The sequence below is a fragment of the Pseudomonas sp. AA-38 genome (assembly GCF_029457475.1).
Lineage (GTDB): Bacteria > Pseudomonadota > Gammaproteobacteria > Pseudomonadales > Pseudomonadaceae > Aquipseudomonas.
This window is the reverse complement of sequence record NZ_CP120359.1, coordinates 2860322-2971888: the sequence shown is the minus strand read 5'-3', so window position 1 is coordinate 2971888 and position 111567 is coordinate 2860322. Positions and strand designations below refer to the sequence as shown.

The 111567-nt window shown below is 64.1% G+C and carries 104 protein-coding genes, 5 tRNA genes and 1 riboswitch (2 of these 110 only partly in view); of the genes, 60 read left to right on the top strand and 49 right to left on the bottom strand.

Annotated elements, in window-relative coordinates; translation table 11 throughout:
- Both rimO and PVE35_RS13565 read right to left on the bottom strand, forming a co-directional pair.
- Window positions 1–929 carry the 5' portion of a 30S ribosomal protein S12 methylthiotransferase RimO gene (gene rimO, locus PVE35_RS13570; RefSeq protein WP_268183375.1) on the bottom strand. The gene continues 394 nt to the left of window position 1, outside the view, so only the first 929 of its 1323 coding nucleotides appear in the window; it begins with the start codon at window positions 927–929; the stop codon falls past the left edge of the window.
- Between the two features lie 147 nt (window positions 930–1076).
- Window positions 1077–1868: an alpha/beta hydrolase gene (locus tag PVE35_RS13565; protein ID WP_277372101.1), complete on the bottom strand. Its 792-nt coding sequence runs from the start codon at window positions 1866–1868 to the stop codon at window positions 1077–1079.
- Between the two features lie 304 nt (window positions 1869–2172).
- Between PVE35_RS13565 and PVE35_RS13560 the strand changes: the two genes are divergently transcribed.
- Entirely contained in the window at window positions 2173–3153 is a 981-nt protein-coding gene (locus tag PVE35_RS13560; RefSeq protein ID WP_277372100.1) for an IS5 family transposase, read from the top strand.
- A gap of 305 nt (window positions 3154–3458) precedes the next feature.
- On the opposite strand, the gene PVE35_RS13555 is transcribed toward PVE35_RS13560, so the two are convergent.
- From PVE35_RS13555 to acnA, 4 genes are all read right to left on the bottom strand, one after another.
- Entirely contained in the window at window positions 3459–4031 is a 573-nt protein-coding gene (locus tag PVE35_RS13555; protein WP_277372099.1) for a hypothetical protein, read from the bottom strand.
- Between the two features lie 42 nt (window positions 4032–4073).
- A complete protein-coding gene (locus tag PVE35_RS13550; protein WP_277372098.1) occupies window positions 4074–4610 on the bottom strand; it encodes a hypothetical protein in 537 nt (178 codons plus the stop codon).
- A gap of 288 nt (window positions 4611–4898) precedes the next feature.
- Entirely contained in the window at window positions 4899–6464 is a 1566-nt protein-coding gene (locus PVE35_RS13545; protein WP_268183382.1) for a PAS domain-containing methyl-accepting chemotaxis protein, read from the bottom strand.
- 185 nt (window positions 6465–6649) lie between these two features.
- A complete protein-coding gene (gene acnA, locus PVE35_RS13540) occupies window positions 6650–9391 on the bottom strand; it encodes an aconitate hydratase AcnA (RefSeq protein ID WP_277372097.1) in 2742 nt (913 codons plus the stop codon).
- Window positions 9392–9581: 190 nt separating this feature from the next.
- On the opposite strand from acnA, the gene rlmM reads away from it, so the two are divergent.
- Together rlmM and tusA are read left to right on the top strand one after the other, a co-directional pair.
- Complete coding sequence (rlmM, locus tag PVE35_RS13535) at window positions 9582–10637, top strand: 23S rRNA (cytidine(2498)-2'-O)-methyltransferase RlmM (protein ID WP_277372096.1); 1056 nt, start codon at window positions 9582–9584, stop codon at window positions 10635–10637.
- A gap of 314 nt (window positions 10638–10951) precedes the next feature.
- Window positions 10952–11191: a sulfurtransferase TusA gene (gene tusA / locus PVE35_RS13530; protein WP_268184265.1), complete on the top strand. Its 240-nt coding sequence runs from the start codon at window positions 10952–10954 to the stop codon at window positions 11189–11191.
- A gap of 101 nt (window positions 11192–11292) precedes the next feature.
- Here the strand turns inward: tusA and PVE35_RS13525 are convergent, their stop codons facing one another.
- Entirely contained in the window at window positions 11293–12387 is a 1095-nt protein-coding gene (locus tag PVE35_RS13525; protein WP_277372095.1) for a DUF3080 domain-containing protein, read from the bottom strand.
- Window positions 12388–12395: 8 nt separating this feature from the next.
- Window positions 12396–13769, bottom strand: a complete 1374-nt coding sequence (locus PVE35_RS13520; protein WP_268183390.1) for an MATE family efflux transporter — start codon at window positions 13767–13769, stop codon at window positions 12396–12398.
- 125 nt (window positions 13770–13894) lie between these two features.
- Here PVE35_RS13520 and pdxB point away from each other — a divergent pair, with 125 nt between their 5' ends.
- From pdxB to PVE35_RS13505, 3 genes are all read left to right on the top strand, one after another.
- Window positions 13895–15025 carry a 4-phosphoerythronate dehydrogenase PdxB gene (pdxB, locus tag PVE35_RS13515; protein ID WP_277372094.1) on the top strand — a complete coding sequence of 377 codons (1131 nt, stop codon included), beginning with the start codon at window positions 13895–13897 and terminating at the stop codon, window positions 15023–15025.
- Between the two features lie 252 nt (window positions 15026–15277).
- Entirely contained in the window at window positions 15278–15763 is a 486-nt protein-coding gene (locus PVE35_RS13510) for a glutathione peroxidase (RefSeq protein WP_277372093.1), read from the top strand.
- A complete protein-coding gene (locus PVE35_RS13505) occupies window positions 15760–16287 on the top strand; it encodes a MarR family transcriptional regulator (protein ID WP_277372092.1) in 528 nt (175 codons plus the stop codon). The genes PVE35_RS13510 and PVE35_RS13505 overlap by 4 nt, the downstream gene beginning before the upstream one ends.
- On the opposite strand, the gene PVE35_RS13500 is transcribed toward PVE35_RS13505, so the two are convergent.
- Complete coding sequence (locus PVE35_RS13500) at window positions 16221–18530, bottom strand: response regulator (protein WP_277372091.1); 2310 nt, start codon at window positions 18528–18530, stop codon at window positions 16221–16223. The genes PVE35_RS13505 and PVE35_RS13500 overlap by 67 nt on opposite strands.
- A 100-nt stretch (window positions 18531–18630) precedes the next feature.
- On the opposite strand from PVE35_RS13500, the gene PVE35_RS13495 reads away from it, so the two are divergent.
- Window positions 18631–19521, top strand: coding sequence for an ATP-binding protein (locus PVE35_RS13495; protein WP_277374888.1), 891 nt, complete (start codon window positions 18631–18633; stop codon window positions 19519–19521).
- On the top strand, window positions 19518–20000 hold the full coding sequence (locus PVE35_RS13490; protein WP_268183401.1) for a GAF domain-containing protein: 483 nt from the start codon (window positions 19518–19520) through the stop codon (window positions 19998–20000). Before PVE35_RS13495 ends, PVE35_RS13490 begins: the two co-directional genes overlap by 4 nt.
- Window positions 20001–20035: 35 nt before the next feature.
- On the opposite strand, the gene PVE35_RS13485 is transcribed toward PVE35_RS13490, so the two are convergent.
- Window positions 20036–20701, bottom strand: a complete 666-nt coding sequence (locus PVE35_RS13485; protein ID WP_268183403.1) for a glutathione S-transferase family protein — start codon at window positions 20699–20701, stop codon at window positions 20036–20038.
- Window positions 20702–20769: 68 nt separating this feature from the next.
- Window positions 20770–21534: a hypothetical protein gene (locus PVE35_RS13480; protein ID WP_277372090.1), complete on the bottom strand. Its 765-nt coding sequence runs from the start codon at window positions 21532–21534 to the stop codon at window positions 20770–20772.
- 221 nt (window positions 21535–21755) lie between these two features.
- On the opposite strand from PVE35_RS13480, the gene PVE35_RS13475 reads away from it, so the two are divergent.
- The 4 genes from PVE35_RS13475 (at window position 21756) to PVE35_RS13460 (ending at window position 22135) form a co-directional block, all read left to right on the top strand.
- Window positions 21756–21831, top strand: a tRNA-Glu gene (locus PVE35_RS13475).
- 15 nt (window positions 21832–21846) lie between these two features.
- Window positions 21847–21922 (top strand) — tRNA-Gly (locus tag PVE35_RS13470).
- Between the two features lie 46 nt (window positions 21923–21968).
- Window positions 21969–22044: transfer RNA gene (locus PVE35_RS13465), tRNA-Glu, on the top strand.
- 15 nt (window positions 22045–22059) lie between these two features.
- A tRNA-Gly gene (locus tag PVE35_RS13460) sits at window positions 22060–22135 on the top strand.
- A gap of 55 nt (window positions 22136–22190) precedes the next feature.
- Here the strand turns inward: PVE35_RS13460 and PVE35_RS13455 are convergent.
- The 19 genes from PVE35_RS13455 to PVE35_RS13365 all read right to left on the bottom strand — a co-directional run bounded on the left by PVE35_RS13455 (window position 22191) and on the right by PVE35_RS13365 (window position 41246).
- Complete coding sequence (locus tag PVE35_RS13455; protein ID WP_277372089.1) at window positions 22191–22481, bottom strand: cyd operon YbgE family protein; 291 nt, start codon at window positions 22479–22481, stop codon at window positions 22191–22193.
- Window positions 22474–22587, bottom strand: a complete 114-nt coding sequence (cydX, locus tag PVE35_RS13450) for a cytochrome bd-I oxidase subunit CydX (RefSeq protein ID WP_277372088.1) — start codon at window positions 22585–22587, stop codon at window positions 22474–22476. The genes PVE35_RS13455 and cydX overlap by 8 nt, the downstream gene beginning before the upstream one ends.
- Before the next feature lie 11 nt (window positions 22588–22598).
- Window positions 22599–23738, bottom strand: coding sequence for a cytochrome d ubiquinol oxidase subunit II (gene cydB, locus PVE35_RS13445; protein ID WP_277372087.1), 1140 nt, complete (start codon window positions 23736–23738; stop codon window positions 22599–22601).
- Window positions 23739–23748: 10 nt separating this feature from the next.
- Window positions 23749–25314, bottom strand: a complete 1566-nt coding sequence (locus PVE35_RS13440; RefSeq protein ID WP_268183412.1) for a cytochrome ubiquinol oxidase subunit I — start codon at window positions 25312–25314, stop codon at window positions 23749–23751.
- On the bottom strand, window positions 25311–25526 hold the full coding sequence (gene cydP / locus PVE35_RS13435) for a cytochrome oxidase putative small subunit CydP (RefSeq protein WP_268183413.1): 216 nt from the start codon (window positions 25524–25526) through the stop codon (window positions 25311–25313). The genes PVE35_RS13440 and cydP overlap by 4 nt, the downstream gene beginning before the upstream one ends.
- A 161-nt stretch (window positions 25527–25687) precedes the next feature.
- Window positions 25688–26068 carry a rhodanese-like domain-containing protein gene (locus tag PVE35_RS13430; RefSeq protein WP_277372086.1) on the bottom strand — a complete coding sequence of 127 codons (381 nt, stop codon included), beginning with the start codon at window positions 26066–26068 and terminating at the stop codon, window positions 25688–25690.
- Window positions 26052–27812 carry a sulfate permease gene (gene sulP, locus PVE35_RS13425; RefSeq protein WP_277372085.1) on the bottom strand — a complete coding sequence of 587 codons (1761 nt, stop codon included), beginning with the start codon at window positions 27810–27812 and terminating at the stop codon, window positions 26052–26054. Before sulP ends, PVE35_RS13430 begins: the two co-directional genes overlap by 17 nt.
- The gene (locus tag PVE35_RS13420; protein WP_277372084.1) at window positions 27809–29548 is read right to left on the bottom strand and encodes a bifunctional protein tyrosine phosphatase family protein/NAD(P)/FAD-dependent oxidoreductase; all 1740 of its coding nucleotides are present in this window, start codon (window positions 29546–29548) and stop codon (window positions 27809–27811) included. Before PVE35_RS13420 ends, sulP begins: the two co-directional genes overlap by 4 nt.
- A 10-nt stretch (window positions 29549–29558) precedes the next feature.
- Complete coding sequence (locus tag PVE35_RS13415) at window positions 29559–30422, bottom strand: MBL fold metallo-hydrolase (protein ID WP_277372083.1); 864 nt, start codon at window positions 30420–30422, stop codon at window positions 29559–29561.
- A 203-nt stretch (window positions 30423–30625) separates the two neighbouring features.
- Entirely contained in the window at window positions 30626–31222 is a 597-nt protein-coding gene (locus PVE35_RS13410) for a cytochrome b/b6 domain-containing protein (RefSeq protein ID WP_268183422.1), read from the bottom strand.
- A 1-nt stretch (window position 31223) separates the two neighbouring features.
- A complete protein-coding gene (locus PVE35_RS13405) occupies window positions 31224–34073 on the bottom strand; it encodes a tetrathionate reductase family octaheme c-type cytochrome (protein ID WP_277372082.1) in 2850 nt (949 codons plus the stop codon).
- Window positions 34074–34096: 23 nt separating this feature from the next.
- A complete protein-coding gene (locus PVE35_RS13400; RefSeq protein WP_277372081.1) occupies window positions 34097–35077 on the bottom strand; it encodes an SLAC1 anion channel family protein in 981 nt (326 codons plus the stop codon).
- A gap of 79 nt (window positions 35078–35156) precedes the next feature.
- On the bottom strand, window positions 35157–35801 hold the full coding sequence (locus PVE35_RS13395; protein WP_277372080.1) for a peroxiredoxin: 645 nt from the start codon (window positions 35799–35801) through the stop codon (window positions 35157–35159).
- A gap of 387 nt (window positions 35802–36188) precedes the next feature.
- Window positions 36189–36473, bottom strand: a complete 285-nt coding sequence (locus tag PVE35_RS13390) for a metal-sensing transcriptional repressor (protein ID WP_277372079.1) — start codon at window positions 36471–36473, stop codon at window positions 36189–36191.
- Complete coding sequence (locus PVE35_RS13385) at window positions 36470–37018, bottom strand: DUF3365 domain-containing protein (RefSeq protein ID WP_268183434.1); 549 nt, start codon at window positions 37016–37018, stop codon at window positions 36470–36472. The genes PVE35_RS13390 and PVE35_RS13385 overlap by 4 nt, the downstream gene beginning before the upstream one ends.
- 96 nt (window positions 37019–37114) lie before the next feature.
- On the bottom strand, window positions 37115–37522 hold the full coding sequence (locus PVE35_RS13380; RefSeq protein ID WP_268183436.1) for a PA2817 family protein: 408 nt from the start codon (window positions 37520–37522) through the stop codon (window positions 37115–37117).
- 68 nt (window positions 37523–37590) lie between these two features.
- Window positions 37591–37989 (bottom strand): META domain-containing protein, encoded by a 399-nt coding sequence (locus PVE35_RS13375; protein ID WP_268183438.1) that lies wholly within the window; start codon window positions 37987–37989, stop codon window positions 37591–37593.
- A gap of 5 nt (window positions 37990–37994) precedes the next feature.
- A complete protein-coding gene (locus PVE35_RS13370; protein WP_277372078.1) occupies window positions 37995–38426 on the bottom strand; it encodes a hypothetical protein in 432 nt (143 codons plus the stop codon).
- Window positions 38427–38453: 27 nt separating this feature from the next.
- Complete coding sequence (locus PVE35_RS13365) at window positions 38454–41246, bottom strand: response regulator (protein ID WP_268183441.1); 2793 nt, start codon at window positions 41244–41246, stop codon at window positions 38454–38456.
- 121 nt (window positions 41247–41367) lie between these two features.
- Between PVE35_RS13365 and PVE35_RS13360 the strand changes: the two genes are divergently transcribed.
- The 10 genes from PVE35_RS13360 to PVE35_RS13315 all read left to right on the top strand — a co-directional run bounded on the left by PVE35_RS13360 (window position 41368) and on the right by PVE35_RS13315 (window position 53753).
- Complete coding sequence (locus PVE35_RS13360) at window positions 41368–42078, top strand: response regulator transcription factor (protein WP_277372077.1); 711 nt, start codon at window positions 41368–41370, stop codon at window positions 42076–42078.
- The gene (locus PVE35_RS13355) at window positions 42075–43412 is read left to right on the top strand and encodes a sensor histidine kinase (RefSeq protein ID WP_277372076.1); all 1338 of its coding nucleotides are present in this window, start codon (window positions 42075–42077) and stop codon (window positions 43410–43412) included. The genes PVE35_RS13360 and PVE35_RS13355 overlap by 4 nt, the downstream gene beginning before the upstream one ends.
- Before the next feature lie 320 nt (window positions 43413–43732).
- A complete protein-coding gene (locus PVE35_RS13350; protein ID WP_277372075.1) occupies window positions 43733–45817 on the top strand; it encodes a TonB-dependent receptor in 2085 nt (694 codons plus the stop codon).
- 155 nt (window positions 45818–45972) lie between these two features.
- Window positions 45973–46878 carry a cysteine synthase CysM gene (gene cysM, locus PVE35_RS13345; RefSeq protein WP_277372074.1) on the top strand — a complete coding sequence of 302 codons (906 nt, stop codon included), beginning with the start codon at window positions 45973–45975 and terminating at the stop codon, window positions 46876–46878.
- Complete coding sequence (gene rlmD, locus PVE35_RS13340; protein WP_277372073.1) at window positions 46878–48230, top strand: 23S rRNA (uracil(1939)-C(5))-methyltransferase RlmD; 1353 nt, start codon at window positions 46878–46880, stop codon at window positions 48228–48230. The genes cysM and rlmD overlap by 1 nt, the downstream gene beginning before the upstream one ends.
- A 124-nt stretch (window positions 48231–48354) precedes the next feature.
- Entirely contained in the window at window positions 48355–50598 is a 2244-nt protein-coding gene (gene relA, locus PVE35_RS13335; protein ID WP_268183449.1) for a GTP diphosphokinase, read from the top strand.
- 89 nt (window positions 50599–50687) lie between these two features.
- Window positions 50688–51518, top strand: a complete 831-nt coding sequence (gene mazG, locus PVE35_RS13330) for a nucleoside triphosphate pyrophosphohydrolase (protein WP_277372072.1) — start codon at window positions 50688–50690, stop codon at window positions 51516–51518.
- Window positions 51519–51694: 176 nt separating this feature from the next.
- A complete protein-coding gene (locus PVE35_RS13325; RefSeq protein WP_268183451.1) occupies window positions 51695–52234 on the top strand; it encodes a DUF2058 domain-containing protein in 540 nt (179 codons plus the stop codon).
- Window positions 52235–52328: 94 nt separating this feature from the next.
- Window positions 52329–53468 carry a DUF5610 domain-containing protein gene (locus PVE35_RS13320; protein WP_277372071.1) on the top strand — a complete coding sequence of 380 codons (1140 nt, stop codon included), beginning with the start codon at window positions 52329–52331 and terminating at the stop codon, window positions 53466–53468.
- Window positions 53469–53516: 48 nt separating this feature from the next.
- Window positions 53517–53753 carry a glutaredoxin family protein gene (locus PVE35_RS13315; protein ID WP_277372070.1) on the top strand — a complete coding sequence of 79 codons (237 nt, stop codon included), beginning with the start codon at window positions 53517–53519 and terminating at the stop codon, window positions 53751–53753.
- 934 nt (window positions 53754–54687) lie between these two features.
- On the opposite strand, the gene PVE35_RS13310 is transcribed toward PVE35_RS13315, so the two are convergent.
- The 3 genes from PVE35_RS13310 to mobA all read right to left on the bottom strand — a co-directional run bounded on the left by PVE35_RS13310 (window position 54688) and on the right by mobA (window position 55773).
- Window positions 54688–54764 (bottom strand) — tRNA-Pro (locus PVE35_RS13310).
- 122 nt (window positions 54765–54886) lie between these two features.
- On the bottom strand, window positions 54887–55108 hold the full coding sequence (locus PVE35_RS13305) for a YgdI/YgdR family lipoprotein (RefSeq protein ID WP_268183456.1): 222 nt from the start codon (window positions 55106–55108) through the stop codon (window positions 54887–54889).
- A gap of 83 nt (window positions 55109–55191) precedes the next feature.
- Window positions 55192–55773, bottom strand: a complete 582-nt coding sequence (gene mobA, locus PVE35_RS13300) for a molybdenum cofactor guanylyltransferase MobA (RefSeq protein WP_277372069.1) — start codon at window positions 55771–55773, stop codon at window positions 55192–55194.
- A 65-nt stretch (window positions 55774–55838) separates the two neighbouring features.
- On the opposite strand from mobA, the gene moaB reads away from it, so the two are divergent.
- From moaB to PVE35_RS13275, 5 genes are all read left to right on the top strand, one after another.
- On the top strand, window positions 55839–56378 hold the full coding sequence (moaB, locus tag PVE35_RS13295) for a molybdenum cofactor biosynthesis protein B (RefSeq protein WP_268183461.1): 540 nt from the start codon (window positions 55839–55841) through the stop codon (window positions 56376–56378).
- Entirely contained in the window at window positions 56375–57589 is a 1215-nt protein-coding gene (gene glp, locus PVE35_RS13290; RefSeq protein ID WP_277372068.1) for a gephyrin-like molybdotransferase Glp, read from the top strand. The genes moaB and glp overlap by 4 nt, the downstream gene beginning before the upstream one ends.
- Entirely contained in the window at window positions 57589–58368 is a 780-nt protein-coding gene (locus tag PVE35_RS13285) for an NAD-dependent deacylase (RefSeq protein WP_268183464.1), read from the top strand. The genes glp and PVE35_RS13285 overlap by 1 nt, the downstream gene beginning before the upstream one ends.
- 57 nt (window positions 58369–58425) lie before the next feature.
- Complete coding sequence (locus tag PVE35_RS13280) at window positions 58426–59052, top strand: NlpC/P60 family protein (protein ID WP_277372067.1); 627 nt, start codon at window positions 58426–58428, stop codon at window positions 59050–59052.
- Window positions 59053–59136: 84 nt separating this feature from the next.
- A complete protein-coding gene (locus PVE35_RS13275) occupies window positions 59137–59661 on the top strand; it encodes a C40 family peptidase (protein WP_268183468.1) in 525 nt (174 codons plus the stop codon).
- 13 nt (window positions 59662–59674) lie between these two features.
- On the opposite strand, the gene PVE35_RS13270 is transcribed toward PVE35_RS13275, so the two are convergent.
- Window positions 59675–61387 (bottom strand): sensor domain-containing diguanylate cyclase, encoded by a 1713-nt coding sequence (locus PVE35_RS13270; RefSeq protein ID WP_277372066.1) that lies wholly within the window; start codon window positions 61385–61387, stop codon window positions 59675–59677.
- Between the two features lie 382 nt (window positions 61388–61769).
- On the opposite strand from PVE35_RS13270, the gene PVE35_RS13265 reads away from it, so the two are divergent.
- The 16 genes from PVE35_RS13265 (at window position 61770) to PVE35_RS13190 (ending at window position 74808) form a co-directional block, all read left to right on the top strand.
- Window positions 61770–62438 carry a CsgG/HfaB family protein gene (locus PVE35_RS13265; RefSeq protein ID WP_277372065.1) on the top strand — a complete coding sequence of 223 codons (669 nt, stop codon included), beginning with the start codon at window positions 61770–61772 and terminating at the stop codon, window positions 62436–62438.
- A 16-nt stretch (window positions 62439–62454) separates the two neighbouring features.
- Window positions 62455–62811, top strand: a complete 357-nt coding sequence (locus PVE35_RS13260) for a DUF4810 domain-containing protein (RefSeq protein ID WP_268183474.1) — start codon at window positions 62455–62457, stop codon at window positions 62809–62811.
- Window positions 62808–63479: a DUF799 domain-containing protein gene (locus PVE35_RS13255; protein WP_268183476.1), complete on the top strand. Its 672-nt coding sequence runs from the start codon at window positions 62808–62810 to the stop codon at window positions 63477–63479. The genes PVE35_RS13260 and PVE35_RS13255 overlap by 4 nt, the downstream gene beginning before the upstream one ends.
- A 35-nt stretch (window positions 63480–63514) precedes the next feature.
- A riboswitch (cobalamin riboswitch) is annotated at window positions 63515–63725 on the top strand.
- Between the two features lie 197 nt (window positions 63726–63922).
- Window positions 63923–64534: a cob(I)yrinic acid a,c-diamide adenosyltransferase gene (gene cobO / locus PVE35_RS13250; protein WP_277372064.1), complete on the top strand. Its 612-nt coding sequence runs from the start codon at window positions 63923–63925 to the stop codon at window positions 64532–64534.
- On the top strand, window positions 64534–65826 hold the full coding sequence (locus tag PVE35_RS13245; RefSeq protein WP_268183480.1) for a cobyrinate a,c-diamide synthase: 1293 nt from the start codon (window positions 64534–64536) through the stop codon (window positions 65824–65826). Before cobO ends, PVE35_RS13245 begins: the two co-directional genes overlap by 1 nt.
- Window positions 65823–66476 (top strand): 5,6-dimethylbenzimidazole synthase, encoded by a 654-nt coding sequence (gene bluB, locus PVE35_RS13240; RefSeq protein WP_268183482.1) that lies wholly within the window; start codon window positions 65823–65825, stop codon window positions 66474–66476. The genes PVE35_RS13245 and bluB overlap by 4 nt, the downstream gene beginning before the upstream one ends.
- 3 nt (window positions 66477–66479) lie before the next feature.
- Window positions 66480–67388 carry an adenosylcobinamide-phosphate synthase CbiB gene (gene cbiB, locus PVE35_RS13235; RefSeq protein WP_277372063.1) on the top strand — a complete coding sequence of 303 codons (909 nt, stop codon included), beginning with the start codon at window positions 66480–66482 and terminating at the stop codon, window positions 67386–67388.
- Window positions 67381–68391 (top strand): threonine-phosphate decarboxylase CobD, encoded by a 1011-nt coding sequence (gene cobD / locus PVE35_RS13230; RefSeq protein ID WP_277372062.1) that lies wholly within the window; start codon window positions 67381–67383, stop codon window positions 68389–68391. Before cbiB ends, cobD begins: the two co-directional genes overlap by 8 nt.
- Complete coding sequence (locus PVE35_RS13225; protein WP_277372061.1) at window positions 68391–69842, top strand: cobyric acid synthase; 1452 nt, start codon at window positions 68391–68393, stop codon at window positions 69840–69842. The genes cobD and PVE35_RS13225 overlap by 1 nt, the downstream gene beginning before the upstream one ends.
- A 51-nt stretch (window positions 69843–69893) precedes the next feature.
- Complete coding sequence (cobU, locus tag PVE35_RS13220; RefSeq protein ID WP_268183489.1) at window positions 69894–70415, top strand: bifunctional adenosylcobinamide kinase/adenosylcobinamide-phosphate guanylyltransferase; 522 nt, start codon at window positions 69894–69896, stop codon at window positions 70413–70415.
- Window positions 70412–71467, top strand: coding sequence for a nicotinate-nucleotide--dimethylbenzimidazole phosphoribosyltransferase (cobT, locus tag PVE35_RS13215; RefSeq protein WP_268183490.1), 1056 nt, complete (start codon window positions 70412–70414; stop codon window positions 71465–71467). The genes cobU and cobT overlap by 4 nt, the downstream gene beginning before the upstream one ends.
- Window positions 71464–72039 (top strand): alpha-ribazole phosphatase family protein, encoded by a 576-nt coding sequence (cobC, locus tag PVE35_RS13210; RefSeq protein WP_268184269.1) that lies wholly within the window; start codon window positions 71464–71466, stop codon window positions 72037–72039. Before cobT ends, cobC begins: the two co-directional genes overlap by 4 nt.
- Window positions 72036–72773 carry an adenosylcobinamide-GDP ribazoletransferase gene (locus tag PVE35_RS13205; protein ID WP_268183492.1) on the top strand — a complete coding sequence of 246 codons (738 nt, stop codon included), beginning with the start codon at window positions 72036–72038 and terminating at the stop codon, window positions 72771–72773. The genes cobC and PVE35_RS13205 overlap by 4 nt, the downstream gene beginning before the upstream one ends.
- A 93-nt stretch (window positions 72774–72866) precedes the next feature.
- Window positions 72867–74072 carry an MFS transporter gene (locus PVE35_RS13200; protein WP_277372060.1) on the top strand — a complete coding sequence of 402 codons (1206 nt, stop codon included), beginning with the start codon at window positions 72867–72869 and terminating at the stop codon, window positions 74070–74072.
- Window positions 74069–74194, top strand: coding sequence for a hypothetical protein (locus PVE35_RS13195; RefSeq protein ID WP_268183495.1), 126 nt, complete (start codon window positions 74069–74071; stop codon window positions 74192–74194). The genes PVE35_RS13200 and PVE35_RS13195 overlap by 4 nt, the downstream gene beginning before the upstream one ends.
- A 62-nt stretch (window positions 74195–74256) precedes the next feature.
- Window positions 74257–74808 (top strand): redoxin domain-containing protein, encoded by a 552-nt coding sequence (locus PVE35_RS13190; RefSeq protein ID WP_277372059.1) that lies wholly within the window; start codon window positions 74257–74259, stop codon window positions 74806–74808.
- A gap of 923 nt (window positions 74809–75731) precedes the next feature.
- Here the strand turns inward: PVE35_RS13190 and PVE35_RS13185 are convergent.
- Window positions 75732–76994 (bottom strand): outer membrane protein transport protein, encoded by a 1263-nt coding sequence (locus PVE35_RS13185; protein WP_268183499.1) that lies wholly within the window; start codon window positions 76992–76994, stop codon window positions 75732–75734.
- A gap of 276 nt (window positions 76995–77270) precedes the next feature.
- Complete coding sequence (locus PVE35_RS13180) at window positions 77271–78125, bottom strand: sulfurtransferase (RefSeq protein ID WP_277372058.1); 855 nt, start codon at window positions 78123–78125, stop codon at window positions 77271–77273.
- Window positions 78126–78423: 298 nt separating this feature from the next.
- On the opposite strand from PVE35_RS13180, the gene gdhA reads away from it, so the two are divergent.
- The gene (gene gdhA, locus PVE35_RS13175; RefSeq protein ID WP_277372057.1) at window positions 78424–79761 is read left to right on the top strand and encodes an NADP-specific glutamate dehydrogenase; all 1338 of its coding nucleotides are present in this window, start codon (window positions 78424–78426) and stop codon (window positions 79759–79761) included.
- 63 nt (window positions 79762–79824) lie between these two features.
- Here gdhA and PVE35_RS13170 read toward each other — a convergent pair whose 3' ends face one another.
- Window positions 79825–80886 (bottom strand): SMP-30/gluconolactonase/LRE family protein, encoded by a 1062-nt coding sequence (locus tag PVE35_RS13170; protein ID WP_277374887.1) that lies wholly within the window; start codon window positions 80884–80886, stop codon window positions 79825–79827.
- Window positions 80887–81016: 130 nt separating this feature from the next.
- On the opposite strand from PVE35_RS13170, the gene rnd reads away from it, so the two are divergent.
- The 5 genes from rnd to PVE35_RS13145 all read left to right on the top strand — a co-directional run bounded on the left by rnd (window position 81017) and on the right by PVE35_RS13145 (window position 85236).
- The gene (gene rnd, locus PVE35_RS13165) at window positions 81017–82150 is read left to right on the top strand and encodes a ribonuclease D (RefSeq protein ID WP_277372056.1); all 1134 of its coding nucleotides are present in this window, start codon (window positions 81017–81019) and stop codon (window positions 82148–82150) included.
- Window positions 82147–82440, top strand: coding sequence for a YcgL domain-containing protein (locus tag PVE35_RS13160; protein WP_072424636.1), 294 nt, complete (start codon window positions 82147–82149; stop codon window positions 82438–82440). Before rnd ends, PVE35_RS13160 begins: the two co-directional genes overlap by 4 nt.
- Before the next feature lie 3 nt (window positions 82441–82443).
- Complete coding sequence (locus PVE35_RS13155) at window positions 82444–83376, top strand: D-2-hydroxyacid dehydrogenase (RefSeq protein ID WP_277372055.1); 933 nt, start codon at window positions 82444–82446, stop codon at window positions 83374–83376.
- A 74-nt stretch (window positions 83377–83450) separates the two neighbouring features.
- Window positions 83451–83900, top strand: coding sequence for a YcgN family cysteine cluster protein (locus PVE35_RS13150; RefSeq protein WP_277372054.1), 450 nt, complete (start codon window positions 83451–83453; stop codon window positions 83898–83900).
- Between the two features lie 103 nt (window positions 83901–84003).
- On the top strand, window positions 84004–85236 hold the full coding sequence (locus tag PVE35_RS13145; RefSeq protein WP_277372053.1) for a hypothetical protein: 1233 nt from the start codon (window positions 84004–84006) through the stop codon (window positions 85234–85236).
- Window positions 85237–85380: 144 nt separating this feature from the next.
- On the opposite strand, the gene PVE35_RS13140 is transcribed toward PVE35_RS13145, so the two are convergent.
- The 3 genes from PVE35_RS13140 to PVE35_RS13130 form a co-directional block, all read right to left on the bottom strand.
- On the bottom strand, window positions 85381–85746 hold the full coding sequence (locus tag PVE35_RS13140; protein ID WP_268183510.1) for a YajD family HNH nuclease: 366 nt from the start codon (window positions 85744–85746) through the stop codon (window positions 85381–85383).
- A gap of 414 nt (window positions 85747–86160) precedes the next feature.
- On the bottom strand, window positions 86161–87783 hold the full coding sequence (locus PVE35_RS13135; RefSeq protein ID WP_277372052.1) for a methyl-accepting chemotaxis protein: 1623 nt from the start codon (window positions 87781–87783) through the stop codon (window positions 86161–86163).
- Window positions 87784–87893: 110 nt separating this feature from the next.
- Window positions 87894–89936 carry a S9 family peptidase gene (locus tag PVE35_RS13130; RefSeq protein ID WP_277372051.1) on the bottom strand — a complete coding sequence of 681 codons (2043 nt, stop codon included), beginning with the start codon at window positions 89934–89936 and terminating at the stop codon, window positions 87894–87896.
- 90 nt (window positions 89937–90026) lie between these two features.
- On the opposite strand from PVE35_RS13130, the gene PVE35_RS13125 reads away from it, so the two are divergent.
- The 5 genes from PVE35_RS13125 (at window position 90027) to PVE35_RS13105 (ending at window position 93661) form a co-directional block, all read left to right on the top strand.
- Window positions 90027–90494: an MFS transporter gene (locus PVE35_RS13125; protein ID WP_268183518.1), complete on the top strand. Its 468-nt coding sequence runs from the start codon at window positions 90027–90029 to the stop codon at window positions 90492–90494.
- 68 nt (window positions 90495–90562) lie between these two features.
- On the top strand, window positions 90563–91009 hold the full coding sequence (locus PVE35_RS13120) for an HIT family protein (RefSeq protein ID WP_277372050.1): 447 nt from the start codon (window positions 90563–90565) through the stop codon (window positions 91007–91009).
- 3 nt (window positions 91010–91012) lie between these two features.
- Window positions 91013–91786: a class II glutamine amidotransferase gene (locus PVE35_RS13115; RefSeq protein WP_268183524.1), complete on the top strand. Its 774-nt coding sequence runs from the start codon at window positions 91013–91015 to the stop codon at window positions 91784–91786.
- Window positions 91787–91981: 195 nt separating this feature from the next.
- Window positions 91982–92506, top strand: a complete 525-nt coding sequence (locus PVE35_RS13110; RefSeq protein WP_268183526.1) for a DUF2937 family protein — start codon at window positions 91982–91984, stop codon at window positions 92504–92506.
- 96 nt (window positions 92507–92602) lie between these two features.
- Window positions 92603–93661, top strand: coding sequence for a DUF2167 domain-containing protein (locus PVE35_RS13105; protein ID WP_277372049.1), 1059 nt, complete (start codon window positions 92603–92605; stop codon window positions 93659–93661).
- 289 nt (window positions 93662–93950) lie between these two features.
- Here the strand turns inward: PVE35_RS13105 and PVE35_RS13100 are convergent, their stop codons facing one another.
- From PVE35_RS13100 to PVE35_RS13090, 3 genes are all read right to left on the bottom strand, one after another.
- On the bottom strand, window positions 93951–95129 hold the full coding sequence (locus PVE35_RS13100) for a VWA domain-containing protein (RefSeq protein ID WP_268183531.1): 1179 nt from the start codon (window positions 95127–95129) through the stop codon (window positions 93951–93953).
- A gap of 172 nt (window positions 95130–95301) precedes the next feature.
- Window positions 95302–96147, bottom strand: coding sequence for a MoxR family ATPase (locus PVE35_RS13095; RefSeq protein WP_277372048.1), 846 nt, complete (start codon window positions 96145–96147; stop codon window positions 95302–95304).
- A gap of 126 nt (window positions 96148–96273) precedes the next feature.
- Entirely contained in the window at window positions 96274–97356 is a 1083-nt protein-coding gene (locus PVE35_RS13090; protein WP_277372047.1) for a DUF748 domain-containing protein, read from the bottom strand.
- 126 nt (window positions 97357–97482) lie between these two features.
- On the opposite strand from PVE35_RS13090, the gene cysK reads away from it, so the two are divergent.
- Entirely contained in the window at window positions 97483–98454 is a 972-nt protein-coding gene (gene cysK, locus PVE35_RS13085) for a cysteine synthase A (protein WP_268183535.1), read from the top strand.
- Window positions 98455–98652: 198 nt separating this feature from the next.
- On the opposite strand, the gene PVE35_RS13080 is transcribed toward cysK, so the two are convergent.
- On the bottom strand, window positions 98653–99543 hold the full coding sequence (locus tag PVE35_RS13080) for a DMT family transporter (RefSeq protein ID WP_268183536.1): 891 nt from the start codon (window positions 99541–99543) through the stop codon (window positions 98653–98655).
- 176 nt (window positions 99544–99719) lie between these two features.
- Here PVE35_RS13080 and aceK point away from each other — a divergent pair, with 176 nt between their 5' ends.
- Together aceK and PVE35_RS13070 are read left to right on the top strand one after the other, a co-directional pair.
- Entirely contained in the window at window positions 99720–101438 is a 1719-nt protein-coding gene (gene aceK, locus PVE35_RS13075) for a bifunctional isocitrate dehydrogenase kinase/phosphatase (RefSeq protein ID WP_268183538.1), read from the top strand.
- A gap of 88 nt (window positions 101439–101526) precedes the next feature.
- Window positions 101527–101658, top strand: a complete 132-nt coding sequence (locus tag PVE35_RS13070) for a PA1414 family protein (protein WP_277372046.1) — start codon at window positions 101527–101529, stop codon at window positions 101656–101658.
- 6 nt (window positions 101659–101664) lie between these two features.
- On the opposite strand, the gene PVE35_RS13065 is transcribed toward PVE35_RS13070, so the two are convergent.
- From PVE35_RS13065 to speB, 5 genes are all read right to left on the bottom strand, one after another.
- Window positions 101665–102396: an MBL fold metallo-hydrolase gene (locus PVE35_RS13065; RefSeq protein WP_277372045.1), complete on the bottom strand. Its 732-nt coding sequence runs from the start codon at window positions 102394–102396 to the stop codon at window positions 101665–101667.
- Window positions 102397–102485: 89 nt separating this feature from the next.
- The gene (locus tag PVE35_RS13060) at window positions 102486–103826 is read right to left on the bottom strand and encodes a cytosine permease (protein WP_268183544.1); all 1341 of its coding nucleotides are present in this window, start codon (window positions 103824–103826) and stop codon (window positions 102486–102488) included.
- A gap of 178 nt (window positions 103827–104004) precedes the next feature.
- The gene (locus PVE35_RS13055) at window positions 104005–105606 is read right to left on the bottom strand and encodes a 5-guanidino-2-oxopentanoate decarboxylase (protein ID WP_277372044.1); all 1602 of its coding nucleotides are present in this window, start codon (window positions 105604–105606) and stop codon (window positions 104005–104007) included.
- Window positions 105607–105710: 104 nt separating this feature from the next.
- Window positions 105711–107093: a sodium:solute symporter gene (locus PVE35_RS13050; RefSeq protein ID WP_277372043.1), complete on the bottom strand. Its 1383-nt coding sequence runs from the start codon at window positions 107091–107093 to the stop codon at window positions 105711–105713.
- Between the two features lie 93 nt (window positions 107094–107186).
- Window positions 107187–108146, bottom strand: a complete 960-nt coding sequence (speB, locus tag PVE35_RS13045; protein WP_277372042.1) for an agmatinase — start codon at window positions 108144–108146, stop codon at window positions 107187–107189.
- Between the two features lie 239 nt (window positions 108147–108385).
- Between speB and PVE35_RS13040 the strand changes: the two genes are divergently transcribed.
- The 3 genes from PVE35_RS13040 to PVE35_RS13030 all read left to right on the top strand — a co-directional run.
- Complete coding sequence (locus PVE35_RS13040; protein ID WP_277372041.1) at window positions 108386–109285, top strand: LysR family transcriptional regulator; 900 nt, start codon at window positions 108386–108388, stop codon at window positions 109283–109285.
- A 132-nt stretch (window positions 109286–109417) separates the two neighbouring features.
- Entirely contained in the window at window positions 109418–110983 is a 1566-nt protein-coding gene (locus tag PVE35_RS13035; RefSeq protein ID WP_268183554.1) for a PAS domain-containing methyl-accepting chemotaxis protein, read from the top strand.
- 290 nt (window positions 110984–111273) lie between these two features.
- Window positions 111274–111567 carry the 5' portion of a DTW domain-containing protein gene (locus PVE35_RS13030; protein WP_277372040.1) on the top strand. Its footprint extends 303 nt past the window's final position, so only the first 294 of its 597 coding nucleotides appear in the window; it begins with the start codon at window positions 111274–111276; the stop codon falls past the right edge of the window.

Sequence of the window (111567 nt, the reverse complement as noted above, 5' to 3'; positions counted from 1 at the left end):
TCGCCCGGGAAGCCGACGATGAAGGTGGAGCGAATGGTCAGCTCGGGGCAGATCTCGCGCCACTTCTTGATGCGCGCCAGGGTCTTGTCCTCGAAAGCCGGACGCTTCATCGACTTGAGCACTTTCGGGCTGGCGTGCTGGAAGGGGATGTCCAGGTAGGGCAGCAGCTTGCCGGCGGCCATCAGCGGGATCACGTCATCGACGTTGGGGTAGGGGTAGACATAGTGCAGGCGTACCCATACACCCATGGACGACAGCGCCTCGCACAGCTCGAGCATGCGCGTCTTCACCGGCTGGCCGTTCCAGAAGTCCAGCTTGTACTTCATGTCCACGCCATAGGCGCTGGTGTCCTGGCTGATCACCAGCAGCTCTTTGACGCCGGCCTTGACCAGGCGCTCGGCCTCGCTGAGCACGTCGCCCACCGGGCGGCTGACCAGCTTGCCGCGCATGGACGGAATGATGCAGAAGCTGCAGCTATGGTTGCAGCCTTCGGAAATCTTCAGGTAAGCATAGTGGCGCGGGGTGAGCTTGATACCCTGCGGCGGCACCAGATCGATCAGCGGGTTGTGTTCGGCCTTCGGCGGGATGACTTCGTGCACTGCACTGACCACCTGCTCGTACTGCTGCGGGCCGGTGACGGCCAGCACGCTGGGGTGCACATCGCGGATGCTGTCTTCGGCCACGCCCATACAGCCGGTGACGATCACCTTGCCGTTCTCGGCCAGGGCTTCACCGATGGCGTCCAGCGACTCGGCCTTGGCGCTGTCGATGAAACCACAGGTATTGACCACCACCACGTCGGCATCCTGGTAGGTCGGCACGATCTCGTAACCTTCCATGCGCAGTTGGGTCAGGATGCGTTCGGAGTCGACCGTTGCCTTCGGGCAACCGAGGGAGACGAAACCGACTTTCGGGGTGGCGCTGGACATGCGGGCTAACCTCTAGCGGGCGCCTGGCTGGCGCCTCTGATCAAAAAGTGCGCAATTCTAGCGGCGCCTTCGTGGCTTTTCCAGAGGTTGTTGGTGCTTTTACCGAGAGCCTGCTCGGTCAGAGCAGGGCCCATCCCAGGTGAGTGCTCACCCCAGCGGAACGACGCGCCGCAGAAACTCGAGCTGATCCTCGATTATGTGCTCGAACGCACTGCCGAGGTAGATATCGAAATGGCCGTAGTCATAGCGCCGGATTTCCTTGCGCGGCGTGTGCTGGGCATGCTTCAGGGTGGCCCTGGCCGGGGCGACGCTGTCCTGGTTGCATACCTGAAACAGCACAGGAGCCTGGATTCTTTTCGTGGCTCGGCCCGGGTAATAACGAATGATATCCAGGGCGAAGCGTGCGGCCGCGAAGTTGTTGACCGTACCGCCTTCGGGCACGAGGCCATGGTAGCCGTCGAAGGCATCGGGCGCGGTCATCAGTGCCGTTTCCCCTGGGCGCCCGGCGATCTTGACCATCCTTGGCTTGGCCCCGAACAGTGCGCCAAGCCGATCTTGCAGGGCCAAGGCGGTAAGTTTCACGGAGGTTATCGGGCTGATCGCAAGGCTCGACGAGAGGCCGTCACTGAACGGGCCCTGAGAAATGACGGCGGCTATCCCGGCATCATTGGCCGCGACGCGCAGCACATGGCCGCCGCTGAACGAGGTTCCCCAGAGGATGACCCTGTCGGCGTCCGTGTCGTCCAGGCTGCGAGCGTAGGCAATGGCTGCTTTCCAGTCCTCCAGTTGCTGGCCAATGTCGATTAGTTGCCGAGGCGTGCCCGCGCTGTCACCAAAGTGGCGGTAATCGAACACCAGGCAGGCATAGCCGGCAGCCGCGAAGCGTTCGGCATAGGCGGGCAGGCGCATGTCGCGGGTGCCGCCCAGGCCGTGTGCCATGACGATGATCGGAAACGGCCCGTCCCCTTGTGGGCGATGAAAGCTGGCCGTGCAGGTTTCATCGCCAGAGGTGAAGTGAAGGATTCGTGGGGCTGTGTCTTCGGTCATCGTCAGGGTTTCCGGCTGGAGCCACGGATAAGCCTGGGTTCATGACCTGCAGGCAGGCGTTGTTCTATAGCACTTTCGCCAGACTGGAAAACTGACTTTAAGGATGGTGGGGCGGGGGCGATTAACGCTAGGGAAAGTCTGAAGAAGACCTCCCGTTTCTGGTGAAATAGGCCAATCCCGTTGCCCGAGTTTCTCAATGAAGCAAATGACTTTCGCCGACGCCGAATACGCCGGTAAACGTAAGCAGACCCGCAAGGAGCTGTTCCTGATCGAGATGGATCAGGTTGTGCCCTGGAAGGGGTTGGTGGCACTGATCGAGCCGCATTATCCCAAAGGTGAAGGCGGTCGGCCGGCCTACCCGTTGATGGCTATGCTGCGGGTACACCTGATGCAGAACTGGTTCGGCTACAGCGATCCTGCAATGGAAGAGGCCCTGTATGAAACGACCATTCTGCGCCAATTCGCAGGCTTGAGCCTGGAGCGTATCCCGGACGAAACGACCATCCTCAATTTCCGTCGACTGCTGGAGAAGCATGACCTGGCTGTCGGCATTCTCGGTGTCATCAATGGCTACCTGGGCGACCGTGGCCTGTCCTTGCGTCAAGGCACCATCGTCGATGCCACGCTGATTCATGCACCCAGTTCGACCAAGAACAAGGAAGGCAAACGCGATCCCGACATGCACCAGACCAAGAAAGGCAACCAGTACTACTTCGGTGCCAAGGCACATATCGGGGTCGATGTGGAGTCGGGGTTGGTGCACCACGTCCATGTCACAGCCGCCAATGTTGCGGACGTCACCCAGGTGGACAAGCTGCTGCATGGCGAAGAGAACATGGTGGCGGCTGACGCCGGTTATACGGGCGTCGAGAAGCGCGAGGAGCATGAGGGGCGCCAGGTCATCTGGCAGATCGCGGCTCGGCGCAGCACGTACGAAAAGCACGGCAAGAAAAGTGCACTGTACAAGGCATACCGCAGCCTCGAGAAAGCCAAAGCGCAGACCCGCTCGAAGGTTGAGCACCCGTTCCGGGTGATCAAACGCCAGTTTGGTTACACCAAGGTGCGGTTTCGTGGCTTGGCGAAGAACACCGTCCAGATGGTGACGTTATTCGCTCTGTCGAACCTGTGGATGGCACGCCGATATTTGTTGGTGGGTGCAGGAGAGGTGCGTCTGTAATGTGGAAAATGGCCTCCGCAGGTTGATTGCGGAGGTCAGAAACGGAGAAACAAGCGGGTTATCTGAGCATTTTCGATCAGATGGACTCTTTCAAAATCGGCAGTGGCCGAAGTCGGCCAGAAATAGCGGCCTATTTCAGACCTTCCCTAGGGAACTGGCGAAACTCAGCACCGTAGGATGGGTAGAGCAACGCGAACCCCATTGAATCATCCCCGGGTTTCGCTGTGCTCTACCCAGGCTACTTGCTGACGACAGGGTTGAAAAGCGATTGCTCACTACTTGTGGGGAGAGTCCATATACACTAGTTAGGTTGTTGTAGGGAGTGCAATGTATAAGCTTGCAATACTGATTAGCACTCCAATTATGCCGACAACAAACCCCCAGAAGCTAAATTTTTTCTGTTTTGAAAGCTCTGCCTTGTTTGATGAGTAAAGTTCGTTAAGTGAAGCTGCTAATTGTGTTACAGGTTCACTGATTTCTGGGTTGTCTTTTCTAATGCTGTTTAGCTGCAGGCTAATATTTTCTGGTAATTCTGAGAATGGTTCTCTCTCGCTGTGACTGGAAATAAGGTTTCTTATCTCGTTGACTTTGTCTTTTAATTTTTCATCTTCGGCGGAAATGGCTTCGGCTAGCATAATGCGCAAGCTAAATAAAACTGATTGCCTGTCTTGTGACCACCTTTCATGGAGGTGCTGCATATCCTCAGGTTTCAAATTTCCATTCAATATGCCATTTCGCACTTGTTCTCTGAAGCGTTTCTTCCAATTACTCTCGGCAGAGTCTTTAAGTATTGGGATCATTGCGACAAAGACGCCCATTAGTGCACCGATTAGTGCGCTTGGGCTTGATGTGATAAGAGATATTAGGCTGTCGAGCATCTACGATCTTCCTTGTAACCTAACGTCCGCTGGAGTGAAGTATTAGAGCGCATTGACCCTTACCTCGGAGAATGCGTCAACGAAAAGTTTCTGGTGCTCTTTGGGAGGGACTATCAGCCAAGTGCACGCGACAGTGGTGAACGCTTCAACGGCCTCGATAGGCTCACCAAAATTCGCGCCTGCACGTGCGATAGCAAGGACATCACTTATTTGCCCCAGGTCTCCGAAGGTGATATCGGAGCCAAGATTGTGGCCTACGCGATTGCGCAGCGTGTTTAATTTAATAATGCCTGGCTTTACAAAGGCTGCGCTGGTTGCCTTGGTGGGAAGTAGCATCGCTTTGTTGAAAAATCCTAGTTTAGCGCTCTCAACATCTTCAATGCCGAAATGTTCCGATAAGAAGCGGTCTAGGTAATGCTCGACAACAAGGTGGCACTTAAGAAGGCGCCCAACTACGTCGTGGGGTCGACTCATTAGCTCGATGAATCGTGCATTCTCTGCTTGGAAGTGCGCTTCTATCTCAGCCATATGCGGCTTGAGACGGGCAACAACTTTTTCAATCCCCTCAACGTCTCTCATGGTCGCGCTCTAACTATAAATAGACACCGAATGGTGTATAACCTGCGGGCAATTTTGGTGGATAACCTTCCTGGCCATTCTCGGAAACTTTCTCTAGTTCGCGGGAGTCAGCGAGGCGATGGAGTGTTTTGCAGGTTATAACCATGTCAGATAACTGCTGGCAAGTGGCAATTACGCGAAGGCCGGGACGGTTCGGAAGGGAGTAGGGGAGATCGCGAGCAAGCTCGCTCCTACAAAGCAGGGCGGGGAGCGGGGAAGGCACAGCGGTTAGTCGCTGCGCCTCTTGTTTCAGCGATTGAACCGCTCCACCAGCGCATACTGCCCCTGCGCCGTGCCAGTCAGGGCCTGGCTGAGTTCGGCGGTGCTTTGCGCTTCGCCGGCGGTCTGGTCGGCTAGCTGGGCAATGGTGGTGATGTTCTGGTTGATCTCATCGGCCACGGCGCTCTGCTCTTCGGCGGCGGCGGCGATCTGGTTGGCCATGTCGGTGATATTGGCCACGGCGTCGCTGATGCCGGCCAGGGCCTGGTCGGCCTTCAGTACGCGTTCCACGCCTTCCTCAGCCTGCTTGCGGCCAATTTCCATGGTCATCACCGCTTCTTCGGCGGTGCGTTGCAACTTGGCGATCAGGCCGTGAATCTGGCCGGTGGATTCGGCGGTGCGCTGGGCCAGCGAGCGTACTTCGTCGGCTACCACGGCGAAGCCACGGCCCATCTCACCGGCGCGGGCGGCTTCGATGGCAGCGTTGAGGGCGAGCAGGTTGGTCTGGTCGGCGATACCTTTGATCACATCGACCACGCTGCCGATCTCGTTGCTGTCCTGGGCCAGGCGGGTGACGGTTTCGCCGGTGTCGCCCACCGATTGCGACAGGCGCTGGATGGCTTCGCGGGCCTGCTCGGCGATGGTGCGGCCTTCGCCGGTCAGGCGGTTGGCTTCCTGGGTGGCGATGGCGGCGCGGGCGACGTTACTGGCCACTTCCAGGGTGGTGGCGGCCATTTCGTTGACGGCGGTGGCGACCTGCTCGGTTTCGTGGCGCTGACGTTCCAGGCCTGCAGAGCTGTTGTGCGCCAACCTGTCGGCCTCACTGGCTTGCTGGTTGAGCTGTTCGGCGGTGTCCTGCAGGCGGGTGAGGCAGGTTTTCAGCCGTGCATCCTGGCTGAGCATGGCCATTTCCAAACGCGCTTCGGCACCCCGGCTGTCGGTGTACATCCGCGCGATCAGCGGGTCGGAGGTGGTCTGCTCGGCGATGCGCAACAGGCGCTTGATGCCTCGGGTCTGCCAGGCGATGCCGGCCAGGCCCAGTGGCACGGACAGGCAGGCGGCGAGAATGAAGCCCCAGTTGCTGCCCATCCAGTGGCCGATGAGGAAGCCGATCTGGCTGACTAGGATGAAGGGCATCCAGGCCTGGACGATGGGCAGCCACTGATTGCTGGCCGGAATGGCCGATTTGCCGGCGTTGATCCGGGCGTACAGCGTTTCGGCTCGGCGTACCTGCTCGGCGCTCGGCTTGACTCGCACGGACTCGTAGCCGACTACCTTGTCCCCTTCGGTGATGGGGGTGACGTAGGCATTGACCCAGTAATGGTCGCCGCTCTTGCAGCGATTCTTGACGATGCCCATCCACGGGCGACCGCTCTTGAGGGTTGTCCACATATGGTCGAACACGGCAGGCGGCACGTCCGGGTGGCGCACGATGTTGTGCGGTGCACGCTGCAGCTCGTCACGGGAGAAGCCGCTGATCTCGACGAAGGCGTCGTTGCAATAGGTGATCTGGCCTTTGAGGTCGGTGGTGGAGATCAGGCGTTGCTGGGCGGGAAAGGTCTTTTCGCGCTGGGTGACCGGCTGATTGTTACGCATGGGCAAGTGTCCGTCATCGTTATGCCTCTCTGAGTCGGCCGGCGAGCGGCGAAGTTGAGGGCAGGATCCATTTTTACCGAGTGTAATCGGTTTTCGATGACGTCACATTTTTGTCGCGACCGCAGCCAGTCTGGCTGCGACGGAGAGGGCAGAGCCCTGCCACGCGAGGTGGCAGGGCGGGTGCGTCAGTTGCCGATCATCTGCCGCAGCACGTAATGCAGGATGCCGCCGGCCTTGAAGTATTGAACTTCGTTGAGGGTGTCGATGCGGCACAGCACTTCGACCTTCTCCTGTTGGCCATCTTCGCGGGTGACGATCAGGGTCAGTGGCATCTGCGGGCGCAGTTCCACGCCTTCCAGCCCCTCGATGGCCAGCACTTCCTTGCCGGTCAGTTTCAGGCTGTTGCGGTCGGTGCCGGGCTTGAACTGCAGTGGCAGCACGCCCATGCCCACTAGGTTGGAGCGGTGGATGCGCTCGAAGCTTTCGGCGATCACCGCCTTGACCCCCAGCAGGTTGGTGCCCTTGGCCGCCCAGTCGCGGCTGGAGCCGGTGCCGTATTCCTTGCCGGCGATGATCACCAACGGCGTGCCTTCGGCCTGGTAGCGCATGGCGGCGTCATAAATCGCCAGTTTCTCGCCGCTCGGTACGTGCAGGGTGTTGCCGCCTTCCTCGCCGCCGAGCATCTCGTTGCGGATGCGGATATTGGCGAAGGTGCCGCGCATCATCACTTCATGGTTGCCGCGGCGTGAACCGTAGGAGTTGAAGTCGGCCTTGTCCACACCATGCTCGCTGAGGTAACGCCCGGCCGGGCTGTCGGCCTTGATATTGCCGGCTGGCGAGATGTGGTCGGTGGTTACCGAGTCGCCGAGCAGGGCGAGGATGCGCGCCTGGCGGATATCGGTGATGCGCGGCGGGTCGCCGGCGATGTTCTCGAAGAACGGCGGATGCTGGATGTAGGTGGAGTCGCCCTGCCAGGCATAGGTATCGGCCTTGGGCACGGCGATGGCCTGCCATTTCTCGTCGCCGGCGAAGACCTCGGCATATTCCTTGCGGAACATGGCGGTGTCGACCTTGGCGATGGCCTCGGCGATCTCGGCCTGGGTCGGCCAGATGTCCTTGAGGTAGACCGGCTGGCCATCCTTGCCGGTGCCGAGAGGGTCGTGGGTCAGGTCGAGGCGCACGCTGCCGGCCAGGGCATAGGCCACCACCAGGGGCGGCGATGCCAGCCAGTTGGTTTTCACCAGCGGGTGCACGCGGCCCTCGAAGTTGCGGTTGCCGGAGAGCACCGAGGCGACGGTCAGGTCGGCCTTGGCGATGGCCTTCTCGATGGGTTCGCGCAGTGGCCCGGAGTTGCCGATGCAGGTGGTGCAGCCGTAGCCCACCAGGTCGAAGCCGAGCTTTTCCAGATAGGGCGTCAGGCCGGCGGCGTCGAAGTATTCGGTGACCACCTTGGAGCCGGGTGCCAGTGAGCTCTTGACCCAGGGCTGGCGTTGCAGGCCTTTTTCCACCGCCTTCTTGGCCAGCAGGCCGGCGGCCATCATCACGCTGGGGTTGGAGGTGTTGGTGCAGGAGGTGATGGCGGCGATCACCACGGCACCATCTTGCAGGCGATGGGTGTGGCCTTCGTCTTCGTAGTCGATGCCGCCGCTCTGTTTGTCGCCACCCACGGCGGTGCCGCCACCGCCTTCACTTAGCATGCGGCCTTCTTCTTTGGCCGCCGGTTTGAGCTGCAGGCCGACGAAGTCGTCGAAGGCCTGGTGAACCTGACCCAGCGAGACGCGATCCTGCGGGCGTTTCGGCCCGGCCAGGCTGGCTTCGACGCTGCCCAGGTCCAGGCTCAGGCTGTCGCTGAACAGCGGCTCGGCGCCGGCTTCGCGCCACAGGCCCTGGGCCTTGCTGTAGGCCTCGACCAGTTGCACGGTGGCTTCCGGGCGGCCGGACAGGCGCAGGTAGCCGAGGGTGATCTCGTCCACCGGGAAGAAGCCGCAGGTGGCACCGTATTCCGGCGCCATGTTGGCGATGGTGGCGCGGTCGGCCAGCGGCAGGTCGGCCAGGCCGTCACCGTAGAACTCGACGAATTTGCCCACCACGCCCTTCTTGCGCAGCATCTGGGTGACGGTGAGCACCAGGTCGGTGGCGGTGATGCCTTCCTTGAGCTTGCCGCTGAGCTTGAAGCCAATGACTTCGGGAATCAGCATCGACACCGGCTGGCCGAGCATGGCCGCTTCCGCCTCGATGCCGCCGACGCCCCAGCCGAGTACGCCGAGGCCGTTGATCATGGTGGTGTGCGAGTCGGTGCCGACCAGAGTGTCGGGGAAGGCGAGGGTGATGCCGTCTTCCTCCTTGGTCCACACGGTGCGCGCCAGGTATTCGAGGTTGACCTGGTGGCAGATGCCGGTGCCTGGCGGTACCACGCTGAAGTTGTCGAAGGCGTGCTGGCCCCAGCGCAGGAAGGCGTAGCGCTCGCCGTTGCGCTGCATTTCCAGTTCGACGTTGTCGTGGAAGGCACTGGAGGAGGCGTAGCGGTCGACCATCACCGAGTGGTCGATGACCAGATCCACCGGCGACAGCGGGTTGATGCGCTGCGGGTCGCCACCGGCCTTGGCCATGGCGTCGCGCATGGCGGCCAGGTCGACCACCGCCGGCACGCCGGTGAAGTCCTGCATCAGCACGCGCGCCGGGCGGTACTGGATCTCGCGGTCGGAGGCGCGCTTTTCCAGCCAGTCGACCATGGCCTGCAGATCCTGGCCGGTCACGGTTTCGCCGTCTTCGTTGCGCAGCAGGTTTTCCAGCAGCACCTTGAGCGACTTGGGCAGGCGGTCGATGTTGCCGAGGCGCTGGGCGGCTTCGGGCAGGCTGAAATAGTGGTAGGTGGTGTCGCCGATCTTCAGTTCGCGGCGGCAGTTCAGGCTATCGAGGGAGGGCATTGCACGTCTCCTTAGGCCCACACGGTAAGGGCCGTGGTCGGTGGCTGTAAGGCTCATGCGAGCCTGACAACCTTATCCTTTCACTGTGCGTCAGCATCGTCACGAGCGTGCTGGCACATAGTCACTGGACAGGTTAGCAGGCTCTAGGTTCCCGCCTCGGGTATCATGAGCGGCCCAAGGAGTCCGTTCGATGAATACCCTGTTTCTGCATTGCCGCCCCGGTTTCGAGGGCGAGGTGTGCGCCGAGATGGCCGACCTCGCCGCGCAACTGGAGGTTGCCGGCTATCCCAAGAGCAAACCCGGCAGCGCCTGCGCCGAGTTCGTCTGCAGCGAGGCCGATGGCGCCGAGCGCTTGATGCGTCAGACCCGTTTCCATCGCCTGATCTTCCCGCGTCAGTGGGCGCGCGGTGCCTTCGTCAGCCTGCCGGAAAGCGACCGCATCAGTGTTTTGCTCGAAGCCCTGGCCGACTATCCGGTGTGTGGCAGCCTGTGGCTGGAGGTGCTCGACAGCAACGAAGGCAAGGAGCTGTCGACCTTCTGCAAGAAGTTCGAGGCGCCGCTGCGCAAGGCACTGATCAAGGCCGGCAAGCTGGTGGAGGATGCGCAGAAGCCGCGCCTGCTGCTGACCTTCAAGAGTGGCCGCGAGGTGTTCGCCGGCATCGCCGAGGCCGGTAACGGCGCGATGTGGCCGATGGGCATTCCCCGTCTGAAGTTCCCGCGCGAGGCACCCAGCCGCTCGACCCTCAAGCTGGAGGAGGCCTGGCACCATTTCATTCCGCGTGAGCAGTGGGATCAGCGCCTGGCGCCGGGCATGACCGCCGTGGATCTGGGCGCCGCCCCAGGTGGCTGGACCTGGCAACTGGTCAATCGGGAAATCCGTGTGACCGCCGTGGACAACGGGCCCATGGCGGAAAGCCTGATGTATTCCGGCTTCGTGGTGCATCAGCGCGCCGATGGCTTCACTTTCCGCCCGCGCCATCCGGTGCACTGGATGGTCTGCGATATCGTCGAGAAGCCGGCGCGCACTGCCGCGCTGATCGAAACCTGGCTGGGGGAGGGGTTGTGCCGCGAGGCGGTGGTCAACCTCAAGCTGCCGATGAAGCAGCGATACGCCGAGGTCAGGCGCCTGCTCGATCGCATCGAGGCGGGGCTGGCCGAGCGCGGTCTGAAGGTCAGCATCGGGTGCAAGCAGCTCTATCACGACCGCGAGGAAGTGACCTGCCATTTGCGTCGGCTCGGTAAGTGATAGCAGGCTGTTGAAAAACTACCTCGGCTTTGGCTTCCTGCGTCGCTCTACCTCCTGCATCCATGCAGTCGTCGCCTACGTTTTTCAACGGCCTGATAGGCCGGGCGCGGACAATGTCCGGCCCGGGCTCCCGCTTCGCGCCGGGCTCCGCCCGACGCTGGCGTGCGCACCGTCCTGGCCCGCTGGAGCGCAGGCAGCTTGCCGTAGATGCCTGGGCCGCGCTGCCCATCCAAGGTTGTGCGTGCAAGGTGACCGGCGAGGCCGCTTTGCGCGACAATGCGCGTCCGTTCGTGGAGCCTCTTATGTCCGATGTCCTGACCTTCAACCATGATGACCTGCTCGATGCCAGCGGCCTGAACTGCCCCGAGCCGGTGATGATGCTGCACAACAAGGTGCGCGACCTGGCCCCCGGTGGCCTGCTCAAGGTGATCGCCACCGACCCCTCCACCCGCCGCGACATTCCCAAGTTCTGCGTGTTTCTCGGTCACGAGCTGCTTGGCCAGGCCGAGGAAGATGGCAGCTACCTGTACTGGATTCGCAAGAAGGCCGATTAGCCTGGATCTCCGCATGTAGGGTGCGCCGTGCGCACCATTGCTGTGTCTTGCTCGATCTTTCCTGGTCTGTGGCCGTTGGTGCGCGCGGCGCACCCTACGCTTTAAACCCCGCGACTCCATCCCGCTTGCCCAGGTGCCAGCCCACAGCTATTGAGCAGTGTCTGCCAGGCCTTGACGTGGCGCGCCGTGGCTGCGCGGAACGCCTGCCATAACGAATCCTGCGCGCCGGCCAGGCGCTGCAGAGAGTCGTCGGTGGCGGGCGGGATGCCTTCTATGGCCTGCAATTGCAGCAGCGCCGCCTGCCAGTGCTGACCGCGCTGATCCACCAGAGCCAGGTAGGGCTGCAGGCCGCCGGCATAGAACTTGACGAAGATGTTCTGCAGGATGCGCCCACGTGGTGTCGGCCGCCCCTGGGGGCAGACCGGCCGTTGCGCCTGGCGCTGCTCCAGCAGGTCGCTGCCGCTATCCAGGCTATGGCGCAGGCTGGCCAGGCTGGTGATCAGTTGTCCGCCCTGTTCGCTGGCGTAGAGGGCGAAGAACAGCGGTTCCAGCTTCGTGGCGTTGGGCGGCAACCGTTCGGGCAGGCCAGCGCCGATGCTTGCCAGTTGCTGCAGAGCGTCGAGGGCGGCGCTGTCCTCGTTCAGGTTCGCGGGCAGGGCCTGGTCGGCGAAACGCAGATAGTGCTCGAACTCCGGGCTGCCGTTGAGCGCGTTCCAGAACACGGCGGGCAGTTGCTGGCGTTTCTCAGTAGCCAACTGCTGCAGGGTGGTCTTGAGCGTGGCATCTGCCGGCAGGGCCGGCAGACAGGCGTCGATGGCGCGCAGCAGGTCGCCTTCGTAGCCCAGGCGCTGGCTGGGCACCAGTTGCTTGCCGAGGCTGCTGTTGCGCTGGCTGATCAATTGCTGCAGGTGCGGGCAGTGGTGGGCGTCGATCAGCAGATCGAGCAAGCCGATACGTATTTCCGGTAACTCGAGCAGGCGTTGGCGCCGTGGCGGCAGGCGGTACTGGCTCAGGCTGCGCGGCTCGAAGGCGCTGAAGCCGTCGCCCTGCAGCGCGGTATCGAGGCGTTGCAGGTAGTCGCGTTGCAGCGCCAGGCCGTCGTCGCCCGGCGTGCAGGCATTCAGCAGAAGGAGGCAGAGCAGCAGGAGAAGGCGTGTCATCACGGCAGTGTAGGCGCCGCTGGCGCTGTCCTCCATCCCTGCGCTCAGCGCGCGCGGCGGATGCGTTTGCGTGCGCTGCGCGCCAGGCGGATGCTGAGCATCAGGGCTGCGCCGGTCAGGCCCACCACCAAGCCTTGCCACAGGCCGCTCGGGCCACTGGGCTCGCCCAGCCAGTCGGACAAACCCAGCGCATAGCCCACCGGCAGACCGATGCCCCAGTAGGCGAACAGGGTCAGCAGCATGGTGATGCGCGTGTCCTGGTAGCCGCGCAGGGCGCCAGCGGCCGTGACCTGGATGGCGTCGGAGAACTGGAACAGCGCCGAGTAGACGATCAGCGTCGCGGCCACCGCGATCACTGCCTTGTCCGGGGTGTAGATCTGCGCGATCTGTTCGCGCAGGAGGAATATCAGGCTGGCTGACAGGCAGGCGTAGGCCAGGGCCGCGCCCATGCTCACCCCGGCGGCGAAGCGCGCCTCGCGCGGCTGGCCACGGCCCAGCGCCTGGCCCACGCGCACGGTGGCGGCCATGGCCAGGGAGTAGGGGATCATGAACACCATGGAGCTGAAATTCAGCGCGATCTGGTGGCCCGCCACCACGGTGGCGCCGAGGCCGCCGATGAGCAGGGCGATCACCGCAAAGATGCTCGACTCGGCGAACACCGCCACGCCAATGGGGACTCCGATGGCCAGCAGACGCTGGATTACGTTCCACTTTGGCCAGTCGAAATGGGCGAACAGCTCACTGGCGCGGTAGTAGGGCGCCCATTTCACCCAGGTCATCAGGCCGAGTAGCATGAAAATCATCACCAGCGCCGTGGCCCAGCCGCAGCCGACGCCGCCCATGGCCGGCAGGCCGAACTTGCCGTAGATGAAGATATAGTTGGCCGGGATGTTCAGCAGCAGGCCGAGAATGCCCAGCACCATGCTTGGCCGGGTGTGGCCCAGGCCATCGCTGTAGCAGCGCAACACGTGGTACAGCGCCACCGCCGGAAAGCCGCAGGCCACCGCACGTAGATAGCCCATGGTCGGGGCGATCAGCAGCGGGTCGACATCCATGACGCGCAGGATGAATTCGCCGTTCCACAGCAAGGCTGCAGCGCTGACGCCCACGGCCAGAGCCAGCCACAGTGCCTGGCGTACCAGCGGGCCGATGGCTGCCTCCTCACCGGCGCCGAAGCGCTGCGCCACCTTGGGCGTGGTGGCCAGAAGGATGCCGGTCATCAGCAGGAACACCGGCACCCAGATCGAGTTGCCCAGCGCCACGGCGGCCAGATCCTCCGGGCTGACGCGCCCGGCCATGAGAGTGTCGACGAAACCCATGGCGGTATGGGCCAACTGGGCGATGATGATGGGGGTGGCCAGGACGAGCAGGCTGCGCAGTTCCGTGCGCACGCGCCCCAGGCGGTTTTCGCTGGGCATTTCGTGTCTTCGAGAGGAGGCGGAAAACCGCGTAGTCTACGCCTTGACGCATTGGTCAGGAAAGTGCCGCTGCCATGTGCCTGCTGCCCTGGCATACAATGCCGGCTCAGCCCTGGAGCCGCCCCATGCAGATAGTCGCCGACGAAAACATTCCCCTGCTCGATGAGTTCTTTGCCGGCTTCGGCGACATCCGCCGTCTGCCGGGTCGCGCCATCACCGCGCAGGACGTGTGTGACGCCGATCTGTTGCTGGTGCGTTCGGTCACCCGCGTCGATCGGGCGCTGCTGGCCAGCAGTCAGGTGCGCTTCGTCGGTACCTGCACCATCGGCACCGATCATCTGGATCTCGAGTACTTCGCCCAGGCTGGCATCGCCTGGAGCAGTGCGCCGGGCTGCAACGCCCGTGGCGTGGTGGATTACGTGCTGAGCAGCGTGCTGACCCTGGCCGAGCGCGAAGGCGTCGATCCGGCCTCGCGGGTCTATGGCGTGGTGGGCGCCGGGCAGGTCGGTGGGCGGTTGGTCGAGCTGCTGCAGGGGCTGGGCTGGCAGGTGCGGGTGTGCGACCCGCCGCGCCAGGCCGACGAGGGCGGTGATTTCGTCAGCCTGGAAACCATCATCGCCGAGTGCGATGTGATCAGCCTGCACACGCCGCTGGATGCCTCGACGCGGCATCTGTTCGATACGGCGCGCCTGGCTGCACTTAAACCTGGCGCCTGGCTGATCAACGCCAGCCGTGGCGCGGTGGTGGACAACGTCGCGCTGCGCGAGCTACTGCCACAGCGTGCCGACCTCAAGGTCGTGCTGGATGTCTGGGAAGGCGAGCCGCAGGCCGATGTCGAGCTGGCCGCGCTGTGCCAGTTGGCCACGCCGCATATCGCCGGTTACAGCCTGGACGGCAAGCTGCGTGGCACGGCGCAGATCTACCAGGCTTGCTGCAGGATGCTCGGCGTACCCGATCAGGTGTGTCTGGCCGATCTGTCGCCGGCACCCTGGCTGAGCGAGGTCACCCTAAATGGCAGCGCCGATCCGACCTGGGTGCTGGCCAGCCTGTGCCGCGCGGTGTACGACCCGCGCCGTGACGACGCGGATTTTCGCCGCAGCCTGGTGGGTGGTGCCGAAGCGCGGCGGGCGGCCTTCGACAGGCTGCGCAAGCATTACCCGATGCGGCGTGAGATCGATGGTTTGCGGGTGCGGGTTCAGGGGGATGCAGGGCAACTGGTCGGCCTGGTGCGAGCTTTGGGCGCCACCGCACTGTAGGGCGGCTGTTTGTCGAGCCGCTCGCTGCATCTTCTGCGGCATAACCTGCGCCAGCGGTGCAAGGCCAACCATCGGCTGGTGGGTTACGCGGCGCGTTATCTCTTGAGTGGCTGCCGGCTCGGCGTGCGGCGCCGCTAACCCACCCTACGGGTATTGCATCATCCTTGAGTCTTATTTCGAGCAATTGAATTGCATGCAATTCAATTGCTCGCTATCTTGCTCGTCACACCCATGCCCTTCAGGACGACTCCCATGAGCGATGCACTTCTCGATATCCCGGTCACCACCATCAAGGGTGAGCAGAAAACTCTCGCCGACTTCGGTGGTAAGGCTCTGTTGGTGGTCAATACCGCCAGCAAGTGCGGTTTCACCCCGCAGTACAAGGGGCTGGAAAGCATCTGGCAGCGTTACAAGGACAGCGGTCTGGTAGTGCTCGGCTTTCCCTGCAACCAGTTCGGCAAGCAGGAGCCGGGCGACGAGGGGGCGATCAGCGAGTTCTGCGAGCTGAATTTCGGTGTCAGCTTCCCGCTGTTCAAGAAGATCGACGTCAATGGCAGCGATGCCCACCCGCTGTTCGTGCAGCTCAAGAAGCGTGCACCAGGCCTGCTCGGTAGCCAGGGCATCAAGTGGAACTTCACCAAGTTCCTGATTGGCCGCGATGGCCAGGTGGTCAAGCGTTTTGCCCCGACCACCAAGCCCGAGGAGCTGGGCGCCGAGATCGAAGCTCTATTGCAATGATCAGTTCGACCGAGACCGGGCTGAGCCTGGACGACCAGTTGTGCTTCAAGCTGTATGCCGCCTCGCGGGCGGTGATCCGGGGTTACAAGCCGATGCTCGATGCCCTGGGCCTGACTTACCCCCAGTACCTGGCCATGCTGGTGCTCTGGGAATGGCAGGCGCGGCCGCCTGCACAGCCGACGCTCAAGGCCCTGGGCCAACGTTTGCAACTGGATTCGGGCACCTTGACGCCTTTGCTCAAGCGCCTGGAGCAGAGCGGCCTGGTGTTGCGCCGCCGCGCCGCGCAGGACGAGCGTGAGGTGCATCTGGCGCTGAGCGAGCGGGGTGTGGCGCTGCATGCGCAGGTGCTGCCGCTCAAGGAACAGTTGTTGTGCCGTTTCGCAGAAGACGAGTTGGCCGAACTGGAGGGCTTGCGTCAGCGCCTGGATAGGCTGCTGGTGCGTCTTGACCCACCGGCTCAGGCCGGCAGCCAAGCCTCCAGCAGCGCCGCCAGTTCCTCGCGGCGGAAGGGTTTGGCCAGGTAATCGTTCATACCGGCGGCGCGACAGCGCTCGCGTTCGTCGGACAGGGCGTTGGCGGTCAGGGCGATGATCGGCAGCTCCGGCCAGCGGCCATTGAGGCGGATGCGGCGGGTGGTTTCGTAGCCATCCATCACCGGCATGTTGCAGTCCATCAGCACCAGATCGATGGGCTCCTGCTCCAGTCGCTCCAGGGCTTCGCCGCCATGGGCAGCGACCAGCACTTCGCAGCCGAGCTTGGCCAGCATGCCTTTGGCCACCATCTGATTGACGGGGTTGTCTTCCACCAGCAGCACGCGCGCGCTGCGCTGTGTTGTGCCGGCTTCGCGCAGTGCGAGCTGGGCTTCCTGAGGTTCGTGCTGGAGCTGATGACGCAAGGCCTGGCGCAGGCCATCGCGAGCCAGCGGGCGGGCGATCTGTTGCAAGGGGGCCAGGCTGGCGGCCTGTTGCTGTGGCAGGAAGTTGCCGTAAGCCGTGACCAGGAGAATCGGCGTGGTAATGGCCGGGCGTATGCCCAGCAGGCACTCCGGGCAGTCGCTGATCAGCAGATCGGCCTGGACGCCGAGCAGGCTGGCGTCGGTGTCCAGGCGCCGATAATCGAGGCCCCAGGCCGGCAGCCAGCGTTCGAGCATTTGATGCAGGCCGCTGCTGCTGGGGGTCATCGCCACGATCTGGCCTTGCAGTTGTGGCCCCGGTAACGCCTCGCTCTGGGTCGGCAGGGGTAGCAGGGCGCAGAATTCGCTGCCGAAACCTTCCTTCGAGTTCAGGCTCAGGTTGCCTTGCATGGCTTCGCACAGGCGTCGGGTCAGGGCCAGGCCCAGGCCGGTACCGCCGAATTCGCGGGTGATGCCGACCGTGGCCTGGGCAAAAGGCTGGAAGATGCGCGCCTGTGCTTCTTCCGAGATACCAATACCGGTGTCGCGCACGCAGATGTTGATGCCGGTGTCGGTACGTTCCACACGTACATCGACGCGGCCGAAACGGGTGAATTTCAGTGCATTGGACAACAGATTGCTGACGATCTGTCGTACCCGGGTCGGGTCACCGAGCACCTGTGTGGGCAGGTGTGGGTCGATCAGGCAGGTCAGCTCCACGGCGGCCGCGGCGTTCTGCGACAGCAGGCTGGCGGTTTCTTCCACCAGCAGACCGAGGTCGAAGGGAATCTGCTCCAGCTCCAACTGGCCGGCCTCGAATTTGGACAGGTCGAGGATATCGTTGAGCAACTCCACCAACACCTTGCCGGAATCGTGGGCGATGCTCAGTTGCTGGTGCTGTTCGCTGCTCAGTGGTCCATCCAGAGCAAGGGCGAGCATGCCCAGCAGACCATTGAGCGGTGTGCGGATCTCGTGGCTCATGTTGGCCAGGAAGGCCGAACGCGCCTGTGCCATGTTCAGGGCGGTGGTGCGTGCCTGCTCCAGCTCCTGGTTGGACTGGCTGAGGCGGGCGTTGGCCGCCTTGAGCTCGGCGGTGCGGGCCGAGACGATATTCTCCAGCTCACTCAGGTATTGGTTCAGTTGGTCTTCGGCAGCGCGTCTCTGCTCGATTTCCTGGGTCAGGCTGGACAGGTGGCGGTTGGTCACCTCCACCAGCGTGCCGATCTCGTCGTGTTCGTGACCGCTGGGGCAGGGCACTGGGCGGGCTTGGGCATCCTGCGGATTACGCAGACTGAGGGCGCGGATGACGTTGATCAGGGGCTTGGTCAGCATGAAGTAAAACAGTACCAGCAGGATCAGCGACAACAGCAGGCTGCGAGCGAAGCCGGTGAGCAGGGTGAGCAGGGAGCGGTCGAGGAAGTGGCTGCCGAAGGCGTAGGTGTCCACCTCCAGGCGCAACACGCCGAGCGGTTCGTGCGGCGAGTGGGCAACGTACAGCGAATCCTGGAACTCACGCTGGGCGCCGAACAGGCTGTCGCTGAGTACCCGGTAACGGCTTTCCCGCCGTGGCCGGCTGGCGCTGGCCAGTACCAGGCCGCTGTTGTCGATCAGGGAGGCATGAACCACCGCGGGTGAGCGCAGCAGTCCCAGCACCAGCTCCTGAGCCAGCTCGGCATCGATGTTGTAGGCGATACGGGCCGCCGGGTTATGGCTGATTTCCAGCAGCGCATGAATCTCGCGGTTGATGGAGGCCTCTTCGCTGGCATAATCGATCGCCACCTGAATGATGCTGAGCAGGGTGCCGAGGATGAACGCGACCAATACGGTCAGGCCGGCTTGCTTGAACGAGAGGCGATGGGTGAGCGAAATATCCATGAAGGCCCGCATGTTCCTTGATCCTTGGCGGCAAGCATAGCTGATTGCAGAGCTGGATCGGCAGCGCGTTCTGTGAGCGCTGATTAATGAGGAGTAGATGGTGGATTCTCGATTGCAGAGCTTTCTGACGCGGGCCGAGCAGGTGTTGGAACGGCTCGAACCCCTGTTGCCCGCCTTGCGCCCGCAAGTGGATTGGCATCACTGCATGGCGGCACGTTGGCAGCGCGATGGGCGTAGCGGTTATCTACAACCTTTGCAGGTCAGTCTCGATCTGTCGTTGAGCGATCTGCTCGGCGTCGATGCGCAGCGTGAGCAACTGGCGCGCAACACCCGGCAGTTCGTCGACGCCTTGCCGGCCAACCACGCCTTGCTGTGGGGCGCCCGTGGTACGGGCAAGTCGTCGCTGGTCAGGGCGCTACTGGCCGAGTACGCGTCCGCTGGCCTGCGTCTGATCGAGATCGAACGCGACCATCTGGCCGACCTGCCGCGCGTGGTGGAACTGCTGGCGGATCTGCCGCAGCGTTTCGTGCTGTTCTGCGATGATCTGTCCTTCGAGGCGGGCGAGGGTGACTACCGGGTGCTCAAGAGCGTGCTCGACGGCTCACTGGAGCAGGCGCCGGACAACGTGCTGCTGTACGCCACCTCCAACCGCCGTCATCTGGTGCCCGAGCGCCAGAGCGACAACGACAACTGGAAGATGGTCGATGGCGAGCTGCATCCCAGCGAAGCGGTGGAGGACAAGATCGCTTTGTCGGATCGCTTCGGCCTGTGGCTGTCGTTCTATCCCTTCAGCCAGGAGCATTACCTACTCGTGGTACGGCACTGGGTCACGGTGCAGGCGCGTGCCGTAGGCTTGCGCTGGGAGTGGGACGAGGCCCTGGAAAAAGCCGCCATTCGCTGGGCGCTGGGGCGCGGCAATCGCAATGGCCGCTGCGCCTATCAATTCGCCCGCCACTGGGTCGGGCTGCAACTGCTGGAGCAACGAGCATGATCGATCTTTCCCAGGCCGGCGCGGGGAGGCAGGGCTATGACCTGCTCTGCGCACAACTGCAGGCGTTGCTCAGTGGCGAGCATGATTTCATCGCCAATGCCGCACAGTTCTCCGCGTTTCTCTTCCACGAACTGACGGATCTGAACTGGGCAGGTTTGTACCTGGTCAAGGGCGGGGAACTGGTCTTGGGGCCGTTCCAGGGCAAGGTGGCCTGTGTGCGCATTCCCTTCGGCCGTGGCGTGTGTGGTGCCGCAGCGGCCACTCTGCAGACGCAGCGGGTGGAGGATGTGCACGCCTTTGCCGGGCACATCGCTTGCGACAGCGCCTCGAACAGCGAGCTGGTGGTGCCGCTGCTCAAGGACGGGCGCCTGATCGGCGTGCTCGATCTGGACAGCCCGCTCACCGGGCGTTTCAGCGCTGACGATCAAGCCGGTATCGAGGCCCTGGCGGCGATCTTCCTGGCCGCCAGCGACTGCTGAGGGCGAGCGCGCAGGGCACCTGCGCGCTAGGGTTATCAGCGGCGAATGCCAAGCTTCTCCAGGGTGCGCAGCTCGCGCGGCAGCAGTTGCTGCACGCTGGCGCGGGCCTTGATGCGGGCATAGTGCGCGGCCAGGTTTGGCCAGCGCGCGGTGTCCAGGGTTTCGCCGCCATGCTCCATGTTGATCAACTGGCAGGCGAGGGCCAGATCGGCCATCGTCAGCGTCTCGCCGAGGAAGAAGGGGCCTTCGCCCAAGGTGGCTTCGAGGTAGTCGAAGTGCTTCGGTAGCGCGCTCTTGAGCGTATGCTGCACCTGCTCTTCATCGCAGCCCTGGCCCATGCTGACCTTGAGGACGCGATTGCGGAACACGCTGAAGGTGCACAGCGGCGCTAGTTCATAGTCCGCGTACTTTTCCAGCCAGCGCACCTGGGCACGTTGTTCGGCACCTTCGCCGTACAGAGCCTGGCGTTCGGGGTAACCTTCTTCGAGGTACTGGCAGATGACGCTGGAGTCGGCGAGATTGAGTTCGCCATCGCGGAAGGCTGGAATCCGCCCCAGGGGGTTGAGCTCCCGATACCAGGCGGGTTGATCACCGAACGGCATGATCACCTCCAGATCGTACTCCAGGCCTTTTTCCAGCAGACACAGGCAGAGTTTGCGTACGAACGGGGACAGGGGGGCACCGTAAACGGTCATGCTCATGGTGATGGGGCCTCGTCAGGGATGATGGCTCGGGGCGCAGGGGCTGCTGCGCCAGTGGCGGGTAGGGTTCAGTCGTAGATGTTCTTCTTCTTCCAGTCTTCTTCCAGACCCTTGAGTCCTTCGGTCAGTTCGCTGGGTTCGTCCTCGGCCGGCGGCGGATTGTCCAGCACCATGGCATTGGCGCGCGCCAGTTGTTCCTCGAAGCGCTTGAGCTGGGTCTGGTACAGCGCCGGTTCCGGCTGTTTGCGCAGGTATTGCACGGCGCGCTCGAAGGCCAGGCGGGCCTGGCCGGGGCGGCCCTGTTGCAGTGCGCTCTGGCCCAGGTTGTTGAAACATTCGATATAGACCTGCACCAACATCTGGCGGATCTGCCGCATCCATTGCTTGCCGTCGTTCACCGGGATCAGGTTGATCTGCACGGCCCCGGTGATCAAGGCCTGCAGGTTTTCCAGCACGTAGCGCACTTCCTTGGCCTTGGCTTCATTGAGAATGGGCAGGGGCGGGTTCTTCACGGCAATCGATTCGCCCTGAACCGCCAGCGCGCGCAAGGCGTCGATCTCTCCGGCGAGGTTGGCATTGTGCTTGTCCACGGACTGCAGGCGCTCGCTGAGCTGGAGTTGCAGTTGGCACAGCAGCAGCTTCAGGCGCGGGCTCATCAACTGGCCGGGGATGCGCTCGGAAACGTCCTGGCAGCGGCGGATGCGGTCGATGAGATCGGCGCGTTGACGGGCTTTGTCCAGCTTGCTTTTCTCGACGGCATGATTGATGTAAGCAATGATCATCAACAAGGCGATACCGATGACGATAAGCAGGGTTATCACGAGCGGGGACAAGGTATGAACCTCTTGGCAACTGGCGTTTCGCCCGAGTGTAGTGGCTTGTCTGCACGGCTCCTAGCGCTATGTCTAATTCTTGGTTGAAGTCTTTGATTTTAAAAATTTTTTAGAGAGTGGTTGACGGCCCTGCAAAGGCTCCATAGAATGCGCGCCACTTCCAGCGCAATGCCAGAAACAGAGCGAAGGAAGCCGGAAAGTTGCTTGATGTTCCGGGGTGTGTCCCCTTCGTCTAGTGGCCTAGGACACCGCCCTTTCACGGCGGTAACAGGGGTTCGAGTCCCCTAGGGGACGCCACTTTCAAGCTGTAATGCGGGAATAGCTCAGTTGGTAGAGCACGACCTTGCCAAGGTCGGGGTCGCGAGTTCGAGTCTCGTTTCCCGCTCCAGATTTTAGAAGCGCTGCTTCGGCAGGGTTTCAAACCAAGTTCCAAGGTCCCCTTCGTCTAGTGGCCTAGGACACCGCCCTTTCACGGCGGTAACAGGGGTTCGAGTCCCCTAGGGGACGCCACTTTCAAGTTGTACTGCGGGAATAGCTCAGTTGGTAGAGCACGACCTTGCCAAGGTCGGGGTCGCGAGTTCGAGTCTCGTTTCCCGCTCCAAATAAACGAAAACGCCGCTCAATCGAGCGGCGTTTTCGTTTCTGCCGTTTGCCTTTCAGGCGACCTGCGCCAGATACAGCAGGGCATAGCCCAGCCCGCACAAGCCCCAGCCCAGCCAGGGCGAGAACAGGGCGCGCCACAGCCAGTGGCGCGGGGTGAAGCCGACGCCGTGGATGAAGGCGCAGGATACGCCCCACATCACCAGCATCAGCAGCGAATGGCTGTAGCGCCCCTGGCTGTCGAGCATGGCGCCAGGGTGGATCATCAGCAGCAGCGCCAGGGGCGTGGCCAGCAACCAGGAGAGCACGCGCATGGGCGCGCGCTCGCTCAGGGTGGTGTCAGTCATGTTCGCGCTCGGTATCGAGATCCTGCGTGGTTTCCAGCCACAGCGCGTTGATGATGCCGAAGCTGCAGGCCAGCAGCACGCCAAGAATCCAGGTGAAGTACCACATCGCGTTTCTCCTCAATACAGGCCGTGGGGGTTGGCTTCGATGCTGCTGTCGTTCAACTTGCCCCACATGCGGATATAGCTCCACAGGGTGTAGAGCAGGATCAGCGGCACGAAGATGCAGGCGACGACGAACATGATGCCCAGGGTCTTGTGGCTCGATACCGCGTCCCACACCGTCAGACTGGAGGCAGCATCGAGGCTGGACGGGAAGACGAAGGGGAACAGGGCGAAGCCGGCGGTGCAGATGGCGCCGACTATCATCAGGCTGCTGCCGAGGAAGGCCAGGCCGGCGCGGCGTCCGCTACTGGCAAGAATCGCCAGCAGTGCGCCGAGTACGCCGAGCACCGGTGCCGTCATGGTCACTGGGTAGTGGCTGTAGTTGCCGAGCCAGCCGGCGTTGTCGGCCAGTACCTGCTTGTTCAGCGGGTTGAGCGCAGCCCCTGCATCCACGGCGCCGATCAGGCTCATGCCTTTAATACCCAGTGCCAGCCAACTGCCGGCCAGCAGGAAACCGATCAGGAACACCAGGGCACTGAGGTAGGTGGCCTGGCGTGAACGCGCGGCCAGATCCCCTTCGGTGCGCAGCATCAGCCAGGCGCCGCCATGGGCGCAGAGCATGCTCAGGCTGACCACGCCGCAGAGCAGGGCGAAGGGGTTGAGCAGGGCGAAGAAGGAGCCGTGGTAGGTCGAACGCATCATGTCGTCGAGCTGGAACGGCAAGCCGAGGAACAGGTTGCCGAAGGCCACGCCGAACACCAGTGCCGGTACCGCGCCGCCGACGAACAGCGCCCAGTCCCAGGCGCTACGCCAGCGTGGGTCGCTGACCTTGCTGCGGTAGTCGAAGCCCACCGGGCGGCAGAACAGGGCGAACAGCACCAGCAGCATGGCCCAGTACAGGCCGGAGAAGGCCACCGCGTAGACCATCGGCCAGGCGGCGAACAGCGCGCCACCAGCGGTGATGAACCACACCTGGTTGCCGTCCCAGTGCGGGGCGATGGTGTTGATGGCGACGCGGCGCTCGTTGTCGGTCTTGCCGACGAAGGGCATCAGCGCCATGGCGCCCATGTCGAAGCCATCGGTGAGGGCGAAGCCGATCAGCAGCACGCCGATCAGCACCCACCAGACGAGTTTCAGGGTTTCGTAGTCGAACATGGCGAAGTCCTCAGGCGTGGGCCGGCTGCTGTTGCTCGAAGTGGTAGCGTCCGCTGTGCAGGCTCGACGGGCCGAGGCGGGCGAACTTGATCATCAGGTACATCTCCACCACCAGCAGCAGGCTGTAGAAGGCGATCAGTGCGGTCAGCGAGCCCCAGATATCGCCAGCCGACAGGCTGGAGGTGGACAGGTGTGTCGGCAGCACCTCACCGATGGACCAGGGCTGGCGGCCATGTTCGGCCACGTACCAGCCGGTCTGCGCGGCGATCCAGGGCAGCGGCAGGCTCCACAAGGCCCACTTGAGCAGCCAGGGTTTGCTTTCCTCGTTCTTCTTCGCCGAAGCCCAGAAGGCGCAGACGAACAGGGCCAGCATGAGGAAGCCACTGGCGACCATGATGCGGAAGGTCCAGAACAGGCTGAACACGTCGGGAATGGTATCCAGCGCGGCCTGCTTGATCTGCTCCTCGCTGGCATCGACCACGTTCGCCGTGTACTTCTTCAGCAGCAGGCCATAGCCCAGGTCGTTTTTCACGGCGTTGAAGGCGGCGAGGGTCTCGGCCGACTTGTCGCCGCCGCGCAGTTGCTCCAGCAACGCATAGGCTTGCATGCCATTGCGGATACGCGCCTCGTGCTCGATGAGCAGATCCTTGATGCCCTTGACCTCTTCATCCAGCGAGCGGGTGGCGATCAGGCCCAGCGCGTAGGGAATCTTCACCGCGTAGTCGGTGCGCTGCTGCTCCTGGTTGGGCAGGCCGAACAGGGTGAAGCCAGCCGGTGCCGGGTGGGTGTCCCACTCGGCCTCGATGGCCGCCAGTTTGGTCTTCTGCACGTCGCCGATCTCGTAGCCGGACTCGTCCCCCAGGACGATCACCGAGAGGATCGAGGCCAGGCCGAAGGCCGAGGCGATGGCGAAGGAACGGCGGGCGAAGCCCAGGTCGCGCTTCTTCAGCAAGTAGTAGCTGGAGATGGCCAGGATGAAGATCGAGCCGGTGACGTAGCCCGCCGCCACGGTATGTACGAACTTGACCTGGGCCACCGGGTTGAACAGCAGGGCGCCGAAATCGGTCAGCTCCATGCGCATGGTCTCGAAGTTGAACTCGGCGCCTACCGGGTTCTGCATCCAGCCGTTGGCGATGAGGATCCACAGCGCCGAGAGGTTCGAGCCGATCGCCACCAACCAGGTCACGCTCAGGTGTTGCAGCTTGCTCAGGCGATCCCAGCCGAAGAAGAACAGGCCGATGAAGGTGGACTCGAGGAAGAAGGCCATCAGCCCCTCGATGGCCAGCGGCGCGCCGAAGATGTCACCCACGTAATGGCTGTAGTAGGCCCAGTTGGTGCCGAACTGGAACTCCATGGTCAGCCCGGTGGTGACGCCGAGGGCGAAGTTGATGCCGAACAGCTTGCCCCAGAACTTGACCATGTCCTTGTAGACCTGTTTGCCGGTCATCACGTAGACCGACTCCATGATCGCCAGGAGGAAGGACAGGCCCAGGGTCAAGGGGACGAAGATGAAGTGATACATCGCTGTCATGGCGAACTGCAGGCGTGACAGGTCGACGACTGATTCCGAGATCATCTCGGTTTCTCCTCGGTGGGTAGTGAAGATGGACTGGCGGGTTGGCCGAACAGGTGAAGCTCGACGCGCTGCTGACCATCTTTCGGCACGGTTGGCTCGGTGAACCAGATGGCCTTGATACCCAGCAGCAGGGTCAGCTTGATCAGCAGGATCACGGTGATCTCGCGGATCAGCGGGATTCGCCAGGGAGAGGTAGGTGCGCGCTCGGACATCTCGACGCTCCAGGTTTGCCGGCGCTGACTCGGGGGCACCGGCAGAGTGGGTGTGTCCTAATGTTACTGGGTACTCATGGGGGTATGTAGGTGCAGAAATTGATGCAGGTCAGAACAATGGCAATTAGTCGGAAGATTCCTGCATCCAGGCGCCATGGGACTCAGTCGAAGGTTGGCAGCGTGGGGGTGAGCAACTCCCGACCGGCTGCTTGCCAGGCCTCGATGCCACCGGCCAGGGAAAGCACGTTGCGGTAACCCATTTCCCGTAGCGCGTCGGCAGCCAGGGCCGAGCGGCCACTGTTCTTGCAATAGAGCACGAGCTTGAGATCACGATTCGACAGTTGTGGATCGTTGCTCAGCTTGAACTCCAGCAGCCCGCGGGGAATGTTGACGGCCCCGGGAATGTGCGCGGCGCTGTATTCGTCCGCTTCACGCACGTCGATCAGCAGGTCGGCGTTGCGGATGGCCGCTGCGGCCTGTTGCAGATCGACTTCAGCGATACGGGCCTTGGCGGCGAGCACCAAATCATGAGCGCTTTTCATGGGGATTTCCTTGCAGGGGCTGTGGTTGAGAGCAGGGCGCTGGAGCGAGCTGCCTGAGTGCCTCGAACTGGCTGATGAACACCTGGCCGCCGAAGGTCTGCAGGAAGTCGGAGCGGCGCAACTGATCCATCACCGGGCCCTTGACCTCGGACAGATGCAGTTGCACACCGGCTGCATGCAGGCGCTCGGCTATGGTTTCCAGCGAATCCAGGGCGCTGGCATCGATCAGGTTGACACCCGAGCACATCAGCACCAGGTGGCGCACCTGCGGCCGGTTGGCAACCAGCTCGCCGATGCGCTCTTCCAGGTAGCGGGCATTGGGGAAGTACAGGCTTTCGTCGACGCGCAGCGACAGCACGCTGGGGGACTCGATCACGGCGAAGCGCTCGACGTTGCGAAAGTGCTCGCTGCCTGGTACCTGGCCGACCACGGCGATATGCGGCTGGCTGGTGCGCCAGAGAAACAGCAGCAGCGACAGGCCGACGCCGAGCAGGATGCCGGCCTCGACGCCGATCAGCAGCACGCCGAGCAGCGTGGCGATCTGCGCGGCGCCGTCCTGGGGTGAATAGCGCCAGGTATGCCGGAGTGACTTGAGGTCGACCAGGCTGAGCACGGCGACGATGATGGTGGCGGCCAGCACGGCTTGTGGCAGGTCGTGCAGCAGCGGGGTCAGCAGCAATACGCTGAGGCCGATGCCCAGGGCGGTGAATACCCCGGCCATGGGCGTCTGCGCGCCGGCATCATAGTTGACCACCGAGCGGGCGAAGCCACCGGTGACCGGAAAGCCACCGCTGAACGCCGCGCTGATGTTCGCCGCGCCGAGGCCGAGCAGTTCGTTGTCCGGCCCGATGCGTTGGCGACGCTTGGCGGCCAGGGTCTGGCCGACCGATACCGATTCGACGAACCCCACCAGGCTGATCAGCAGCGCCGCCGGCAGCAGTTGCATGGCCAGGTCGAAATCCAGCATGGGCAGGGTCAGTCCAGGCAGGCCCTGGGGCACCACACCGACTACCTTGACCCCGGCTTGCTCCAGTTGCAGCAGGGCGACAGCGGCAATGGCCACGATGATCGCCAGCACCGGCCCGGCCTTGGCCAGGTTGCCCGCCAGTTGTGGCGACAGGCCAAAGCCTTGCAGCAAGGGCTTGAGCCGGGCTCTGGCCCACCACAGCCAGGCAAGGCTGAGGGCGCCGATAAGCAGGGTCGGCCCGTGTGTCTGTGGCAACGCCTGGAAGAGCTGTGGCAGCAGGTGCGGCAGGTTCTCCCCGGACGCCGAGACGCCGAGCAGGTGCTTGAGCTGGCCAACGGCGATGAGAATGCCCGAGGCGCTGATGAAACCGGACACCACCGGGTGGCTGAGAAAGTTGGCGAGAAAGCCCAGGCGCAGCATGGCCATGGCCGTCAGCAGCAGGCCGCTGAGCAGGGCCAGGAGCATGGCGGCGCCGACGTATTGCGCACTGCCGGCGGGGAACAGCGGGGCGAGGGCGGCGGCGGTCATCAGCGACACCACCGCCACCGGGCCCACCGCCAGGGTGCGACTGGAACCGAACAGGGCATAGGCCAGCAGCGGCAGGATGCTGGCATACAGGCCGGTCACCGGCGGCAGGCCGGCCAGCATGGCGTAGGCCAGGCTCTGAGGAATCAGCATCAGGGTGACGATCAGCGCGGCGAGGCCATCCTGTGCCGCGCTGCTGCGATCATAGCGTCGCCCCCAGTCCAGGCAGGGCAGCCAGTGACTCAATTTCATTTCTGCTCCTTGCCGAAATCGCAGGCTGCAGGGGCTTCGACCGCCAGTGGCTGGTGGGGCAGGCGCTTGGGCTCGGCCAGCCATTCACGGCCACGCAGCATCAGGTCGAAGTAGATGCTCGGCATCATCCGCACCTTGAGATCCCAGGCCAGGCGCCGTGGCACCGCCGGATCCAGCGGAAAGGTGGGCAGCAGCTTGCCGCCATAGCCGAACTCGGCCAGCACCACCTTGCCTCGTTCGACGGTCAGGGGGCAGGAGCCATAACCATCGTAGATCGCTTGCGGGCCCTTGCCGGCCAACACGGCGAGGACATTCTCGGCCACTACCGGGGCCTGCTTGCGCACCGCTGCGGCAGTCTTGGCGTTAGGGGCGGCGCACACGTCGCCGAGGCTGAAGACGTTGCCGAAGCGCGGGTGGCGCAGGGTTTCGTGATCGGCCTCGACCCAGCCGTCGGCGCCGCCCAGGGGGCTCTGACGGATGAACTCCGGCGGTCGTTGTGGGGGCACGGCGTGAAGCATGTCGAATGGTTCTTCGATGGTCTTGCTTGCGCCGCTGGCATCGGTCTGCTTGAACCAGGCGCGCTGCGCCGGGCCATCGACGGCGATCAGGTTGGTGTTGAAGTTGAGCTGTGCGCCATAGCGTTCGACATACTGCATCAGCGGCGGCACGAAGGTGGGCACGCCGAACAGCACGGCACCGGCCGAACAGAACTCGACATCGATCTGCGGCAGCACGCCTTGCTTCAGCCACCAGTCGCAGGACAGGTAGAGGGCTTTCTGCGGTGCGCCGGCGCATTTGATCGGCATGGGCGGCTGGGTGAACAGCGCGCGGCCCTTGCGCAGGTTCTGCACCAGTTGCCAGGTGTAGGGTGCCAGCTCGAACTGATAATTGGACGTTACGCCATGTTTGCCGAGGCTTTCCTTGAGGCCTTCGACGCCGTCCCAGTGCAGGCTCAGACCGGGGCATACGATCAGGGCGCGGTAGTTGATCCGGTTGCCATCTTCCAGCACCACGCGCTGCTGCTCCGGCTCGAAGCCGGCCACGGCCGCGCGAATCCAGTGTGCGCCGTGGGGGATGCAGCGCGCCATCGGCCGTTCGGTGCGGGCACGGTCGAAGACGCCGGCGCCCACCAGTGTCCAGCCCGGCTGGTAATAGTGCTGATCGCGAGGTTCGATCACCGCGATGCGCAGTTCGGCGTTGCGCTTGAGTAGGCTGGCGGTTACCGCGCAACCAGCCGCGCCACCGCCGACCACCACCACATCGTAGCGCTGGGTTGGTGTGCTGCTGGTGGCCGGCTGAACGGTTGGCGCCTGCTGCCAGCGCTGCTCCAGGCGCGGCAGCAGGCCAACGAGGTCGTAACCCTGCTCGTGGGCAGTGCTGAGCAATACCACGGGGTCAAGGTGATGTGCCTCGCTCAGCGCCCAGAGACTGGTGGAGCGTGTGCCGGTACGGCAGAACGCCAGCAGCGGGCCCCTTGCCTGGTCGAGCAGGTTGCTGAAGGCATCCACGTCTGCGTCGCTGATCTGCCCGGAAACCACCGGCAGGTAGTAGTACTCCAGGCCGCTGGCCTGGGCGGCGGCGGCCATCTCTTCCGAGCTGGGCTGGCCTTCCCCCTCGCCGTCGGGGCGATTGTTGATCACGCTGCGAAAACCGGCGGCGGCCAGTGTGCCCATGTCTGCCGGTTGTAACTGCGCGGCCACTGCGATGAATGGCGTCAGGCGCTTGAGCGAGTCCATGGCGATGACCTCAGAGCACGTCGAGGGGAATCTTCAGGTAGCGGGTGCCGTTGTCTTCGGCCGGTGGCAGTTGCCCTGCGCGCATGTTGACCTGCACCGAGGGCAGGATCAGGGTCGGCATGCCCAGGGTGGCGTCGCGTTCATGGCGCATGGCGACGAAGCTCGCTTCATCGATGCCCTGGTGCACGTGCACGTTGTGCGCGCGCTCCTCTGCCACCGTGGTCTGGTAGCGGAAGTCGTCGCGGCCTGGTGCCTTGTAGTCATGGCACATGAACAGGCGGGTTTCGTCGGGCAGGGCGAAGAGCTTCTGGATCGACTGGAACAGGACATGAGCATCGCCGCCCGGGAAGTCGCAGCGCGCGGTGCCGTAGTCGGGCATGAACAGGGTGTCGCCAACGAAACCGGCGTCGCCGATCAGGTAGGTCATACAGGCTGGGGTATGGCCGGGGGTGTGAATGGCGCTGGCGTGCAGCTCGCCAATGCGGAAGGTATCGCCATCGTGGAACAGATGATCGAACTGGCTGCCGTCGGTGGCGAATTCGCTGCCTGCGTTGAACAGTTTGCCGAAGGTGTTCTGAACCACGGTGATGTGCTCACCGATACCCAGCTTGCCGCCCAGTTCGCGCTTGAGGTAAGGCGCGGCGGACAGGTGATCGGCATGTACGTGAGTTTCCAGCAGCCACTCGACGTGCAGGCCGCGTTGCTTGACGAAGGCGACGATGCGCTCGGCGCTGGCGTGCGAGGTGCGCCCGGAGGCTGGGTCGTAATCCAGCACCGAGTCGACGATGGCGCAGTGCTGCGTGGCAGGATCGATGACGACGTAGCTGTAGGTGTAAGTGGCAGGATCGAAGAATTCGACGACATCGGGGCGCATGATCAATCTCCTCTCATATACCCGTGGGAGTATTCAATTAAGATTTAGCTTAACTGTATTTTTTGTTCTATGCATAGATTTATATGGAATATACGGCGAGCACGTTGCACGCACTCGCCATATGCGTGGCGTGCGGAGCTGGTGGCTGTCTGATCATCGCGTCGAGGCTTCATTGGCGGCTGCGTCATGCGCGTGAGAGGCGGCTAGTGCGGCTCCTCCCAGCCGCTGAGCATCGCGCGGATATGTGCCAGCGGCGTGTGCCCAGTGGTGGTCAGGTAGATATGCACGATCAGGAAGATCAGCATCATGAAGGCCGCTAAAGTATGCGTCAGGGCTACCTGTTCCAGGCCCAGCCAGTCAGGCAGGTAGGGTTTTACGCTGCCCCAGAACAGGTAAAGCAGACCGCTTGCCCAGATCAGCGGGTTGATCAACAGCAGTACGCCCAGGTAGGCGATGCGCTGCAAGGGGTTGTGCTTGCGTTCGCGGGTCACCTTGTAAGGGTGCGGTGCCCCGGTGAAGATGCCGTGCGCATAATAGAGCGCCACCCTTTGGATATTGGCCAGGGTCGGGATGTACTGCCGCCACTGGCCGGTGGTGAAGTGCCAGAAGATGGCGAATACCCACAGGGTGATCAGCAGCCAGGCGGCGATTTCATGCACCTCTACCGCGCTACGAAAGTCGAGCAGGGCATGGCTGCCGTGGATGGCGAAGCCGCTGAACAGCAAGGTGATGATCAGCAGGGCCTGCGACCAGTGCCAGAAGCGCTCGAAGCGGGTGAACAGATAGAGACGCTCGCTCATCTCAGGATCTCCTTCTGCGCTGGTAGGCGGCGATGCGCAGCGCACCGTGGAGCGACACGCCGAGCAAGGCGAGGCCTGCAAGGCTGAAGCCGAGGGTATCGAGCAGCACATGGCGATCCTTGCCTGGCAGCCAGATGCCCGGCACGGCTGCCAGGCGTCCCTGGCGGGAGTGACACTGCACGCAATCGAGTGCCTGCTCCTTGGGCGCGACCATATGGGTGATGGGCCACAGCATGCGGGTATCGACGAAGCCGAAATGACCGCTGTAGGGCGAGCCTGTGGCATCGGCGCCAGCCTGCAGCGCCTTGGCCCAGTCGAAGTTGTACCAGAAGGCCGTATCGTCGGGCACGGCAATATGGGGTACCAACAGGGTATTGAGTACCTGATCGTAGGGCTGGCGACTGTGGAAGGTCTTCACTGGCCAGATGCGCGAATCCGCTGCGCCGGGCGTGCCATGGAAGACGTTGATCGGCACGCGCTCGCTCGGGTCGATTCGGCTATCCGGTTGCACATAGGTGACCGTGCCATCGAACCAGACATAGTCGGGCACCAGGTTCTCGCCGAGGACGAAGTCGCCCTTGCGGCTGTCGTAGATCAGGTGGCCATTGGCGTCCCAGGTCTGGAATGGTTTGCCGGCGCCATCCAGCTTGCCGGCAGTGGACCAGTCCCAGGCCATCTTGGTCGGCACACCGCCACGGGCGAAGGTTGGAATGTGGCAGCTCTGGCAGGCCAGAGTGCGGCTGTGGTCGTTGAGCCGCCCGGCATGCAGTAGGGTGCCTTGATGCGGGCGCTCGCCGTGGCAGGCCTGGCAGGTGGACGGGTTGCGGGTGCTGCGTTCGCCACGCAGGAGCGCTGCGTGCGGATCGGTGGCGGTCACGCTGATGCGGCTGCCGGCGATCTGGTGCTGATCGGACACATGGCAGGTGGAGCAACTGAAGTCGGGGCCGGCCCGGCTCATGTGCACGTCCAGGCTGCGTGGCGGGTCGTTCAGCGAGGAGTCGAGATCACCGTGCTTGACGCCGTCGCCGCCACCGCCGTAGTAGTGGCAGGCACCGCAGCTCTGGCGTGAGGTGGCGCCGATGTTGCGTGCCACGATGGCCAGATCCACCGGATCGACGAATGTTCCCGAGCCTGGGGACGTCTCGCTGCGAACCAGGGGCGGATGGCCGGCCAGGCCCGTGAGCTTCAGGTAATTGCCGGTGTTGTGGCAGGCCAGGCAGTCGACCTTGCTCTGGTCGCTGAAGTCGAAACTTGCATCCTGCCAGCCGTAGCCGACGTGGCAGGACTGGCAGAACGCCTCGTTGGAGCGATCACCGATGCAGAAGCCGTTGATCATGGTCTTCTTGCCCAGGCGCTGGCCGGTGTCCGGGTTGATGTAGTCCCAGGTCCAGTGACGGCTGGCCATCACCTGCTTGGCCGCCTCGGTGTGGCAGCCGAGGCAGGCACGGGTGACGTCCTCACCGCTGGCGAATGGCCCCTGCAGCTCCTTGAAGCGGCCATGGTCGGCGGTGGCGGCCAGCGCCGGGCCGGGCAGCAGCAGAAGCAGGCAGATGAACCCAGCGCTTGCCCGCCGTGAACCGTTCATAAGCACCTCCCGCTCTCGGTTGTCAGTGTGCCCTTGGCCTGTGTCGCCGGATCGGCTGTCGATACCGGCAATGTGCACCTCGCGGCGCAGTAACAGGTTCCAGGTCAGGCGCAGCAACCCTGCCAGGGTCAGCGCCTGGATGCTCGCCAGGATCAGGATGCCGAGCCAGTAAGGTGCGCCGAATGGCTCGATCAGCCCGCCTTTGACCCAGACCAGATGCCACCAGAACATGCCCATCACGAAGAGCGCCACACCGGGGCAGATCAGGCCGAAGCTGATCGGGTTGCGTTCGTCGCCGCTGAGGTGGCTGCGCAGATAGCCATTGAGCTGCATGACTCGGTAGCCGACCAGCATCACGCCGAGTTGCAACATGAATATCCCGGTCAGCACGACGAAGATCGTGCCGCTACTCGCACCGCCGGAAAAATGATGACTGAGGCCGTGCTGCAGGCGCAGCCATTCAATGCCGAGCAAGGTCAGGATTGGTACCAGCATCCAGATGCTGGGCGTCGCTTTGGGCTGCAGGCCGTGCGTCATCATTGCGCCGATGCCGGTTACCAGGACGACGCCGCCGATCACCAGCGACAGCACCAGAAACAGGATCGACAACGTCGCCGCCAGCACCGATAGCAGTTTCACCTGGGACATGCCTGCCGGGGCGGCAAAGCCCACCGAGAGCATGGCGAAGGTAAACACGGCCAGCAGTGCGGACAGATGGCTGTGCTCTTCGCTGCGATGACCGCCGCTCACCAGCATATGGCTCAGGTAGCGGCCATAGATTCGCAACGCACTCCAGGCGATGGCGGCGAAGGCAAGCAGAGCCAGAGGAAACAGGTATTCGACCTGCGGCCACAGGCCAGGCACGAACAGCGCACCGAGGGCGAAGCAGACGTTCACCGTCATCGCCAGGGTCAGCGGCACCGCCATCAATTGCACTTCGGCTGGTGACTGGCGCAAGGCTGCCAGCCCCTCCTGGCTGGCTGCAGCGCGATACTCGCGGATATTCCAGGCCAGCAACAGCACATGCAGCAGCGCCATGGCGAGCACGCCAGCGCTGGCGATCAGCAGTATCGCTCTCATTGATGCAGGGTTGGCGCCAGCGCTCTGCCAGGCGGCCTGCAGGTGTTCCCAGGTCGGCATGGGGCTGCCCGCGTGGGGCACCATCCACATCAGGTACATGAAGAACGAGATCGACAACCCTCCGGCGCCAAGGGCGGACAACCAGTAGCTGGGGTGGTAGGGAACATCGCCGCTTCGCTGGAACATGTCGCACCTCCTTCATCCCGGGTTCATTCGGGTAGGCAAAGTTCGCCTCTGAACGCTGCCAGCGCCGTTTTCCCGCTCAGCAGGGCAACCACGCCAGTCAGCAGGATCAGCAGTGTCCACCCGAGCCCTTCGTAGAAGACCAGGCCGCTGCGCTGCGCCATCTCGAAAGTGGCCAGGGTCAGCGCGGCCAGCGGAAAGGAGTAGGCCCAGGCGGAGATGAAGAAGGGCACGCGGAAGAAGCGCACGGCGTTGCTCGCCAGCAGCAGGCCGAGGAACAGCGCGGTGAAGTAGAGTATGCGGGCGAAGGCATCCAGGCTGTCGGTCAGCGCCAGATAGGCGAGGAACCCCACCGAGGGCGGTGCCAGAAGAATGAACAGCGTTGGGGTCAGGCGGATGGGCAGGGGTTCGTGGAAGAACAGCCGGTACAGCACGATGGTCAGCAGCACCAGCCAGAACACCAGGCCGATGCTGAAGAAGAACCAGCTAATGTCGAGCGGCGCGAAGCCTGCGCCGGCCACCGGAACCAGGATGTTGCCCACCACCGGGATGAACCAGGCCGGATTGGCGTGGTTGATCTGGAAGTGGGCATGGTGGATCCAGCCGCTCATGGCCAGCAGGGTGAATACGAGGTGCAGTGCGGCGCCCACGCTCCATAACCAGGTCGCCAGGGTGGGCGCGGCATGTGCCCAGGCGATGGCGAGCAGGAGCAGGCCGATGGAGATGGCCGGGAAGAAATTCTGCTTGAGCGGATGGGCGCGCTCGGCCATTACCGCTGCGCGATGACGCAACAGCTTGGTGAGGTAGATCAGCAGCAGGAAGGCGAACAAGGCCGTGCCCAGCCCGCGCAGGCCGCCGCCGATCTGCTCCGGCACCAGCCCCGTCTGGGCGGCCTTGAGCCAGGCGATGGCCAGGCCGGCCACGCCCATCACACTGGCGAACAGTGCCACCGGAAAGTGGGCGAGCCGATGGGGCGCGGCGCTCTGATGATCGATACTGGTATCCACGCGAATCTCTGCTTCCAGGCGCCATTGGTGATGGTTCCCCCACGCCGGGCCTGGGCAGGCGTGAGGGCACCAAGTCGCTTCAGAGCGTTCTGGTGGAAAAGTACCAATCGGTGGTGTCGTAGCCTTCCGACGCACGCTTTTCGGCATCCTCGGCGGTCTTCGGCGGCGGTACGATCACTGGCTGACCCAGGCACCAGTTTTCTGGTGTGGCCACACCGTGGGCGTCGGAGGTCTGCAGGGCTTCGAGCAGGCGGACGAACTCGTCGATGCTGCGGCCGTTGCTCATCGGGTAATAGACCATGGCGCGCAGGATGCCATTGGGGTCGATGAAGAAGGTCGCGCGTACCGCCTGGGTATCGGCGGCACCTGGGTGCACCATGCCGTAGGCACTGGCCACCTTCATGGAGATGTCTTCGATGATGGGGAAGGGGATCTCGACGCCGAACTTCTCCTTGATGTTGCGCATCCAGGCCAGGTGGGAGAACAGGCTGTCGATGGAGAGGCCGAGCAGTTCGCAGTTCATCGAGGCGAACCTGGGGGCGGCCTGGGCGAAGCCGATGAATTCGGTGGTGCAAACCGGAGTGAAATCGGCGGGGTGAGAGAACAGGATCAGCCACCTGCTACGGTAGTCTTCGAGCGAGCGCTCGCCCGAGGTGGTGCGCGCCGTGAAGGCCGGGGCCGGTTCGTTCAGGCGCGGGAAGTTGATCTGCGGCGCGTTTTCCATCGTTTCTTACCTCTGCATCGTGTCCAGAACATCGAATGGAACCTCTGTAAGCACGCAAGCAGCGGGTTGCCGACGTTATGAAAACCGGGAGGGTGAGTTGCCCTGGCGAGCTTCGGCGTCGATCGAAATGAGGTCGGCACTGTTCAGGTCGGAGGAACCGAGAGCGGCGCGCACGACTACTCATCACTTTTTATACCCCTGGGGGTATTTTGTTGGGTATGAGCTTAACTGTATTCAGGGCGTCGCTGGTAGATCGATATGGAATAGCCGTACTGAGCGTCTTGTGCCAATGCCATAAGCGAAGGACGGGCTCGGATCATGGCAGAAATCTGCATGCTTTCAGCGCTGCGTCTTTGTCGAGGCGTGTGTTCCACGGTGGGTTGGCTATCAGGTGTACTTGGTGAAGATTTCGCGCACGCGTTGCAGGGAGTCTTCGGGGTTCTGCTCAGGGTCGAGCATGGCCTCTTCGATCAGGCAGGTCAGCATCAGGCGGTAGGACTTGTCCAGTGCGCTGCGTGCCGCCGAGAACTGCTGGGCGATGGCGGCGCAATCCTCGCCACGTTTGATCATCGCCTGGATGCCTCTGATCTGGCCCTCTACCCGGGCCAGACGTTTGAGCATCGCGTGCTGCTGTTCGAGCATGCGGGCGCGCAGATCGGTATTGTCCGTCATGGTGTTTCCTGTGCAATGGGGCGACTGAGGGTGAAAGCGCCGCGCAGTTCGCCAAGCTGATAGCCGCGGGCCTGATCCTGCGGATAGTACTGGTCAATGGTCGCTTGCACCTCTGCTTTGATCGCCGTGCCGTGGCAGGCCAGGCACGGCTCGCCCACGGCGATGGCCTGCATGTAGCGGTACTGGCCGTCGACCTCTTCGCCATGGCGTAGTTCTTTTATCGGCGTGCCGGCCTTGGCCGCGCTGGCGAAGCGTTCGAGCACGGTTCGCTCCCAGGCATCAGGTGCGTTGTCTGGATTGCGTACCTTGAGCGAGGTACGGCCCACCTGCCAGGCGTGCTGACTGTGCTCGCTGGCAATCTGCGGCGCCAGTGCCTGGCAGGCCTGCACGGCGGCTGTTGGCCCACCGTCGGCGATGGCCTGGCGCACGGTGCCCAGCAACTGTTCGGCGAATGGCGGGATCTGCGCGGCCGCTTCGTCTTGCCAAGGCGTGGCAGCCTGTGCGGCGGTGCAGGTGAGCAGGGCGGTGAGCAGGAGCGGGCGCATGATCGAACCTCATAAATACTGGTGGGAGTATTTATGCATGAAATGCATCGGCTGTCATCGCTTGTGGCTGCGACATTCTGACCCTAGGGGCTGAGCTCAGTGCTTGGCGCCGTCGGTGGGCAGGGCCAGCAGTCGCTTTTCCTGGTTCCAGTCGAAGGGTTCGTCGTTCTGTTCGGCCTCGAAACGGCGCTCGTCGAGAGCCTGGTACAGGGCAATCTCGTCGTCTGGCATGAAATGCAGGCAGTCACCGCCGAAGAACCACAGCAGATCGCGTGGCACCAGGTGGGCGATCTGCGGGTAGCGGTGGAAGACCTGGCTGAGCAGATCCTGGCCCAGGTACTGGCTGGACACCGGGTCACGCGGCAATTCGGCGAGCAGTTCATCGTAACGCTCGAGGAACAGGGCGTGGCTGTCATCGAGCACCTGTTCGGCTTCGCCCAGGGCGACGAGGATGTCGCGCAGGTGCTTGAGCAGGGCGAGGTGATGGTCGAGATGGCTGGCCATGGCGGGAATTCCTGAAGGGCAAAACGGGCGCAGGAGTATAGAGAGCCTGGCGCCCGCCCGCTATTGGATCATTGCGCCGACAGGCGGATCGGTTTGCCTTCGTTGGGCCACAGTTGCAGTTGGCCGAGGGCGTTGAAGTCCCAGCGGCGCACCTGGCTGAGCGCATCGAGGAAGCGCCGTTCCTGTTCCATCAGGGCTGGCGCGCACAGCTTGCGTGTACTGCCTGGAGTATCGAAGCGGATGGCATCGTCCTGCAGGCTGTAGCCGGCGAACCAGTGGTTGCAGCCAGCATTGCCATGGGCACGGCCATCGGCGGCGAAGGTGATGGTCAGGTGGCTGCGGTCGATCAGGGGGCGGGCGCCGATCCACTCCACGCTGTAGCTGTGTTCGGTCTGCAGGTGCGGGGCATCGCTGGCGCAGCCGACCAGGGTGGCTGCGAGCAGGGCAAGGGGTAGAGCGGGTTGCATGTGAGTCACTTCTCCTGGCAGGTGGGGCAAAGATGGCGTTGGTTGTCCTGGCGCCAGCCCAGCTCTGCGATGCGGGCCTGGGCGGCTGGCGTCTGCGCGGCCTTGCCGAGGGCGGCATCGACGGCGAACTCGAAGTCCAGGCGCTTGCCGCAGGCGTCGCAGTCGACCTGCCAGCTATGGATGGCCAACTCCTTGAACTGCGGTCCTTTGCATACCGCCAGCCACTGGCCGGGTGGGTTGATCAGATGGCGAACCTTCTCCACGGTCAGGCGCATGTGCAGGTCGCGGCTGCCCTTGAGGGTGACCAGCAGAACGTCGTCGGCCTGGATCGAGCCACCGTTGCCGGTGACCTGGTAGCGCCCGGGTGCCAGGGCGCGGCATTCGGTGAGGGTGTGTTGCGGGTTGAGCAGGGTGTAACGGAAATCGTGTTCGGCCATGGGTCCTCCGGATCAGCCGGCATGCTATCACGCGCCGGCTGGCGTCTCACCGCGTGGCGTGCCATCTGGCATCGCCGCCGCGACTTCGCTGAGGCGGGCGATGGCAGCGTCCAGCTCGTCCAGGGCGAGCTGAGCTTCGGGGTCATCCTGTTTGAGCAGGGTTTCGCTGCGTTGGCAGGCTGCGCGCAGTTGCGGTACGCCGCAGTAACGGGTGGCACCGTGCAGGCGGTGCACTCGTTCGATCAGTGCGGTGCGTTCGCCGGCCGCGCGTGCCTGGGCGATGGCCTGACGGTCGCCTGGCAGGCCGGCGAGCAGCATGCTCAGCATGTCGGCCGCCAGGTCGGCCTTGCCGGCTGCCAGGCGCAAGCCCTCTTCGGCATCCAGCACTTTCGGTTGCTGGGTCGGCGAGGGTAGCGACTCGGGCGCCTTGCTCAGGTTCTGGTTGCGCAGTGACAGCCCAGTCCACTTGAGCACCACCTGGGATAGCTGACGTTCGCTGATGGGCTTGGTCAGGTAGTCGTCCATGCCGCTTTGCAGCAGGCTGCGTTTCTCGTTGGCCAGGGCGTGGGCGGTAAGGGCGATGATGGGGGTCGGCGGCTGACTGTGAGTGGTTTCCCACTGGCGGATCGCCTCGGTGGTCTGGCGGCCGTCCATGCCGGGCATCTGCACGTCCATGAAGACCAGGTCGAAGCTCCTGTGCTGGAGGGTTTCCAGCGCGGCATGGCCGCTGTCCACGGCGCATACCTGGGCGCCGAGGTGCTCGAGCAGGGTCTGCACCAGCAGCAGGTTGGCCGGGTTGTCGTCGACGCACAGCACATGGGGCTGGCGGCTGCTGCCGGGGCTGGAGATGCTTTCGTTGATCTGCCGTTGCGGGCAGAGCATGTCCATCAGGGTCTTGTGCAGTTGCCGGGTGCGTGGCGGCTTGGCCTGCAATTGCCTGTGGGCATCGGGCAGGGCGTCGTGGTATTGCCCCAGCTCGGTGGTGGGGCATAGCACCAGGGCCTTGCAGCCAAGCTGTTCGAGGTCGTGGATGTGCCCGGCCAGTTTGCCTGGGGCGACCTGTGCGATGGTCAGGCCCAGTACCGCCAGGCAGATCGGCTGTTCGCGCTGCTGCTGGCTGGTCACAGCGTCGAGCAGGCTGTCCAGGTTGCCGAAGCTTTCTACCTCCAGGCCGCAGTCTTCCAGTTGATGGGCCAGGGCCTGACGCGCCAGCTCGTGCTCTTCCAGCACGGCCACGCGGCGTCCTTGCAGCGGCGCGCGCGGCAGGTCGTCAGCGTCGTCACGGGCTTTGGGCAGGCTCAGGGTGACCCAGAATTCCGAGCCTTCGCCCGGGGTGCTGTCGACCCCGATTTCGCCGCCCATCTGCTCGATCAGGCGTTTGGAGATGACCAGGCCGAGGCCGGTGCCGCCGGTTTGTCGGCTCAGCGAGTTGTCGGCCTGGCTGAAAGCCTGGAACAGCGAGCGCAGGTCTTCATCGGAGAGGCCGATGCCGGTGTCCATCACGCTGATGCGCAATTGTGCGCTGTCCGGGCTTTCGTCCTCGACCATGGCGCGGATGACGATGGTGCCCTCGTGGGTGAACTTGATCGCGTTGCTCACCAGGTTGGTCAGCACCTGCTTGAGCCGCAGCGGGTCGCCGCGCAGCGCCAGCGGGGTGTCGCGGTAGATCAGGCTGACCAGCTCCAGACGCTTTTCGTGGGCGGCCGGGGCGAGGATGGTGAGGGTATCCTGCAGCAGGTCGCGCAGGTTGAAGGGGATGGATTCGAGCACCAGCTTGCCGGCCTCGATCTTGGAGAAGTCGAGTACCTCGTTGATGATGCCCAGCAGGCTGTCGGCGGATTTTTCGATGGTCGACAGGTAGTCCTGCTGGCGTGGGCTGAGTTCGCTCTTCTGCAACAGGTTGGTGAAGCCGAGGATGCCATTGAGCGGAGTGCGGATCTCATGGCTCATGTTGGCGAGGAATTCGGACTTGATCCGGCTGGCTTCCAGAGCCTCCTTGCGCGCGAAGTCCAGCTCGATGTTCTGGATCTCGATGGTTTCCAGGTTCTGCCGCACGTCTTCGGTGGCTTGCTCGATGCTGTGCTGCAGCTCTTCCTGGGCGTTCTGCAGGGATTCGGCCATGCGGTTGATGCCTGAGGCCAGCTCATCCATCTCGTGGCTGCCCAAAGGTGGCAGGCGAGTTTCCAGATGGCCGTCCTTGAGCTGGGCGACCCCGGCCTTGATGGCCAGCAGCGGCTCGTTGATGCTGCGGCTCATGCGCAGGGCGAGCAGGGCGGTGACGGCGAGGCCACCGACGATCAGCAGCAGGCTGGCGAACAGGCTGCGATAGCCGCTGAGCAGGGTGCCCTGGTGCGACAGTTCCAGCTCCACCCAGCCGAGCAATTGCACGTTGCGGCTTTCATCGGGCTCGCGGTTGAGTTCCAGGTAGCGGTCGTAGACCGGCAGCAAAAAGCGCGTGGCATCCTGGCCGGTGAGACGGCTGAGGCCGGTTTCGTTGGCCGGCGCCGGGTTGAGCATGCTCGGCCCGGCATGGGCCAGGGGCGTGCGCTGCGGTGTGAGAAAGCCGACGGCGCGTACATCCGGGTGCTCCAGAGCCTGGCGAGCGATGCGTTCGAGCTTCTGCGCATCCTGTTGCTCCAGCGCCGGGGCGGCCAGGGGCGCCAGGTGTTCCACCAGCATCTCGCCGCGCTGCTGTAGCTGAGCCTGCAAGCCGGATAGCTGCACCCAGGTGAAATAGCTGCCCAGCACCAGAGCCAGCAGGCTGGTGGGGAGCAGGGTGAGCAGCAGCACGCGGCCCTTGATGCCTAGATCCTTGAACACGGGGTTCCTCCTTCTTCACATGCGCGCAGTGTAGCGATTCAGCGCGGTGGAATCTGTAGATGAGCGCTGCTGCGTTAGCGGTTAGAATGGTTCTCATTAGTACCCGCCTGGTTTTCTCATCATGATGATCCCATCCACCACTCCGGCTCGTATTCTGGCGGTCGAGGATGACCCCCTGCTTGCCAGCCATTTGCATGCTCACCTGAGCGGTCGCGGTTTCGCGGTGACCTTGAGCCATGATGGCGACGAGGGCTTGCAAATGGCCGAACGCGAAGACTTCGACCTGATCCTGATGGACATTTTGCTGCCCGGCATCGACGGCCTCGAGGCTCTGCAGCGTTTGCGCCAGCGGCGCAGCGTGCCGGTGCTGCTGATGTCAGCGCTGGGCGACGAGCAGAACCGCATCGCCGGTTTCAGTCAGGGCGCCGACGATTACCTGCCCAAACCCTTCAGCCTGGGTGAGCTGAGCGTGCGCGTGGAGGCTATCCTGCGTCGCGTCGCCTACGAGCGGCGCGAGCAATTGCCGAGCGGCGAAGAGGGTGATCTGCAGTTCGACGAGAGCCGCAGCGACGTGCTTCATGGCGCCCGTTGGGTCGGCTTGACGCCCAGCGAATACCGAGTGCTGGAGCTGCTCTGGCGGCATCGCGACGAGGTCTTGAGCAAGGCCTTCCTCTATCAGCAGGCCCTGCGCCGCGCCTACTCGCAGCATGACCGCAGCCTGGACATGCACGTCAGCCACATCCGCCGCAAGTTGCTGGCCGCCGGCTACGCTGCGGCGCGGGTGGAGACGGTCTGGGGCAAGGGCTACATGCTGGTGCAGGTGGGCGCTTGAGACTGCCCCACCGGCATTCGCTGCTGTGGCGCCTGACGGGGGCGCTGGCATTGTTCTGCCTGCTGTTGGCCAGCCTGTATGTCGACCTCGGGCGTCTGCTGCTGGAGGCATCCTCCTATCTGACTCCATCGACTCGGCAGGTGCTGCGTGGCTACGCCCAGCAGGCCGAAACGGCCTGGCGCCAGGACGGTACCCCTGGTGTCGATGCCTTCCTGCAGCGGCTGCAAGCACAGGAGTCGGTCTGGGCGGTGGTGGTGGATGCCGACAAGGCCTCGCTGTCCTCGACGCCGTTGACGCAGGAGGAGCGTCAGCGTCTGGACTTCGTGCGCAGCCTGGACTTCTCCGTGGGGCGCCCGGGTGGAACGCCCGCTTTCCATATCCCTTTCAGCGACGGCCAGGGGCGCCTGGTGCTGGAGCTACCCAGGCACCTCGATCCGCGACGCTACAGCGATTTGTGGAACCTGTTGTTGCAGCGCGTGCTGCCGGCGCTGCTGGCGGTGCTGTTCGGCCTGGTGCTGTACCGCGTGCTGATTGCCCCCCTGGCCAGTCTGCAGCGCCAGGCGGCAGCCCTGAGCGCCGGTGATCTTTCGGCGCGTCTGGGGTCGAGGATGAAGCGGCGACGCGATGAACTCGGCGAGCTGGCGCGTACCTTCGATCACATGGCCGAACGCCTGGAAGGGACTGTGGCTTTCCAGCGCCAACTGTTGCGGGATCTCTCCCACGAACTGCGCACGCCGCTGGCTCGCTTGCGCGTGGCCGGCGAGGGCGAGCAGGACGCCGAGGCCCTGCGCCAGCGCCTGGCGCGTGAAGTGCAGGAGATGGAAAAACTGGTCGGCGACGCACTGGAGCTGGTCTGGCTGGACACCGAAAGGCCCAGCCTGCCGCTGGAGGAGGTGGACGTCGTCCGGCTGTGGGACGTGTTGCGGGAAAACGCCGGCTTCGAGACCGGCTGGCCCGTCGAGCGCATGCCCTGCGACCTGCCGGCCGACTGCCGGGTGCTGGGCCATCTCAACGGCCTGGCGCAAGCCCTGGAAAACATCCTGCGTAATGCCATTCGGCATTCGCCACCAGGCGGCGTGGTGCGCCTGGCCGGCCGGCGCGAGGGCGGGCAATGGCTGCTATGGATCGAAGACCAGGGCCCAGGTGTGGCAGAAGGCGAGCTGGAAACCATCTTCCGCCCCTTCACTCGACTCAGCGCGGCGCGCCCGGGCGGTGATGGCTTCGGTCTGGGCCTGGCCATCGCACGCAGCATGATCGCGACCCAGGGCGGCGAGCTGTGGGCGGAGAATGCCGCGCCTGGTTTGCGGCTCAGGCTGCGCCTGCAAAGTGTATAGATCGTAAATTCGATTTACTCTCAAATGACAATAAATACTATTTGCGCCTGACCCGAGAGGGCTGGCAGCACGTGGTACTCCTTTTCGCCGGATGCGCATTGGCGATGGGCCTTTGACCATCGGCGAAGCTGCCACGGCCCTCTCGCTCCATCTCGGCTATCGCCTACAAGTGTTTCCGCCGGTTGCGGCGGGCATGGCGCCAGGGCTTCGAGATGGGTCAGCCAGCGTAGCCAAGGTCCACGGGGAGTGCAGGGTGCCAATGCCTGTGCAGGACGGCCGCTGGCAACACGCCGACCATTCGATCACAGGGAGCCATCCACATGTCACTCATCCCGCGACGCCTCGCTGCAGCGCCTCGGCCTGGTTTCAACAAGAGCGCACTGGCGGTCACGCTGGCCTCACTGGCCTGTGCGGCAGGAGCCAACGAGGCATCCGAGCAACTGCAGCTTGGCACGCTGGTGGTCAGTGCCACCGGCTTCGAGCAGAGCGTCAAGGACGCCCCGGCGACCATCACCGTCATCTCCGCCGAAGAATTGCAGAAGCGCTCGTACACCGATGTCACCGACGCGCTGAAGAACGTCGCCGGGGTGCAGGTGGCAGGTGGCGGTGTGGAGCGCTCGATCCAGATCCGTGGCATGACCGCCGGCTACACCTTGCTGCTCATCGACGGGCGACCGCTGCAGGGCAACGATGCTTTCGGCCTCAATGGCACCCAGGCCGGCACGCCGATCAACTTCCTGCCGCCGATCGAGGCGATCGAGCGTATCGAAGTCATCCGCGGCCCGGCTTCGTCGCTGTACGGTTCCGATGCCATGGGCGGGGTGGTCAACATCATCACCAAGAAGATTCGCAACGAGTTCGCCGGCAGCGTCACCGCCGAATACAGCATGGCCGACGGCGCCAACCAGGTGAACGAGGACGGCTACCAGACCAGCGCCTACCTCAATGCGCCGCTGATCGAGGACGTGCTGGCGTTGCAGCTCAACGGCTCCTTCCTGCATCAGGACGAAAGCCACTTCCAGGGCGGCGACGACAGCGCAGCCTCCGATCCGCGTTACAGAAGAAGCAACCTGGGCGGCAAGCTGGGCTGGAACATCGACGAGCAGAACCTGGTCACCCTCAACTACAACGAGGCGCTGCAGCGCCGCTGGGCCCATCCAGGCAAGAGCCTCGCAGCGGCCGAAGAGCCCAGCTTCAACGAATCCATCCTCAAGACTTACGCCATCACCCACGAGGGGCGTTACGACAACCTGCTGCTGGACAGTTACGTCAACTACGACAGCTCGGAGAACCCCACTCGGGTCAATGCCAATACCGGCAATGGCATCGAATTCAAGGTGCTGACCGCCAATACCCAGGCGACCTACTTCCTCGGCGACCATGCCCTGACCGGCGGCCTGACTCACAAGTACGAAGAACTCACGGACGGCGCCAGCAGCGGCCTGCGCCCGCCGGTGGTGGCGGTTGCCGACGCGGTGGTGGAGATGGAGCGCTACCAGAACTCGCTCTTCTTCGAGGACAACTGGAGCCTGACCGACGACCTGGCGCTGACCCTCAGCGCCCGCTACGACGACAACGAAGCGTTCGGCAGCCAGGTCAGCCCCAAGGCCTATGCCGTCTACCACCTGAACCAGAACTTCACCCTCAAGGGGGGGGTGACCTCCGGCTACAAGGCGCCCAGTTTGCGTCAGGCTGCCACCGACTTCGGTTCCAGCTCCCGCGGCGGGGTGATCATCGGCAACCCCGAGTTGACCCCGGAAACCAGCCTCAATCGCGAGATCGGCATTGGCTACGAGAACTTCGACCTGGGCATCAACAGCACCCTGACCCTCTACCAGACCGATTTCAAGGACAAGATCAATCGCACCGGCCGCATCTGTGCGCAGAACCAGCCCTGCGTGTACAACGGCGCCACCTACCCGGCGCATCAGTACGGCTATACCGCCTACGAGAACGTGGATGAAGCGCAGCTCCAGGGCGTCGAGTTCACTCTGGATTACCAGATCCTCGACAACCTGATGTATCGCCACAGCTACACCTACACCAGCACCGAGCAGAAGTCTGGCCAGTACAAGGGCGAGCCGCTCAACGACATGGCCAAGCACATGTTCAACGCCTCGCTGGACTGGCAGGCGACGCAGCAGTTGAACCTCTGGACGCAACTCAACTACCGCGGCGAGACCTCCGGCCGCTGGCAGACCGGCACCAGCGGTGCGTCCAGCAACGGTGTGACCTACCCGTCCTACACCTTCGTCGATGTCGGCCTGGTGTACAAACCGACTCGCGACCTCAGCCTCAAGTTCGGCGTGTACAACCTCAGCAACAAGGCAGTCACCACCGAGGACGACTACGCCTACAACCTCGATGGCAGGCGCTACGTCTTTGGCCTGACGCAGAACTTCTGATCGCCAGTCCGGGACATGGCCACCCCGGCGCCTGCCGGGTGGCCATGTCGTCGCGTCGTGGTCGCTTCAAGGCTTGCAACCGATCATGGCGTGATGAAGCGACGGGTTCGGCGTATCATGACTGCCCTTCGCGTCAGTCTGGATTCGAGCGACCCATGACCCTGCAATTCCCCACCATTGCCGACTGCATCGGCAACACCCCGCTGGTTCGTCTGCAACGCCTGGGCGGTGACACCAGTAACACCCTGCTGGTCAAGCTGGAAGGCAACAACCCGGCCGGCTCGGTCAAGGATCGCCCGGCGCTGTCGATGATCAACCGCGCCGAACTGCGTGGCGACATCCGCCCCGGCGACACCCTGATCGAAGCCACCAGCGGCAACACCGGCATTGCCCTGGCCATGGCGGCGGCGATCAAGGGCTACAAGATGATCCTGATCATGCCCGACAACTCCACCGCCGAGCGCAAGTGGGCGATGACCGCCTATGGCGCCGAGCTGATCCTGGTCAGCAAGGAAGAGGGCATGGAAGGCGCCCGCGACCTGGCCGAGCGCCTGCAGGCCGAAGGCCGCGGCAAGGTGCTCGACCAGTTCGCCAACGGCGACAACCCCGAGGCCCACTACAGCGGCACCGGCCCGGAGATCTGGCGCCAGACCGGCGGCAGCATCACCCATTTCATCAGCTCCATGGGCACCACCGGCACCATCATGGGCACCTCGCGCTACCTCAAGGAGCAGAACCCGGCCATCCAGATCGTCGGCCTGCAGCCGCAGGAGGGCGCGGCCATTCCCGGCATCCGTCGCTGGCCGCAGGAGTACCTGCCGAAGATCTACCAGGCCGAGCGTGTCGATCAGGTGGTGGACATGGGCCAGGACGAGGCCGAGCAGGTCATGCGCCGTCTGGCGCGGGAGGAGGGCATTTTCTGTGGCGTGTCGTCCGGCGGTTCGGTGGCGGCCATGCTGCGCCTGTCGCAGCAAGTGGAGAACGCGGTGATGGTGGCGATCATCTGCGACCGTGGCGACCGTTACCTGTCCACCGGCGTCTACCAAGATCCGGCGCCCTGATGGCCAGGCGCAATTCGGGCCTGCGCTTCCAGCCCAGTGGTGGCAGTCGCGCGCAGGCCCTGCCGGTGGGCAAGAAGCAGCCACTGCAGATCGAGCGGCAGGCCGGCGATGGCCGGGGCATTGCCTTCGAGGGCGGGCGCACCTGGTTCGTCAGCGGTGCCCTGGCAGGTGAGCGGGTCGAGGCGCGCGTGCTGTCCGCGCGCAGCCAGACGGTGGAAGCGCGTGCCGAACGTATCCTGCAGGCCAGTCCGCAGCGGCGTGCGCCGCTCTGTGCCCATGCCGGACGCTGTGGCGGCTGCACCTTGCAACATATGCCGCATGGCGACCAGCTTGCGCTCAAACAACGCACCCTGAGCGAGCAACTGAGCCGCCTGGGCGGCGTGCAGCCCGATGACTGGGCGGTGCCGTTGGTCGGCCCCGAGCTGGCCTACCGGCGCCGAGCACGCATCGCCGTGCGCTGGGATGCCCAGGCGCGTCACCTACAGGTGGGCTTTCGCGCCGAGGCCAGCCAGGAGATCGTCGATATCCAGCACTGCCCGGTGCTGGTACAGCCCTTGCAGACCCTCCTCGAAGCGTTACCGGATTTGCTGCGACAGTTGAGCAAACCCCAGGCGCTGGGCCATGTCGAGCTGTTCAGCGGTACGCAACAGGCGCTGTTGCTGCGCCATACGGCGGCATTGAGCACGGACGACCTGGCTTTGTTGCGCGAATTCTGCGCGGCGCAGCAGGTGCAGCTCTGGTTGCAGGGCGAGGGTGCGCCACAGGCCGATGATCCGGCGCAAGCCCTGGGCTTCGCCTTGTCGCGTTGGCAGTTGGAACTGGCTTATCGGCCGGGGGATTTCGTCCAGGTCAATGCCATGATCAACGAGGCGATGGTGGCGCAGGCGCTAGACTGGTTGAACGTGCAGCCCGGCGAGCGGGTGCTGGATCTGTTCTGTGGCCTGGGCAACTTCGCCTTGCCCCTGGCCCAGGCGGGTGCCGAGGTGGTGGCGGTGGAGGGTGTCGAGGCGATGGTCGAGCGCGCTGCAACAAATGCCGCGCGGCAAGGTCTGGAGCAGGTGCGATTTTTCCGTGCCGATCTGGCTCGCCCCCTGGCTGAGGCGGCCTGGGCCGATGATGGCTTCGATGCCATCCTGCTCGATCCGCCGCGTGATGGGGCACTGGAAGTGGTACGAGGTATTTCGGCCTTGGCGGCCAGGCGTCTGGTCTATGTATCCTGCAACCCGACCACCCTGGCGCGTGATGCCGCCGAGCTGGTCAGGCAGGGCTATCGCCTGCGCCGTGCCGGCATCCTCGACATGTTCCCGCAGACGGCGCATGTCGAAGCCATGGCGCTGTTCGAGAAGGGGTAGCGGCACGTCAGGTGCCACGAGACTGCGCAGGACGTGCACTCTTTCAGTCAAACCGACCGGCTCGGAGAAGGCCGGCGACTATTCGGTGTTGTGTAGGCGCACCGTAGGGAAGGTAGGTAAGAAGATGGTTCAGGTCAGAGCGCACCAGCCGATCAACGATGACGGCAGCATCAACCTCGACGCCTGGGTGGCGAACGTGGTTCGTATCGACCCGGCGCTCGATGCCCAGGCGCTGAAGGAGGCTTGCGAGTTCGTTCGCGAGGTCGAGCAGCAGGCCAATGCCGGCCAGCATCATTGGAGCGAGGGCGCGTCGATCTTCAGCGCCGGCCTCGACATCGCGGAAATCCTCGCCGATCTCAAGCTCGACCAGGACTCGCTGGTCGCCGCAGTGATCTATCGCGGGGTGCGTGAGGAACGTATTCCCCTGGCCCTGGTGCAGCAGCGCTTCGGCGCAGTGGTGGCCAAGCTGATAGAGGGCGTGCTGCGCATGGCGGCGATCAGCGCCAGCATCAACCCGCGCGAGTCGGTGGTGCTGGGCTCGCAGACCCAGGTGGAGAACCTGCGCAAGATGCTCGTGGCCATGGTCGATGACGTGCGCGTGGCGCTGATCAAGCTGGCCGAGCGCACCTGCGCCATACGTGCGGTCAAGGAGGCCGACGAGGACAAGCGCCAGCGCGTGGCGCGCGAGGTGTTCGATATCTACGCGCCGCTGGCCCACCGTCTGGGCATCGGTCATATCAAGTGGGAGCTGGAAGACCTGTCCTTCCGCTATCTGGAGCCGGAACAGTACAAGCAGATCGCCAAACTGCTGCACGAACGCCGCCTCGATCGCGAGCAGTACATCAACGATGCCATGGCCCATCTGCGCCAGGAATTGGAAGCTACCGGGATCAAGGCCGACATCAGCGGCCGGGCGAAACACATCTATTCGATCTGGCGCAAGATGCAGCGCAAGGGCCTGCAGTTCAGCCAGATCTACGATGTGCGTGCGGTGCGCGTGCTGGTGCCGGAGGTGCGCGACTGTTACACCACCCTGGGTATCGTGCACACCCTGTGGCGGCACATTCCCAAGGAGTTCGACGACTACATCGCCAACCCCAAGGAAAACGGCTACCGCTCGCTGCACACCGCCGTGCTCGGCCCGGAAGGCAAGGTGCTGGAGGTGCAGATCCGTACCACTGCCATGCACGAGGAGGCCGAGCTGGGCGTTTGCGCGCACTGGCGCTACAAGGGCACCGATGTCAAATCCGGCTCCAACCACTATGAAGAGAAGATCTCCTGGCTGCGTCAGGTCATCGAGTGGCACGAGGAACTGGGCGATATCGGCGGCCTGGCCGAACAGCTACGCGTGGATATCGAGCCGGATCGGGTTTACGTCTTTACTCCCGACGGTCACGCCATCGACCTGCCCAAGGGCGCCACGCCGCTGGACTTCGCCTACCGTGTGCACACCGAGATCGGCCATGGCTGTCGCGGCGCCAAGATCAACGGGCGCATCGTACCGCTGACTTACAGCCTGCAGACCGGCGAGCAGGTGGAGATCATCACCAACAAGCAGGGCTCGCCGAGCCGCGACTGGCTCAACCCCAACCTGGGCTATGTCACCACCAGCCGTGCGCGGGCGAAGATCGTGCATTGGTTCAAGCTGCAGGATCGCGACCAGAACGTCGCCGCCGGCAAGCAGTTGCTCGAGCGCGAACTGGCGCGCCTGGCCCTGCCCAGCGTGGACTTCGACAAGCTGGCGGAAAAGGCCAACCTGAAGACCGCCGAGGATCTGTTCGCCGCCCTCGGTGCCGGCGACGTGCGCCTGGCCCATGCGGTCAACCTGGCGCAGCAACTGGCCGAGCCGGATCGTGGCAACGAGCAACTGGAACTGATCCCACGCAAGGCCCTGGGCTACCGCCCGGGCAAGCGTGGCGACATCCAGATCCAGGGTGTCGGCAACCTGCTGACGCAGATGGCCGGCTGCTGCCAGCCGCTGCCGGGCGACCCCATCGTCGGCTACATCACCCTCGGCCGTGGCGTCACCATCCACCGCCAGGACTGCCCCACCGTGCTGCAGCAGGCCGGGCGCGAGCCGGAACGGATTATCCAGGTGAGCTGGGGGCCGGTGCCGGTGCAGACCTACCCGGTGGAAATCGCCATCAAGGCCTACGACCGTTCCGGTCTGCTACGCGACGTCACCCAGGTGCTGCTCAACGAGCGGCTCAACGTGCTGGCGGTCAACACCCGTTCGGACAAGAACGACAACACCGCGACCATGTCCATCACCGTGGAGATTCCCGGTCTGGACGCGCTCGGGCGCCTGCTCGCGCGTATCAGCCAGCTCCCCAATATCATCGAGGCGCGTCGCCAGCGTGCCAATTGAGCGGCAAGCTTCAAGCCGCAAGCTGCAAGAAAGTGCATGAGCTTTTAACTTGCAGCTTGAGGCTTGCCGCTTGCAGCCCAGGAGCTCTTATGTACCAACTCGACGATCTGCTGCACCTGATGGCGCGCCTGCGTGATCCGCAGCATGGCTGCCCGTGGGATCTCAAGCAGAACTACGCGAGCATCGTGCCCTACACCCTCGAAGAGGCCTATGAAGTCGCCGATGCCATTGAGCGCAGCGATTTCAAGCACCTGCCGGGCGAGTTGGGCGACCTGTTGTTCCAGGTGGTGTACTACAGTCAGTTGGCGCGGGAGGAGGGGCGTTTCGACTTCGCCCAGGTGGTCGATGGCATCACCCGTAAGCTGGTGCGTCGCCACCCCCATGTATTCCCCGATGGCGACCTGTATGGCGCGCCGGATGCCGCCAAGCTGGAAGAGGCCGCGATCAAACAGCGCTGGGAAGAGCTGAAGGCCGAGGAGCGTGCCGAGAAGGCCGCCGCCCCCGAGCAGCTTTCCCTGCTCGACGACGTGCCTACCGCACTGCCGGCCCTGAGCCGCGCCGCCAAGCTGCAGAAGCGTGCCGCCCAGGTCGGCTTCGACTGGCCCGAAGCCCTGCCGGTGGTGGACAAGGTGCGCGAAGAGCTGGACGAAGTGCTCGAAGCCATGAGCGAGAACGACGCCGAGGCGGTGGCCGAGGAGATCGGCGATCTGCTGTTCGTCGTGACCAATCTGGCGCGTCACCTCAAGGTCGACCCCGAATCCGCCTTGCGCGCCGCCAACGCCAAGTTCGAGCGGCGCTTCCGCTTCATCGAACACAGCATGCGGGAGGCCGGGCGCAGCATGGAAGGCTGCTCGCTGGAGGAGCTGGACGTGCTCTGGGGGGAGGCGAAGAAACTGGAAAAGCAGGCGCCCGGCCATTGAGCTGGTAGCCCGGATGCAATCCAGGAACCATGGCGCCATGTATTTCCCGGATTGCATCCGGGCTACGGCTTGGCTTCCGTGCTGGAGCCCTGGCCTCTTAGCCCTTATGCTGGGCATCTTTCATGGTGGCGCCACTGGCGCTGCCCGGTCTGAATCAAGTGTGGGATCGTTAAGCTATGGGTCTTTCCCTGCGCGACCAGCTACTCAAAGCCGGTCTGGTCAATGAAAAACAGGCCAAACAGGCCGGCAAGCAGCAACAGAAACAACAGCGTCTGGCCAAGAAAGGCCAGGCCGAAGTGGATGATTCAACCCGCCAGGCCGCTCTGCAGGCCCAGGCGGAAAAGGCCGCGCGTGATCAGGAGCTGAACCGCCAGCAACAGGAAAAGGCCGAGCAGAAGGCCCGTGCCGCGCAGGTCAAACAACTGATCGAGCGCTCGCGCCTGCCCAAACTGCAGGGCGAGGATTACTACAACTTCGTCGACGACAAGAAGGTCAAGCGCCTGGCCGTCAACGCGATGATGCGCAACAAGCTGTCCAACGGCTGGCTGGCCATCGTCCGTCATGGTGGCGGCTACGAGGTGATTCCGCGTGAGGCGGCGCTGAAAATCCAGGAGCGTGACCCGTCGCGCATCGTCCTGCTCAATACCCATGTCGAAGCGCCGGATGCCGACGATCCTTACGCCGCGTATCAGATTCCCGATGACCTGATGTGGTGATGGCCGGTGGCTAGCGACCATTCGTCGTGCCGGGCTAAAGTCTGCGCCGAGCATGCCGTTAGCCTCGGCATATCCTCTGCCTGAGTACATCGCCATGAACCCGCTGGCTTCGCTCAACTCCTCCGCCTCACGTCTCGGTCAGCTCAACCAGGGGGCTGCGCGCTCGGCCAGTACCGACGCCCAGGCCACGCTGGCCAACCGTCTGGCTGACAAGCTCGGCCTGCAATCCGGCGCGCTGGGCGGCAAGCGCGAGGACTTCACCCCCGAGAAGGTGGCCGGGCGTGTGCTCGGCTTCATCGAGCAGCGCCTGCAGAGCGAGGCCGCAGCCGGTGCTGACCCGGCCAAGCTGGAGAAGCTGCTCGGGCAGGCGCGCGAAGGCGTGGAGAAGGGCTTCGCCGAGGCGCGCAAGATTCTCGACGGCATGGGGGCCCTGACCGGCCAGGTGGCCAGTGATGTCGACGACACCTACAAGCGCATCCAGGATGGCCTGAGCGACCTCGACAAGCGTTTCGCGGGTGGTGCCACTGCGGCTACGCCTGAATCTTTCGCGGTAGCCGGGCAGAGCCAGCGCTTCGCTGCCCAGGCGCAGACCTTCGACCTGCAGGTGACCACCCGTGACGGCGACAAGCTGCGCATCTCGGTGGCGCAGGCGTCGGCGAACTGGTCGAAGAGCAGCTTCGCCGCCGCCGGCGATGGCAAGGGGTCTGCTCTGGTTGCCAGCAAGGAATCCGGCAGCCTGCAGATCGGTGGTTGGCAGGTGGAGGTGGACGGCGAGCTGGATGACGACGAGGTCAAGGCGCTGGAGAAGCTGTTCGGCCAGGTGCAGGAGCTTTCCGACAAGTTCTATGCCGGCGATCTGTCCGGTGCCTTCGATCGTGCCATGGCTTTGAACATGGACGGTGAGCAACTGGCGTCCATGTCCCTGCACCTGACCCAGACCACGGTGCGCCAGGCGTCCGATGCCTACGGTGCGGTGGCCGGGCAGGGCGCCAGCGCCACTAATACCGACTTGCAGGAGTACGCCAAGGGCCTGCTCGATGCCCTGCGCAGTGCCGGGGATCTGAGCAAGGACGCCGGTGGCCTGCTCAAGGATCTGCTCAAGGGCGGTTTCTCCCTCGACGAGCGCTTCGATGCGCCGCGCCTGGAAAAGGCCGACAACCTCAATCGCAGCCTGATCGACGGCTTGCAGTCGCTGCTGGCCGCTCAGCCGGACAAGGGCGCCGACGCGAGCTGATCGACGCCGATGCTAAACTGCGCACCTTGCTGATAGTGAGGTGCGCTCATGACGCCTGAATGCCAATTGTTCGGAACCCTGGGCTGCCACCTGTGCGAGGTGGCCGAGGCGCTGCTCATGCCATTCGTCGAGCATGGTCTGTTGGTCGAACTCATCGACATCGCCGAGGATGAGGCGATGGTCGAGCGTTATGGATTACGCATTCCCGTGCTGCGTCGTGAGGACACGGGCGCCGAGCTGGACTGGCCCTTCGATGCCGAACAGGTGGTGGCCTTTCTGAGCTGACACCTTTGGAGCGTCTTTGTGGGAGTCGGTTTTGATATCGGGCTGGCAATACGGTGTTGGTTGTTCTTGTGCCAGTTCTTACGCTTGTTCCGAATTGCCGCGTTTTTGCTGACGTTTTGGGTTTCGCCCTCCCGGGCGAGTCACTTTTGACGGGCAAAAGTAACCAAAACCCTCCGCCCGGTCATCCGGCCCTCGCTGCGCGAGGGTTCGCTCACTCCATCGCCGTTCCAGAGGCCCGCCACGGTGGGCCATCCCTGGCCCATCGTGGCTCTCGCGACATCCATGTCGCTCAACCTCTTCCACGACGATTGCGTTCGCCCTCCTGGGCGGGCTCTGCACGCGCCTGAACCTGCGGTAACCCAGAACTAGCGTGGAGTGCTTGAACATGGGGCAGCCATAGGGCTGACCGGCATGCCGGCTGCAAGCCGGCAAACTGAAACTATGCGAATGAAAGTTTTGGTTTAACTCGACGACCCAGTCGCGACTTCACAGTTACCCGAACACGCCGGTCATGCCCGGAATAACTGTACGTTCAGGCGCGCTAACTCCCCCTTCAGGAGGCCGAGCGTAGGCATTGCGCAGGGGGCGAGCGGCATGGATGCCGCGAGAGGCTTAAAGGGCCAGGGATGGCCCTTGTAAGCCGACCCCGGAGCGGTGCCGGAGTGAGGGAAGTCGAGCGCAGCGAGACCCGGATGGCGGGGGTGCGTTTCTTTTGCTTACTTTTCTTTGCGCTGGGCGGCAATCCGAGTTCAAAGAAAAGTGAGTCGCCCGAGGGGGCGAAACAAGGAATCCCCCGCAAACACCGCAGCGGTGTCCAGAACACCCAACAAGCCACCAAACCAACACACAAACTTGCCAGTCCGGTATCAAACCAGCCGTGCCCCATAAACCGCAGGCAATAAAAAACCCGCCGATTAAGGCGGGTTTTTCGATTTGGTCGGAGAGACAGGATTCGAACCTGCGACCTTCTCGTCCCGAACGAGACGCGCTACCAAGCTGCGCTACACTCCGAATGTGGTCGGTATTCTACCGAAAAACTTTTACCGCACAAGGGGTTAGCCTGAAAATTTTCTACGCGCCTACCTGACGATGCCTCTCGGTGTCGGGCCTGCGTGGCAGGCCCTGTACCTGGATCAGAGTTCCTTGACGGTGCGCACCTGATCCTTGTTGATCGTCGCGCGTTTGCCGTCGAGTTGCTCGAATTCGTAGAAGCCGGTTTCGTCGTCGTAGTCGGGGGTGTCCACGGTCTGGATTTCGCGACCGTCGTTGAGGGTGATCACCGAGGGCGTGGAGCAGCCAGCGAGTGTGGCGAGTCCGAGAGCGAGGAACAGGGCGGGGAGGGTCCGTTGAGTCATGTTTTGTCTCCTTGGATCATACGGGTGCTTACCCGGCTTCAGACGTGGCAAAACCATCCAAGTTCCCAGCATAGCCGAGCTTTTCAAAGACTTTCGAGGATCTCGGGCGTGTTGACATTGGCCAGTCTGGGGTCGCCCACAGGGCAGTCGAACGCCACTGCCGCGTGTTGCATGAACCAGCGCTGCGGGCTGCGCTGGCCCTCGTGCCAGGCCTGTTCGAGGTCGCCCTTGAGACGGGTCGGCAGCAGGCACAGCAAGGGCTCCCAGTACTGCCCCTGGCGCACCACCACCGGATGCTCGCCGGCGCGCGCCAGCAAGCCATCGAGCAGGGCACGATCCACCAGCGGCGCATCGCAGGGCAGCACCAGAAGCTGGGAGTGGTGTGCGCTGGCCAGCCCGGCGCGGATGCCGGCCAGCGGGCCCTGGTAATCACTGTCGTCATCCGTGACCAGGCGGTCTGCGTAGGCGGCGTAGGCGTCCAGGTTGCGGTTGCAGGAGATGATCAGGTCATCGCTGAGCGGGCGCACCTTTTCGTGCATCCAGGCGATCAGGGGGCGACCCTGCCAATGCAGCAGGCCCTTGTCGCGCCCGCCCATGCGCTGTCCGCGTCCGCCGGCCAGCAACAGTACCGAGCACTTCGGGGGGGCAGGGTGTGGCAGGGGCATGGGCAGTCTCGTCGTGGTGGGCTGTGATATAACACCGGCCATTGTCTACCAATTGGAAGCCTGCCATGAAGCACAAAGCGGATGCGCTATTCGTGCCGTTGAACATCGCCGTCCTCACCGTCAGCGATACCCGCACTCTGGAAACCGATACTTCGGGGCAATTGCTGGTCGAGCGCCTGAGCGGGGCCGGGCACAACCTGGCCGACCGTGCCCTGCTCAAGGACGATCTTTACAAGATACGCGCCAAGGTGGCGACCTGGATCGCCGAGGATCAGGTGCAGGTGGTGCTGATCACCGGCGGCACCGGCTTCACCGGGCGTGACAGCACACCCGAGGCTGTGGCCTGCCTGCTGGACAAGCAGGTCGATGGTTTCGGCGAACTGTTCCGCCAGATTTCCCTGGCCGATATCGGCACCTCGACCGTGCAATCGCGCGCACTGGCCGGCATGGCCAATGGCACCCTGGTGTGCTGCCTGCCGGGTTCGACCAATGCCTGCCGTACCGCCTGGGACGGCATTCTTGCCGAGCAACTGGATGCGCGTCATCGCCCCTGCAACTTCGTGCCGCACCTGAAGGCGGCGGCTGCCTGCGAGAGCCGTGGATGAAAGGTGGTGATCAACCCGGGCTGATGCCGCTGGAGGTCGCGCAGGCGCGTTTGTTGCAGTTGGCCGCGGAAACGGCAGTGCCTGAGATCGAGTCGCTGCCGCTGCAGCAGGTCGATGGCCGTGTGCTCGCCACGGCGCTGGTCGCCGGCCTCGACCTGCCGCCCTGGGCCAACAGTGCCATGGACGGTTATGCCCTGCGCCTGGCCGACTGGCAGGGCGAGGCGCTGCCGGTCAGTCAGCGCATCCAGGCAGGCTGCGCGCCCGAAGCGCTGGTGCCCGGCACCTGTGCGCGGATCTTCACCGGTGCGCCCTTGCCGGCTGGCGCCGATACCGTGGAGATGCAGGAAAACGTCGAGCTGGACGAGGCCGGGCGTGTGCGTTTCCTGCAGGCCCTGCGTTCGGGTCAGAACGTGCGGCCGCAGGGGCAGGAAACCCGTGTCGGTGACTGCGTACTGCCGGCTGGCACTCGCCTGGGGCCGGTGGAGTTGGGCCTGGCTGCTTCCCTCGGGGTCGCCACGCTTGAAGTACGGCGGCGCCTGAAGGTGGCCGTGCTGTCCACCGGCGACGAACTGGTCGAGCCGGGCCAGCCGCTTGGGCCGGGGCAGATCTACAACAGTAACCGCCGCCTGCTGATCGCCTGGCTGCAGCGCCTGGGCTGCGAGGTGGTCGATGGCGGCATCCTGCCCGACGACCTGGCTCTGACGCGCCAGGCGCTGGCAGACCTGGCCCAAGTCGATCTGATTCTGTCGACCGGCGGCGTCTCGGTCGGGGAGGCTGACTATCTGGGCGTGGCCCTGCGCGAGGCGGGCGAGCTGACGCTGTGGAAGCTGGCGATCAAGCCGGGCAAGCCGCTGACCTTCGGCCACTACCAGGGCGTGCCGGTGATCGGCCTGCCGGGCAACCCGGCCTCGACCCTGGTGACCTTCGGCCTGCTGGCGCGGCCTTACCTGTTACGGCGCATGGGCGCGCAGCGGGTCGAGCCGCTGGCGTTCGAGATGCCGGCCGGTTTCGTCTGGAACAAGGCAGGCAAGCGCCGTGAGTACCTGCGCGCGCGTATCGAGGCGGGCCGTGTGGTGCCCTATGCCAACCAGAGCTCTGGTGTGCTGCTCAGTGCGGCCTGGGCCGAAGGCCTGGCCGAGGTGCTGGAGGGGCGAACCCTGGGCGAGGGTGATCGCCTGCGTTTCATTCCCCTCAGCGAGATCCTGAGCTGATGGAATCTGCATTGTTGCGCGTGGCCGAGGCTCTCATGGCGGCCCGTCGTGTGCTGTTCGTGACCGGCGCCGGGCTCTCGGCCGATTCCGGCTTGCCCACCTATCGCGGTCTGGGGGGCTTGTATAACGGTCAAACCGATGAGGGCCTACCCATCGAAGCGGCGCTGTCCGGCCCGATGCTGCAGCGCGACCCGGCGTTGTGCTGGAAATACCTGGCCGAGCTTGGGCGCGCCTGTCTGGGTGCTGCGCCCAATGCCGGGCATTTCGCCATTGCCGAGCTGCAGCGACGTATACCGGAATGTTGGGTGCTGACGCAGAACATCGATGGTTACCATCGCCAGGCCGGCAGCCCGACAGAGCGCCTGATCGAGATTCATGGCGAGATGGCGCCGCTGTACTGTCTGTCCTGCGGCGCGGAGGATGCTGAACTGCTGGCGCATCTGCAGCGCCCCTTGCCGCCGCGTTGCGAGCAGTGTGGGGGTGTGCTGCGCCCGCCGGTGGTGCTGTTCGAGGAGATGCTGCCGGAGTCGGCCATTGGCACCCTGTACGCCGAGCTGCGCCAGGGCTTCGACGTGGTACTCAGCGTGGGCACCAGCTCCAGCTTTCCTTATATAGTCGAGCCGGTGTTGCGTACGCGCGAGCGCGGCGGGCTGACGGTGGAGGTCAATCCGACCGTCACTTATCTCAGTGGTAGGGTGGATATTCGTCTGGTTGGGCGGGCCTTAGATGTGCTGCCGAAACTACTGGGTCACATTTGCAGCGATAGAATTTGCAAATAGCCGCGATAGGAGGCATAGTCGCCCACTAATCCAGTTTCCATCGACACGGTCGTGCCCATGCTAAAACGCTTCGCACCCCTCGTGCCCCTTGCACTCACGGTCTTTCTCGCTGCCTGCGCCGGCCATCAGCCGCAGTCGCATGACCGCGATACGCTCGCCTCTCAGGCGAGTCTCCCGTCTCGTCCGGTCATGCACCTGGACGAGGAAATCAGCGACGCAGAAGCCGCTGCCAGCCTCAACGAAAAACCCTACGAAATGCCGCAGCTGGCCGATAGCCTGCTCGAACTCGGGCGTTCGCTGATCGGTACGCGTTACCGTTATGGCGGCACTTCGGTGCAGTCAGGCTTCGATTGCAGTGGTTTCGTCGGCTATCTGTTCCGCGAAGAGCTGGGCATGCAACTGCCGCGCTCGACCCGTGACCTTATCAAGCTGGATGCGCCGAAGGTGGCGCGCTCCGAGCTGGAGCCGGGTGATCTGATCCTGTTCAACGATCGCGGTCGTGGCCGTGTCAGCCATGCCGGCATCTATATCGGCGACGATCAGTTCATCCATTCCAGCAGCCGCCGCAGTGGGGGTGTGCGCATCGACAGCCTCGACGACAGCTACTGGAACCGCAGCTACCTGCAAGCCAAGCGCGTACTCGCCCTGGCACCCCAGGAAGGGCCGTCCAGACAGCATCCCTGACGCCCCTGGCGCAGCCTCCGGGGTTGCGCCGTTCGTCGCGAGCCGGCAGAGTAGGGCGCACTCAGGCTCTGGATCGTCTCGTCAATGCCCGCCACCACCCGCATCGCCCTGTTCGCTCTCCTTGCCTTGCTGGGTGCCTGCAGCAGCCAGGCGCCTGTCCCTCAGCCCGTGTACACGCCCGCGCCCGTCCTCGGCAACGCCCAGGGCGGCGCCGACGACGTGCTGTTCCGGGCCCTGGGCCTGGTTGGCACGCCGTACCGCTATGGCGGCAACACGCCGGATGGCGGTTTCGATTGCAGCGGCCTGATCGGCTATGTGTACCGTGACGCCGCCGGCATCAGCCTGCCACGCTCGACCCGCGAACTCAGCGCCATGCGCACGCCCAGCGTCGGGCGTAATGCGCTGCGCAGCGGTGATCTGCTGTTCTTTGCCACCAATGGCGGCGGTGTCGTCAGTCATGCCGGTATCTACGTCGGCGAGGGGCGCTTCGTGCATGCGCCATCCACGGGCGGCACCGTGCGCCTGGACAGCCTCGACAATCGCTACTGGAACAAGACCTATCTGAGCGCCAAGCGCGTGATCACGCCCGAGCTGGCGCACAATCCCTGAGGTCGGCGGCCCGTCATTGATGCTCGATGCGGTTGCGCCCGGCGTGCTTGGCGCGGTAGAGCGCCAGGTCACTGCGTGTCAGCGCGGCTTCTGCCGTGCGATCCTCCCCGCTTAGTGTCGCCACGCCGATGCTGGTGGTCAGCAGGATGCGCTGTTCCCCTTGCAGCAAGGGTATATGCAGCAACTCCTGCTGGATACGCTGGGCGAAATGCAGGGCATCGTCGAGGTTGGCGTCGTTGAGCAGCACGGTGAACTCCTCGCCGCCGATACGGCCGGCGATATCGCCCTTGCGCAGGTGCTTGCGCAGTATCTCGGTGAAATGGCGCAGGGCCTGATCGCCGACCGCATGGCCCCAGGTGTCGTTGATCCGCTTGAAATGATCGAGGTCGAACATCAGCAGTGCGGCTTGCCGCGCGAGTGAGCGACGCAGGCGCGCCAGTTCGGCGTCCAGTTGGCGAATGAAGTGGCGACGGTTGGCCAGTTGGGTCAGCGAGTCGGTGGTGGCCAGCAGGTTCAGTTCGGCTTCGATGTTCTTGCGTGCGGTGATGTCGGTGACGAAACCGTGCCAGAGTACGCTGCCATCGGCCTGTGGCGTGGGCCGGGCAGCACCCATGCGCCAGGCGATTTCACCGCTGCTGCGACGAATGCGGTATTCCAGGTGCCAGGGGCTGAGCGCCTGGGACGCCTTGCTCAATGACTTCAGATAGAGGGTCAGGTCGTCCGGATGGATCAGTGCCTGCACCTTGTCCGGCGCTGCGCATAGCTCGGCAGGCGATAGCCCGTAGATTTCCTGCGCGCCGGCGCTGACATAGGTGAAGTGACCATTGCCTGTGGTCTGCGCATGGTACTGGAAGACCATGCCGGGGATTTCGTTGCTCAGCGCGCTCATCATTTCGGCGCTTTGTTGCAGGCGTTCTGCCAGACCACGCAGGGCGCTGATATCGGTGGTGGTGCCGATCATGCGCAGAGGCGTGCCGTCGGCGTCGCGTTCGACCACCTTGCCACAACTACGCACCCAGCCGTAGTGACCGTCGCGATGGCGGATGCGATGTTCCACTTCGTACTTGGCGCTACGCTGCTGCAGATGATCGGCGATGGCGTGCTGCACGCCCGGCAGGTCTTCGGGGTGGACGCGGGCATAGCTGTCCTGGATGTCGTCGCCGATCTCGTCGTCCGCGTAGCCGAGCAGGGCCTTCCAGCGCGTCGAGTAGTGAATCCTGCCGCTGCGCAGGTCGCGATCCCAGATGCCTGTGTCACTGCCGTCGATGGCCAGGCTCATGCGCTGTTCACTCAGGCGCAAGCTGTGCAGCTCCAGGCTCTGCGCCAGCAGATTTTCCAGGCTGGCCTGGAGATCCGCCAGGCAGGCGTCGTCCAGATTGCGGGGTGGTTGGCGATGGAGCAGACAAAGCAGGGCCTGGTCACCCAGCAGCGGAAGTAGGGTAAGGCTCTGCAGCCCGTGTGCGGTTTGCAGTGAATGCCAGTCGGAGGCTGCTGGCAGCTCGCTGAGAGCGAGGTTGCGTCTGGTAGCTGGCCAGGCATCGAGGCTCAGGCGGATATTGCCGTCAACGGCCTGGCCGACGCAGGCGCTGATCCGCTCTTGAGCGGGCGGCCCTTCGAGGAGCAGGGCGCTGTCTGCGCCGGTCTGGGCGCAGGCCAGGCGTAACAGCGGCAGGCAGACCTGGGCGAAAGGGCGTGGCCGCGATTCGGGTGTATCGGGGGACGGCATGGGCTTCACGCTCCTGAGATAAATCGTGCTCTGTTCGCCCTTGGGGCGATCTGCAACCAGATGCGTGTCGTGAAACAGTTTAGGGTCTGTTGCTGCATCGTGCCATCGCGGCATCGGGCCTGGCCTGGCCGGGCAGGCCATCGCGGGCATCTGATCGATTTCGTGAACTGCGTCATATGCGATGCTGGCAAAGTGCCTGCCGCCTGTTTAGAATCGCTGCGCTTGCAGGATGCACTCCCCTGGGTTTCGTCGTAAGCCCCCAGCCATGGAAGACTCGATGTTGCATGCCCTCGTTCCAACACACTCTCAACCCTTTTCCCTTCGCCAGCCCTGGTCAGTCGGCATTCGCCGAAAAGGCCGTTTTTCTTTGCATGAGGTTCGTATGAACAAGCCCCTTATCGGCAGCTTTGCGGCGCTGCTGATGTTGCTCGGCGGTTGCGCCACGGAGCAGTCGCGTACCCTGGAGGTCGCCAAGGTGAATACCGCCCAGGTGTCCTACGCCGGGCCTCGCAGCCCGATTTCCGTCGGCAAGTTCGACAATCGCTCCAGCTACATGCGCGGTATCTTCACTGACAGCGTCGACCGTCTCGGTGGGCAGGCCAAGACCATCCTGATCACTCACCTGCAACAGTCCAACCGCTTCAACGTGCTCGACCGCGACAACCTGGCCGAGCTGCAGCAGGAATCCGGTTTTTCCAAGCAGGCGCAGCAGGTACGTGGCGCCAACTACGTGGTCACCGGTGATGTCACCGAGTTCGGCCGCAAGGAAGTCGGCGATCACCAGTTGTTCGGCATTCTCGGCCGTGGCAAGCAGCAGATCGCCTACGCCAAGGTCAACCTCAACATCGTCGACGTGAAGACCTCCGAAGTGGTGTTCTCCTCCCAGGGCGCGGGTGAATACAGCCTGTCCAACCGCGAGATCGTCGGTTTCGGCGGTACCGCCAGCTACGACTCCACCCTCAATGGCAAGGTGCTCGACCTGGCCATCCGCGAGGCGGTGAACAACCTGGTCAATGGCGTCGACACCGGCGCATGGAATCCAACCAAGTAAAAGGAACTTAGCAAGCATGACAATCGCACGCAGATTGGCCGTTTTCTCCGGGATGTTAGTACTCGGCGTGCTGGGTGGCTGTGCCAGTGGCCCGCAGCCCCTGTATTACTGGGATGGTTACCAGCAGCAGGTCTACCAACGCTTCGACAACCAGAGCAGCACCGAGGAGCAGATCGCCGCGCTGGAAGCCAGCGTGCAAAAAGCGCGCGCTGCCGACCGCACACTGCCGCCGGGCTTCCATGCCCATCTGGGCATGCTCTATGCCGATGTCGGCAAGCTCGACCAGGTGCGCCAGGAGTTCGAGACCGAGAAGGCGCTGTACCCCGAGTCCGCCACTTACATGGACTTTCTGATGCGGAAATTCGACCAATGAAGACGATCTTTTCCCTCGCTGCTCTGAAAACCGCCGCGCTGCTGGCCTGCCTGGCTATCCTCGGCGGCTGCGCGGCGCCCAAGGCCTACGACTACAGCGCTTTCCTGGAGAGCAAGCCGGCGTCGATCCTGGTGCTGCCGCCGGTGAACCAGTCGCCGGACGTCAAGGCCTCCTACAGCTTCTATTCGCAGGTTACCCTGCCGCTGAGCGAAGCCGGTTACTACGTGATGCCGGTGGCGGTGGTGGACGAAACCTTCAAGCAGAACGGCCTGATGAATGCCGAGGAGATCCGCCAGGCCTCGCCGCAGAAGCTGCGTGAGATCTTCGGCGCCGACAGTGTGCTGTATCTGGATGTCACCGAATACGGCAGCAGCTACAAGGTCATCACCAGTGAGGTGGCGGTGACCGCCACGGCCAAGCTGGTGGATCTGCGCAACGGCAAGTTGCTCTGGGAAGGCACTGCGCGTGCCAGCAGTGCCGAACAGCAGCAGAACAACGGCGGTGGCCTGGTCGGTATGCTGGTGGTGGCGTTGATCGATCAGGTGGTCAACACCCTGAGTGATCGCGGCCATGAAATCGCCGGTATCACCAGCTTCCGCCTGCTTTCCAGCAACATGCACAACGGCATCCTGCCGGGGCCACGTGCGCGCCCGGATGCGGCGCACTGAACCGAGCGTTGACGCACGGGGCGCGCTGCCTCTAACCTGCGCGCCTTGCTTCAGGTGCCCCGCGCCGTCATCGATGATGGCGCCGGGGTGAAACAGGGAAGCCGGTACGCAAGCCGGCGCTGCCCCCGCAACGGTAGGTGAGTCGCACGCCGCATCAGGCCACTGTGCTAGGCACGGGAAGGCGCGGCGCCGAGCCATTGGCCTCGCTCACGAGCCCGGAGACCGGCCTGTCGCAGTTTCACGGCATCGCGGAGGGCGTTGACCGGCTTGTGCCCCTGCCTGTGCGGGGGCATTCGTGCTTTTGCCTCCGTCTGCTGCCAGCCATGAAATGCCCGGATCAGTGATGGAGTGTTCGCCCTTGCCAGCTTTCCTGATCTTTTCCTCGCCGCGCCGCCCTTCGTTCGGCTGGGGCGAGGCGGGCGCCTGACCTCGAGGAGCACAGCATGAGCGAGTCGGCCGAACGCGATGCCCGCCACAAGGCGCGCATGCAGCGCAAGAAAGCCCTGATCGACGAGAAGATCGCCCAGGCCCAGGACGAATACGGCCTGCTGCTGGTGCACAGCGGCAACGGCAAGGGCAAGAGCAGCAGTGCCTTTGGCATGGTCGCGCGCGCCCTCGGCCATGGCCTCAAGGTCGGCGTGGTGCAGTTCATCAAGGGCGCGGCCAGCACTGGCGAAGAGGCCTTCTTCCGGCGTTTTCCCGAAGAGGTCAGCTACCACGTGATGGGCGAGGGCTTCACCTGGGAAACCCAGGATCGCCAGCGCGATATCGCCAAGGCGCAGCAGGCCTGGGCCGTGGCCCGTAAGCTACTGAACGATGAGGCCATCGGCCTGGTGGTGCTCGACGAGCTGAACATCGCCCTCAAGCACGGTTACCTGGAACTGGACGCGGTGCTGGCCGATATCGAGGCGCGGCCGCTGTTGCAGCATGTGGTGGTGACCGGGCGCGGCGCCTTGCCGGGCATGATCGAGGCAGCCGACACGGTGACCGACATGAGCCTGGTCAAGCATGCGTTCAAGGCTGGGGTGAAGGCGCAGAAGGGTATCGAATACTGATGAGTGCGCGTCACTGCCCGGCCCTGTTGATCGCCGCGCCGGCGTCCGGCCAGGGCAAGACCACCGTGACCGCCGCTCTGGCGCGCCTGCACAGGCGCCAGGGGCGACGGGTGCGGGTGTTCAAGTGCGGCCCGGACTTTCTCGACCCGATGATCCACGCCCGCGCCAGCGGCGCGCCGGTGTACCAGCTCGACCTGGCCATGGTCGGTGAGGCGGAGAGCCGACGCCTGTTGTGGCAGGCGGCCGGCGAGGCCGACCTCATCCTCATCGAAGGCGTGATGGGCCTGTTCGACGGCAAGCCCTCGGCGGCCGACCTGGCGCGGCACTTCGGCGTGCCGGTGCTGGGGGTGATCGACGGCGCGGCCATGGCTCAGACCTTCGGCGCCCTGGCCCATGGTCTGGCCACCTTCCAGCCCGATCTGCCCTTTGCCGGGGTGCTCGGCAACCGGGTGGCCAGCAGCCGCCATGGCGATATCCTGCGCGATGCCTTGCCTGCCAGCATCCGCTGGTTCGGTGCATTGCCACGCAGCGCCGCGGTGGAGCTGCCCAGCCGCCACCTGGGGTTGGTGCAGGCGGCCGAGCTGGCCGACCTGGATGCCCGCCTGGACGCCGCCGCCGATGCCCTTGCGGCCAGCGCCGATGTCGATCTGCCGGCTCCGGTGCGTTTTGCCGCGCCGCGCCTGGATGAGCCGGCCGCGCTGCTGGCCGGGGTGCGGATCGGGGTGGCGCGCGATGCCGCCTTCGCCTTCCTCTATCAGGCCAATCTCGATCTGCTGCAGGCCCTCGGCGCCGAACTGCATTACTTCTCGCCGCTGGCCGACAGCGGGCTGCCGGCCGTGGACAGCCTCTACCTGCCCGGTGGCTACCCCGAGTTGTACCTGGCCGAGCTGGAAGGCAACCAGGCCATGGCCGAGGCGATCCGAGCCCATCACCAGGCCGGTAAGCCATTGCTGGCGGAATGCGGCGGCATGCTCTACCTGCTCGATGAACTGCGCGACAAGCAGGGCGCCAGCGGCCGGATGCTCGGTCTGCTCAGCGGCAGCGCGGCGCTGCAGCCCCGGCTGACCGCCCTGGCGTTGCAGGAAGTGACGCTGCCGGAAGGCAAGCTGCGCGGGCACAGCTATCATCATTCGCGGCTGGAAAGTTCCCTGGCGCCCCTTGCCCTGGGCCGATGCCCGAATGGCAAGCCGGTGGCTGAGGCGGTGTATCGCCTGGGGCGGCTGACCGCCAGCTATATCCATTTCTACCTACCGTCGAACCCGGAGGCAGCCGCCGCGCTGTTACAGCCATGACCGATCAGGCCTTCTCGCCCGAGGAACGCGCGGCGGTGTACCGCGCCATCGCCGAACGCCGCGATATGCGCCACTTCGCTGGAGGGCAGGTGCCCGCCGAGGTGCTGGCGCGCCTGCTGGAGGCCGCGCATCACGCCCCCAGTGTGGGCCTGATGCAGCCCTGGCGCTTCATGCGCATCAGCGATCGCCACCTGCGTGAAGAGATCCATGCCCTGGTGGAGGCCGAGCGGGTGCAAACCGCCGAGGCTCTGGGCGAGCGCAGTGACGAATTCATGCAGCTCAAGGTCGAGGGCATTCGCGACTGCGCCGAACTGCTCGCCGTGGCGCTGATGGATGGTCGCGAAGCCCATGTCTTCGGCCGGCGCACCCTGCCGGAAATGGACATGGCCTCGGTGGCCTGCGCCATCCAGAACCTGTGGCTGGCGGCGCGCGCCGAAGGCCTGGGGCTGGGCTGGGTGTCGCTGTTCGATCCCGAGGCACTGGCCGCGCTGCTGGGCATGCCGCCTGGCAGCAAGCCGGTGGCCTTGCTCTGCCTGGGGCCGGTGCATGCCTTCTACCAGAAACCGATGCTGGTAGAGGAGGGCTGGGCCACGCCCAGGCCGCTGGCCGATTTGCTGTTCGAGAACCGTTGGGGCGTACGGAGTGAGTGAGCGATGAGTCTGGCGCTGATCACCTGTGCCGGTGTGGCCCTGGATGCCGCCCTGGGTGAGCCCAGGCGTGGCCACCCGCTGGTGGCCTTCGGGCGTCTGGCCGAGCGCCTGGAGCAGCGCTTCAACCCGGCTGGCGGCGGCTGGCGCAGCCATGGCGTGAGCGCCTGGTGCCTGGCCGTGCTGCCGATGACCCTGCTGACCTGGCTGCTGACTCAGGTCAGCTCGCTGAGCTGGGCGGTGGAGATTCTCGCCCTGTACTTCGCCCTGGGTCTGCGCAGCCTGTACGAACACGCGCAGCCGGTGGCCCAGGCGCTGCGCCTGGGCGATCTGCCGCTGGCGCGCGAGCGTGTCGGCTGGATGGTCAGCCGCAACACTGCCGAGCTGGATGCCTCCGGCGTGGCTCGTGCCGGCACCGAGTCGGTATTGGAAAACGGCTCCGATGCGGTGTTCGCCGCCTTGTTCTGGTTCGTCGTCGCTGGCGCACCGGGGGTGGTGCTGTACCGCTTGAGCAATACCCTGGACGCCATGTGGGGCTATCGCAACGAGCGCTTCGAGCGCTTCGGCTGGGCCGCGGCGAAGATCGACGATGCCCTCAATTATCTGCCGGCGCGTCTGGTGGCGCTGACCTATGCACTGCTCGGGCGAACCGCCCTGGCCCTGCGTTGCTGGCAGCGCCAGGCGCCGTTGTGGGACAGCCCCAATGCCGGCCCGGTCATGGCGGCGGGTGCCGGCAGCCTGGGGGTGAGCCTGGGCGGCGCGGCGGAATATCACGGCGAGGTGCACCAGCGTCCGCAACTGGGTGAAGGTCCGGCGCCACGAGCGCGGGATATCGAACGGGCAATGAATCTGGTGATCGGCGGTGTGGCGCTGTGGCTGGTCTGTCTGCTGCTCTGGGAGGTCTGGATTGCTTGAACATGGAGGGCGGCTGCGTGCCGCGGCGCAGCGTTACGGCATCGCCCTGGAGGATTGGTTGGATCTGTCCACCGGCGTCGCCCCCTATGGCTGGACGCTGCCCATGGTGCCTGCCGAGGCCTGGGCACGGCTGCCGGAAGTCGAGGATGGCCTGGAGGCGGCGGCGCGCGATTACTATGGCGCCGCCAGCCTGCTGCCGGTAGCCGGCTCGCAGGCCGCCATCCAGGCCCTGCCGCGTCTGCGCAAGCCCTGCAACGTGGGCATTGTCGCCCCGACCTATGCCGAACATGAGGCGGCCTGGCGCAACGAGGGACATCGCGTGTTGACCCTCAGCGAAGGCGCCGTGCCGCGTGCGCTGCCGCAGCTCGACGTGCTGCTGCTGGTCAACCCGAATAACCCGACCGGGCGCCTGGTCGAGTCCCTGCGCCTGCTCGACTGGCATGACCAACTGGCCGAACGGGGCGGTTGGCTGGTGGTGGATGAAGCCTTCATGGATTGCGCACCCGAGCACAGTCTGGCTGCCTACAGCGACATGCCGGGGTTGATCGTACTGCGTTCGTTCGGCAAGTTCTTCGGCCTGGCGGGGCTGCGCCTGGGCTTTGTCCTCGCCGCGCAGGCCCTGCTCGACGAACTGCAGGTGCTGCTCGGCCCCTGGGCCGTCAGTGGCCCGGCACGGCATGTCGCGCGCCACCTGCTGGTCGATGGCGAGGGCCAGCACCGCCAGCGTCAGCGCCTGTTGGCCGACGGCGCACGCCTGGCCACCTTGCTGCGCAACAATGGCCTGCCGCCCAGTGGCGGTTCGGCGCTGTTCCAGTTCTGTTGCACGCGACGCGCGATACCCTGCGCCGAGCTGCTGGCGCGGCGTGGCATTCTCGTGCGGCTGTTCGCCGAACTGGACAGTCTGCGCTTCGGCTTGCCTGCCGACGAGGTCGGCTGGCAGCGCCTGGAGCAGGGCCTGCAGGCCTGCGCGCCGATCCTGGCGAGTATCGAGGAGGCGACCTGATGCCCACTCTGATGGTGCAGGGCACCACCTCGGACGCCGGCAAGAGCACCCTGGTGACGGCTCTGTGCCGCTGGCTGCGGCGCCAGGGCGTGCCGGTTGCACCCTTCAAGCCCCAGAACATGGCACTCAACTCGGCAGTGACCGCCGAGGGTGGCGAGATCGGTCGTGCCCAGGCGGTGCAGGCGCAGGCCGCCGGGCTGGCGCCGCATACCGACATGAACCCGGTGCTGCTCAAGCCCAACAGCGAGATGGGGGCCCAGGTGATCATCCACGGCCGCGCCATCGGCAACATGCAGGCGTTGAGCTATCACGGCTACAAGCCGGTGGCCATGGCAGCGGTGCTGGAATCCCACGCGCGTCTGCTGGAGCGCTACGGTCTGGTAGTGGTGGAGGGCGCCGGCTCACCGGCGGAGATCAACCTGCGCGCTGGCGATATCGCCAATATGGGCTTCGCCGAGGCGGTGGACTGCCCGGTGATCCTGATTGCCGATATCGACAAGGGCGGTGTGTTCGCCCATCTGGTGGGCACCCTGGAGCTGCTTAGCCCCAGCGAGCGGGCGCGCGTCCAGGGCTTCGTGATCAACCGTTTCCGGGGCGATATCGCCCTGCTCGAGCCAGGGCTGGAGTGGCTGGAGCAGCACACCGGCAAGCCGGTGCTCGGCGTGTTGCCGTACCTGATGGATTTTCACCTGGAAGCCGAGGACGCCGTCGACACCCGCCAGCAGGCCAAGGACGCCAAGGCCCTGCGCGTGGTGGTGCCAGTGCTGCCGCGCATCAGTAACCATACCGATTTCGACCCGCTGCGCCTGCACCCGCAGGTGCAGTTGAGTTTCGTCAGGGCGGGGCAGAGCATGCCGCCGGCCGATCTGCTCATCCTGCCTGGCTCCAAGAGCGTGCGTGCCGATCTGGCGCACTTGCGCGAGCAGGGCTGGGACAAGGCCATCGCCCGCCACCTGCGTTACGGCGGCAAGCTGCTGGGGATCTGCGGCGGTTTGCAGATGCTCGGCCGGCAGATTCATGATCCGCACGGCCTGGAAGGCGCTGCCGGCAGCAGCGAGGGCCTTGGCCTGCTGGATTTCACCACGCTGCTGGAGCCGGAGAAGCAACTGCGCAACGTGCGTGGCCGGCTCTGCCTGGAACAGGCTGAGGTGAGTGGCTACGAGATTCACGCCGGGGTCAGCCGCGGGCCTGGTCTCAATGGTGCCGTGCAGCTCGAGGATGGGCGCAGCGATGGTGGCCTGAGCGCCGACGGCCAGGTGTTCGGCACCTACCTGCACGGTCTGTTCGAGCAGCCTTCGGCATGCGCCGCGCTGCTGCGCTGGGCCGGTCTCGATGAGGTGCAACAGGTGGATTACCAGGCCCTGCGTGAACGGGATATCGAGCGCCTGGCCGACCAGGTGGAGCTACACCTGGATACCGACAGGCTCAGGGTGCTTTGTGGCATCGGGTAGGGTGCGCCAGAGCGATTGAATGGTGCGCACAGCGCACCCTACGGAGTGAATATGCTTGAACTGATCCTCGGCGGAGCCCGATCCGGCAAGAGCCGGCTGGCCGAGAAACTGGCCGCTGAGTCGGGGCTGGCGGTGGTCTACATCGCCACCAGCCAGCCGCTCGACGGCGAAATGAATGCTCGCGTCGCTCAACACCGGGCCCGGCGCCCGGCGCACTGGGGGCTGGTGGAAGAACCACTGGCGCTGGCTCGCGTGCTGCGCGAGCAGGCCGCGACAGGGCGTTGCCTGCTGGTGGACTGCCTGACCCTGTGGCTGACCAATCTGCTGGTGCTGGACGACGGCCAGCGCCTGGAAGCCGAACGTGAGGCGCTGCTTGCCTGTGTCAGCGAGTTGCCAGGGCGTATTCTGCTGGTCAGCAACGAGACCGGTCTGGGCGTGGTACCACTGGGTGAATTGACCCGCCGTTATGTCGATGAGGCCGGCTGGTTGCACCAGGCCCTGGCCGAGCGCAGCCAGCGCGTACTGTTCACCGTCGCCGGCCTGCCCATGCTGCTCAAGGGAGACAGCCTATGAAGTTGCAATGGTGGCAAGGGCCTTGCCAACCACTGGATCACGTCGCCCGCAACAAGGCCGAAGCGCGCCAGCGGCAATTGACCAAACCGGCGGGCTCCCTGGGCTGCCTGGAACATCTGGCCGTGCAACTGGCTGCGCTGCAGGGGCGCGAACGACCGAGCCTGGAGTCGCTGAGCATCACCGTGTTCGCCGGCGATCATGGCGTGGTGGCCGAGGGCGTTTCCGCCTATCCGCAAGCGGTGACTGGGCAGATGCTGGCCAACTTCGTCAGCGGCGGGGCGGCGATCAGCGTGCTGGCGCGTGCCCTGGATGCGCGCCTGGAGCTGATCGACCTGGGCACCGCCGAACCCTTGCCGCCGATGCCGGGGGTGCGCCACCTGCATGTCGGCGCCGGTACGCAGAACTTCCTGCATGGCCCGGCGATGACCCTGGCCCAGGTGCTGATCTGCCTGGCGGCCGGGCGCAACAGTGTGCAGCGTGCTCGTGCCGCCGAGTGCGACTTGTTCATCGGTGGCGAAATGGGGATCGGCAATACCACGGCAGCCACGGCACTGGCCTGCTGGTTGCTGGATTGCCCCGCCAACGATCTGGTGGGGCCGGGAACCGGTCTGGATGCCGCCGGTATGGCGCACAAGGCGCGCGTCATCGAGGCGGCGCTGAACCTGCATGGCGAACGCATCGACACGCCTCTGGAGGCGCTGATCCATCTGGGCGGCTTCGAGATCGCGGCGCTGACGGGCGCATACCTGGCGGCGGCTCAGGAGGGCGTGGCGATTCTGGTCGATGGCTTCATCTGCAGCGTCGCCGCCTTGCTGGCGGTACGCATGAACCCGGCCTGTCGCGACTGGTTGCTGTTCGCCCATCATGGCGCCGAGCCGGGCCATGTGCGAGTGTTGCAGGCATTGCAGGCACAACCGCTGCTGGAGCTGGGCCTGCGTCTGGGCGAGGGCAGTGGCGCAGCACTGGCCGTGCCGCTGCTGCGCATGGCCTGTCGTCTGCATGCACAGATGGCCACCTTTGCTGAAGCGGCCGTGGCGCAGAGGCCCGTCTGATGCTGCATCTGGAACTCTTGCGGCACGGCGAAACCGAGCAGGGCGGTGGCCTGCGTGGCAGCCTGGACGATGCCCTGACCGAGCAGGGCTGGGCGCAACTGCGTAGCGCCTTGCAGGGCGCCGGCCCCTGGCAGCGCCTGATCAGCTCGCCGCTGCAGCGTTGCGCGCGTTTCGCCGAGGAAGTGGCGGCGGCGCATGGCCTGCCGCTGCATTACGAGCCCGCTCTGCAGGAGCTGCATTTCGGTGACTGGGAGGGGCGTAGCGCCGCCTCGCTGATGGACACCGATGCCGAAGCCCTGGGGCGTTTCTGGGCTGACCCCTACGCCTTTACGCCGCCCAATGGCGAGCCCCTGCTGGCGTTCGAGGCGCGTGTGCTCGCCGCCGTGCAGCGTCTGCAGCAGGCCCATGACGGCGAACGCCTGCTGCTGATCACCCATGGCGGGGTGATGCGCCTGTTGTTGGCGCGTGCGCGCGGCCTGCCACGGCAGGATCTTTTGCAGGTCAACGTCGGCTATGCCCAGCGCTTTCGCTTGCAGCTCGAGGCCGATGGCCGACTGACGGAGCTGCCATGACGGCCTTGTTGATTGCCGTGCAGTTTCTTACCCGCCTGCCGGTCACCCTGCCGGGCATGCCGAGCCCGGAACAGATGGGGCGCTCGTTGCTCTGGTATCCCACGGTCGGGCTGCTGCTCGGTGCGCTGCTGTGGGCGGCGCACCTGCTGCTGGGCCAGGTGCCTGAGGTGTTGCAGGCGGCGATCATTCTGACCTTGTGGGTGGGGCTCAGCGGTGGGCTGCATCTGGATGGCCTGGCCGACACGGCCGATGCCTGGGTCGGTGGTTTCGGCGACCGTGAGCGCACCCTGAGCATCATGAAGGATCCGCGCAGCGGCCCCATCGCCATCGTCGTGCTGGTGCTGCTGCTCTTGCTCAAGTTCGCTGCGCTATCGACGCTGCTGCAAGCCGGGCAGGGCCTCTACCTGCTGCTGCTGCCCTGGGTGGGGCGCAGCCTGCTGCCGTTGCTGCTGGCGAGCACGCCTTACGTGCGCGCCGGAGGCCTGGGCCAGGCGCTGGTCGAGTATCTGCCGCGCCGGCAACTGCCCTGGGTGCTGGGTGGGCATGCCTTGGCCATGCTGCTGCTGGGCTGGAGTGCGGCCATTGGCCTGGGCATGGCGCTGCTGCTGTTTCTCTGGTTGCGACGGGCCCTGTTGCAGCGTCTGGGCGGCACTACCGGCGATACCGCGGGTGCGCTGGTGGAGTTGGCCGAATCCGTGGTGTTGTTGACCTTGGCGCTCTACTGGAGCGCTTGAGAACATCTGTATCGGTGCAGTCCTCGGCAACTGTATTTGCCCTGCAAGGGGGCGCCAAGCTATATCTGCCCGTTGATTCCGGAGAACACGACAATGACCCATACCTGGCGTTCATCCACCTGGCTGCTGCTCGGCGCTTCGCTGATTCTCGCGCTGTCGCTCGGCACCCGCCATGGCTTCGGCCTGTTCCTGCCGCCGATGAGCGCCGAGTTCGGCTGGGGGCGTGAAGTGTTCGCCTTCGCCATCGCCCTGCAGAACCTCGTCTGGGGCTTGGCGCAACCTGTCACCGGGGCACTGGCCGACCGCTTCGGCGCGCGCAAGGCGATCATCGTCGGTGGCGTGCTCTATGTCCTCGGGCTGTTGTGCATGGGCATGGCCAACTCGCCGCTGTCCCTGTCGCTGAGTGCCGGCCTGCTGATCGGCATAGGCCTGTCCGGTACCTCGTTCTCGGTGATTCTCGGTGTGGTCGGCCGCGCCGTGCCGGTGGAGAAGCGCAGCATGGCCATGGGCATCGCTGCGGCGGCTGGCTCCTTCGGTCAGTTTGCCATGCTGCCGGGCTCGCTCGGGCTGATCGGCTGGCTGGGCTGGTCGTCGGCGCTGCTGGCGCTAGGGCTGCTGGTGGCGCTGATCCTGCCGTTGGCGGCGATGATCAATGAGGCGCCCGCGCCAGTCAGTAACCTGCCGCAGCAGACCTTGCTCGAAGCCCTGCGCGAGGCGGCTGGGCACTCCGGCTTCTGGCTGCTGGCGCTGGGCTTTTTCGTTTGCGGTTTCCAGGTGGTGTTCGTCGCCGTGCACCTGCCAGCCTATCTGGTCGATCATCATCTGCCGGCCATCACCGGCACCACGGTGCTGGCGCTGGTGGGGCTGTTCAACATCTTCGGCACCTACTTCGCCGGCTGGCTCGGCGGGCGCATGGCCAAACCGCGTCTGCTCAGCGCCCTGTATCTGCTGCGTGGGGTGGTGATCAGCCTGTTTCTGCTGGCGCCGCTGACACAATGGAGTGCCTACCTGTTCGGTATCGCCATGGGCCTGCTGTGGCTGTCCACCGTGCCGCTGACCAACGGCACGGTGGCCACGCTGTTCGGCGTGCGCAACCTGTCCATGCTCGGTGGCATCGTCTTCCTATTCCATCAGCTTGGCTCCTTCCTCGGCGGCTGGCTGGGCGGCTACCTGTATGACCACACCGGCAGCTACGACCTGGTATGGCAGATCGCCATCGGCCTGAGCCTGATGGCCGCCGCGCTCAACTGGCCGGTGCGCGAGGTACCGGTTGCGCGTCTGCAGGGGGCGCCGGCGTGAAACGCCAGGCGTTGACCCTCGCTGCGCTGGCAACGGGTCTCGGCCTGCTGCTGGCGCTGGCCTGGTGGGGCTGGCATCAGGGTGGGCTGGCGCTGCTGCAACTGGGTGTCGGTATCTGTTAGTTGCCGGGATGGTGAGCTGCGAGTAGCGTGGCGAGGTGCTGCCATCGTTTGAGGTCACTGCCATGTCGTTTCGCCGTCTTGCCTGTTCCGCGCTGCTTTCCTGCCTGGCCCTGCCAGCCCTGGCCGGCGAATGTCCAGCGCTGCTGAAAGGTGAGTTGCCCAAGCTGCGTGCCAAGGGCGAGAGCATCGAACTCTGCCAATTCGCCGGCAAGCCGCTGGTAGTGGTCAATACCGCCAGCTTCTGTGGCTTCACTCCGCAGTTCAAGGGGCTCGAGGCGCTGTACCAGCGCTACAAGGGGCAGGGCCTGGAGGTACTGGGCGTGCCCTCCGACGATTTCCGCCAGGAGTCGGCCGACAGCAAGGAGACGGCCACCGTCTGCTACGTCAATTACGGCGTGACCTTTGCCATGACCGAGCCGCAGCCTGTTTCGGGCGACGATGCCATTCCCCTGTTCAAGGGCCTGGCCGAGCAGAGCCGCGTGCCGCGCTGGAACTTCTTCAAGTACGTGGTCGATCGCCAGGGCAAGGTGGTGGCGAGCTTCTCCAGCCTGACCAAGCCGGATGATCCGGACTTGATAAAGGCGGTGGAACAGGCGATTGCCAGCCAGCCTTGAGTTTGTTTTAGGCGGTTGGAGTGAGCTTGATACTGGGCTGGCAGGTTTGTGTGTTGGATTGCTGGTTGTCCGGGAGCCTGTTCCGAATTGCCGCGTTTTTGCTGATGTTTTGGGTTTCGCCCTCCCGGGCGAGTCACTTTTGACGGGCAAAAGTAACCAAAACCCTCCGCCCGGTCATCCGGCCCTCGCTGCGCGAGGGTTCGCTCACTCCATCGCCGTTCCAGAGGCCCGCCGCGGTGGGCCATCCCTGGCCCATCGCGGCTCTCGCGACATCCATGTCGCTCAACCTCTTCCACGGCGATTGCGTTCGCCCTCCTGGGCGGGCTCTGCACGCGCCTGAACCTTAGGTAACCCAGAATTAGCGTGGAGTGCTTGAACATGGGTCAGCCTTAGGGCTGACCGAGATGCCGGCTGAAGGCCGGCAAACTGAAACTACGCGAATGAAAGTTTTGGTTTAATTCGACAGCTAAATCGCGGCTCCACAGCGACCAGAGCATGCCGGGCATGCCCGGAACCAATGTACGTTCAGGCGCGCTAACTCCCCCTTCAGGAGGCCGAACGTAGGCATTGCGCAGGGGGCGAGCGGCATGGATGCCGCGAGAGGCGTAATGGGCCAGGGATGGCCCATGTACGCCGACCCCGGAGCGATGCCGGAGTGAGGGGAGTCGAGCGCAGCGAGACCCGGATGGCGGGGGTGCGTTTCTTTTGCTTACTTTTCTTTGCGCTGGGCGGCAATCCGAGTTCAAAGAAAAGTGAGTCGCCCGAGGGGGCGAAACAAGGAGTTTCCGAACACACCCAAGGCGGCGTCCAGAAGACCAACACAGGCCAACACACAAACTTGCCAGTCCAGTATCAATCCCTGCTGCCCCGAAAACCCCAAAAAGAAGGCCCGCATTGCGCGGGCCTTCGCGTTCGAGCGGCTCTCAGAACCTGTAGGTCAACGACGCCCCCAGGCCATGAGCGCTGTTCTTGTAGCTGGCGTTGTAGCTGCCACGGCTGGCGCTGCTGCGGTTGACGTCCACCGGCTCTTCCTTCAGGTAGGAATAGGCCACGTCGATGGTCATGTCCGCGTTCGGGCTCCAGCCGGCGCCCAGGCTGAAGATGCGCCGGTCACCGGAGGGTACGCGCGGCGAGCGGTCGGTGTTGTTGATTGGCGATTGATCCACGGCGATACCGGTACGCAGCGTCCACTGCGGGTTGACCTTGTAGGCCAGGCCGATGGCGTGTGCCCAGGTATCGTGCCAGTTCTGTTCCTCGACTATGGTGTTGAGGTTGGCCGGCAGGGTGCTGGCTTCGTTGCGCACGCGGATTTCCTTGAAGCGGCTCCAGCGTGTCCAGGTGCTGCCGGCGTAGAGCGTCCAGGCGTCGTCGAGCTGGTGGGTGATGGACATGTCCACCGACTCGGGGGTGGTGAGGTCGAGGTTGGCGTCGTACTTGCCGGCGATGCCGAGCAGGGCGGGCGCTTCCACCTTGGTGTCACCCTCGAGCTCGTACTTGACCCGCGAACGGTAAGTCACGCCGACCCGTGTGCGTGGGCTGAATTCGTAGAGCACACCGGCGTTGAAGCCGACGGCGGTGTCGTCGCCCTTGACCTTGACCTTGCCATCGCCCAGCGGGGTGAACAGCGACGAAGTCAGTTCACCCTCGATATGGTTGAAGGTGGGACCGAAGCCGACCGATAGCTGATCGTTGAAACGATAGCTGAGGGTGGGCTGCACGGTGATCACTCGCACATAGCTCTTGTCCGACTGGTAACGGCCCTGAAAGCCGCTCTCGTAATCGGTCATCAGGCCGAAAGGCGCGTAGACGCCCAGGCCGAAGGCGACCTTGTCGTCCAGCGGCTTGACGTAGTAGCCCATGGGCACACCGGTGTTCGGCACCATGTCACCATCGTTGCTGCCATTGATGGCCCCGCCCAAGGGATTTCTACCGCTGGCATCGCTGATATCGCTCTTGGCGTGGATAACGGCGGCACCGAAGTTGATCTCGTCGCGTTTGATGCGGGCCATGCCGGCCGGGTTGCCGAAGACCGTGCTGGCATCGCCGGCTGCCGATGAGCGGCCGGCGAAGGCGGTACCCATGGAGCTGATGCTCTGTTCGTTGAGCGCGAAGCCAGAGGCGAAGCTCTGGCCGGAGATGGCTGCCAGGGCAAGGGTCAGGCTGGTCTTGAGCAGGTGCTTGTTCATTGTCGATTCCTGTGCGAGAGGATAAGGCAGACGTAGGGTCTGATCCCGTTTCGTCGCGAGCCGCGTTGTCGTGCCAAGGGGCGCCATAGCTGGGCGGCGCTCCGTAAGGCACGGCAAGAACGAAATGGGAACGAACCCCAACCTTCGGCTGACTGTCGACGGACAGGAGAAGTTCCCCCAATAGAGCGCTTGCCGCCCTGACCGGAGCCCCGTCGCGAGGGGTGTATCAGGGCAGAAAGGGCGAGATGGGCTGATTCGCAGCCAGAACCGAAGACGTCAGTCGCCGGTGGCCACGGGGCGTTGCGGGTCGGTGATCCATTCGCTCCAGGAGCCGGCATAGAGTGGCGCCAGGGGATAGCCAGCCAGGCTCATGGCGAACAGGTTGTGACAGGCCGTGACCCCGGAGCCACAGTAGGCCACCAGCCTCTCGAGCGGGCGCTCGCCGCGCAGGGCGTCGAAACGCGCGCGCAACTGTTCGCGGGGCAGGAAGCGGCCATCGCTGCCGAGGTTATCGGTGAAAGCCGCGCATTGCGCACCGGGAATATGCCCGGCCACTGGGTCGAGTGGCTCGACCTCGCCACGAAAGCGTGGCAAGGCGCGGGCATCGAGCAGGGTGAGGTCGGCGTCGTGCAGGCGCCGCGCCAGTTGCTCGGCGCCCAGCAGCAGGCTGGGGTCAGGCTGCGCGGCGAAATCGCCGGGCGCGTTCTCCGCACGTTCCGTGGTCAGGGCCTGGCCGGCTTCGCGCCAGGCCTTGAGGCCTCCATCGAGCAGGTAAATGCCGTCACGTTTGCCCAGCCACAGCAGCAGCCACCAGGCGCGGGCAGCGAAGGCGCCGGCGCCGTCGTCGTAGAGCACCACCTGGCTATCGGCGCGCAGGCCGCAGAGGCGCAGGCGTTCTACCAGAGTGCTGGGATCGGGCAGGGGATGGCGGCCAGTGACGCCTTTGATCACCGGGGCGGAAAGATCCTGCTCCAGGTCGAGGAAATGGGCGCCGGGAATGTGCCCGTCCAGGTAACTGCGGCGGCCATAGGTGGGGTCTTCGAGGGCGAAGCGGCAGTCCAGCAGTACCAGGTCGGGGGCGTGCAGGCGCGAGGCCAGCGCTTGTGGTTCGATCAATTGAGCGAGGGACATGAGCGAGTCCTCTGGTCGATGTCTGTTCTGGGCATCATACCGTCAAGTCGAAGTCGAGTACCTTCTTGGTCGGTTTCGCAATGCCCGCAAAAGATGGTCAGGTGTGCCCTTTTTTGGATCTTTGTAGTGTTTATATGGTGCGAGAGAATTCTTTTAAACCATTGTTTTTAGAACATTAGCGACGCATTTTTAGCTGAATGCACCAAAAGGATTCATCAAAGCGACATTTTGGTCTGTTTTGGTGCCTTGCTGCCTGCTAGAGTGCCGGCACTTTTTCCGCGTGGCGTCGAGGTGCCGCATGTCGTTGTCCGTCGATTCTTTCCTGTCGCGCCTCAAGCAGCGCGACCCCGATCAGCCCGAGTTCCACCAGGCCGTGGAAGAGGTGGTGCGCAGCCTGTGGCCCTTCCTCGACGCCAATCCGCGTTACCGCGAAGCCGGCATCCTCGAACGCATGGTCGAGCCCGAGCGCGCCATTCTGTTCCGCGTGCCCTGGGTCGACGACCGTGGCCAGGTACAGGTCAATCGCGGCTATCGAATTCAGATGAGCAGCGCCATCGGCCCGTACAAGGGCGGTCTGCGTTTCCACCCCTCGGTGAACCTCGGGGTGCTCAAATTCCTCGCCTTCGAGCAGGTGTTCAAGAATTCCCTGACCTCGTTGCCCATGGGTGGCGGCAAAGGCGGTGCGGACTTCGATCCCAAGGGCAGGAGCGAAGGCGAGGTGATGCGCTTCTGCCAATCGTTCATGACCGAACTGTATCGCCATATCGGTGCCGATCTGGACGTGCCGGCCGGTGACATCGGTGTCGGTGGCCGCGAGATTGGCTACCTGTTCGGCCAGTACAAGCGCCTGTCCAATCAGTTCACCTCGGTGCTGACCGGCAAGGGGCTGAGCTATGGCGGTAGCCTGATCCGCCCGGAAGCCACCGGTTATGGCTGCGTGTACTTCGCCCAGGAAATGCTCAAGCGCATCGCTCAGGACTTCGAGGGCAAGCGTGTAGCCATTTCCGGTTCCGGCAACGTCGCCCAGTACGCGGCGCAGAAGGTCATGGAGCTGGGCGGGCGGGTGATCTCGCTGTCTGACTCCGAGGGCACCTTGTATGCCGAGGGCGGCCTCAGCGACGAGCAGTGGCAGTACCTGATGGAGTTGAAGAACGTGCGTCGCGGCCGCCTGCGCGAGATGGCCGAGCACTTCGGCCTGCAGTTCCTCGCCGGGCAGCGCCCCTGGGGCTTGGCCTGCGATATCGCCTTGCCCTGTGCGACGCAGAACGAGCTGGATGGCGAGAACGCCCGCGCATTGCTGAACAGCGGCTGCATCTGCGTCGCCGAGGGCGCCAACATGCCCTCGACCCTGGAAGCGGTGGATCTGTTCGTCGAGGCCGGCATCTGCTACGCGCCGGGCAAGGCGTCCAACGCCGGAGGCGTGGCCACCAGCGGCCTGGAAATGAGCCAGAACGCCATGCGCCTGCACTGGAGCGCCGGAGAGGTGGACGAACGCCTGCATGGCATCATGCAGAACATCCATCATGCCTGCGTGCACCATGGCGAGGAGAATGGCCGCATCAACTACGTCAAGGGTGCCAACATCGCCGGCTTCGTCAAGGTCGCTGATGCCATGCTGGCGCAGGGCGTGGTCTGAGGCGCGAGCTGGCGATAAAGGAAAGCCCCGGTTTTCACACGGTCTGTTTTCCGGGGCTTTTCGTCAGTGCAGTTCGAGCCGGCCGATGCGGTCGTTGTCCAGACTGCCGAAGTACAGATAATCCCCGACCGGTTTGACCGAGGTGATCAGGCGCAGGTGGCTGCCGCTGGTGTCGTGCAGGCTGCGCAGGATCTCGCCCTGTTCGTTGAGCGCGATGACCAGGCCATAGTCGAGCGGCTTGGGCCACAGGAAGCGCGGCAGCTTGGCGATCTGCGCCTTGAGCCAGGGGTGGCGATGCAGGAAGTCGGCATCGGCCTTGCGCGGCGAGGGCAGGGCGACCCAGAAGGTGCCCTTGCGATCACCCTGCAGGTTGTCCGGCAGGCCCGGCAGGTTGTCGATGAAGATGTCGTGCTGGCCGGCCTTGTCGCCCTTGAGCCAGTAACGGGTGATGCGGTAGCGGTAGGTCTCGTTGACCAGCACGAAGTCTTCGGCTGCCGACAGCGCCACGCCGTTGGCGAAGTACAGATCCTTGAGCAGCACGCGGGTCTGTCCCGTGGCCGGATCGTAGGCCAGCAGGCGGCCATGGGGGCGCGCTTCGAGCAGGTCGAGCAGGTAGTCGGGCTGCTGGAAGCGTGAGGAGGCATCGCTGAAGTAGATGGTGCCGTCGCTGGCGATGTCCAGATCATCGGTGAAGGCGAAAGGCAGGCCGTCGGCCTCGGTGCTGAGCACCTTGATCTTGCCAGCCTTGTCCACGCTCAGCAGGCCCTTGTAGGCGTCGGCGACGATCAGCTTGCCGTCTGCATCGAAGTCCATGCCCAGGGGGCGGCCGCCAGTGTCGGCGAAGGTTTCCACACTGTCGTCCGCCAGCACGCGGACGATGCGCCCGTCCTGCAGGCCGGCATAGACGCGCCCCTCGGCGTCGACGGCGGTGTCTTCCGGGCCGTGGATCTTGCTGCGGGCCAGCAGTTCGGCCTTCATCAGGGTGTCGTTGGGTTCCAGTAGGCCGGTCATGGCCGGCGCGGGCGCGGCGTCCCAAGGCAGCGGGTCGATCGGGCTGGGGGTAATGGCCAGGTAACCGGCGGCAGCGGCCAGTAGTACGACCACCAGGGCAAGCAGTTTCTTCAGCATCGTCGTTCTTCCATGTCAGGAGGCGTTGCGCGGCACAGATTACACAGTTCGCGGGCGCGGCGGCAGCTCGCTGCCCGTCGACGCGCGCAGGCTATATACTGCGCGCCACTGTTCATGGGAGCGCCGCGTGGCTAACGATATTCACTGGATCCGCGACAACGCCAGCCTGGCCAAGCTCTGCGCCGCCTGGCAGACCTTGCCCTTCATCGCGCTGGACACCGAGTTCATGCGCGTCGACACCTTCTACCCCCTCGCCGGCCTGGTGCAGGTCAGTGGCGGCGATGGTGCCTGGCTGATCGATCCGCTGTGCATCGAAGATTGGAGCCCCTTCGCTGCTCTGTTGCGCGCGCCGAATGTGGTCAAGGTGCTGCATTCCTGCAGCGAGGATCTGGAGGTCTTCCTGCGCCTGACCGGCAGCCTGCCGGCACCGCTGTTCGACACACAGGTCGCTGCCGGTTATCTCAATCTGGGTTTTTCCATGGGCTATTCGCGCCTGGTGCAGCGCTTGCTCGACATCGAGCTGCCCAAGGGCGAGACCCGTTCCGACTGGCTGCAGCGCCCGTTGTCCGAGCTGCAGGTGCGCTACGCCGCCGAAGACGTGTCGCATCTGGTGGAGGTGTATCGCGAGTTGATGGCCCGCCTGGCGCCGCAGAAGGTGGAATGGATTCTCGAAGACGGCGCTGAACTGGTGGCCAACCTGGGCCGCGAGATCGACCCCGACGAGGCCTGGCGCGAGGCCAAGCTGGCCTGGAAACTGTCGCGTCAGCAGCAGGCCGTGCTGCGTGCCCTATGTGCCTGGCGCGAGCGCCAGGCACGAGCGCGCAACCAGCCGCGCAACCGTGTGCTGCGCGAGCATTCGCTGTGGCCGCTGGCGCGCACTCAGCCGGACAACCTGGTGGCGCTGGCACGCATCGAGGACATGCATCCGAAAACCGTGCGCCAGGATGGCGAAACCCTGTTGGCGCTGATCCGCGAGGCGGCCGCGCTGCCCCCCGAGCAATGGCCCGAGGCGCTGCCCGAGCCACTGCCGGTGGAGGCCTCTGCCCTGTTGAAGAAACTGCGCGCCGTCGGCCAGCGTGAGGGCGAACGCCTGGACATCGCCCCCGAGCTGATGCTGCGCAAGAAAAGCCTGGAGGCGCTGCTGAAAAGTGGCTATCCCAATGGCCCGTACCAATTGCCCGATTCCCTGCGCGGCTGGCGCCGGGAGTTGATGGGGCAGGCACTCCTGGAGTGTCTGGCCGACGAAGGAGAATCCGCGTGAAACGCATCTGTTCCATCTACAAGAGCCCGCGCAAGAACGAGATGTACCTCTACGTGCTCAAGGCCGAGGCTCTGACCCGCGTGCCCGAAGGCCTGCTGGCGGTATTCGGCCCACCTGCGCACGCCTTCGACCTGGTGCTCAGCCCGGAGCGCCAATTGGCCCGCGAGGACATCGCCCAGGTGCTGGAGAATCTCGACAAGCAGGGGTACCACCTGCAGATGCCACCGCCCGAGGAGGAATACATTCAGCACCTGCCGGACGAACTGCTGCGCCGCAATGACCCGGTCTGAACCATGCGTCTATTGATCGCCGAAGCGAAGCACGCCCGTTATGCCGAGTGCATGCGTGCGGCACAGCCAACGCTGGAATTGTTCGCCAGTGATGAGCCCGAGGCACTGGCCGCCGCTGCGGGGGATTGCCCGCTGTGGCTGGGCGAGCCTTCGCTGCTGGCGCCGCTGTTGCGCCAGGGCCTGCGCCCGCGCTGGCTGCAGTCGACCTGGGCCGGCATCACGCCGCTGTTGGCCAGTGACTTGCCGCGCGATTATCGCTTGAGCCGGGCGGTGGGCATCTTTGGCCAGGTCATGGCCGAGTACGTCCTTGGCCACCTGTTGGCTCACGAGCGACGCCTGTTCGAGCGCCAGCAGGCACAACGCGAGCAGCGCTGGGCGCCGATGCTGCCGCGCAGCCTGGCGGGGCGGCGGGTGCTGATCGTCGGGTGCGGCGACATTGGCCAGGCCGTCGCGGGCTTTCTCGCGCCTTTCGGCGTGGAGTTGCGTGGCGTCGCCAGTGCGGCGCGCGAGCAGGTGCCCTTCGCCGAGGTCGCGGCCCTGTCCGAGCTGCCACGCCTGGTGGGCTGGGCCGATTACCTGGTCAACCTGCTGCCGGATACTCCGGCCACGCACGACCTCTACGATGCCGAGTTGTTGGCAGGCGTTCGCCCCGGGGCAGTGCTGATCAACGCTGGCCGGGGCAGCGCGGTGGTGGAGGCCGATCTGCTGGCAGTCTTGCAGCAAGAGCGTCTGGCCGCTGCGGTGATCGATGTCTGCCGTGAGGAGCCGCTGCCGCCTGGGCATCCGTTCTGGACAGCGCCGAACCTGCTGCTGACCGGGCACAGCGCCGCGCCCACCGACCCGGTGCTGATGAGCAGGCTGTTTCTCGACAACCTGGCGCTTTGGCAGGCCGGTGAGCCGTTGCGCGGCGAGGTGGATTTCGCGCGCGGTTACTGAGCGGGTGGCCTTGGCCTGTGGCGGGGCAGGGGCTAGACTGCCGCGTTTTTAGCGCTCGAATTCCTACGCTCGCCATGGTCACATCCACCGAACCTTTCTGGAAACGCAAGACCCTCGCCCAGCTCGACACAGGCGAGTGGGAGTCGCTGTGCGACGGCTGTGGCCTGTGCTGCCTGCAGAAGCTCGAGGACGAGGACGACGGCGCCGTCTACTACACGCGTATCGCCTGCAAGCTGCTGGATCTGCAGAGCTGCCGTTGCAGCGACTATCCCAACCGTTTCAAGCATGTGCCGGACTGCATCCAGCTCACGCCGGCGCAGGCCGACCAGTTCAAGTGGCTGCCGCCCACCTGTGCCTATCGCCTGGTCAGCGAGGGCAAGGATCTGCCACGCTGGCATCACCTGGTCTGTGGCGATCCCGAGGCGGTGCATGCCGAGCGCATTTCCCAGGCCGGGCGCATGCTTGGCGAGCATGAGGTGGCCGAGGAGGATTGGGAAGAACATCTGATTTTTCGCGCTGGTTGATTAATCCCAGACCTCATGGCAACTCTGTCCGCCGCCCCACGGAATTGGCGCGTGGCGCGGCTGTCTCAAGACCAACTGCCCCTTCGTGCATCAGGAGTCCTGCATGCTGTCTTCGTCTCGTTTGCCGCTGTATTCGTCCCTGTTGTTGAGCCTCAGCCTGCCCACCTGGGCGGCGACGCAGAAAGTCGACCTGGATTATCGAGTGCGTTTCCTGCCGGATAGCGATCAGGCCGAGGTCAGTATCACGGTGGAGAAGGGCGAGCGCATTCGCAGCCTGGATTTCAACCTGGGCAAACAGGGGCGTTACAGCGATTTCAAGGCCGATGGTCAGTGGGCGCAAGAGGCCGGGCGGGGCAAATGGCAGCCGGCCAAGGGCAAGAGCACCCTGAGCTATCGTGTGCTGGTTGACCACCAGCGCAAGCCAGGGCGTTATGACGCACGCATGACCAAGGACTGGGCCCTGCTGCGCGGTGACGATCTGGTGCCGCCGGCGGCGCTCGATCAGGTGGACAAGACCGAGCTGGTGGCGCGTCTGCAGTTCGAGTTGCCCAAGGGCTGGACGAGCGTCGAGACCGGCTGGTCGCGCATCGGCAAGAACCGCTTCCGCATCGATAACCCGCAGCGCAAGTTCGACCGCCCCACCGGCTGGATGCTCGCTGGCAAGCTGGGCACGCGGCGTACCCGTCTGGGCGATACCGAGGTGGCAATCTCCGCGCCGGTGGGTGAGGGCATGCACCGGATGGACATCATGACCTTCCTCACCTTCGTTTGGCCGCAGCTACAGCAGGTGTTCCCGCGCGACCCCGACAAGCTGCTGATCGTCGGTGCTGGCGAGCCGATGTGGCGCGGCGGCCTGTCTGCCTCCAACTCTTACTACATGCATGCTGATCGTCCACTGGTCAGCGAGAACGGCACCAGCTCCCTGGTACATGAGCTGGTGCACGTGTTCGGGCGTATCTACGGCCGTGATCGCAGCGACTGGATCGCCGAGGGCCTGGCCGAGTACTACTCCATCGAGCTGGTGCGTCGCGCTGGGGGTATCAGTGAGGAGCGCTACCAGAAGATCCGCGAGCAACTGATCCGCTGGAGCAAGCCGGTCACCAGTTTGCGCACCGACAATGCCAGCGGGCCAGTGACGGCGCGTGCCGTGCTGCTGTTGCAGGAGCTGGATCGTGAGATTCGCCAGAAGACCAAGGACAAGGGCAATCTCTCTCTGGATGACGTCACCCGTGGCCTGATGCGCCTGGACAAGGTCAGCACCAAGGACTTCGTCGAAATCACCGAGAACGTCATCGGTGGCCCGTCGAAGACCCTGGATACGCGGCTGCTGAAGTAAGGGGGCCTCACGGCCGCTGCGTGGTTATTCTGTGCAGCTCAGCTATTTGAGGGCTCGGTCGGTAGGAGCGGATTTATCCGCGAAAAGGGCTTGCAACGCGTCGGCAAGCATCGCGAATGAATTCGCTGCTACGGGATGGTGCTCTCAGCCTTGCTCGTTCTCCGACTTGCCCAGCAGCGCCGCCAGGCCCGCCAACCCCTTGTGCGTGACCTTGCTGCCGGAGCCGGCGCTGGCAGTTTCTTCCTTCTGGTAATGCAGATCAACCTGGCGCTGGTGCTCGTTGTCGTGGCAGTACAGACACAGCAGCTCCCAGTTGGAGCCGTCTTCAGGGTTGTTGTCGTGATTGTGGTCACGGTGGTGCACGGTCAGCTCGCTCAGGCGCTTGCCGCTGAATTCACGGCCACAGCGGCCACAGATGTGCGGGTACATGCGCAGGGCCTTCTCGCGGTAGCTGGTTTCGCGGCGCTGCTGGGCTTCGGCGAGGATCTTGTCGAGCTTGCTGGTGGTCATGGGATGGTCTGCTTGAACGTTCGGGAGCTTAGATTGCCAGAATAGAACGAAAGCCCTTCCTGAAGGAGGCCCGCCGTGATCTTTCGTGTGCTCGTGATCGGTATGCTGCTCGGCACTGCTGTGGCCCAGGCCCAGGAGCCCATACGCATTCCCCCTGCCACACCGGCCCCTGGCTCACCTGGCACTGCCACGCCGCAACCATACGGCCAGCCCGGCGTCCCAATGCCGAACCGTCGCCATGATACGGCGCCATTGCTGCCACCGCCTGTTGGCCAGCCCTTGCCAGGTGGCATGCCCCAACGCGAAGCGGATAAGCCCATCCCGCAGCTTGAGCAACAGTTGCGACGCAACGGCCAGGGAGCGCGAGACAGGCTACCTGCGCGTCCCCTGCAGAACTAGAGGATACGGCTGGGTTTACAGGCTGAAGCGCCGCACCACACCATGCAGGCGTTGCGCCATGCTTTGCAGGCCATGGATCGCTTGTACGATGCTCCCTTGCGCAGCCGAGTTCTCTTCGACGATCTGCGCCACCTGCTCGACATTCTGAGCCACCTGCTCGCTGGCCGCTCGTTGTTCCTGCAAGGCGCTGGCGATCGTTCTGATGGCACCCAGGGAGTCGGCCAGCGCTCGGCGGATCTCGCCCATGTTGGCAGCGCAGCGTTCGACCAGTTGCAAGCCGTTATCGACGCGCATGCAGGTCAGCCCCATGCTACCGCTGGCCTGGCGCACGCCGCTTTGAATCGCCTCCACCAGGCTGACGATCTCTGTGGTCGATTGGGCTGTGCGGCCGGCCAGGTTGCGCACTTCATCGGCCACGACGGCGAAGCCACGGCCCTGCTCGCCAGCCCTGGCTGCCTCGATGGCGGCATTGAGCGCGAGCAGGTTGGTCTGCTCGGCAATGCCGCGGATCACATCGACGATGGCACTGATGTTGCCGGACTGTGCAGCTAACTGCTCGATGTCCGTGGCGCATTGGCCGACCAGTGTCGCCACCTGACGAATCTCGTCGATGGTCTGCGCGGTGACCTGGAGACCATCGCCGGCGAGCGCTTCGGCATGTTGGGCGCTGTCATGGGTGTGCTGAGCCTGCTCGGCGATGTGGTTGATGCTGACCGACAACTCTTCCATGGTCGCGGCCATGGCCGCTGCCGTGTCGCTCTGCACGTTGGCGCTGTTGAGTACCTGTTCCGAAGAAGCGGCAAGCTGCAGTGTGGCGGACTCGATCTGTTCCGAGGCACTGCCGATATCGCCGACCACCTCACGAAGGTTGTGGCGCATGGCCCGTACGGATTTCATTACACCGCTTCGGGTGTTTTGCTCGCTCGGGCTGGCGTCCAGGCGTCCGTTGGCGATGCGCGCGCTGATCGCTTCCAGCTCGGTCGGTTCGGCGCCCAGTTGACGGCCAAGCAGGCGGCTGAAGTAGAGGGCGTGAGTCATGCCGAGCAGCAGAGCGAGCACCAGCAGGGCGATGCTCTGCTTCAGGTTGTGCGCATAGGTCGCTTCGCCGATCTGGTATTGCCGTTTGGCTTCCACCAGTTGCACTTCGATCAGCTCGGAGAACTTTGCCGAGAGCGGGTCGATCAGGGGGTACAGCTCCGTGCGAGCGAATTGCTCGAGGGCGTCCTTGTCACCGCGTTGCAGGATGTTCTGCAAGCGCTCCAGCGGCCCCTGGGCCTTGGCCATCAGCGGTTTTATCTCACCGATCAGTTGCTGTTCCTTGTCGATCAGCTCGGTGCCAAGGTAGGCCTGCCAGACTTTGTCGATGCCTTGCTGGGCCTCTTCGATCAGGCGGCGGGCAGCGTCGTGGCTGAGCTCTCCGCTACGAGCCTTGTGGGTGGCATCGACGATATTGACGGCATATAGGTCGGCAATGATCTTGAGGTCGCGTAGCGGTACCACACGGTCAAGGTAAACGGTTTGAAGCCCTTTATCGGTCGTTTTCAGCGCATGCAGACCGAGCAGGCCCAGAACCAGTAACGCACACAACAAGGTACCTGACAGCAAGAGCAGGTGAGTGCGGATTTTCCAGTTGTTCATGACGCGGTAATCCTCAACGGCAGGCCGGGAAGTGCGCACGATCAGTCGCCGCGCGCTTGATATGAGCCTAGGAGAGATTTGCGTACACGACGAAAAAGTTGATCGGCAGGTCAGTCCTTGTGGCAGTGCAGTACCTTGAACAGAAAAGCATACTCCAGCGCCACGTCCCTGATGCCTTGATAACGCCCGCTCATGCCACCATGGCCTGCGCCGAGGTCGGTCTTGAGCAGCAGCAGATTGTCGTCAGTCTTGTCACGGCGTAGCTTGGCCACCCACTTGGCCGCCTCCCAGTACTGCACGCGACTGTCGTTGTAGCCGGCCACGGCGAGAATCGCCGGATAAGACTGGGTGCCTACGTTTTCGTAGGGTGCATAGGCCTTGATCCGCGCGTGCACCGCGGGTTGGTTGGGATCGCCCCATTCGTCGTACTCGGTCACCGTCAGCGGCAGATCCGGGTTGAGCATGGTATTGAGCACGTCGACGAAGGGCACCTCGGCGATGGCGGCGGCGAACAGCTCCGGGCGCTGATTGAGCACCGCGCCGATCAGCAGGCCACCGGCGCTGCCGCCACTGATCGCCAGTTGCGCGGAGGTGGTCAGGCCCTCGGCGATCAGGCATTCGGCGCAGGCAATGAAGTCGTCGAAGCTGTTCTGCTTGTGTTCCAGCTTGCCGGCGCGGTACCAGGCTTCGCCCATCTCGCCGCCGCCGCGGACATGGGCGATGGCGAAGATGAAGCCACGCTCCAGCAGGCTCAGGCGGGCATGGGAGAACCAGGGGTCGAGGCTTTCGCCATAGGCGCCGTAGCCGTAGAGGTAGAGTGGGGCAGGTTGGCCAGCGGCGAACACCTCGCGGCGCGCCACCAGGCTGATGGGCACCTGCGTGCCGTCGGCGGCCGTGGCCCACAGGCGCCGGCTTGCGTAGGCGTCGGCATCGAAGGGGCCTTCCACCGGCGTCTGCTTGAGCACCTGCTGCGTGCCCGTGGCCAGCTCTAGCTGGCGGATCTGCGCGGGGCGGTTCAGCGCCTCGTAGCGCAGACGGATCACCGGGCTGTGAAATTCCAGGCTGTCCTGCACGTACAGGCTGTAGGCGGCGTCCGGCAGTTGCACGCGATAGGCGGCTGCATCCTGCGGCAGGACTTCGAGTATCGGCAGGCCGTCTTCGCGCAAGGCGAGGACGATGGCGCGCTGGTTGAGCGTGGCGCCTTCGAGCATCACCTGCGGGTCGTGGGCACGGATCTCACGCCAGTGCGGACGCTGCGGGCAGGCTTCGTCGGCACTGTATAGGGCGAAGTTGATACCGCTCTGGTTGCTGCGGATCAGCCAGCACCACTGACCATCGAGCATGCCGTGGTCGACGTCGTACTCGTGGCCTTCCTCGCGCGGCGCCAGGCAGATGAAGGCCGCTTCGGGCGTTGCGGCGTCCAGTATCCAGACTTCGCTGGTGGTCTTGCTGCCCAGTTGCAGGATCAATTGGCGTTCGGAGCTGGAACGGTAGCAGTGCAGGAAGAAACGCCCGTCGGCCTCCTCGAACACCGCTTCGGCGCTGGCTGTGCCGAGGCGGTGGCGATACAGCCGGTAAGGGCGATGGGTGTCGTCCAGCTCGGCGAAGAACAGGGTCTGGCTGTCGCTCGCCCAGGTCATGCTGCCGTCGCAGTCGTCGAAGGGCAGTTCGCTGACCTCGCCGCTGGCCAGCTCCTTGACGAACAGGCGATAGATCTCATCGCCGCTTGTATCCAGGCTGTAGGCCAGGCGCTGCTGGTCGGGGCTGATGCTGAAGGCGCCCACCGAGAGAAAACCGCCGTCTGCCAGTGCATTGGGGTCGAGCAGCAGGGTCTCGCTGGCGGCATCGGGCGTCAGCGAGCCGTCCGCCGGGCGGCGGCAGCGGTAATGCCGGGGGTATTCGTCGCCGGCCGTGGTGCGCTGGTAGTAGAGATAGTCGCCCCAGGGCGTGGGCAGCGACAGGTCGGTCTCGCGGATGCGCCCTTTGATTTCCTCGAACAGGGCTTCACGCAGCTCGGCCTGCGGTTGCAGCACGGCTTCCAGGTAGGCGTTCTCCGCTTGCAGGTGCGCCAGCACTTCGTCGCTGTCGCGATTCTCCAGCCAGCGATAAGGGTCATTGCCGGCTTGCTGGCGGGCGAGGGGGGCAGAGGGCATGGTAGGCTCCAGAACGAGAGGGGCGTCGCAGCGGACAAAAACCGTTATCATAAGCGCCCCTTTGCCAGACCCGCCACGCTAGCCCTGCTTATGATGACCGAAAACGATTACCTTCTGGCCTGGGCCGCCTATGGCATCGCAGCCCTGGGCTGCCTGCTGGTATGGATGCGCATGACCCGCTGGATGTGGCGCTATGCACGTGAGCCGCTACGTGTGCTGGTGGCCGTGTTGCTGTTCAGCCCGACCATCGTTGACCCGACGCGTGAGCTGTTCGCTCCCTCCATCGCCATCACTGCCATGGATCTGCTGCTCAAGGTGGGCAACAACGCCTGGCGTGCCGTCGCCGATCTCACGCTCTATGGCCTGATCGCCTTTGCCCTGTATCTGGCTTTCGTCGCCATACGCTGGCCGATCGAACACTGGTGGAAGGGGCGGCAGGACGAACCTGTGGATTATGGCGACGAGGATCCACGCACCCTGCGCGAACTGATGGACGACAACGACGAGCGCCTGGCCCACCCTTACGGGCGTGGCGGCCGGTTGGAGCCGCGCATCTAAGCTGCCTTGGCTCTTGCGCCTGCTCAGGCAGGCGTTCAGCATGATGGCGTCGTGGACAGGAGGCCATCATGGAGTGCGTGTTCTGTGCTATTGCCGAGCGAAGCTTGCCGGCTCATCGTCTGTACGAGGACGATGAATTCATCGTCCTCCTGGATATCTTCCCCATGCGTCCGGCTCATGTGCTGATCGTCAGCCGCGAGCATGCGCCGTTCCTGCATGATCTGCCGTCAGTGGTGCGTGATCGTCTGCTGGCCTTGGCAGTACGCCTGGCTACCGCATTGCGGCGTGCCGGTTACGGTATGCAGGGCATCAATCTGTTGATCAATGATGGCCCCGACGCCAACCAGCACGTGCCTCATCTGCACCTGCATCTGATCCCGCGCAACCCTGGTGATCTGCCGGCCTTGCTGTGGCGTCTGCTGGTTCGTTTTCTGCCTCTGGGGCGCAAGCGCCTGGAGGCCCGTTTGCTGGATGAAGCTCGACGTCTGCGTCTGGCGTTGAGCGAGGAGAACTGATGCATGTGTGAACTGCTCGGCATGAGTGCCAACGTGCCCACCGATATCGTCTTCAGCTTTACCGGGCTGATGCAGCGTGGTGGCCGCACCGGCCCGCATCGTGACGGCTGGGGCATCGGTTTCTACGAAGGGCGGGGCCTGCGTCTGTTCCAGGATCCGCGGGCGAGCAGCGAGTCGGAGGTGGCGCAACTGGTGCAGCGCTACCCGATCAAGAGCGAAGTGGTGATCGGTCATATCCGCCAGGCCAACGTCGGCAAGGTGTGCCTGGTCAATACCCACCCCTTCATGCGCGAACTCTGGGGACGCAACTGGTGCTTCGCGCACAACGGCCAGTTGGCCGGGCTGGTAGGAGCACAGAGCTTCTATCGTCCGGTGGGCGACACCGACAGCGAAGCGGCCTTCTGCGACCTGCTCAACCGCGTACGCCGCGCCTTTCCAGAGCCCGTCTCGGTGGAAGTGCTGCTGCCGGTGCTGGTGGCGGCTTGCGCCAGTTATCGTCAGCTCGGCGTGTTCAACTGCCTGCTCAGCGATGGCGACTGGCTGTTCAGCTTCTGTTCGAGCAAGCTGGCACACATCACCCGCCGCGCGCCCTTCGGCCCGGCACAACTGAAGGACGCCGATCTCTTGGTGGATTTCCAGGCGGAAACCACGCCCAATGACGTGGTCACCGTGATCGCCACCGAGCCTTTGACGGATAACGAGCAATGGGCGTTGTATCAGCCCGGTGAGTGGCGCCTGTGGCGTCATGGCGAATGCATCGCCGACGGCAAGGTCTGACGGCCTGCCTAACAGGCCGTTGAAAAACGTAGGCGAGGCAGCCAGTGCAATACCGATGGCGGCCCCGCAAAAACAGGCGAGAAAGCGGAGTTTACGAGCTGTAAATGAGCATTTTGAGCCTGTTTTTAACGCAGCAATGGCAACGTAGGTAGTTTTTCAACAGCCTGCTAAGTGGATCCACTAGGGAGGGAAGGGATGTTCAGAAGTTACCTGCGTCTGGCGCTGTTTGCCTGTGGCCTGCTGCTGGGGGTACAGGTGCCGGGCTTCATCGATGATTACAGCAAGCGCGTCGAAGCTCATCGGCTGGAGTCGCAACTGAGCCTAAGAGGCTTCCAGGAAACGGCGCAGAAGTTTTTCAAGGGCGACATGGACGCCTTGGTGGCGCATTACCGCACCAGCGACGACCCGGTGATGCAGAGCGATGCGCGCAGTGTCGAGCACCTGGTACAGCGCGCCGCCTTGCTGGATGCGGAGTGGCGCGCCATGCAGGGCGCCTGGTACGCCCAGGCCTGGCACCTGGCCACCGACGCTGATGAGCAATTGCTGGACGAAACCCTGAGCGCCTATCGCTACCAGGTGCTGCTGACCCCCGATGCGATTACCTGGGGCGTGTGCAGCGCCTTGCTGCTGGCCTGGCTGGTGGAGCTGCTGGTACTGCTGATGGGCTGGATGTTCGGTGCTGGGCGCACACGACGGACGCAGCAGCGGCACTGGCGCTGAAGCTGAAAAAGGTGAGCTGGTTCGCCTGTGCGGGTGGGTGCTTCGTGTTAATGTAATACCGCGTTACATTTACCCATCCGTCATTATGGAGTTTCCATGTCGATCAAGGATTCGATCAGGGCAGCCGCGCTGGCTGCCATCCTGCCGTTCATCACACTCGCCCACGCTGACGGCGAAGTCGCCGAACAAGCCGATAGCCAAGCCCAGGAGAGCGTACCGGGCGAGGAGCAGGTGCAGCGCATCAGCGCCGATGAATTCGTCGCCAGCCTGAATTTCCAGCATGGGCGCATCGTCCTGGGCGATGACCTGGCTACCCTCAATCTGCCCGATTCGCTGATGTTTCTCGATGGCAAGAATGCCCAGCGCCTGTTGGTCGAGGGCTGGGGTAACCCACCCGATGACGCACCACCGCTGGGCATGATCCTGCCGGCCGGCATCTCGCCGTTGGACGAGGCTTCCTGGGGCGTGACGGTGGAGTACGAGGCCAGTGGCTACGTCTCCGACGAGGACGCCGCCGATATCGACTACGACGACATGCTCGAGGACATGCAGGCCGACATGCGTGAGGCCAACGTCTGGCGTGAGGAAAATGGCTACGAGCCCGTACAACTGGTCGGTTGGGCTGCCGCGCCGCATTACGACGAGCAGGGCAAGAAGTTGTACTGGGCCAAGGAACTGAAGTTCGGCGACAGCGATGCCAACACTCTGAACTACAACATTCGCGTGCTTGGGCGTAAGGGCGTGCTGGTGCTGAACTTCGTTGCCAACATGGATCAATTGCCGGAAATCGAAGCCAGCGTACCGGCCGTGTTGGCGGCCACCGAATTCAACCCGGGGCAGCGTTATGCCGAGTTCAACCCGGATCTGGATACCGTTGCCGCTTACGGCCTGGGTGCGCTGGTGGCGGGCAAGGTGGCGGCCAAGACAGGCTTGCTGGCCATGCTGCTGATACTGTTGAAGAAGTTCTGGATCGTGCCGGCCTTGCTGATCGGCTGGCTGGGCAAGCGTCTGGGGAGGGGCAAGCATGAGCCTGCCGCCGAAACGACGGGGACACCTCTGGCACAGGCTGCCGAGGCCGAGCCGGAAGAACCGGTGCGGGCGCCGGCGCAGACGGTGATGGATCTGAACAAGGCGGACGACACCGACAAGCGCTGAGCGGGCCGGATGCAATCCGGGGAGATGCTGGTAAAGCTCCCGGATTGCATCCGGGCTACGGTGATGGCCTTACGTGTTTGTTGGTCCCCTCTCCCTAACCCTCTCCCCGAGGGGAGAGGGGATAGATTCGGTGTGGCGGAGGCTTTCGGTGTCCCGGTCGGCTCTGTCTCCCCTCTCCCGCTTGCGGGAGAGGGGCCGGGGGAGAGTGTGTTCGTTCCCGAATTGCATCCGGATACCAAACGCCGCGAATCCTGTGCAGGATTCGCGGCGTTTTTCCTTGGGGCAGCACTTACTTGGACAGGTATTTCATACCGTCTTCCAGACCCTGCAGGGTCAGGGGGTACATGCGATCCTCGATCAACTCGCGCACCAGATTGGTGGAGGCGGTGTAGTTCCAGGTGTCCTTGGGGTAGGGGTTGATCCAGATGATCTTCTTGAACTTCTCGGTGAAACGCTTCATCCAGACGTAGCCGGCTTCCTCGTTCCAGTGTTCGACGCTGCCGCCAGCCTGGGTGATTTCGTAGGGCGCCATGGCCGCGTCGCCGACGAACACCACCTTGTAGTCGGCGCCGTACTTGTGCAGCAGATCCATCGTCGAGGTGCGTTCGCTGGTGCGGCGCAGGTTGTTCTTCCACACGCTCTCGTAGATGAAGTTGTGGAAGTAGAAGTATTCCAGGTGCTTGAACTCGGTCTTGCAGGCGCTGAATAACTCTTCGCAGACCTTGACGTGGGCGTCCATCGAACCACCGATGTCCAGCAACAGCAGGAGCTTGACCGTATTGCGGCGCTCCGGGCGCATCTGGATGTTGAGCAGACCGCCGTCTTTCGCGGTGTGGTCGATGGTGCCGTCCAGATCCAGCTCTTCGGCGGCACCCTGGCGGGCGAACTTGCGCAGCCGGCGCAGCGCCACCTTGATGTTGCGCGTGCCCAGCTCGACCTGGTCGTCGAGGTTCTTGTACTCGCGCTGATCCCACACTTTGACGGCCTTGCCCTGGCGTTTGCCAGCGTCGCCGACGCGAATGCCTTCGGGGTTGAAGCCGCCGGAGCCGAACGGGCTGGTGCCGCCGGTGCCGATCCACTTGTTGCCGCCGGCGTGCTTTTCCTTCTGCTCCTCGAGGCGCTTCTTGAATTCCTCGATCAGCTTGTCCAGGCCGCCGAGGCTCTGGATCTGTGCTTTTTCCTCATCGGTCAGCAGGCGCTCGAACTCCTTGCGCAGCCACTCCTCGGGGATCATCGCCTCGATATGCTGGTTGAGGTTTTCCAGCCCCTTGAAGTAGGCACCGAAGGCGCGGTCGAACTTGTCGAAATGACGTTCGTCCTTCACCAGAATCGCGCGCGCCAGGTAGTAGAACTCGTCCATGTCGGCGAACACGACGTTGTGCTTGAGCGCGTTGATCAGGTCGAGCAACTCGCGCACCGACACCGGCACCTTGGCCGCGCGCATTTCATTGAATAGGTTGAGCAGCATGCTATGCCCTCATCAAAGTCTGTGGCTGCCTGTGGTCAATGCCCGCTCCAGAGGAAGGGCGAGCGAGCTAGAGCCAGGCAAGGCGGAAGCAGGTGAGCAAGCGCAGTGTACTTCTGTACATGAGCATTGCGAGCCTGATTCCAACGCAGCCTGGCCGACGCGCAGCCGCCCGTTATCGGGATGCTCGGCGGGTCATGAAGGCCAGGCGCTCGAGCAACTGTACATCCTGCTCGTTCTTCACCAGGGCGCCGGCCAGCGGCGGGATGGCCTTGGTCGGGTCGCGCTCGCGCAGCACCGCTTCGCCGATATTGTCGGCCATCAAGAGCTTGAGCCAGTCCACCAGTTCGCTGGTCGAGGGCTTCTTCTTCAGGCCCGGCACCTTGCGCACGTCGAAGAACACGTCCAGCGCCTCGGCCACCAGCTCGCCACTGATGTTGGGGTAGTGCACGTCGACGATCTTCTTCAGCGTGTCACGATCGGGGAAGGCGATGTAGTGGAAGAAGCAACGGCGCAGGAAGGCGTCCGGCAGCTCCTTCTCGTTGTTCGAGGTGATGATGATGATGGGGCGTTGCTTGGCCTTGATGGTCTCGTCGGTCTCGTAAACGTAGAACTCCATCTTGTCCAGTTCCTGCAACAGGTCGTTGGGGAACTCGATGTCGGCCTTGTCGATCTCGTCGATCAGCAGGATCACGCGCTCGTCGGACTCGAACGCCTCCCATAGCTTGCCTTTCTTGATGTAGTTGCGAACGTCATGAACCCTGTCGGAGTCGAGTTGCGAGTCGCGCAAGCGGCTGACCGCATCGTATTCATAGAGGCCCTGGTGCGCCTTGGTGGTGGACTTGATGTGCCAGGTGATCAGGCGGGCAGAGAAGGCTTCGGCCAGTTGTTCGGCGAGCATGGTCTTGCCGGTACCCGGCTCGCCCTTGACCAGCAGTGGGCGTTGCAGGGTGATGGCGGCGTTGACGGCCAGCTTGAGGTCGTCGGTGGCGACGTAGGACTGGGTGCCTTCGAACTTCATCGGGTAATCCTCGCACGGTGACGGCCGGCGCTGCCGGGCGTTCGTTATCTGATGGAAGCGCCGACTATAACGTGAGCCTCTGCATGCTGTGAACGCAGACGCGGTATTCAGTCACTGAATGGTCGGTCAGCGATCGTCCTGTCGGGGCGAGGGGCGTTCATAGCGTGGCGTGAAGGCTTCGACGAAGGCGTTGCGCAGGATGGCGACGAAGGCCTGGAACGCGCTGGTCTGCTGGTCATGCACGCTGCCACTGAGCTCCACGCGGGTGGCGAACTGGTCGCGGCGTTGGTTCTTCAGCAGGGTTTCGCCGCCGCCCACCAGCGCCTCCCAGAGCGAGCGCAGCACGCCCTTGTCCTCGGCTTCGACGTCCTGCTGCCAGTCGAACACGTCGACGTCGTGCAGCAGCGGCTTGATGTAGCCGCTGAGCTGGCCATTTTCGGCGCTCGCCTCGATCACCAGGTCGCCGCTGCCGCGCTTGAAATCGAAGCCGCCATAGGCACGGGCGAAGTCGTTGAAGCGGGTCAGGTCGATGTCGCGTGCACGCAGGCGTAGCTCGAAGTCCTCGAACTGCTCGAAGGGGTCGAACGTCGCCTGGCTTTCCAGGGGGGCTTGGCCGAGCAGGCGCGCCTGGCCCTCGAAGTGCGCCACCCGGTCGCCCGGTTCGTCGCCGACATTGGTGAGGTTGTAGAAGCTGGCGTTCACCGCGTCTGCACTCAGTTCCACCTGGGGCTCGGTGCTGAAGTTGTGAAAACTGATGCGGCCGTCGATCACCCGCAGCTCGTTGAGGGTGATGGGCAACAGCTTGTTCAACTGGTCGCGCCAGTCGGTGCCGGCACCGGTCTGGCTGGCCTGGCGATCGTCGCCGGCATCGACGAAGTTCAGTTGCGGCCGCTCGAAGAACACTTCGGCCACCACTGCTCGTCTGTACCAGAGTGCCGGCCAGCTCACCGACAGGTCGATCAGCGGGGCCTCGAGAAACGGCACCGGTACCTTGCCTGTGGTCTTGACGATGTTCAGGCCGTTGATGCGATAGGCGCCGCGCCACCAGGCCAGGTCGATGTCCTCGATATGGCCGCGGTAATCGCCCATGTCGGCGAGCTTGTCATTGAGGTAGTCGCGGATCAGCCAGGGCAGTGTCAGTTGTGCGGCAGCCAGCAGTAGCAGAAGGATGAGCAGAGCCTTGAGCGGCCAGCCGTAGCGTCGTTTCATCGAGAGCGTCCGTCATGTTGCCTGTCTTCGATGGACTGCGTCGCTGCCGATCTGTTCGACTGGACTGCCGTTGCACCTGAGCATAGGCTGATGGTTTTCCCTCGTTCACCCGTCAAGGAAAGGATCATGAGCCGTATCTTCGCAGACAACGCCCAGGCCATCGGCAACACGCCGCTGGTGATGATCAACCGCCTGGGGCCCAAGGGCGTGACCATTCTCGCCAAGATCGAAGGCCGCAACCCGGCGTATTCGGTCAAGTGCCGAATCGGTGCCAGCATGATCTGGGATGCCGAGGAGCGCGGCGTGCTCAAGCCGGGCATGACCATCGTCGAGCCGACCTCCGGCAATACCGGCATCGGCCTGGCCTTCGTCGCCGCAGCCCGCGGTTACAAGCTTGTGCTGACCATGCCGGCCTCGATGAGCCTGGAGCGGCGCAAGGTGCTCAAGGCCCTGGGTGCCGAACTGGTGCTGACCGAGCCGGCCAAGGGCATGAAGGGGGCGATCGAGAAGGCCAACGAACTGGTGGCGGCCAACCCCGACTACTACCTGCCGCAGCAGTTCGAGAACCCGGCCAACCCGGCCATCCACGAGAAGACCACCGGCCCGGAAATCTGGCGCGATACCGAGGGCGCCATCGACGTGCTGGTGGCCGGCGTCGGTACCGGTGGCACCATCACCGGCGTGTCGCGTTACATCAAACAGACCCAGGGCAAGCCGATCCTCTCGGTGGCGGTGGAACCGGTGGGTTCGCCGGTGATCAGCCAGACCCTGGCCGGTGCCGAGGTCAAGCCGGCACCGCACAAGATCCAGGGTATCGGCGCCGGCTTCGTGCCGAAGAACCTCGACCTGGCGATGGTCGACCGGGTCGAGCAGGTCACCGACGACGATGCCAAGGCCATGGCCCTGCGCCTGATGCGTGAGGAAGGCATTCTCTGCGGCATCTCCTGTGGTGCGGCGATGGCGGCGGCTGTGCGCCTGGCGGAGAAGCCGGAAATGCAGGGCAAGACTATCGTGGTGATCCTGCCGGACTCCGGCGAGCGCTACCTGTCGAGCATGCTCTTCGACGGCCTGTTTACCGAGCAGGAGTTGAACCAGTAAAGCAGCTTCAAGCTTCAAGCTTCAAGCTTCAAGCGGAGCCAGTCCGTAGCCCGGATGCAATCCGGGAAGTTTCGACGCCTCCGCTCCCGGGTTGCATTCGGGTCAGGTTTCACACAGGTGGTTCGAGCGGCGCTTTTTCGTAGGGTGCGCCTTGCGCACCGGGGCGGTTTGCGGTGGCCTTGGTGCGCGCAGCGCACCCTACGCTCGAGCGACACTCGGGCGCACCACCAGCCATAGGGCCAGGGCGATCAGCAGGCAGCCAGGCAGGTAGTCCCAGCTCAGCGGTTCGCCCAGTAGCAACGCGCCCCACAGCACGCCGAACGGCGGAATGAGAAAGGTGGTGGTGCTGGCCTTGATCGGCCCGATATCGGCCAGCAGACGGAAATACAGCACGTAGGCGAACGCTGTGCAGAGCAGGCCGAGGCCAGCCAGTGACAGCCACACCTCGATGCCGCCCCAGCTCGCCGGTGGTTGCAGCGCCAGGCTGCCGGCCAGCAGCGGCAGCAGGAACAGGCTGGCACCCAGCAGGCTGGCGAAGGCGGTCAGGCGATTGTCCAGGCCGCCTTGCTGGCCGATCCAGCGGCGGGTGAGGAAACCGGCAAAGCCGTAGCAGGTGGTGGCCACCAGGCAGGCGCCGGCACCCAGCAGCAACTGCAGGTCGAAGGCGACCGGGCCGGTACGGGTCAGCACGGCGACGCCGAGCAGACCGAGGAATACACCTAGCGCCTTGCTCGGGGTAATGCCTTCATGAAAGAACAGCGCGCCGATCAGTACGCCCATTAGCGGGGTGGTGGCGTTGAAGATCGCCGAATAGCCCGCCGGCAGGATCAGTGCCGCCAGGCAATACATGGCCGAGGGCAGGCCGGCATTGATCACCCCGAGCACCAGGCAGATGCGCAATTTGCCGCGAAAGTCCCAGGGCGTGCGCAGCATCAGGAGCACGGCGAACAACCCCAGTGCGCCGATACTGGCGCGGAAGAAGGCGGTCGGCATGCTGCCCAGTACCGGCGCGGCAATGCGCATGAAGAGGAAACTGGCGCCCCAGATGGCGGCGAGTAGTAGCAGGCGAAAGAGATCAGTGCTGCGCAAGGTGAGGCATCCGGCAGATTGAGGGCGCGAGTGTTGCCCCTGGGCGAGCTTCTGGCAATCCGCATTGCGCTTTCAAAGCCCTGTCGCTGGCTCTGGGTGGATTCCGCTCGCGGATTGCATCCGGGCTACGCTTTGTCGCTACACTCGGTTCACCCAGTGCATAGCGAGGTGCCTCCATGGGACAACAACGGCCGGCCGGCGAGATCGCGCGGTTGATCCTCGAGGGTTTCGACGACTACCGCGAGGATTTTCGCCAGATCACCGATGGTGCGCGTACCCGTTTCGAGCAGGCGCAGTGGCAGGCGGCGCAGCAGGCTTCCGCGGCGCGCATCAACCTGTACGAGGAGAAGGTCGCGCAGACCCGCGAACGCCTGCTGCTGGACTTCGAGCCTGGTTCGCTGGAGGCGCAACAGTGGCCGCTGGTGAAAAGCGCCTACATCAGCCTGATCGATCGGCGCTGCGACGACGAGCTGGCGGAAACCTGGTTCAACTCGATCTTCTGCAGCCTGTTCAGTCACGACCAGATCAACGATGACTGCATGTTCATCCACACCACCCGGCCATCGCAGCGCAGCCAGAATGCTGTGGCGCAGACGCGCAGATATTGGCCGCGAGGGGAGCTGGGCGAAGCGCTGCAGGCCATTTTCCACGACTATCGCTTCGATGTGCCCTATGAGGATCTGCCGCGTGACCTACAGCGCCTGGAAGAGCAACTGCGTGCCAGCCTGCCGGACTGGATCTGCAAGGATCCGGAACTGTGCATCGAGCTGTTCTCCTCGGTGCTCTACCGCAACAAGGGCGCCTACCTGATCGGCCGTATCTACACCCGCGACGAGCAATGGCCGCTGGCGATTCCCCTGCTGCATCTGGAGGGGCAGGGCATCCAGGCCGATGCGGCGATCACCGACGAGGCGGAGGTGTCGATCATCTTCTCCTTCACCCGCAGTTATTTCATGGTGGAGGTGGCCATCCCCGCCGAGTTCATCGGCTTTCTCAAACGCATCCTGCCGGGCAAGCACATCGCCGAGCTGTACACCTCGATCGGCTTCTACAAGCACGGTAAGTCCGAGTTCTACCGCGCCCTGATCGGCCACCTGGCCAGCACCGAGGACCGCTTCATCATGGCGCCGGGGGTACGTGGCATGGTCATGAGCGTATTCACCCTGCCGGGCTTCAATACTGTGTTCAAGATCATCAAGGATCGTTTCGCCCACGCCAAGACGGTGGATCGCAACACGGTGATCGAGAAGTATCGACTGGTCAAAAGCGTCGACCGGGTGGGGCGCATGGCCGATACCCAGGAGTTTTCCGACTTTCGTTTTCCCAAGGCCAAGTTCGAGCCGCAGTGCCTGGCCGAGCTTCTCGAGGTGGCGCCGTCCACCGTGGTGCTGGAGGGTGACAGCGTGCTGGTGCGGCATTGCTGGACCGAGCGGCGCATGACGCCTCTGAATCTCTATCTGGAAGGTGCCAGCGATGCCCAGGTGCGCGAGGCGCTGGACGACTACGGCCTGGCCATCAAGCAACTGGCGGCGGCCAATATCTTCCCTGGCGACATGCTGCTGAAGAATTTCGGCGTCACCCGCCATGGCCGTGTGGTGTTCTACGACTACGACGAGATTTGCTTTCTCACCGAGGTGAACTTCCGCCGCATTCCGCCGCCGCGCTTCCCCGAGGACGAGATGAGTTCCGAGCCCTGGTATTCGGTGGGGCCGATGGACGTGTTCCCCGAGGAGTTCCCGCCTTTTCTGTTCGCCGATATCAAGCAGCGCCAGCTATTCAGCAAGCTGCATGGCAATCTCTATGACGCCAATTACTGGAAGCAATTGCAGGAGGCGATTCGCGCAGGCAAGGTGATCGACGTGTTCCCCTATCGGCGCAAGAGCCCGGTGATTTGACCCGGCCAGGTTGAAATCCGCCCCGGCAGACCTAATCTGATAGGTGAGCTCCCTGGCTCTTCCATCTACTTGGCAGGAGGTCGTACCCATGCTCGCCAAGCTGCAAGAACAACTGCAAGCCCTGCTGCAGGCCCTCGGCCTCGTCCCGCAACCCCAGCCCATTCGTATCAGCGAGGCCGAGCAGGCGCGTCTGCGCCGCGAAGCGCAGCAGCGCCGCTGAAACGCCTCAGCTAAGCCGATGGACGTCGAACCAGGCGTCTATCAGCTCACGCATCCGCTGCCCCGAAAAACTGGCGAAATGCCCGCCGTGCACGGTGCGTACGGGCAGCTCGCGCAGGCGTGCCAGGCTGTGCGCGTAATCCTCCAGGTTCGAGTGGTAGGCGTCCTCGATCAACGGCCCGTCGTAGAGGATGTCGCCGGAAAACAGCGTTTGCGTACTCGCTTCCCACAGGCTGATGCCACCCGGTGAATGACCGGGCGTGTGCAGCACCTGCAATACTCGATCCCCCAGATCCAGCACGTCGCCATCTTCGATCAGGCGCGTGGCCGGTGCCGCTCGCACTCGATATTCGGCGTAGCACAGCGGGCAGTCCGGGTGTGCCTCGAACATCTCGTCGCCGACGAAATCCGTGGCCAGGGTATTGGCGCCGTCCGGCGCCGCGAGGATATCGGCCTCGGCCGGATGCACCAGGCGTTCGGCAAATTCGTGATGTCCGGCGATATGGTCGAAGTGGCAATGGCTGGCCACCGCCAGCAGCGGCCTGTCGCTCAGCCAGGGCAGTTGTTCGCGCAGGCTGACCAGGCCGGAGCCGGAATCGATCAGCACGTCATGCTCGCGTCCCTGCACATGCCACATGTTGCAGCGGTAGAAGGGGCGCACGTAGGGCTCGTGGATCAGGCAGATACCATCGTGGCGATGCTCCACCTCGAACCAGCGGTCACGGCTGACGATTTTCATGGCCCACCTCGTGGTTGTATTTGGAGAGCTTGCAGGTGCTGATTGGTGATCACCAGCCGTAGGGTGCGCTGCGCGCACCGCACATCACGCTACGCTAGCTGCGTCTGTGGCAGCAGCACCCAGCGGCGCAGTACCGCGTAGCTGGCGGCGGTGATCAGGAACACCGGCAGCGAGGCGCCCCAGGCCAGCGGCGCGACCCAGCCCCAGTAGTAGGCCAGCACCGCGCCCAGGCCGTAGGCGACGAAGGCGGCCGGGTTGAAGCCGTTCAGGTAGCGATAGCGACCGCCATCCTCGCTGAGCAACTCGTCCACCGCATACTGACCCTTGTGAATCAGGAAGTAGTCGGCGATCAGCACGGCGAAGGCAGGGATGAACACGCTGCCGATCACCAGCAGGAAACTCTGGAAGTTGTCGAGGATGCCGGGGATCTGCGAGCCGAGGATCGACAGCACGCCGATGCCAAGTGCCGGCTTCCAGAACGGGGTTTTCGGGCTGATGTTGAGGTACGACAGCGAAGCGCTGTAGACGCACATGACGTTGGTGGTCATCACCGAGAGGAACACCACGATGGCCGCCGGCAAGCCGAAGCCGAAACCAGCCAACAGAACGGCCGGGTCATAGGTCTGCTCCATGCCGGTCAGTACCGAGAAGCCCGAGACGGTAGCGCCCAGGCCCATAGCCAGCAGCGTGGCGACGACATAACCGACCCAGGTGCCGACCGCCGCCACGCCCTGGCTGCGGCAGTTGCGGTTGTAATCGGCGGCCAGCGGAATCCAGGAGAAGGCGGTGGCGATGACGATATCGAAGGCGATGCCGGGGGTGATGGTGTTGCGCGGTTCGGTGGGCATGGCCAAGAGACTTCCGAACTCGAACTTCTGTCCCATCACATAGAACACCGCAGCGGCCAGCAGAAGCATGCCGATGGCAGCCCAGCGCTCGACCCGCTCGATGCCCAGGTGGCCGCGCAGGGCGATCAGTAGCACCAGTGTCTCGCAGAGGATGGTGAACAGCGGCAGGTTGGAGTAACCGGTCAGGTGCTGCACCGCGTAGTTCAGGCTCATGCCGGCCAGCAGCGCCTGGATCCAGCTCCAGGCCAGCAGGGTCAGCAGATTGACCAGCGACGGCAGCTTGGCGCCGCGCGAGCCGTAGCTGCCACGCGCCAGCACCATGGTGGTGAGGCCAGAGCGTTGGCCCATCAGGCCGACCAGCACCAGCGGCAGGATGCCGATACCGGAGCCGATCAGCACGATGAGCATGGCCTGGGTGAATTTCAAATCCGGCACCAGCAGCATGCCGGTGAGGATGGTGGTGACCACCACGTTGGCGCCCAGCCACAGGGCGATGGTGCCACCCAGGCCGAGGCTGCGATGCGCCTTGTCGGTAGGGGCCAGTCCGTCCTGGCCGAAATACTGGCTGAGATTCTTGAACATGGTGCGACTCTCCGATGCTTGATTGTTGGTCTTGGTAGAACGGCAGTCAGGGATGCAGCTAAATCTTGTGGTTATGGTCGTGGCTCGGATGCAATCCGGGGCAGGGATTTCGCAGCTAAAGCCCCTCCCACAAAACGGAGACTCCCTGTGGGAGGGGCTTTAGCCGCGATCGATCCAGTCAGGGATGAAAGGGCGCGGCCTCCTGCACTTCGATGATCAGGGGGCGGTCTTCGGGCGCGCTGCGTAGCAGCTCGGCCAGATGCGCATGATCGCGTGCACGCTCGGAGGCGCAGCCGAATCCTCGGGCGATGGCCAGCAGATCCGGGGTGTAGATGTCGACGCCGATGGGCTCGATGTCGCGGCGCTGCATGTAGCGCTTGATCTCGCCATAGCCGGAGTTGTTCCACAGCAGCACGATGATGCCGACCCGCGCCTCCACCGCGCTGGCCAGCTCGGGCAGGGTGAACTGGATGCCGCCATCGCCCATCAGGCTGATCACCGGCCGCGTCGGCTCGGCCAGCCTGGCGCCGATGGCCGCCGGCAGGCCGTAACCGAGGGTGCCGTAGCCGGTGGAGGCATTGAACCAGCGCCGCGCACCGTCCAGTTCCACCAGGTGATTGCCGCTATACACCGTCTGCGTCGAGTCGCCGACGAAGCGGGCAGTGGGCAGGGCGTCGAGCATGCAGTCGAACAACTGGCGGTAATGCGCCCAGCCGGCGAAATCCTCGGCCAGGCGCGCCTGTACGGCGGCAGTGCGCTGTGCGCCGGGGCTGTCTGCGCTGGCCTCGCGCGGGGCGAACTCGGCCAGCAGCATGCGCATGGCCACGCGCGCATCGCCCTGGATCGCCAGGTGCGGGGTGAAGTTGCGTTGCAGTTGCTGGGCATCGATGTCGATGCGGATCAGCCGGCCAGGCAGGCGGAAGTCGCCGTCGAACACCACGTCGTAGTCGGTTTCACCCAGCTCGGTGCCTATGGCCAGCACCACATCGGCTTCCAGTGCCAGGTCGCGCACCGGGCGCAGCGACTGGTTGCTGCCCAGCAGCAGCGGATGGCCGGCTGGCAGCAGGCCCTTGGCATTGATGGTCAGGGCGGTGGGGGCGTCCAGCGCGGCGGCCAGGGCGCGCGCTTCGGCCTCGGCGGCAACACAGCCGCCACCGAGCAGCAGCAAGGGGCGCTCGGCCAGTTTGAGCAGCCCGGCCGCCTCGCGAATCAGCGTGCGGTTCGGTGCCGGGCGGTGCAGCCTCGGCCGTGGCGCCAGGGCCATATGGCGAGCGTCGGCGGTGATGATGTCCAGCGGCAGCTCGATATGCACCGGGCGTGGCCGTTCGCCCTCGAACACGGCGAAGGCGCGGGCCAGCACGCCAGGCAGCTCCTCGGCACTCATCAGGGTATGGCTGAAGGCACTCACGCCGGCCACCATGGCACGCTGGTTGGGCAGCTCGTGCAGATAGCCCTTGCCCAGGCCGAGACGGGCTCGTTCGTTGACGCTGGAGATCACCAGCATCGGGATCGAGTCGGCATAGGCCTGGCCCATGGCGGTGAGAATATTGGTCATCCCCGGCCCGGTGATGATGAAACACACGCCGGGCTTGCCGGACACGCGGGCATAGCCGTCGGCCATGAAGCCGGCGCCCTGTTCGTGGCGCGGGGTGATATGGCGGATGCCGCTAGCCGGCAGGCCGCGGTACAGCTCGATGGTGTGCACGCCGGGAATGCCGAATACGGTGTCGACACCCCAGGCCTCGAGTTGCTTGACGAGAAATTCACCGCAGGTGGTCATGGGCTGCTTCCTTCCAAACCGGGGGAATTTAAAGGGCGAAGGTGTGCGGGGCGCAGCACCTTCGCCAAGTCCCGCCCCGGGGGGCGGGTATTGCCGGAGCCGTATCAGAGCGCATGGCTGACCGTAGCGCTACGACGCGATACCTGGCTGGCGACGATGAAGGTCAGGGTCGCTACGGTCAGGCTGTAGTAGATCGGCGTATTGGCATCCAGACCGTCGAGGAACATGAACAGCGCCGCGGTGAGGCTGCCGCACAGCATGCTGAGGATGGCGGCGAAAGTGGTCGCGCGCTTGAAGTAGATCGCGCCCAGCAGGGGCACCAGCATGCCGCCGACCAGCAGGTTGTAGGCCAGGGTCAGGGCACTGATCACGTCACTGACGACCAGCGCGATGGCCAGCACGATGACACCGAGCAGGAGGGTAAACACGCGGTTCTTGTGCGCGTCGCCATCCTCGTCCTTGCCACCGAGCAGCGGCCACAGATCCTGCGCGGCGGTGGTCGAGGCGGCCAGCAGGCCGGCGCTGGCGGTGGACATCAGCGCAGCCAGGGCGGCGGCGATGACCAGACCACGGATGCCGTCCGGCAGGCTGTGCTGAACGATGCTGGCAAAGGCGTTGTTGGCGTTGTCCAGATCCGGCAGCAGCACCTTGGCGGCCATACCGATCAGCGCGGCGGCCAGGCCGTACAGCACGCAATACAGACCGGCTGCGGTGCCGGCGACGCGGGCCACGCCCTCGCTGCGCGCGGTGAATACGCGCTGCCAGATGTCCTGGCCGATGAAGATGCCGAGGAAGTAGATCAGGAAGTAGGTGACGATGGTGTCCCAGCCGATGCTGGTGAAGGAGAAGTAGCTGGCCGGCAGGGTGGCGACCAGTGCATCCCAGCCGCCGGCATCGCTGATCGATATCGGCATGAGAATGAACACCAGGCCGATGGTCATGATCAGGAACTGAACGATATCGGTAAGCGTCAGCGACCACATGCCACCGATGGTGGAGTAGGTCACCGTGATACCGCCGCCGAGCAGGATGGCGACCCAGAACGGCATGCCGAACAGCACCTGCATGACGGTACCAATGGCGATGGTCGAGGTGGCCGCGAGCGTCAGTGCGTAAACCAGCATGATCACGGCGCTGGCGTGGCGCGCGGTCGGGGTGTAGCGGCGCTCCAGCACCTGGGTGACGGTGTAGATCTTCAGTTTCAGCAGCGGTTTGGCTAACAGCAGGCTGATGCCGACGATACCCAGGCCCAGCGCGGCACACAGCCAGAAGCCGGAAATACCGTGCACGTAACCCAGGCGCACGGTACCGATGGTGGAGGCGCCGCCGAGCACGGTGGCGGCCATGGTGCCGAGGTAGAAGCCAGGGCCGAGGTTGCGCCCGGCGACCAGATAATCTTCACGGGTCTTGGCACGGCGCATGCCGTACCAGCCAAGCGCGAGCATGGCGGCGACGTAGAGTAGAACGACGAATAGATCAAGGGCCATGTGGCTCTCCAGTTCTTGTAGTTGTTGTGGCCTGAGCAGCAAGGATTTACCCGGCGCTCAGGCTGGGCGCCGGGTGGGCTGGGGTGTGTCGTCTTAGCGGCGCTGAACCCCAGGCAGCACGCAGAGCATTTCGTAGAGCAGGTTGGCGCCGAGCAACGAGGTGTTGCCGGTGGTGTCGTAGGGCGGTGAAACCTCCACCAGATCGCCGCCAATCAGATCCAGGCCCTGGCAGCCGCGGATGATCTCCATGGCCTGGATGGTGGTCAGGCCGCCGATTTCCGGGGTGCCGGTGCCGGGCGCCCAGGCCGGGTCGATGCCATCGATGTCGAAGGACAGGTACACCGGGCCGCCGCCGACCTTCTCGCGCACCTCGGCCATCAGCGGCGCCAGCGACTGGTGCCAACATTCTTCGGCCTGCACCACACGGAAACCCTGTTTGCGGCTCCAGTTGAAGTCCTCGGCGGTATAACCCTGGGCGCGTAGGCCGATCTGCGCCACGCGCTGGCTGTCGAGCAGGCCTTCTTCCTGGGCGCGGCGGAAGGTGGTGCCGTGGGCGATCTTCTCGCCGAACATGTGGTCGTTGACATCGGCGTGGGCATCGACGTGCACCAGGCCGATCTTGCCGTACTTCTTGTGCAGGGCGCGCAGGATCGGCAGGGTGATGGTGTGGTCGCCACCCAGGGTCAGCGGCTTGATGCCGAGTTCGACGATCTCGTCGTAGGCCTCTTCGATGATGCGCACGGCGTCGAGCAGGTTGAAGGTGTTGATCGCCACGTCACCGATGTCGGCCACGTTCAGCGAGTCGAACGGCGCGGCGCCGGTGGCCATGTTGTAGGGGCGGATCATCACCGACTGGGCGCGGATCTCGCGCGGGCCGAAGCGGGTGCCGGAGCGCAGCGAGGTGCCGATATCCAGTGGCACGCCGACGAAGGCGGCATCGAGCTGGCGTTTTTCCTCGGGGCTCTGGATATGGGGCAGGCGCATCATGGTGGCGATACCGCCGAAACGGGGCATTTCGTTGCCACCCAGGGGCTGATGAAAAACTTTGTCCATGGGAAGGCCTCACGGTTGTTGTGGTTGTAGGAATCGTTGGGCCGGATTCTTCGTCAGCGGTGCAGCGGGAAGAATCGCTGATGGCAAAAACTTAGTTCAGAGATTTCTAAACTAAGCGGCTCTGCTTTACAGTGGGCTGATCACCTTGGTGCGCACGGCGCGCCCTACGTGACCTCGACGGCTCGCCGTAGGGTGCGCCGTGCGCACCATCGATTTCTGCACTAGCCGACAAGAGCCCCATGACCAGCCAATTGCCTGATCTGAAACTGCTGAAGATCTTCGTCGCCGTGGTGCGCCATCAGGGCTTCGCTGCCGCACAGCAGGAGCTGAACCTGTCCACCTCGGCCATCAGCACCTACATGAGCCAACTGGAAAGCCAGCTCGGCATCGTGCTCTGTCATCGCGGCCGTGGTGGCTTCAGCCTGACCAGCAAGGGTGAGCTGTTCCATCAGGAAACCTTGCGCCTGCTCGGCGAGCTGGAAGGTTTCGAGCGCTACTCGGCGGCGCTCAAGGGCGAGTTGCGCGGCACCCTCAACCTCGGTGTGCTGGACTCTACCGTCAGCGATCCGGCCCTGCCCTTGGCCGAGGTGATCGGCGCCTACAGCCAGGAGCATCCCGGCGTGCACCTGCACCTGTCGGTGATGAGCCCTTACGAGTTGCAACTGGCGGTGCTGGACAACCGCCTGGATCTGGCCATCGGTGCCTTCTCCACGCGCATGAACGGCCTGGTCTACCAGCCGCTGTACCGCGAGCAGCACTGGCTGTACTGCAGCGAGCGGCACGCGCTGTTCGCCCAGCGGCGCATCCCGGCAGAGCTGATCACCCAGCAGCGCATGGTCGGCCGCGGCTACTGGAGCCAGGCCGAGCTGGCTCGCCATGGCTTCAAGCACAGTGCGGCGACGGTGGAGTCGATGGAGGCGCAACTGATTCTGGTGCTGTCCGGCGCCTACATCGGCTACCTGCCGGAACACTACGCCCAGCACTGGGTGGATCTGGGACGGCTGCGTGTGCTGTCGCCTGCGACCTTCGGCTATCAGGCACCGTTCTCGTTGATCCTGCGGCGCGGCCGCGCGCGTGAACCGCTGATCCAGACCTTTCGCGATCTGCTCAAGGCGCAGCTCAATCCGGGCGATCGTTAAAGTCCTCTGGCTATCGGTCGAAAGCCTGGAAGCCACTGTTCATCAGGGGTTACGACTAATCGACGATTAGCGATCCTCTGGCGCTGTGCTACTACTTAAAAAGTTGTAATTCTGACCCCACCGAGATCGCCCATGCGCCAGAATTTGCCTGTGACCCAGCGTGAACGCACCTTTGCTGCCGATGAACGCCTCATCTCCACCACCGACATGGATAGCCGGATCACCTACTGCAATGACGCATTCGTCGCAATCAGCGGTTTCACCCGCGAAGAACTGATCGGTCAACCGCACAACCTCGTACGCCATCCGGACATGCCGCCCTCGGTGTTCGGCCATATGTGGGACACCATCAAACAGGGCAAGCCCTGGATGGGTATCGTCAAGAACCGGGCGAAGAATGGCGATTTCTATTGGGTCAGCGCCTATGTCACGCCGGTCTACGAGGGGGGACGCATGGTCGGTTACGAGTCGGTGCGCTCGCTGCCCACCGAGGCGCAGAAGCGCAGAGCGGAAGCACTCTACGCCCGCCTGCGTGAAGGCAAACCTGCCGTGCCGGCCTTCGAGCGCTGGACCTACAGCCTGGTGCGCTCCTGGCCTTTGATCCTGGCAGCGGCGGTCATCCTGGCAGCCGAAACCGTCATGACGGATTGGCTGCTGGTCGGCTTCACCTTCGCCATGATGGTCGCTCTGGGCGCCTACCAGTTGCACCGTACCCGGGCGCTGATCATGCGTACCCTCGACGAGCACCCCAAGGCCTTCACCAGTGAACTGGTGGCCCTGACCTACACCGATAACCGGGGCGCTCAGGCACTGCTCGATCTGGCCATGATCAGTGAGGAGGCGCGTCTGCAGACCGCGCTGACCCGTCTGGAAGATGCCGGCGAGAACGTCAAACGGCGGGCGACGCAGGCTTCCGAACTGGCCAGTGCCGGGGCCGGCCTGCTCGATCAGCAGCGTGCCGAGACGGATCAATCGGCCACCGCCATCAATGAAATGGCCGCCACCATTCAGGAAGTGTCGCAAAACGTGCAGAACACCTCGAATGCCGCCAGCGAGGCGGATCGTCTGGCCCAGGAGGGGCGCGACCTGGCCAACGGCAGCCTGGACTCCATGCGGCAGATGGCCCAGGCGGTCACCGATATCGGTCAGGCGGTCAACGAGCTGGCCAATTCCACCCAGTCCATCGGCAGCGTGGCGGATGTGATCACTTCGATTGCCGAACAGACCAACCTGCTGGCGCTCAATGCGGCCATCGAGGCGGCCCGTGCCGGTGAGCAGGGCCGGGGCTTCGCCGTGGTGGCCGATGAGGTGCGTTCCCTGGCCTCGCGTACCCGTGAATCCACCGAGCAGATCCACCAGATCATTTCCGCTCTGCGCGCGGGGGCCGATCGCGCCGTGGCCACCGCTTCGCGTGGCGAGGAGATCTCCCGGGGCAGCGTGGACAGCGTGGAGTCGGTGAAGAATGCGCTGGAGGGCATCAGCGAAGCGGTGAGCCGCATTTCCGGCATGAGCCAGCAGATGGCATCCGCTTCCGAGGAGCAGAGCCACGTGGCCGAGGACATCAGCCGGCAGATCACCCGCATCGCCCAGCTCTCGGAAAACAGCGCGTCGCAGGCCCATCAGGGCGCGGCCATCAGCCGTGAGCTGGAAGAGATGGCCGACTATCTGCACAGTCTGGCGGAGCGTTTCAACCGCTGAAGGGAACCTTTAAAAACTACCTACGTTGCCATCGCTACGTTAAAAACAGGCTCGTGCGCGAGTCCGAGCTAGGCGCCCCCATCAAAAATGTTCATTTACAACGCGTAAACCCGAGTGCGGGCCCAGTGCTTTTTCGCCTGTTTTTGCGGGGCCGCCATCGGTATTGCGCTGGCTGCCTCGCCTAGGTTTTTAGAGGTTCCCTGACGGCACTGGCGGATGCAATTCGGGCAAGGCTCCCGGATTGCATCCGGGCTACGCCTGCGGCCGGCGTTCATGGCACACTGCGCGGCATGTCTCGTCCGACCTGTTGCCGCTGCCAGCGCCCGCTCAGCCGTTGCCTGTGCCCGCTGATTCCCGATCTCGATAGCCAGACCCGGTTGCTGATCCTGCAGCACCCGAGCGAGGCTGCGCACGCCCTCAATACGGCGCGCCTGGCGGCGCTGGGCCTGCGCAATGCCGAGTTCAGGGTGGGCGAGGTATTCGACGAACTGCCGCAGTGGCTGGCGCGGCCGGGGTATCAGGCCTGTCTGTTGTTTCCAGGCGAGCACGCCGCGCCTCTGGCGCCACGCCAAGCAGGGCAATTG

What these genes read in the sequence shown, in the direction of transcription:
- PVE35_RS13120 (WP_277372050.1), top strand. Translation starts at nt 90,563, where the DNA reads ATGGAGTGCGTGTTCTGTGCTATTGCCGAGCGAAGCTTGCCGGCTCAT.
- cysM (WP_277372074.1), top strand. Translation starts at nt 45,973, where the DNA reads ATGACCCTGCAATTCCCCACCATTGCCGACTGCATCGGCAACACCCCG.
- PVE35_RS13190 (WP_277372059.1), top strand. Translation starts at nt 74,257, where the DNA reads ATGTCGTTTCGCCGTCTTGCCTGTTCCGCGCTGCTTTCCTGCCTGGCC.
- PVE35_RS13090 (WP_277372047.1), bottom strand. Translation starts at nt 97,356, where the DNA reads ATGAAACGACGCTACGGCTGGCCGCTCAAGGCTCTGCTCATCCTTCTG.
- PVE35_RS13205 (WP_268183492.1), top strand. Translation starts at nt 72,036, where the DNA reads ATGACGGCCTTGTTGATTGCCGTGCAGTTTCTTACCCGCCTGCCGGTC.
- aceK (WP_268183538.1), top strand. Translation starts at nt 99,720, where the DNA reads ATGGGACAACAACGGCCGGCCGGCGAGATCGCGCGGTTGATCCTCGAG.
- relA (WP_268183449.1), top strand. Translation starts at nt 48,355, where the DNA reads ATGGTTCAGGTCAGAGCGCACCAGCCGATCAACGATGACGGCAGCATC.
- PVE35_RS13315 (WP_277372070.1), top strand. Translation starts at nt 53,517, where the DNA reads ATGACGCCTGAATGCCAATTGTTCGGAACCCTGGGCTGCCACCTGTGC.
- PVE35_RS13545 (WP_268183382.1), bottom strand. Translation starts at nt 6,464, where the DNA reads ATGCGTAACAATCAGCCGGTCACCCAGCGCGAAAAGACCTTTCCCGCC.
- PVE35_RS13130 (WP_277372051.1), bottom strand. Translation starts at nt 89,936, where the DNA reads ATGCCCTCTGCCCCCCTCGCCCGCCAGCAAGCCGGCAATGACCCTTAT.
- PVE35_RS13455 (WP_277372089.1), bottom strand. Translation starts at nt 22,481, where the DNA reads ATGACTGACACCACCCTGAGCGAGCGCGCGCCCATGCGCGTGCTCTCC.
- PVE35_RS13125 (WP_268183518.1), top strand. Translation starts at nt 90,027, where the DNA reads ATGATGACCGAAAACGATTACCTTCTGGCCTGGGCCGCCTATGGCATC.
- PVE35_RS13385 (WP_268183434.1), bottom strand. Translation starts at nt 37,018, where the DNA reads ATGCGCCCGCTCCTGCTCACCGCCCTGCTCACCTGCACCGCCGCACAG.
- PVE35_RS13265 (WP_277372065.1), top strand. Translation starts at nt 61,770, where the DNA reads ATGAACAAGCCCCTTATCGGCAGCTTTGCGGCGCTGCTGATGTTGCTC.
- cydX (WP_277372088.1), bottom strand. Translation starts at nt 22,587, where the DNA reads ATGTGGTACTTCACCTGGATTCTTGGCGTGCTGCTGGCCTGCAGCTTC.
- PVE35_RS13055 (WP_277372044.1), bottom strand. Translation starts at nt 105,606, where the DNA reads ATGACCACCTGCGGTGAATTTCTCGTCAAGCAACTCGAGGCCTGGGGT.
- sulP (WP_277372085.1), bottom strand. Translation starts at nt 27,812, where the DNA reads ATGAAATTGAGTCACTGGCTGCCCTGCCTGGACTGGGGGCGACGCTAT.
- PVE35_RS13555 (WP_277372099.1), bottom strand. Translation starts at nt 4,031, where the DNA reads ATGCTCGACAGCCTAATATCTCTTATCACATCAAGCCCAAGCGCACTA.
- PVE35_RS13095 (WP_277372048.1), bottom strand. Translation starts at nt 96,147, where the DNA reads ATGAAGTTCGAAGGCACCCAGTCCTACGTCGCCACCGACGACCTCAAG.
- PVE35_RS13390 (WP_277372079.1), bottom strand. Translation starts at nt 36,473, where the DNA reads ATGACGGACAATACCGATCTGCGCGCCCGCATGCTCGAACAGCAGCAC.
- PVE35_RS13550 (WP_277372098.1), bottom strand. Translation starts at nt 4,610, where the DNA reads ATGAGAGACGTTGAGGGGATTGAAAAAGTTGTTGCCCGTCTCAAGCCG.
- PVE35_RS13305 (WP_268183456.1), bottom strand. Translation starts at nt 55,108, where the DNA reads ATGACTCAACGGACCCTCCCCGCCCTGTTCCTCGCTCTCGGACTCGCC.
- bluB (WP_268183482.1), top strand. Translation starts at nt 65,823, where the DNA reads ATGACCGATCAGGCCTTCTCGCCCGAGGAACGCGCGGCGGTGTACCGC.
- PVE35_RS13040 (WP_277372041.1), top strand. Translation starts at nt 108,386, where the DNA reads ATGACCAGCCAATTGCCTGATCTGAAACTGCTGAAGATCTTCGTCGCC.
- PVE35_RS13285 (WP_268183464.1), top strand. Translation starts at nt 57,589, where the DNA reads ATGGAATCTGCATTGTTGCGCGTGGCCGAGGCTCTCATGGCGGCCCGT.
- PVE35_RS13150 (WP_277372054.1), top strand. Translation starts at nt 83,451, where the DNA reads ATGGTCACATCCACCGAACCTTTCTGGAAACGCAAGACCCTCGCCCAG.
- PVE35_RS13490 (WP_268183401.1), top strand. Translation starts at nt 19,518, where the DNA reads ATGATCGATCTTTCCCAGGCCGGCGCGGGGAGGCAGGGCTATGACCTG.
- PVE35_RS13520 (WP_268183390.1), bottom strand. Translation starts at nt 13,769, where the DNA reads ATGCCCAGCGAAAACCGCCTGGGGCGCGTGCGCACGGAACTGCGCAGC.
- PVE35_RS13270 (WP_277372066.1), bottom strand. Translation starts at nt 61,387, where the DNA reads ATGCCGTCCCCCGATACACCCGAATCGCGGCCACGCCCTTTCGCCCAG.
- PVE35_RS13415 (WP_277372083.1), bottom strand. Translation starts at nt 30,422, where the DNA reads ATGCGCCCCGATGTCGTCGAATTCTTCGATCCTGCCACTTACACCTAC.
- speB (WP_277372042.1), bottom strand. Translation starts at nt 108,146, where the DNA reads ATGGACAAAGTTTTTCATCAGCCCCTGGGTGGCAACGAAATGCCCCGT.
- PVE35_RS13280 (WP_277372067.1), top strand. Translation starts at nt 58,426, where the DNA reads ATGCTAAAACGCTTCGCACCCCTCGTGCCCCTTGCACTCACGGTCTTT.
- PVE35_RS13105 (WP_277372049.1), top strand. Translation starts at nt 92,603, where the DNA reads ATGTCGATCAAGGATTCGATCAGGGCAGCCGCGCTGGCTGCCATCCTG.
- PVE35_RS13525 (WP_277372095.1), bottom strand. Translation starts at nt 12,387, where the DNA reads ATGGAGGACAGCGCCAGCGGCGCCTACACTGCCGTGATGACACGCCTT.
- PVE35_RS13350 (WP_277372075.1), top strand. Translation starts at nt 43,733, where the DNA reads ATGTCACTCATCCCGCGACGCCTCGCTGCAGCGCCTCGGCCTGGTTTC.
- PVE35_RS13035 (WP_268183554.1), top strand. Translation starts at nt 109,418, where the DNA reads ATGCGCCAGAATTTGCCTGTGACCCAGCGTGAACGCACCTTTGCTGCC.
- cysK (WP_268183535.1), top strand. Translation starts at nt 97,483, where the DNA reads ATGAGCCGTATCTTCGCAGACAACGCCCAGGCCATCGGCAACACGCCG.
- pdxB (WP_277372094.1), top strand. Translation starts at nt 13,895, where the DNA reads ATGCAGATAGTCGCCGACGAAAACATTCCCCTGCTCGATGAGTTCTTT.
- PVE35_RS13360 (WP_277372077.1), top strand. Translation starts at nt 41,368, where the DNA reads ATGATGATCCCATCCACCACTCCGGCTCGTATTCTGGCGGTCGAGGAT.
- mazG (WP_277372072.1), top strand. Translation starts at nt 50,688, where the DNA reads ATGTACCAACTCGACGATCTGCTGCACCTGATGGCGCGCCTGCGTGAT.
- PVE35_RS13180 (WP_277372058.1), bottom strand. Translation starts at nt 78,125, where the DNA reads ATGTCCCTCGCTCAATTGATCGAACCACAAGCGCTGGCCTCGCGCCTG.
- mobA (WP_277372069.1), bottom strand. Translation starts at nt 55,773, where the DNA reads ATGCCCCTGCCACACCCTGCCCCCCCGAAGTGCTCGGTACTGTTGCTG.
- PVE35_RS13050 (WP_277372043.1), bottom strand. Translation starts at nt 107,093, where the DNA reads ATGGCCCTTGATCTATTCGTCGTTCTACTCTACGTCGCCGCCATGCTC.
- gdhA (WP_277372057.1), top strand. Translation starts at nt 78,424, where the DNA reads ATGTCGTTGTCCGTCGATTCTTTCCTGTCGCGCCTCAAGCAGCGCGAC.
- cydP (WP_268183413.1), bottom strand. Translation starts at nt 25,526, where the DNA reads ATGTCCGAGCGCGCACCTACCTCTCCCTGGCGAATCCCGCTGATCCGC.
- PVE35_RS13325 (WP_268183451.1), top strand. Translation starts at nt 51,695, where the DNA reads ATGGGTCTTTCCCTGCGCGACCAGCTACTCAAAGCCGGTCTGGTCAAT.
- cobT (WP_268183490.1), top strand. Translation starts at nt 70,412, where the DNA reads ATGAAGTTGCAATGGTGGCAAGGGCCTTGCCAACCACTGGATCACGTC.
- moaB (WP_268183461.1), top strand. Translation starts at nt 55,839, where the DNA reads ATGAAGCACAAAGCGGATGCGCTATTCGTGCCGTTGAACATCGCCGTC.
- PVE35_RS13565 (WP_277372101.1), bottom strand. Translation starts at nt 1,868, where the DNA reads ATGGCACACGGCCTGGGCGGCACCCGCGACATGCGCCTGCCCGCCTAT.
- PVE35_RS13140 (WP_268183510.1), bottom strand. Translation starts at nt 85,746, where the DNA reads ATGACCACCAGCAAGCTCGACAAGATCCTCGCCGAAGCCCAGCAGCGC.
- PVE35_RS13245 (WP_268183480.1), top strand. Translation starts at nt 64,534, where the DNA reads ATGAGTGCGCGTCACTGCCCGGCCCTGTTGATCGCCGCGCCGGCGTCC.
- PVE35_RS13420 (WP_277372084.1), bottom strand. Translation starts at nt 29,548, where the DNA reads ATGGACTCGCTCAAGCGCCTGACGCCATTCATCGCAGTGGCCGCGCAG.
- PVE35_RS13380 (WP_268183436.1), bottom strand. Translation starts at nt 37,522, where the DNA reads ATGGCCAGCCATCTCGACCATCACCTCGCCCTGCTCAAGCACCTGCGC.
- PVE35_RS13155 (WP_277372055.1), top strand. Translation starts at nt 82,444, where the DNA reads ATGCGTCTATTGATCGCCGAAGCGAAGCACGCCCGTTATGCCGAGTGC.
- PVE35_RS13485 (WP_268183403.1), bottom strand. Translation starts at nt 20,701, where the DNA reads ATGAGCATGACCGTTTACGGTGCCCCCCTGTCCCCGTTCGTACGCAAA.
- PVE35_RS13430 (WP_277372086.1), bottom strand. Translation starts at nt 26,068, where the DNA reads ATGAAAAGCGCTCATGATTTGGTGCTCGCCGCCAAGGCCCGTATCGCT.
- PVE35_RS13260 (WP_268183474.1), top strand. Translation starts at nt 62,455, where the DNA reads ATGACAATCGCACGCAGATTGGCCGTTTTCTCCGGGATGTTAGTACTC.
- rlmM (WP_277372096.1), top strand. Translation starts at nt 9,582, where the DNA reads ATGAATACCCTGTTTCTGCATTGCCGCCCCGGTTTCGAGGGCGAGGTG.
- PVE35_RS13070 (WP_277372046.1), top strand. Translation starts at nt 101,527, where the DNA reads ATGCTCGCCAAGCTGCAAGAACAACTGCAAGCCCTGCTGCAGGCCCTC.
- PVE35_RS13200 (WP_277372060.1), top strand. Translation starts at nt 72,867, where the DNA reads ATGACCCATACCTGGCGTTCATCCACCTGGCTGCTGCTCGGCGCTTCG.
- cbiB (WP_277372063.1), top strand. Translation starts at nt 66,480, where the DNA reads ATGAGTCTGGCGCTGATCACCTGTGCCGGTGTGGCCCTGGATGCCGCC.
- rlmD (WP_277372073.1), top strand. Translation starts at nt 46,878, where the DNA reads ATGGCCAGGCGCAATTCGGGCCTGCGCTTCCAGCCCAGTGGTGGCAGT.
- PVE35_RS13100 (WP_268183531.1), bottom strand. Translation starts at nt 95,129, where the DNA reads ATGCTGCTCAACCTATTCAATGAAATGCGCGCGGCCAAGGTGCCGGTG.
- PVE35_RS13255 (WP_268183476.1), top strand. Translation starts at nt 62,808, where the DNA reads ATGAAGACGATCTTTTCCCTCGCTGCTCTGAAAACCGCCGCGCTGCTG.
- PVE35_RS13405 (WP_277372082.1), bottom strand. Translation starts at nt 34,073, where the DNA reads ATGTTCCAGCGAAGCGGCGATGTTCCCTACCACCCCAGCTACTGGTTG.
- PVE35_RS13065 (WP_277372045.1), bottom strand. Translation starts at nt 102,396, where the DNA reads ATGAAAATCGTCAGCCGTGACCGCTGGTTCGAGGTGGAGCATCGCCAC.
- PVE35_RS13440 (WP_268183412.1), bottom strand. Translation starts at nt 25,314, where the DNA reads ATGATCTCGGAATCAGTCGTCGACCTGTCACGCCTGCAGTTCGCCATG.
- PVE35_RS13510 (WP_277372093.1), top strand. Translation starts at nt 15,278, where the DNA reads ATGAGCGATGCACTTCTCGATATCCCGGTCACCACCATCAAGGGTGAG.
- PVE35_RS13110 (WP_268183526.1), top strand. Translation starts at nt 91,982, where the DNA reads ATGTTCAGAAGTTACCTGCGTCTGGCGCTGTTTGCCTGTGGCCTGCTG.
- glp (WP_277372068.1), top strand. Translation starts at nt 56,375, where the DNA reads ATGAAAGGTGGTGATCAACCCGGGCTGATGCCGCTGGAGGTCGCGCAG.
- PVE35_RS13370 (WP_277372078.1), bottom strand. Translation starts at nt 38,426, where the DNA reads ATGGCCGAACACGATTTCCGTTACACCCTGCTCAACCCGCAACACACC.
- PVE35_RS13145 (WP_277372053.1), top strand. Translation starts at nt 84,004, where the DNA reads ATGCTGTCTTCGTCTCGTTTGCCGCTGTATTCGTCCCTGTTGTTGAGC.
- PVE35_RS13225 (WP_277372061.1), top strand. Translation starts at nt 68,391, where the DNA reads ATGCCCACTCTGATGGTGCAGGGCACCACCTCGGACGCCGGCAAGAGC.
- cobO (WP_277372064.1), top strand. Translation starts at nt 63,923, where the DNA reads ATGAGCGAGTCGGCCGAACGCGATGCCCGCCACAAGGCGCGCATGCAG.
- PVE35_RS13500 (WP_277372091.1), bottom strand. Translation starts at nt 18,530, where the DNA reads ATGGATATTTCGCTCACCCATCGCCTCTCGTTCAAGCAAGCCGGCCTG.
- acnA (WP_277372097.1), bottom strand. Translation starts at nt 9,391, where the DNA reads ATGCCCTCCCTCGATAGCCTGAACTGCCGCCGCGAACTGAAGATCGGC.
- cobU (WP_268183489.1), top strand. Translation starts at nt 69,894, where the DNA reads ATGCTTGAACTGATCCTCGGCGGAGCCCGATCCGGCAAGAGCCGGCTG.
- cydB (WP_277372087.1), bottom strand. Translation starts at nt 23,738, where the DNA reads ATGTTCGACTACGAAACCCTGAAACTCGTCTGGTGGGTGCTGATCGGC.
- PVE35_RS13560 (WP_277372100.1), top strand. Translation starts at nt 2,173, where the DNA reads ATGAAGCAAATGACTTTCGCCGACGCCGAATACGCCGGTAAACGTAAG.
- PVE35_RS13320 (WP_277372071.1), top strand. Translation starts at nt 52,329, where the DNA reads ATGAACCCGCTGGCTTCGCTCAACTCCTCCGCCTCACGTCTCGGTCAG.
- PVE35_RS13395 (WP_277372080.1), bottom strand. Translation starts at nt 35,801, where the DNA reads ATGGAAAACGCGCCGCAGATCAACTTCCCGCGCCTGAACGAACCGGCC.
- PVE35_RS13060 (WP_268183544.1), bottom strand. Translation starts at nt 103,826, where the DNA reads ATGTTCAAGAATCTCAGCCAGTATTTCGGCCAGGACGGACTGGCCCCT.
- PVE35_RS13135 (WP_277372052.1), bottom strand. Translation starts at nt 87,783, where the DNA reads ATGAACAACTGGAAAATCCGCACTCACCTGCTCTTGCTGTCAGGTACC.
- PVE35_RS13505 (WP_277372092.1), top strand. Translation starts at nt 15,760, where the DNA reads ATGATCAGTTCGACCGAGACCGGGCTGAGCCTGGACGACCAGTTGTGC.
- PVE35_RS13410 (WP_268183422.1), bottom strand. Translation starts at nt 31,222, where the DNA reads ATGAGCGAGCGTCTCTATCTGTTCACCCGCTTCGAGCGCTTCTGGCAC.
- PVE35_RS13375 (WP_268183438.1), bottom strand. Translation starts at nt 37,989, where the DNA reads ATGCAACCCGCTCTACCCCTTGCCCTGCTCGCAGCCACCCTGGTCGGC.
- PVE35_RS13185 (WP_268183499.1), bottom strand. Translation starts at nt 76,994, where the DNA reads ATGAACAAGCACCTGCTCAAGACCAGCCTGACCCTTGCCCTGGCAGCC.
- PVE35_RS13275 (WP_268183468.1), top strand. Translation starts at nt 59,137, where the DNA reads ATGCCCGCCACCACCCGCATCGCCCTGTTCGCTCTCCTTGCCTTGCTG.
- PVE35_RS13115 (WP_268183524.1), top strand. Translation starts at nt 91,013, where the DNA reads ATGTGTGAACTGCTCGGCATGAGTGCCAACGTGCCCACCGATATCGTC.